Origin of the sequence: Luteolibacter ambystomatis (assembly GCF_018137965.1) — a bacterium.
GTDB classification, from domain to species: domain Bacteria; phylum Verrucomicrobiota; class Verrucomicrobiia; order Verrucomicrobiales; family Akkermansiaceae; genus Luteolibacter; species Luteolibacter ambystomatis.
Window position 1 is genome coordinate 2,073,555 of the sequence record NZ_CP073100.1, and the last position, 115,343, is coordinate 2,188,897.

81 protein-coding genes and 3 tRNA genes (1 of these 84 only partly in view) are annotated in these 115,343 nt (G+C 62.9%); 46 read left to right on the forward strand and 38 right to left on the reverse strand.

The window, feature by feature from the left end; translation table 11 throughout:
* The 7 genes from KBB96_RS07960 to pduL all read right to left on the reverse strand — a co-directional run.
* Positions 1-1,393: the 5' portion of an aldehyde dehydrogenase family protein gene (locus KBB96_RS07960; protein ID WP_211634137.1), read on the reverse strand. It extends 89 nt beyond the left edge of the window; 1,393 of the gene's 1,482 nt are visible here — the first part of the coding sequence; the start codon lies at positions 1,391-1,393; the stop codon falls past the left edge of the window.
* Positions 1,394-1,599: 206 nt separating this feature from the next.
* The gene (locus tag KBB96_RS07965) at positions 1,600-1,908 is read right to left on the reverse strand and encodes a EutN/CcmL family microcompartment protein (protein WP_211634139.1); all 309 of its coding nucleotides are present in this window, start codon (positions 1,906-1,908) and stop codon (positions 1,600-1,602) included.
* A gap of 66 nt (positions 1,909-1,974) precedes the next feature.
* Positions 1,975-2,277: a BMC domain-containing protein gene (locus tag KBB96_RS07970; protein ID WP_211634141.1), complete on the reverse strand. Its 303-nt coding sequence runs from the start codon at positions 2,275-2,277 to the stop codon at positions 1,975-1,977.
* A 46-nt stretch (positions 2,278-2,323) separates the two neighbouring features.
* A complete protein-coding gene (locus KBB96_RS07975; protein ID WP_211634143.1) occupies positions 2,324-3,499 on the reverse strand; it encodes an acetate/propionate family kinase in 1,176 nt (391 codons plus the stop codon).
* Positions 3,500-3,590: 91 nt separating this feature from the next.
* The gene (locus KBB96_RS07980; protein WP_211634144.1) at positions 3,591-3,869 is read right to left on the reverse strand and encodes a BMC domain-containing protein; all 279 of its coding nucleotides are present in this window, start codon (positions 3,867-3,869) and stop codon (positions 3,591-3,593) included.
* A gap of 104 nt (positions 3,870-3,973) precedes the next feature.
* Positions 3,974-4,246: a BMC domain-containing protein gene (locus KBB96_RS07985; protein WP_211634147.1), complete on the reverse strand. Its 273-nt coding sequence runs from the start codon at positions 4,244-4,246 to the stop codon at positions 3,974-3,976.
* 27 nt (positions 4,247-4,273) lie between these two features.
* Positions 4,274-4,954, reverse strand: a complete 681-nt coding sequence (pduL, locus tag KBB96_RS07990; protein WP_211634149.1) for a phosphate propanoyltransferase — start codon at positions 4,952-4,954, stop codon at positions 4,274-4,276.
* An 84-nt stretch (positions 4,955-5,038) separates the two neighbouring features.
* On the opposite strand from pduL, the gene KBB96_RS07995 reads away from it, so the two are divergent.
* The 3 genes from KBB96_RS07995 to KBB96_RS08005 all read left to right on the forward strand — a co-directional run bounded on the left by KBB96_RS07995 (position 5,039) and on the right by KBB96_RS08005 (position 12,775).
* Complete coding sequence (locus KBB96_RS07995) at positions 5,039-5,797, forward strand: DeoR/GlpR family DNA-binding transcription regulator (protein ID WP_211634151.1); 759 nt, start codon at positions 5,039-5,041, stop codon at positions 5,795-5,797.
* Positions 5,798-6,243: 446 nt separating this feature from the next.
* Entirely contained in the window at positions 6,244-6,900 is a 657-nt protein-coding gene (locus tag KBB96_RS08000; RefSeq protein WP_211634154.1) for a YdjY domain-containing protein, read from the forward strand.
* Positions 6,901-6,940: 40 nt separating this feature from the next.
* A complete protein-coding gene (locus tag KBB96_RS08005; RefSeq protein WP_211634156.1) occupies positions 6,941-12,775 on the forward strand; it encodes a beta strand repeat-containing protein in 5,835 nt (1,944 codons plus the stop codon).
* A 186-nt stretch (positions 12,776-12,961) separates the two neighbouring features.
* Here KBB96_RS08005 and KBB96_RS08010 read toward each other — a convergent pair whose 3' ends face one another.
* Positions 12,962-13,660 (reverse strand): TetR/AcrR family transcriptional regulator, encoded by a 699-nt coding sequence (locus tag KBB96_RS08010; RefSeq protein ID WP_211634158.1) that lies wholly within the window; start codon positions 13,658-13,660, stop codon positions 12,962-12,964.
* Between the two features lie 283 nt (positions 13,661-13,943).
* Here KBB96_RS08010 and KBB96_RS08015 point away from each other — a divergent pair, with 283 nt between their 5' ends.
* Complete coding sequence (locus tag KBB96_RS08015; RefSeq protein WP_211634159.1) at positions 13,944-14,408, forward strand: hypothetical protein; 465 nt, start codon at positions 13,944-13,946, stop codon at positions 14,406-14,408.
* Between the two features lie 360 nt (positions 14,409-14,768).
* Here the strand turns inward: KBB96_RS08015 and KBB96_RS08020 are convergent, their stop codons facing one another.
* From KBB96_RS08020 to KBB96_RS08030, 3 genes are all read right to left on the reverse strand, one after another.
* A complete protein-coding gene (locus tag KBB96_RS08020) occupies positions 14,769-15,395 on the reverse strand; it encodes a peroxiredoxin (RefSeq protein WP_211634161.1) in 627 nt (208 codons plus the stop codon).
* A 96-nt stretch (positions 15,396-15,491) separates the two neighbouring features.
* Entirely contained in the window at positions 15,492-16,940 is a 1,449-nt protein-coding gene (locus KBB96_RS08025) for a DHA2 family efflux MFS transporter permease subunit (protein ID WP_211634163.1), read from the reverse strand.
* Positions 16,937-17,707, reverse strand: a complete 771-nt coding sequence (locus KBB96_RS08030; protein WP_211634166.1) for a sulfite exporter TauE/SafE family protein — start codon at positions 17,705-17,707, stop codon at positions 16,937-16,939. The genes KBB96_RS08025 and KBB96_RS08030 overlap by 4 nt, the downstream gene beginning before the upstream one ends.
* Positions 17,708-17,916: 209 nt before the next feature.
* On the opposite strand from KBB96_RS08030, the gene KBB96_RS08035 reads away from it, so the two are divergent.
* Positions 17,917-20,016 carry a hypothetical protein gene (locus KBB96_RS08035; RefSeq protein WP_211634168.1) on the forward strand — a complete coding sequence of 700 codons (2,100 nt, stop codon included), beginning with the start codon at positions 17,917-17,919 and terminating at the stop codon, positions 20,014-20,016.
* Positions 20,017-20,080: 64 nt separating this feature from the next.
* Here KBB96_RS08035 and KBB96_RS08040 read toward each other — a convergent pair whose 3' ends face one another.
* Positions 20,081-21,004: a metallophosphoesterase gene (locus KBB96_RS08040; RefSeq protein WP_211634170.1), complete on the reverse strand. Its 924-nt coding sequence runs from the start codon at positions 21,002-21,004 to the stop codon at positions 20,081-20,083.
* 168 nt (positions 21,005-21,172) lie between these two features.
* Here KBB96_RS08040 and KBB96_RS08045 point away from each other — a divergent pair, with 168 nt between their 5' ends.
* The 3 genes from KBB96_RS08045 to KBB96_RS08055 all read left to right on the forward strand — a co-directional run bounded on the left by KBB96_RS08045 (position 21,173) and on the right by KBB96_RS08055 (position 26,865).
* Complete coding sequence (locus tag KBB96_RS08045) at positions 21,173-24,679, forward strand: hypothetical protein (protein WP_211634172.1); 3,507 nt, start codon at positions 21,173-21,175, stop codon at positions 24,677-24,679.
* Between the two features lie 423 nt (positions 24,680-25,102).
* Complete coding sequence (locus KBB96_RS08050) at positions 25,103-26,011, forward strand: hypothetical protein (protein WP_211634174.1); 909 nt, start codon at positions 25,103-25,105, stop codon at positions 26,009-26,011.
* A complete protein-coding gene (locus KBB96_RS08055) occupies positions 26,011-26,865 on the forward strand; it encodes an SUMF1/EgtB/PvdO family nonheme iron enzyme (protein ID WP_211634176.1) in 855 nt (284 codons plus the stop codon). The genes KBB96_RS08050 and KBB96_RS08055 overlap by 1 nt, the downstream gene beginning before the upstream one ends.
* Positions 26,866-27,113: 248 nt before the next feature.
* Here the strand turns inward: KBB96_RS08055 and KBB96_RS08060 are convergent, their stop codons facing one another.
* The 6 genes from KBB96_RS08060 to KBB96_RS08085 form a co-directional block, all read right to left on the reverse strand.
* Positions 27,114-30,539 (reverse strand): DEAD/DEAH box helicase, encoded by a 3,426-nt coding sequence (locus KBB96_RS08060; RefSeq protein WP_226373673.1) that lies wholly within the window; start codon positions 30,537-30,539, stop codon positions 27,114-27,116.
* A gap of 285 nt (positions 30,540-30,824) precedes the next feature.
* Positions 30,825-31,751, reverse strand: a complete 927-nt coding sequence (locus tag KBB96_RS08065; RefSeq protein ID WP_211634180.1) for a metal ABC transporter permease — start codon at positions 31,749-31,751, stop codon at positions 30,825-30,827.
* Positions 31,748-33,034, reverse strand: coding sequence for a metal ABC transporter permease (locus KBB96_RS08070; RefSeq protein ID WP_211634182.1), 1,287 nt, complete (start codon positions 33,032-33,034; stop codon positions 31,748-31,750). Before KBB96_RS08070 ends, KBB96_RS08065 begins: the two co-directional genes overlap by 4 nt.
* Entirely contained in the window at positions 33,031-33,795 is a 765-nt protein-coding gene (locus tag KBB96_RS08075; protein WP_211634184.1) for a metal ABC transporter ATP-binding protein, read from the reverse strand. The genes KBB96_RS08070 and KBB96_RS08075 overlap by 4 nt, the downstream gene beginning before the upstream one ends.
* A 22-nt stretch (positions 33,796-33,817) precedes the next feature.
* The gene (locus KBB96_RS08080; protein WP_211634185.1) at positions 33,818-34,594 is read right to left on the reverse strand and encodes a transporter; all 777 of its coding nucleotides are present in this window, start codon (positions 34,592-34,594) and stop codon (positions 33,818-33,820) included.
* A complete protein-coding gene (locus KBB96_RS08085) occupies positions 34,594-35,538 on the reverse strand; it encodes a metal ABC transporter solute-binding protein, Zn/Mn family (protein WP_211634186.1) in 945 nt (314 codons plus the stop codon). Before KBB96_RS08085 ends, KBB96_RS08080 begins: the two co-directional genes overlap by 1 nt.
* A gap of 202 nt (positions 35,539-35,740) precedes the next feature.
* Between KBB96_RS08085 and KBB96_RS08090 the strand changes: the two genes are divergently transcribed.
* From KBB96_RS08090 to nusB, 4 genes are all read left to right on the forward strand, one after another.
* Positions 35,741-36,976 (forward strand): purple acid phosphatase family protein, encoded by a 1,236-nt coding sequence (locus tag KBB96_RS08090; protein WP_211634187.1) that lies wholly within the window; start codon positions 35,741-35,743, stop codon positions 36,974-36,976.
* A 96-nt stretch (positions 36,977-37,072) separates the two neighbouring features.
* On the forward strand, positions 37,073-38,278 hold the full coding sequence (locus KBB96_RS08095) for a bifunctional 3,4-dihydroxy-2-butanone-4-phosphate synthase/GTP cyclohydrolase II (protein ID WP_226373674.1): 1,206 nt from the start codon (positions 37,073-37,075) through the stop codon (positions 38,276-38,278).
* Between the two features lie 271 nt (positions 38,279-38,549).
* Positions 38,550-39,068 (forward strand): 6,7-dimethyl-8-ribityllumazine synthase, encoded by a 519-nt coding sequence (gene ribH / locus KBB96_RS08100; RefSeq protein ID WP_211634188.1) that lies wholly within the window; start codon positions 38,550-38,552, stop codon positions 39,066-39,068.
* Entirely contained in the window at positions 39,061-39,957 is an 897-nt protein-coding gene (gene nusB, locus KBB96_RS08105; protein ID WP_211634189.1) for a transcription antitermination factor NusB, read from the forward strand. The genes ribH and nusB overlap by 8 nt, the downstream gene beginning before the upstream one ends.
* 114 nt (positions 39,958-40,071) lie before the next feature.
* On the opposite strand, the gene KBB96_RS08110 is transcribed toward nusB, so the two are convergent.
* Positions 40,072-41,211 (reverse strand): family 8 glycosyl hydrolase, encoded by a 1,140-nt coding sequence (locus KBB96_RS08110; protein WP_211634190.1) that lies wholly within the window; start codon positions 41,209-41,211, stop codon positions 40,072-40,074.
* Positions 41,212-41,465: 254 nt separating this feature from the next.
* On the opposite strand from KBB96_RS08110, the gene KBB96_RS08115 reads away from it, so the two are divergent.
* Together KBB96_RS08115 and KBB96_RS08120 are read left to right on the forward strand one after the other, a co-directional pair.
* The gene (locus KBB96_RS08115) at positions 41,466-42,755 is read left to right on the forward strand and encodes an AI-2E family transporter (RefSeq protein ID WP_211634191.1); all 1,290 of its coding nucleotides are present in this window, start codon (positions 41,466-41,468) and stop codon (positions 42,753-42,755) included.
* Between the two features lie 53 nt (positions 42,756-42,808).
* On the forward strand, positions 42,809-43,099 hold the full coding sequence (locus KBB96_RS08120; RefSeq protein ID WP_211634192.1) for a DUF6172 family protein: 291 nt from the start codon (positions 42,809-42,811) through the stop codon (positions 43,097-43,099).
* 199 nt (positions 43,100-43,298) lie between these two features.
* Here the strand turns inward: KBB96_RS08120 and KBB96_RS08125 are convergent, their stop codons facing one another.
* Positions 43,299-45,458 (reverse strand): family 1 glycosylhydrolase, encoded by a 2,160-nt coding sequence (locus tag KBB96_RS08125; RefSeq protein WP_211634193.1) that lies wholly within the window; start codon positions 45,456-45,458, stop codon positions 43,299-43,301.
* Between the two features lie 177 nt (positions 45,459-45,635).
* Here KBB96_RS08125 and KBB96_RS08130 point away from each other — a divergent pair, with 177 nt between their 5' ends.
* The 3 genes from KBB96_RS08130 (at position 45,636) to KBB96_RS08140 (ending at position 55,264) form a co-directional block, all read left to right on the forward strand.
* Complete coding sequence (locus tag KBB96_RS08130; protein WP_211634194.1) at positions 45,636-50,036, forward strand: beta strand repeat-containing protein; 4,401 nt, start codon at positions 45,636-45,638, stop codon at positions 50,034-50,036.
* A gap of 164 nt (positions 50,037-50,200) precedes the next feature.
* Positions 50,201-54,382, forward strand: a complete 4,182-nt coding sequence (locus KBB96_RS08135) for a beta strand repeat-containing protein (RefSeq protein ID WP_211634195.1) — start codon at positions 50,201-50,203, stop codon at positions 54,380-54,382.
* Between the two features lie 126 nt (positions 54,383-54,508).
* Entirely contained in the window at positions 54,509-55,264 is a 756-nt protein-coding gene (locus KBB96_RS08140; RefSeq protein ID WP_226373675.1) for an ABC transporter ATP-binding protein, read from the forward strand.
* A 51-nt stretch (positions 55,265-55,315) separates the two neighbouring features.
* On the opposite strand, the gene KBB96_RS08145 is transcribed toward KBB96_RS08140, so the two are convergent.
* Positions 55,316-60,910: an autotransporter-associated beta strand repeat-containing protein gene (locus KBB96_RS08145; RefSeq protein ID WP_211634196.1), complete on the reverse strand. Its 5,595-nt coding sequence runs from the start codon at positions 60,908-60,910 to the stop codon at positions 55,316-55,318.
* 443 nt (positions 60,911-61,353) lie between these two features.
* On the opposite strand from KBB96_RS08145, the gene KBB96_RS08150 reads away from it, so the two are divergent.
* Entirely contained in the window at positions 61,354-62,151 is a 798-nt protein-coding gene (locus KBB96_RS08150) for an ABC transporter permease (protein ID WP_211634197.1), read from the forward strand.
* Between the two features lie 183 nt (positions 62,152-62,334).
* Here the strand turns inward: KBB96_RS08150 and KBB96_RS08155 are convergent, their stop codons facing one another.
* The 3 genes from KBB96_RS08155 to KBB96_RS08165 form a co-directional block, all read right to left on the reverse strand.
* Positions 62,335-65,676: a DUF4394 domain-containing protein gene (locus KBB96_RS08155; RefSeq protein WP_211634198.1), complete on the reverse strand. Its 3,342-nt coding sequence runs from the start codon at positions 65,674-65,676 to the stop codon at positions 62,335-62,337.
* A gap of 165 nt (positions 65,677-65,841) precedes the next feature.
* Positions 65,842-67,242: an FAD/NAD(P)-binding protein gene (locus KBB96_RS08160; RefSeq protein ID WP_211634199.1), complete on the reverse strand. Its 1,401-nt coding sequence runs from the start codon at positions 67,240-67,242 to the stop codon at positions 65,842-65,844.
* Between the two features lie 83 nt (positions 67,243-67,325).
* Positions 67,326-68,051, reverse strand: a complete 726-nt coding sequence (locus KBB96_RS08165; protein WP_211634200.1) for a hypothetical protein — start codon at positions 68,049-68,051, stop codon at positions 67,326-67,328.
* A 270-nt stretch (positions 68,052-68,321) separates the two neighbouring features.
* Between KBB96_RS08165 and KBB96_RS08170 the strand changes: the two genes are divergently transcribed.
* The 12 genes from KBB96_RS08170 (at position 68,322) to KBB96_RS08225 (ending at position 79,483) form a co-directional block, all read left to right on the forward strand.
* A complete protein-coding gene (locus tag KBB96_RS08170) occupies positions 68,322-68,915 on the forward strand; it encodes an RrF2 family transcriptional regulator (protein ID WP_211634201.1) in 594 nt (197 codons plus the stop codon).
* Positions 68,896-69,096, forward strand: a complete 201-nt coding sequence (locus KBB96_RS08175; protein WP_211634202.1) for a YezD family protein — start codon at positions 68,896-68,898, stop codon at positions 69,094-69,096. The genes KBB96_RS08170 and KBB96_RS08175 overlap by 20 nt, the downstream gene beginning before the upstream one ends.
* Positions 69,097-69,315: 219 nt before the next feature.
* Positions 69,316-70,755, forward strand: a complete 1,440-nt coding sequence (locus KBB96_RS08180; RefSeq protein ID WP_211634203.1) for an alginate export family protein — start codon at positions 69,316-69,318, stop codon at positions 70,753-70,755.
* 6 nt (positions 70,756-70,761) lie between these two features.
* Positions 70,762-71,787, forward strand: a complete 1,026-nt coding sequence (locus KBB96_RS08185) for a sulfate ABC transporter substrate-binding protein (protein WP_211634204.1) — start codon at positions 70,762-70,764, stop codon at positions 71,785-71,787.
* A gap of 122 nt (positions 71,788-71,909) precedes the next feature.
* Entirely contained in the window at positions 71,910-72,794 is an 885-nt protein-coding gene (locus tag KBB96_RS08190) for an ABC transporter permease (protein WP_211634205.1), read from the forward strand.
* 2 nt (positions 72,795-72,796) lie between these two features.
* Entirely contained in the window at positions 72,797-73,639 is an 843-nt protein-coding gene (gene cysW, locus KBB96_RS08195; RefSeq protein ID WP_211634206.1) for a sulfate ABC transporter permease subunit CysW, read from the forward strand.
* 64 nt (positions 73,640-73,703) lie between these two features.
* Entirely contained in the window at positions 73,704-74,708 is a 1,005-nt protein-coding gene (locus KBB96_RS08200; RefSeq protein WP_211634207.1) for a sulfate/molybdate ABC transporter ATP-binding protein, read from the forward strand.
* A gap of 179 nt (positions 74,709-74,887) precedes the next feature.
* Positions 74,888-75,670 carry a disulfide bond chaperone gene (locus KBB96_RS08205; RefSeq protein WP_211634208.1) on the forward strand — a complete coding sequence of 261 codons (783 nt, stop codon included), beginning with the start codon at positions 74,888-74,890 and terminating at the stop codon, positions 75,668-75,670.
* 17 nt (positions 75,671-75,687) lie between these two features.
* Entirely contained in the window at positions 75,688-76,605 is a 918-nt protein-coding gene (locus tag KBB96_RS08210) for a glucosyl-3-phosphoglycerate synthase (RefSeq protein WP_211634209.1), read from the forward strand.
* Between the two features lie 189 nt (positions 76,606-76,794).
* Positions 76,795-77,238 (forward strand): GNAT family N-acetyltransferase, encoded by a 444-nt coding sequence (locus KBB96_RS08215; protein WP_211634210.1) that lies wholly within the window; start codon positions 76,795-76,797, stop codon positions 77,236-77,238.
* Between the two features lie 24 nt (positions 77,239-77,262).
* On the forward strand, positions 77,263-78,720 hold the full coding sequence (locus tag KBB96_RS08220; RefSeq protein ID WP_211634211.1) for a glycosyltransferase family 4 protein: 1,458 nt from the start codon (positions 77,263-77,265) through the stop codon (positions 78,718-78,720).
* 1 nt (position 78,721) lies between these two features.
* Complete coding sequence (locus KBB96_RS08225; protein ID WP_211634212.1) at positions 78,722-79,483, forward strand: HAD family hydrolase; 762 nt, start codon at positions 78,722-78,724, stop codon at positions 79,481-79,483.
* A 169-nt stretch (positions 79,484-79,652) separates the two neighbouring features.
* Here the strand turns inward: KBB96_RS08225 and KBB96_RS08230 are convergent.
* The 5 genes from KBB96_RS08230 to KBB96_RS08250 all read right to left on the reverse strand — a co-directional run bounded on the left by KBB96_RS08230 (position 79,653) and on the right by KBB96_RS08250 (position 83,257).
* A tRNA-Asp gene (locus tag KBB96_RS08230) sits at positions 79,653-79,729 on the reverse strand.
* A 136-nt stretch (positions 79,730-79,865) separates the two neighbouring features.
* A tRNA-Asp gene (locus KBB96_RS08235) sits at positions 79,866-79,942 on the reverse strand.
* Positions 79,943-80,032: 90 nt separating this feature from the next.
* The gene (fabD, locus tag KBB96_RS08240) at positions 80,033-80,959 is read right to left on the reverse strand and encodes an ACP S-malonyltransferase (RefSeq protein ID WP_211634213.1); all 927 of its coding nucleotides are present in this window, start codon (positions 80,957-80,959) and stop codon (positions 80,033-80,035) included.
* A gap of 11 nt (positions 80,960-80,970) precedes the next feature.
* Positions 80,971-82,080, reverse strand: a complete 1,110-nt coding sequence (locus KBB96_RS08245; RefSeq protein ID WP_211634214.1) for a glycerate kinase — start codon at positions 82,078-82,080, stop codon at positions 80,971-80,973.
* 286 nt (positions 82,081-82,366) lie between these two features.
* A complete protein-coding gene (locus tag KBB96_RS08250; RefSeq protein WP_211634215.1) occupies positions 82,367-83,257 on the reverse strand; it encodes a hypothetical protein in 891 nt (296 codons plus the stop codon).
* A gap of 284 nt (positions 83,258-83,541) precedes the next feature.
* On the opposite strand from KBB96_RS08250, the gene KBB96_RS08255 reads away from it, so the two are divergent.
* Positions 83,542-85,929 carry an FG-GAP repeat domain-containing protein gene (locus tag KBB96_RS08255; protein WP_211634216.1) on the forward strand — a complete coding sequence of 796 codons (2,388 nt, stop codon included), beginning with the start codon at positions 83,542-83,544 and terminating at the stop codon, positions 85,927-85,929.
* 5 nt (positions 85,930-85,934) lie between these two features.
* Here the strand turns inward: KBB96_RS08255 and KBB96_RS08260 are convergent, their stop codons facing one another.
* Entirely contained in the window at positions 85,935-87,977 is a 2,043-nt protein-coding gene (locus KBB96_RS08260; RefSeq protein ID WP_211634217.1) for a M13 family metallopeptidase, read from the reverse strand.
* Between the two features lie 160 nt (positions 87,978-88,137).
* Positions 88,138-88,965, reverse strand: a complete 828-nt coding sequence (locus KBB96_RS08265) for an SDR family oxidoreductase (RefSeq protein WP_211634218.1) — start codon at positions 88,963-88,965, stop codon at positions 88,138-88,140.
* Between the two features lie 100 nt (positions 88,966-89,065).
* On the opposite strand from KBB96_RS08265, the gene KBB96_RS08270 reads away from it, so the two are divergent.
* Complete coding sequence (locus KBB96_RS08270; protein ID WP_211634219.1) at positions 89,066-90,016, forward strand: AraC family transcriptional regulator; 951 nt, start codon at positions 89,066-89,068, stop codon at positions 90,014-90,016.
* 216 nt (positions 90,017-90,232) lie between these two features.
* Positions 90,233-91,387 carry a helix-turn-helix domain-containing protein gene (locus KBB96_RS08275; protein WP_211634220.1) on the forward strand — a complete coding sequence of 385 codons (1,155 nt, stop codon included), beginning with the start codon at positions 90,233-90,235 and terminating at the stop codon, positions 91,385-91,387.
* Positions 91,388-91,501: 114 nt separating this feature from the next.
* Here the strand turns inward: KBB96_RS08275 and KBB96_RS08280 are convergent, their stop codons facing one another.
* The 3 genes from KBB96_RS08280 to KBB96_RS08290 form a co-directional block, all read right to left on the reverse strand.
* Complete coding sequence (locus tag KBB96_RS08280) at positions 91,502-92,566, reverse strand: hypothetical protein (protein WP_211634221.1); 1,065 nt, start codon at positions 92,564-92,566, stop codon at positions 91,502-91,504.
* Positions 92,567-92,608: 42 nt separating this feature from the next.
* Positions 92,609-99,361, reverse strand: coding sequence for a beta strand repeat-containing protein (locus KBB96_RS08285; protein WP_211634222.1), 6,753 nt, complete (start codon positions 99,359-99,361; stop codon positions 92,609-92,611).
* A 476-nt stretch (positions 99,362-99,837) separates the two neighbouring features.
* A tRNA-Ser gene (locus tag KBB96_RS08290) sits at positions 99,838-99,927 on the reverse strand.
* A 108-nt stretch (positions 99,928-100,035) separates the two neighbouring features.
* Here KBB96_RS08290 and KBB96_RS08295 point away from each other — a divergent pair.
* The 4 genes from KBB96_RS08295 (at position 100,036) to ispE (ending at position 102,690) form a co-directional block, all read left to right on the forward strand.
* A complete protein-coding gene (locus KBB96_RS08295) occupies positions 100,036-100,503 on the forward strand; it encodes a hypothetical protein (RefSeq protein WP_211634223.1) in 468 nt (155 codons plus the stop codon).
* A gap of 145 nt (positions 100,504-100,648) precedes the next feature.
* On the forward strand, positions 100,649-101,110 hold the full coding sequence (locus KBB96_RS08300; RefSeq protein ID WP_211634224.1) for a MarR family transcriptional regulator: 462 nt from the start codon (positions 100,649-100,651) through the stop codon (positions 101,108-101,110).
* A gap of 141 nt (positions 101,111-101,251) precedes the next feature.
* Positions 101,252-101,854 (forward strand): laccase domain-containing protein, encoded by a 603-nt coding sequence (locus KBB96_RS08305; RefSeq protein WP_211634225.1) that lies wholly within the window; start codon positions 101,252-101,254, stop codon positions 101,852-101,854.
* The gene (ispE, locus tag KBB96_RS08310; protein WP_211634226.1) at positions 101,851-102,690 is read left to right on the forward strand and encodes a 4-(cytidine 5'-diphospho)-2-C-methyl-D-erythritol kinase; all 840 of its coding nucleotides are present in this window, start codon (positions 101,851-101,853) and stop codon (positions 102,688-102,690) included. Before KBB96_RS08305 ends, ispE begins: the two co-directional genes overlap by 4 nt.
* Before the next feature lie 254 nt (positions 102,691-102,944).
* Here ispE and KBB96_RS08315 read toward each other — a convergent pair whose 3' ends face one another.
* Positions 102,945-103,568, reverse strand: coding sequence for a hypothetical protein (locus KBB96_RS08315; RefSeq protein WP_211634227.1), 624 nt, complete (start codon positions 103,566-103,568; stop codon positions 102,945-102,947).
* Between the two features lie 120 nt (positions 103,569-103,688).
* Positions 103,689-103,961: a DUF2917 domain-containing protein gene (locus tag KBB96_RS08320; protein ID WP_211634228.1), complete on the reverse strand. Its 273-nt coding sequence runs from the start codon at positions 103,959-103,961 to the stop codon at positions 103,689-103,691.
* 153 nt (positions 103,962-104,114) lie between these two features.
* On the opposite strand from KBB96_RS08320, the gene KBB96_RS08325 reads away from it, so the two are divergent.
* Complete coding sequence (locus KBB96_RS08325; protein ID WP_211634229.1) at positions 104,115-105,548, forward strand: aminotransferase-like domain-containing protein; 1,434 nt, start codon at positions 104,115-104,117, stop codon at positions 105,546-105,548.
* Positions 105,549-105,608: 60 nt separating this feature from the next.
* Here the strand turns inward: KBB96_RS08325 and KBB96_RS08330 are convergent, their stop codons facing one another.
* Positions 105,609-106,070, reverse strand: a complete 462-nt coding sequence (locus KBB96_RS08330; protein WP_211634230.1) for an SRPBCC family protein — start codon at positions 106,068-106,070, stop codon at positions 105,609-105,611.
* Positions 106,071-106,375: 305 nt separating this feature from the next.
* Here KBB96_RS08330 and tig point away from each other — a divergent pair, with 305 nt between their 5' ends.
* Positions 106,376-107,707 (forward strand): trigger factor, encoded by a 1,332-nt coding sequence (gene tig / locus KBB96_RS08335; RefSeq protein ID WP_211634231.1) that lies wholly within the window; start codon positions 106,376-106,378, stop codon positions 107,705-107,707.
* Positions 107,708-107,851: 144 nt separating this feature from the next.
* On the opposite strand, the gene KBB96_RS08340 is transcribed toward tig, so the two are convergent.
* Positions 107,852-108,085, reverse strand: coding sequence for a hypothetical protein (locus tag KBB96_RS08340; protein ID WP_211634232.1), 234 nt, complete (start codon positions 108,083-108,085; stop codon positions 107,852-107,854).
* On the opposite strand from KBB96_RS08340, the gene KBB96_RS08345 reads away from it, so the two are divergent.
* The 7 genes from KBB96_RS08345 (at position 108,084) to KBB96_RS08375 (ending at position 115,235) form a co-directional block, all read left to right on the forward strand.
* A complete protein-coding gene (locus KBB96_RS08345; protein ID WP_318971852.1) occupies positions 108,084-108,740 on the forward strand; it encodes an ATP-dependent Clp protease proteolytic subunit in 657 nt (218 codons plus the stop codon). The genes KBB96_RS08340 and KBB96_RS08345 overlap by 2 nt on opposite strands.
* Before the next feature lie 233 nt (positions 108,741-108,973).
* Positions 108,974-109,390 carry a hypothetical protein gene (locus KBB96_RS08350; RefSeq protein ID WP_211634233.1) on the forward strand — a complete coding sequence of 139 codons (417 nt, stop codon included), beginning with the start codon at positions 108,974-108,976 and terminating at the stop codon, positions 109,388-109,390.
* A gap of 89 nt (positions 109,391-109,479) precedes the next feature.
* Positions 109,480-110,556 carry an acyltransferase family protein gene (locus KBB96_RS08355; RefSeq protein WP_211634234.1) on the forward strand — a complete coding sequence of 359 codons (1,077 nt, stop codon included), beginning with the start codon at positions 109,480-109,482 and terminating at the stop codon, positions 110,554-110,556.
* A 141-nt stretch (positions 110,557-110,697) separates the two neighbouring features.
* Positions 110,698-111,981 (forward strand): ATP-dependent Clp protease ATP-binding subunit ClpX, encoded by a 1,284-nt coding sequence (clpX, locus tag KBB96_RS08360; RefSeq protein ID WP_211634235.1) that lies wholly within the window; start codon positions 110,698-110,700, stop codon positions 111,979-111,981.
* A 63-nt stretch (positions 111,982-112,044) separates the two neighbouring features.
* Positions 112,045-113,274, forward strand: coding sequence for a S41 family peptidase (locus tag KBB96_RS08365; protein WP_211634236.1), 1,230 nt, complete (start codon positions 112,045-112,047; stop codon positions 113,272-113,274).
* A gap of 109 nt (positions 113,275-113,383) precedes the next feature.
* The gene (gene tsaD, locus KBB96_RS08370) at positions 113,384-114,412 is read left to right on the forward strand and encodes a tRNA (adenosine(37)-N6)-threonylcarbamoyltransferase complex transferase subunit TsaD (RefSeq protein WP_226373676.1); all 1,029 of its coding nucleotides are present in this window, start codon (positions 113,384-113,386) and stop codon (positions 114,410-114,412) included.
* A 190-nt stretch (positions 114,413-114,602) separates the two neighbouring features.
* Positions 114,603-115,235: an HAD-IA family hydrolase gene (locus KBB96_RS08375; RefSeq protein WP_211634238.1), complete on the forward strand. Its 633-nt coding sequence runs from the start codon at positions 114,603-114,605 to the stop codon at positions 115,233-115,235.
* The last annotated feature ends 108 nt before the right edge of the window (positions 115,236-115,343 follow it).

Here is a 115,343-nt window from a genome sequence, read left to right on the forward strand (position 1 = left end):
CGATGGAGTAGGAAAGGTAGCCTTCGCCGCCCAGTCCGAGGCCGGCGACGGAGGGACCGTTCTTCACGAAGATGGTGGTGTCCATCTCGCGGGCCATGTAGGTCATGTGCTCCACGTCCTTCGAGTGGATGATGGCCGAGTGGCGATAGCCGTGCTCGGCGCGCTTCGCTTCGCGGACGCCGGTGACGAAGTCCGGCACGGCGACGATCGGCAGCACCGGCATCATCTGCTCCTCCTGGACGAAGGCATGGTCCGCATCCGTCTCCGCGAAAAGCAGCGGCGTGTTCGCAGCGACCGAAGTTCCCGCGACCTGCGCGAGCTTCGAAGGATCGGCTCCCACAAACGCGCGGTTCACGACCGGATGCGAGCAACCGCCGTCGGTTTCCTTGTAGGTGAAGGCGGACTTGGTGAGTTGTTCGAGTTGAGGCGAGGTGAGGCGCGCGGCACCGGCCTTCTGAAGTTCCTCGCAAAAGCGGTTGAATACCGAGCCCACCACGAACACCGCCTTCTCGCCGATGCAGAGCAGGTTGTTGTCGTACGCCGCCCCCTGGATCACATCGCGCGCGGCTTTGGCGAGATCCGCGGTTTCATCCACGACCACGGTGGGGTTGCCCGGACCCGCGCAGATCGCGCGCTTTCCGGACTTCATCGCGGCGCTCACCACGGCCGGACCACCGGTGATGGCGAGCAGCGGGATGAGCGGATTCTTGCAGATGAGTTCGAAGGACTCGAGCGTGGGCTCCTCGATGGTGGTGATGAGATTGGCGATGCCCAGTTCTCGCTGGATCGCCTCATTGTAGGCGCGCACCGCGAGTGCGGCGCTGCGGGCACCACCGGGATGCGGATTGAAAACGATCGCGTTTCCGGCAGCCACCATGTTGATGACATTGCCGGTGAGTGTGGGCACCGAGTGGGTGACCGGAAGGATCGCACCGACGACGCCGAAGGGCGCGTATTCCTCCAGCGTGATGCCACCGTCACCGCTCATCGCATCCGGACGCAGCCACTCCACGCCGGGGACGTTTTTGGTGATCTGGAGCTTCTCGATCTTGTGATCAAGGCGACCGATCTTGGTTTCTTCCATCTCGAACGTGCCCCAAGCCTGCGCATTGGAAACGGCGAGAGTCTTCACGATCTCCACCACCTTCGCGCGACCGGCCACGCCAAGCTTCTTGAGCTTCAGGTGGGCGTCGTTCGCGGCCTCCGCGGCCTTGTCCACGCAGGTGAAGACACCGGACTTGCCGGAGTCACCAGGGCAACCGCAGCCACAACCGGCCTTGGTGGAAGCCGGAGCCGCAGCGGCGGCAGGAGCCGGAACAGCGGTTCCTTGCGCGAGCTTCGCCACGACGCTTTCAACGACGCTGCGGAGGGTTTCGGGATCGAGAGTTTTCACAGAGACAAATGAGAAATTTTGACCACGGATTTCACGGATTCAAGGGATTGGGATGAACACAGGTGGCTTCAAAACCAGGAAGATATTTGACCACAGATTTCACAGATGACGCAGATTGAAGAAGTGATTCTTAAATCCAAAATCTGTGTAATCTGCGAAATCTGTGGTCCCTCCTCTTCTCTTCAATCCGTGGTTAATAATGGGATTCAACCACCCTTGTAGATGTTCTTACCGAGCACCTCGACCCGATCGACGATCGCCACGATGGCCGCATCGACGGGGACCTGCTTGAGGCCTTCGGCGGCGCGAGCGGAGCTGCCTTGGCAGAACATCACAAGCTCCCCTTCCCCCGCCCCGACGGTGTCGATGGCGACGACCGTGTTCTGGCCGGGCTTGAACTTCGACGGGTCCTTGTCGTCGACCAACATCGGACGGAGCAGCAGCAGCTTCCTGCCGGTCATCTGCTCGTCCTTTTTGGTGGCGACCACCTGCCCGATGACTTCCGCAAGGAACATGGTGCGAGGGAGTGAGTGGAGGTTCGTGATCCGGGATGCCGACGCAGGCATCCCGGCGGGGATGGATTACTTGCGGGCGCGCTCGGCGGCGGGAGCCTTCGGCAGCACGCCTTCGATGGCTTCGTCCGGACGGGCGATGACGTGGGCGCTGACCACTTCGCCGGAGGCGGAAGCGGCGGCGGCACCGGCATCGAGCGCGGCCTTCACGGCGGCGACGTCACCGGTGATGACGGCGTTGCAGAGGGCGGAGCCGACCTGCTTCATCGGACCGGCGAGTTCGACGTTGGCGGACTTCAGCATCGCGTCGACGCCGACGACGAGGCAGGCGAGACCGCGGGTTTCAAGGAGTCCAACTGCTTGTTTGGCCATGGTGGTGTCTGGTTAGGTGGTGAGTGTTTGGAAAAAGGAAATGGAATCAGGAAAGCTTGCGATACACTTCGCGGGCGAGGACGAGTTCCTCATTGGCCGGGATGACGATGACCTTCACGCGCGAGTCCTCGCGGCTGATAATGGTTTCCGTCGCACGGCAGGCGGCGTTCTTTTCGGGGTCGAGGAGCAGGCCGAATTCTTCCAAGCCCGCGCACACCGCGGCGCGGACCGGAGCACCGTTCTCGCCGATGCCACCAGTGAAGGTGAGCGCCTCCACACCGCCCATGCGCAGCAGGAACGACCCCGCCCAGTGGCGGATGGAGTCCACCAGCACGTCGAGCGCGAGCGCGGCATCCGCATTGCCTGCGGCCGCCGCGGCATTCACGTCGCGGATGTCATTGGAGACGCCGGAGAGTCCGAGCAGACCGCTTTCCTTGCAGAGCTGGCGCTGCGCTTCATCGAGCGTGATGCCGAGCGTCTTGACCGCATAGGGAATCGCCTCGGGATCGAGGTCGCCCGTGCGGTTGTTCTGCGGCAGGCCGCTCTGCGGGGAGAAGCCCATGCTGGTGCCGATGGCGATGCCATTGCGGATGCCGGTCACCGAGCTGCTGCCGCCGAGGTGGCAGGAAATGGCGCGGAAGGGCGCGCTTGAAATGTCCTTCGGACCATCGAGATACAGGCGGCGGGCCACCTGCGCCACATCCTCGCGGCCGCAGAGTTCCGCGGAACGCTCGGCGATGAACTTGTGGCTGGCACCGTGGAAGCCGTAGCGGCGGATGCCAATCTCATGCCAAGTACGAGGAATGGCGTAGCGGGATGCCGCCTCCGGCACCCACTGGTAGAAGGCTGTTTCGAACAGCGCGACCAAGCGGGACTTCGGCAGGCTGGCACGGAACTGGCGGATGCCGTTCGCATACGGCGGATTGTGGGCAGGAGCGACCGCGGCGAAGCCTTCCAAGGCCTCGATCACACGGTCATCCGCTTCCACGCAGCCGCTCAGATCCTTGCCGAGCACCGTCTTGAAACCGACCGCCTCGATCTCATCCACGGAGGTGATCACGCCGTCGCGCTGCAAGGTCGCAAGCGCGTCGTCGATCACCGCGGCGTAGTCCGTGACCCGCTCGTAGCCGCCCTTCGCCAACACCGCCCCACCCTGCCCATCCATGCGGAAGAGCTGGTACTTGAACGACGTGGTGCCGAGGTTGGCGACGAGGACGAGCATGATGTTGTGGTTATGGGTTAGACGTTAGAGGTTATTGGGTCGCTTTTCGGCATCTCCCCTTTTAACCTCGAACTTCCAACGTTTAACGGCATCAGCCAATCCAGGAGCCGAGCTTGCCCAGATCGTCATGCGGACGCGGGATGACCTGCACGGAGGTCACGGTGCCGATGCTGGACGCGGCGGACGCGGCGGCATCGAGACCGGCCTTCACTGCGGCGACATCGCCGGTGAAGAAGGCGGTGACCAGGCCGGAGCCGATCTTGTCCCAGCCGGTGAGCTTGATGTCCGCGGCCTTGAGGGCGGCGTCGGACGCTTCGATGAGGGCGACGAAGCCCTTCGTTTCAATGATACCAATCGCTTGTTTGGCCATGGTGGTGGAGGTGAGGTTATAGGTTATTCGTTAAGGGTTATTGGTGAGAGCTTGATGGGGATCTCCCCAATAACCTCTAACCTGCAACCTTTAACCAATCGCCATCAGGCGATGCCGAACTGGGTGAGCAGATCCGGATGCGGGCGGGCGATGACGTGGGAGCTGACCAGCTCGCCGACACGGCCGGCGGCTTCCGCTCCGGCATCCACGGCGGCCTTCACGCTGCCTACGTCGCCTTTGACGAGGACGGTGAGGAAGCCGCCACCGGTCTGGAGCTGCTTGACGAGTTCGACGTTGGCGGCCTTGGCCATCGCGTCGGTGGCTTCCACGCTGCCGACGTAGCCTTTGGTTTCGATCAATCCGAGGGCGGTGCTCATGATTTCAGGTATTGGAGTTTGAGAGGTTTACTTGAGGAGTTCGCAGAAGGTGTTGGCCCCGAGGCCGCAGGCATTGCCCTCATCGGTATCGATGTGGACCTCGAGTTTGAAGGACGGGTCCACGCGCACGACGAGGTTGTCGAAGGTCATGCCAAGCGGGCCGTGGACCTTGAGCTTCATCGGGTCGAGGTGCTTCACGCCATAGAAGGCCGCATCGTCCGGATGCATGTGGACGTGCGGCTGGGCGCGGATCACGCCCTGCGGCAGTTCGAAGTAGCCGTTCGGCCCCATCAACATGCAGCCCGGCGTACCAGCGATGTCCCCGGACATCCGCACCGGGATGTCGAAACCGAGCGCGATGGCATCGGTAAAAGCCAATTCCACCTGGTTCAGCGTGCGGCATGGCCCAAGAATACGCAGGTTGGAAATCACCCGGCTGCGCGGTCCGATCAGGGTCACGGACTCCTGCGCGGCATACTGCCCGTCCTGATAGAGCCCCTTCATCGGAGTGAGCTGGTGGCCTTTTCCAAAGAGGGCTTCCACGGCCTCTTGCGTCAGATGGCAGTGGCGCGCGCTGACATTCACCAGCAGGGCATTCGGCGCGCTGGCAGCCCGGGGAAGTGGCAGCCCCAGTTTTGAATAGACTTGTTCGCGGACGAGGTGTTCGATCACCGCTCGTGGCGTGTTAGGTGTCAGCGGTGCTGCCATGCGGCACCAACTTGGTCCTACACAAGTTACACGTCAAGGGAAAACAAAGATATTCCCAAAAGAACCAAGATTTCCACAATCCCCATGTTAGCCGTTGAACGTCATCGCCGTATCCTCGAATTGTTGCAGGTCCACGGGTCCGTCCGGACGGTGGAAATTGCCGCCGGATTCGGCGTGACGGACGAAACGATCCGGAAGGACTTCGAGTTTTTGGAGCAACGCGGGGACCTGATCCGCATCCATGGTGGCGCCACCCGCCCTGCCCGGGCCAAGGAAGAACTTCCCCTCACCGAGCGCCAGTTGATCCGCCGCGAGGAAAAATCGGTGATCGCCCGCATCGCCGCCGCCCGCATCCTGCCGAATGAGACGATCTTCCTGGATGCCAGCTCCACCACGCTGACGATGACGGAGTTCCTTCCGGACGTGCCTCTCACCATCCTGACCAACGCGCTCAATGTCTTCACCGCGCTGGAAGGCCGGACCAATCTCGACCTGATCTGCACCGGCGGCCTCTACGACCGCCGCTCGCGCTCGTTCATCGGCCTCCCGGCGGAAACGGCGCTGCGCCGCTACAACATCCACCGCATGTTCTGCTCCGGCAATGGCATCGACTTGGAACGCGGCATCAGCGAGACGAACTCCCGCCAGGCCTCCTTCAAGGAGCGCGTGATCGCGAACGCCGAGGAAGTCGTTTACCTCGCCGATCACAGCAAGCTCGGTCAGAAGGCTTCGTTCTTCTTTGGAGATCTGGCCTCCTTGAACTGCCTGATCACGGACGGCAACGCGGACCGCGATTTCCTGCGCGCCCTGCGCGAGCGCGGCATGGAAGTACAGACTCCATAAGGTTCCGCACCGGAATGGAGGCCAACCTCCTCAGGAACCCTTCATTGTCACGCCCACGGGCACATCAACGGGCCACTGGTCCGATCTCCGGACCAGTACCAGTCGCCGGCACATATCCGATTTGACCGTGCCACCGCATCCCGGGACGCCGATGTGGACCATTCCCGAGCCCATCCTGATCGATCGGGCAGATGTTTTTACTTCCCCACAAACCATTCATTTTGCGACAAGGGCTCTGATCATTTTGCCCGCTGCTCCTTTGCATTTGCCGCATGAATGGAATTCCACCTGAAGCTGACTCATCCTCCAAGCCGTCACGAAGATTCCTCTCCCGGGAGAGTTCCATTCTATTGTGGTGGGCTTGCGCCGTGTCCGCAACCGGCATCATCCGGGCACAGACACCTCCGGCCCCTGACCAGGGAGCAATCCAGTCTTCCGGAAAATTCGTGCCCTCCCGGCCCACGGATCAAGACAAGCAGGCCCAGCCGCCCGCCGACAAGGAAACAGCCGCCCGCCAGATCGAGAAGACCGGGGAGACCACCTTCAAGGTCGGCTTGGTCCAAGGCGATCGCGCGACCCGCACCGTGGTCATCCCCGCGAAGATCAAGCTGCGGGAAGGACTGATCGAATACGCCCTCGTCACCACCAAGGGCAAGGTTCACGAAACCCTCTTCACCACCGAAGCCTCGCCCCTGCACATCCAGACGGCGGCCCTGCTGCTGGGACTCTCACCGCAGCCGGGCAAAGGCCCACCGGTGCCGGTCACCATCGAGGTGGAATGGGCGGGCAACGGCCCGAAGCGGCAGGTACCGCTGGAAGAGATGGTGGAGCTGACCAAGGACAGCCCGCAGGCGAAATCCGGTACCACCTTGCCGAAGGGCGCGTGGTCGTTCCAAGCCTCCACTCTGGATGAGGATGGATTCGGCGCGGAGCGGGATGGCTCGGTCATTGCCTTGATTTCGGACCCCGTGGCACTGGTTGGAAATCCCCGCGCCGACCAGGACGACGATGACCTGCACATCCCGCACGCGGCCTCGCTGCCGCCGGAGGGCCTGCCGGTCTCGATCCGTATTTCACCCGCCGCCCCGGCCAAGGCCGAGTGAGCACCCGCTTTCCCAAAACCCGCCCAAACCCTTCGTTCGCATGCGTTCCTTCTCCGCCCTCTTCGGGCTGCTGTCCGCCGTCCTCCTTCCTTCCGCCATGGCTCAGGAAGAAACGCGCGACTACCCGCTCGGCCCCATCGGCGGCCGGTACCGGGTGACACAGGACCTGAGCTTCATCCGCGTCTCCGCCATCGATTCCACCGCCCCGGGAGCCGCGGCCGGATTGCAGGTGGGCGACTACATTTACGGTGCGTTCGGGAAAACCTTCACCCCCACCGGCAGCTATCACTACGGAGCCAGCCAGGATCTCGGGTTCGCGGTGGACCGGGCGGAGGGAAGCGGCGGCACCCTGCCTCTGAAGGTACTGCGTCCCGGCACCGGCGCGCTCGACATCAATGTCACCCTGCCCTCGGTGGGACGCTTCGGCCCCGCCTATCCGCGCGGCAGCAGCAAGCACCAGGCGATGTTCGAGAGCGCCTGCGCCTACCTCCACCAGCGCGCGATGAACGCGAATGGCAGCCTCGGTTATTTCACCGGCTGGACCGGACTCGCACTGCTCGGCCATCCGAACTGGAACGACACCACCGGCTCGAAGCCCTACCGGCTTTCGATCAACAAGATCCGCGACTACTGCGTGGCCCAGATCACCGCCGGCACCTACGCCCCGGTGGAGGACAAGCTGCTGGATGGAACCACGAACCCGAACTACGCGGGCAGCAACAACCTGAGCAACTGGCAGCTTGGCCAGATGGTCGCCTTCCTTTCCGAGTATTACGCGAAGACCTCGGACGCCAGCGTGGCTTCCAGCATCCAGCGCGGGGCCGAAATGTGCGCGAACACGATCCAGTGGTGGAAACAACCCGCGCTCAACGCCAACGGCTATTCCCCCGGCTACACCCAGATCGCCGGCATGTGCAGCCACGGCGGAGTCACCGGGGACTACATCCACCTGGGCTGGGGCGGCGGCATCAACATCTGCGGGGTTTACAGCTTCAACGGCATGGCCTTCGCCAAGCGGGCGGGCATGGACATGACAGTGAGGCCGCGGGACGGACACTACTTCGGCTACACCACCGCCCCCGCGGGCGCGGTACCCGCCGGGATGGAAAACTACGATCATAGTATCGACGAGAAATTCCAGATGCAGTGGAACTGGATGGGGAAACGCTGCGCCTACTACTCCACCGGCAGCAACGACGACGGCCACGTGGCCTACACCCTGAACGCACCGAGTTCCTACGACGCCGCCGGACGCACGCCCGGCACCATCCTCGGCCTGTCCCAGTACAAGGTCGCCGGCGGCACGCTCACCGCCGATGACGAGGACAAGCTCTCCCGCCTCAAGGCCTACATCTCCCGCAACTACATGCGCCAGCAGGAGGCCCACGCCTACTGCGTGGGCGCGCAGACGTATCAGGCGATGGCCACCGCGTTCCTCAGCGACCGCCAGCAGCGTTTCGCCCTGGACAACTGGCGCTTCTACTACGCCCTGTCCCGTACTTACTCCGCGGGCTTCCAGTACTTCCGCGCCCGCAGCGTGAACGACAACTACCTGGATGAAACCCACTGCTCCGCCCTGGACATGGCCATCCCCTACGCCGTGGCAAACGGCGGCTACAACCTGCTGCCGCGCTACAACAACACCACCGACCAGGTCCTCGCCGACTTCCAGTCTCCGGACATCACCTGGCCCACCATCGACGCGCGCAAAACCAGCCTCACCGGAGCCACGCTCGCCATGCCCGTGCAGATCACGGATGGTGCCGGCACCACGCTCTCCGCCGACAGCTACACCGCTGCCTGGTCCACCGTTTCCGGCCCGGGCAGCGTGACTTTCAGCGCCCCCTCCGCGGCCACCACGAACATCACCTTCGGCTCCTCCGGCACCTACCGCTTGCAACTCACCGTGACGCGCGGCTCCTACACCCTTGTCGAGCCCATCGACGTTTCCGTGCGCCTCCAGCCGGTCCCGGCGGGCTACATCGGCGGTATCGCAAACTACCAGGTCTATACCGGCATCACCGGCACCACCGTGGCGAACCTCACCGGTGCCACCAAGTTCCCGAATTCTCCGGACGTGGTCCGCACCGTGACCCAGCTCACCGGCAACTACTCCGGGGACAACTACGGCGCGCGCCTCAGCGGCGTGATCATCCCGCCGGTCACCGGTTCCTATCGTTTCTACATCGCTTCGGATGATGCATCGCAGCTCAAGCTGAACTCCACCGGCCCCGGCGCGGCGGGAGCCACCGTCATCTCCACCGTCGCCACCTACACCAATGCGAACGAGTGGACGAAATATACCAGCCAGCAATCCGCCGCGATCAATCTCACCGCCGGCCAGCCGGTTTACTTCGAGGCCTTGCAGAAGGAAGGCACCGGCGGCGACCATCTCTCGGTCGGCTGGTCGATCGGCGGCGGCGCGATCTCCGTAATCGATGGCACCTCGCTCGCCGTGCCGGACACCACGCCCGCCACGATGGCCATCTCCACCCCACCCTCTCCCACCTCCGTGGCGCTGGGCGGCACCGCCACCTTCACCGTGGGCACCACCGGCCCACAGCCGGGCTTCTACCAATGGCGGCGCAATGGCAGCCCGGTTGGCACTCCCACCACCTCCCCCACGCTGACACTCTCGAATGTCTCCGGTGGCGTGGAAGGAAACTACGATTGCGTCTATACCACCGTGCTTGGAACCGCCACCAGCACCGCAGCCCGCCTCACCGTCACGGATGCGGGAGTGATCACCAGCGGCGGCTTGTGGCGTGAAGTTTACAGCGGCATTGATGGATCGACCGTGGCCTCGCTCACCTCGGCCCCCGGCTATCCGGAGTTCGCGAGCACCAGCGGACCCATCACCAGTGCCGCCACCCCCTCGGACTACGCGGACAGCTATGGCCAGCGGCTCACCGGCTGGATCAAGCCCACCGTGTCAGGAAACTACCGCTTTTATCTGACTTCCGACGATGACTCGGAACTGTGGCTGGGCACCAACGAACTGGCTGCGAACAAGGTGCGTCTGCTCCAGCTTTCCGGCTACACCAATCCCATGGCTTGGAGCGCCCGCTCGCCCAGCGCCTACGTCGCTCTCGAAGCAGGCAAGCGCTACTACATCGAAGTGCTGCACAAGGAAGGCGGCGGCGGCGACCACTGCGCGGTGGCCTGGCAGCGGCAGGGCGACGCCGCTCCCGTCAATGGCTCCGGCGAAATCCCCGGACAGTATCTCGAATACCGCATCGGCGGATCCTATGATGACATCCCCGTCGGCAATCAGGTTCCGGCTTTCCTCTCCAATCCGCTCGTACGCGGCAGCGTGCCGGAAACGATCCCCTACTCCGGCGAATCCCTGGCGGGCAGCGCGAGCGACTTCAACTCGGCTGACACGCTGACTTATTCGAAGGTCTCCGGCCCGGCATGGCTCACGGTGGCGGCGAATGGCGCGCTCTCCGGCACACCAGGCACCGGCACCATGGGCCTCAATCAGTTCGTCGTCCAGGTGACGGACCAAGGCGGGCTTTCAAGCCAGGCCACACTGCGGATCACCGTCAATGCCCCCACCCGCCCGCCGGTCTTCTCCGGCAATCCGATCGCAACGGCCACCGCCATCGAGGCGGCCGCCTACTCGGATACACTCGTCCCCTTCGCTTCCGATCCGGATGGTGACGCCCTTACCTTCTCGAAGGTCTCCGGCCCGGCCTGGTTGAATGTTGCCGCCAATGGCGCGCTCTCCGGCACTCCCGGCAGCACCGACGGCGGAGCGAACAGCTTCACCGTGAGGGTCACGGATTCCGCAGGCGCCAGTGCCACCACCACCCTGAACATCAGCGTGACCACCTTCGTACACGGTGATGGTGTCTGGACGAAACTCACCGGCGGCTCCTGGCCGACCACCGGCAACTGGAGCGGCGGCACCGCTGCCTTCGGCGTGGATCAGACCGCGGACTTCAGCACGCTCAACATCACCGCGAACACCACCGTCACCTTGGACGGTCCGCGCGCGATTGGAAACCTGAAGTTCGGAGACACCACCGCCTCGCATGACTGGTTGCTCAATGCCGGCAGCGGCGGACCACTCACGCTGGACGTTTCCACCGGCACCCCCTTGGTGACGATCAACAACCGCACCGCTACCCTCGCCACCGCGCTCGCGGGCAGCGAAGGCTTCACCAAGGCTGGATCGGGAACGCTCGCGCTCACCGGCACGAATACCCTCACCGGACCGGTCACGATCACCGGCGGCACCTTGTCCATCGGCGGCAACACTCCCGGCATCACCTCGGTGACTCTGAATGGCGGCGTGGGAGTAACGGTCGCCACCGGCGGCACACTCACGGCGAGCGGCGCGCTGTCCACGAACAACTCGGCCGGAGCCAACATCACCATTCAGAACGGCGGCGTCTTGAACGCAGGCTCCATCGCCATCCCGTGGAATCCGGGCACCTTCTCGGTGAGCGGCGCGCTGAACTCCACCGGCAATCTCAACATCTCCACCGCCGCCACCACCAACATCACCGGCACCAACGGATCGATCACCGCCGCCTCGATGACCATCGGTAATGCGGGCACGGTCGTGAACCACAATGCCAGCGGCCAAATCACGCTCACCGGCAGCGCCATTCTCGGCAACTCCGGTGGCAGCTACAGCAACACGCTCACCATCACCCAAGGCACCGTCAACGCTGGCGGCGTGCAGCTCGGCATCTCCGGCAGCACCGCCACGCAGACCGTCAATGTCAACGGCGGCCGTTTGAATGTCGGCGCGGGCGGAATCACGTCCATCGGCACCGGCACCCGCGCCATCAATCTCGGGGCGGGCACGGTCGGCGCACGCGCCGATTGGTCCAGCACACTGGCGATGGCACTCACCGGTGGTGCGACCATCAACACACTTGATGCCTCGGACAACGCCACCGCCCGCACCGTCACCCTCTCCGGAGTTCTCTCCGGCAGCGGCAGTCTGACGAAATCCGGAGCAGGCACTTTGCTCCTCTCCGCCACCAATACCTACACCGGTACCACCACGGTCGGCGGTGGCATTCTCACGGTGAACGGCTCGCTCTCCACCGGGGTGGTGACGGTCCAAAATGGCGGCACACTCTCCGGCACCGGCACCGTGGGAGGAGCCTCCACCGTGCAGAACGGTGGCTCGTTGGCACCGGGCTCCGGAGGCATCGGCACGCTGGGCACCGCCGCCATCACCCTCCAATCCGGAGCCGTGCTGCGCTGGGACCTCGCTGCCACCGGTTCGTCCGATCTTGTCAATGCCACCAGCCTGACCTTCTCCGGCACACCGGCGGTCACACTCAAGTTGACCGGGGCCAATCCCGTCGCCAACGGCGGTTCGGCGGTGATTCCACTGGTGACCACTACCGGTGGCATCACCAACTTCAGCTCGGCCGTGTTCACCGTGGACACCAGCGCGCTTTCCGGCGTGACCGGCACCTGGAAGGTCATCCAGCAGGGTAACACCCTCGCGCTCTCCATCGACACCGGCTACAACACCACGTGGCGCGACCAGAAATTCGGAGCCCAGGCAGGCAACGCCGCCATCGCCGGCCCGACCGCCGATCCGGACGGAGACGGTGTGGCCAACATCGTGGAGCAGTACTTGGGGCTCGAGCCTCTCAGCTCCCTCTCCCGCCTCAAGCTCGACCTGATGTCGGTGGTCTCCGGCGGCAACCGTCACTTCCGCCTGTCCCCCGCCGTCACCAGCGGCAGCTACCAGTTGGAAATGGCGGACAGCCCGGCCGGTCCATGGAGCGCCACCTATCCGGTGCCGATTTCCAACGCCACGGCCACCTACGAGTTCGACCTGCCGTCGTCCTACGGCCGCCGGTTCTTCCGCCTGCGCTACACGGTACCCACGCCGCCCTGATGAAGCGACGGACCGATCACGATCCGAAGGTGATGCCCTAAAGGGTGTACTGAAACCTTCTTCGCCCCAACGGGACGAGGGAGCTTCAATCGGAGTTTCGATACACCCCCGAATGACACGGTCGTAGAATGCCACTCCGGCTTTCACCGCTCGGAACCATCGAGTCTCGTTGTCCGTATCGCCGCCTCAGAAATCGAACGTTGCCTGCGGCCCCTTGGCCACCACGGCGTCACCGGTTTCCAAGCCATTCCGCAGACCGGCGGCAGCGAAGCGGGTAAACCGCGCAAGGGTCGTCTCGATCGTCGGACTGCCTGCGGCCCCTTGGGAGATCATCTGCAGGACATCCTCCTGCGCCATCGCGTGGTACATCGCCCCCACCACGAAGTGCATGCGCCACAGGATTTCCTCGGCGGGCAGGCCGGGCAACGACTTCGACAAGGCCTTCACGAACCGCGAGCACACCACCTTGAACTGCTCGATCAGCACCGGAGGCATCGCATTGCCCTGCTCACCGAAGGTACGGCCGACGAGTTTCAGGAACAGCCGCTCGGAGAGTTCGGACCGCCGCACCTGGGTCACCATCGGGCGAACAAAGGCCTCCAGAACTTCTTCCAATGGCACTGCCTTGCCCGCCCAACGGCGTTCGATGGCATCAAGCCGGGCGATACGCTCCTCATTGATCGGCGTCACATAGCGGGTCATCACCGCCGCCACCAGACCATCCCGGCTGCCGAAGTGGTAATTCACCGAGGCGATGTTCATCGCGGCCTTCTTCGTGATGTCACGAACCGAAACCGCCTCAAAGCCACGCTCCGCGAACAAGGCCTCCGCAGCCTCGACCAACTTGAGCTTGGCACCACTCTCGGGAACACTTGTGCGATCCATTGAGTGGATTCCTTACGTCTCACCCCAGCGGGTGTCAAACGTTCGATTAATCACCCATCACAAATTTACCATGCCCCGGAATTCGCTCTGGATCAAAAAGATGCCTCGCTCCGCCTCATTTCATACATTCGATCCAAACATTTGAATGATTCTATTCACGGAAACGCAGAGGTTGTCCACTGTTGTCCTCAGGTTGTTCACAATTCGGCCGGCATTTCTTGCGATTCGCCGTCGTCACGAGGGCTTGTGTTGCATCGCCGAAAGCGCCTAACTCCCCTCCCCGATGTCCGTGAAGACTGAATTGCTCGGCCAGATCCGTGCCGAACTGCGTACCCGTCTGGAGCGTCTGACTACAGCCGCGCGCGAATCCCACGCCGCCGCCACCGATGCCGACAGCAAGGCGGAGAGCAAATACGACACCCGGAATCTGGAAGCCTCCTATCTTGCCCGTGGCCAGGCCAAGCAGGTCGATGAACTGGCTGAAGCCGTGAGGATCTTCGATACCCTCGCTCTCCCGGATTTCGACATCACCGCCCCCATCGATGCCGGGGCTCTGGTGGAAGTGGATCAGGACGGGGAGACATCCTTCTATCTGCTCGCCCCCACCGGCGGCGGCCTGGTGGTCGAGCACCTCGGCTGCGAACTCACGGTGCTCACACCGGAAAGCCCGCTCTATCAAAGGCTCCGCGGGCTGAGCACGGGCGATTCCCTGGACCGCCCCGCGCTGATGGTCACCGAAGTTTGTTAGGTTGAATCGAGATTTAAAGCATGAGGCCGGGTGTCTCTGATGTGGAGCGCGGCGAGACATCGCCGCTTTCGGCACGGGAGAGAAATCGACGGATACTGCGGCACCATCTTGCGAGAGATGCCTGAACCCGTGGGGAGATGATTCTGGAATGCGGGAGCCGCTCCCTGGACACGAAGCCTCTTTCCGGCGATGTCCCGCCTCCGCTCAAAGCGGCGATGCCTCGCCGCACTCCAAATCCAGAGCGCCCTTTGGATGCTTCCCATCCAAAGCAACATGAATGTCGATTCAGCCTAGTTTTCAGGAAGAGCCCCCAGCGGGCCTCTTTCCTGAAAACTGAACACTGAAAACCAGCAAGCTGACTTACTTGCCGAGGTAGTTGGACACACCTTCGTGGTCCGGGGTCATGGCGTCGTCGCCTTTCTCCCAATCCATCGGGCAGACTTCGCCGTGCTGCTCGAAATGCTGGAGGGCGTCGATCACGCGCAGGGCCTCGCGGATGGAGCGGCCGAGCGGCATGTCGTTGACAACCTGATGGCGGACGATGCCGGCCTTGTCGATGAGGAACAGACCACGATAGGCGACGAGTTCACCGGTGATCTCGATGTCGCCGTCTTCGGTCTCCACGTAGTCACCGGCGAGCACGTCGTAGTCGGACGAGATGGTCTTGTTGATGTCCGCCACCAGCGGGTAGGTCACGCCCTGGATGCCGCCCTTGCTGCGCGGGGTCTGGAGCCAGGCCCAGTGGGAGAACTCGGAATCGGTCGAGCAGCCGATGACCTTCACACCGCGGGACTCGAACTGCTCCAACTCCTCCTGGAAGCGGTGGAGTTCGGTCGGACAGACGAAGGTGAAGTCCTTCGGGTAGAAGAACAGCAGGACGTAGTTCTTCCCGAGGAACTGGGAGAGGGTGAAGTTTTCGATGATGGTTTCCCCTTTCACCGCCTTGGCGGTGAAGGCCGGAGCTTTCTTTCCAACGAGAACGGACATGGTATCGGTCCCGGACCCCGTCCGGGCGCGCGCGGGGTACTGGCTGGAAGACCGGGAGTCAACCAAAGGCCGCCACATGGATACAAAGAAAGCCCCTTATTCCTCCGTCGCCTCCACATGGCCGCTGACATCCGCACCATCGTTGCGCTTCAGCGTCAGGAACGTGACCGCGCTCACGATGCTCACCGCTCCTAACAGCAGGTAGGCCCGGTGCAGCGCGGGGATCAATGCAGCCGGATCGGATCGCTCGATGCCACCGAGGAACCACGCCGTGACAAGCGACGCGAAGGCGATGCCGAAGCTGATCGAAAGCTGCTGCCCGGTGCTGGCGATGGTGCTCGCATCACTGGCCTGCTCATCCGTCGTGTCCGCATACGCCAGCGTGTTCATGGCCGTGAACTGGAGCGCGGAGACGCTGCCCTGCATGAAGCTGAACAGCAGGATCACCCATACCGGCGTACCGGGTCCCACTTGGGAAAACGCGGAGATCATCAGGCCGATCACCAGCGTGTTCGCGACCAGCACCTTCTTGTGGCCGAAGCGCGCGAGGATGCGCTCCACCAGCAGCTTCATGCCGATCGCGGCGAGCGCCTGCGGCATCACCAGCAGACCGGCCTGCCATGGCTGGAAGCCCATGCCGAGCTGATAGAGCAATGGCAGCAGAAACGGCATGCCGCTGATGCCGAGGCGCGTCACGAATCCCCCCGCCACCGAGACGCGGAAGGTGCGGATCTTGAACAACGACACCGCCAGCAAGGGATCGCTCACGCGCCGCGCATGCCACGCATAGCCGCCGAGCAGGGCGAACGACAACAACGCGAAGCCACCCACCCACACCGTGTTCATGCGGTGTTCGCCGAAGATCTCCAGCACCCACGACAGCAGCGCGATACCCGCGCCGAAGAGAATGAAGCCCCATGTATCGAGTGGCTCGGAAACCTTGCCGCGGTGGTCCGGCATGTAGCGCCGCATCAGCCATAGCCCGAGGATTCCGAATGGCAGGTTGATCAGGAAGATCCAGCGCCACGGCAGCACATGCACGATGACCCCACCCATCAGCGGCCCCAGCAAGGGGCCTAACAGCGCGGGGATGATCACGAAATTCATCGCCCGCAGGATGCCGGATTTCGGGAATGTCCTCAGAAGGGCGATGCGGCCCACCGGCATCATGAACGCCGCGCCAATCCCCTGCATCACGCGGGAGGCGACGAGCATCGGCAGGTTCAGCGAGATCCCGCACGCCAGTGAACCCAGCGTGAACATCGCGATGGCGAATCCGAACACGCGCTTCGTGCCGAAGTGATCCGCCAGCCAGCCGCTCAACGGAATGAATACCGCAATGGCAATGGTGTAGCTGGTGAGCACGGACTTCAAGCTCAGCGGCGTGACCTTCAGCGAGGCCGCGATGGTCGGCACCGCCGTGTTCACGATCGTGCCATCGAGTTGCTGCATGAACAACGCCACCGCCACCACCCACGGCAGATAGCGGCGGGTGGTTTCCAGGGCCGGGTCCGTCGTTACTAACGGGATCACGGGATCGCTCATGCGCGGAAAGTCCGGTAGAAGGTGATCGCGGAAATCACGAAGCCGATCGCCAGCACCAACCGCCGCACCCACACCTGCGGGATCTTCTGCGACCAGTGCGCACCGACGAAGTAGCCGATGATCGCGCCCACGGTCATCACGCCGGCCTTGTGCCAATCCACCATGCCGCGAGCAATGAACATCACCGAGGCCACCACGTTGATCAGCGAGCCGAGGATGTTCTTCAACGCGTTCATGCGATGGATGTCCGTCAGGCCGATGAAGCCCAGCGTGGCCAGCATGAGAATGCCGATGCCCGCACCGAAGTAGCCGCCGTAGATCGCCACTCCGAACTGGAACAACACCGCGGGCCACACCCGCCGCTTCCGCGCCGGTTCCTCCACGGTGCGTTTCACCATCCGCGCCACCACGCCTTGCACCAGGAACAGCAGCGTCGCGAACAGGATCAGGAACGGCACCAAGTGCTTGAAGGTGGAGTCATCCGTAACCGTCAGCAACCAGCTCCCGATCAGCCCGCCGAGCAAGCTCACCGGCACGAAGCGCCACAGCCACTCGCGGATCGCCGGGATGTGCCTGCGGAAGCCGAAGACCGAGCCCCCGGTGCCGATCACCAGCGCCACGGTACTCGTGGCATTCGCGATCACCGGCGGAGTGCCCACCGCGAGTAGTGTCGGAAACGTCAGAATCGTCCCGCCTCCCGCCACCGCATTGATCGCTCCGGCGGCCATCGCCGCCCCGAGGAGGGAAAGAGTCTGCGTCACCGTCATCGCCGCGCCCCCACCCTATCCACGCCCCGCCGCTGGGCAACCGTGGAGTTCCCGGAGGCAGGTGGCCGCGCACCTCACCAAACCACCTTCACTACTCACTGTCAGTTGTTTGCAATATTTAATTTGTGCCCTATTTCGCCGATTTTGCCACTACGGAGACCGGAGACGACCATGCAGGGTGAACGTCCTCTCAAAGAGAGGCGCCCCATATGAAACCCATCAAACTCCTCTGTTACTTGCTGCTCGGCGCGATCGCCGAGGCACAAACCGTGACCCCCACCAAAAGCTCCTACACGGTGGGAGAAGCGGTTCAGATCGCCTGGACCGGAGCCAGCACCACCGCCGATTGGTTCGGTATCTATCCCGCCGGAGTGACGCCCGGCGGTCAGGCCAGCCTCAACTGGATCTACACCAGCGGCACCCAGACGAAACCCGGCAGCGTGATCGCCAGCGGCTCGGCCACCATGACTTCCTCCCTTTCCCCCGGAAACTACGCCGTCTTTCTCTGCGCCAATGATGGCTACACCGTGCGGGCTTCCAATACCTTCTCGGTGGTCGCGGCTCTCTCCGTCACGGCGGCCCCGTCACTCGTGGGAGACCCGCTTGTCGTGAGCTTCAACGGCGCCCCGGGAAATGCCACCGATTGGATCGGCGTCTATCAGCAGGGCCAGACGGGAAGCAACTACCTGCAGTGGGTCTATCTCAATGGCGCGACCTCCGGGACCGTCAGCTTCTCCGGCCTGGCCGCGGGCAACTACGACCTCTATCTCTATCAGAACGACACCTATTCGGTCCTCGCACAAGGATCGGCGGTGCGTCTTCCCAACGCCCTCACCGCGGGAAATCCGGTCTTTTCGGACAATGAGTCCGCCACCTTCACCTATCAGTTCACGGACACCCAGAACGACCACTGGGCGGGCGTCTATGCGGAAGGAGCCGCCGATTCGAACTACCTGACATCGATCAATCTCGGTGGAGCGGATTCCGGCAACTCCACCATCACCCAAACACTCACAGCGGGCCGCTATGAAGTGCGCGCTTTCAAGACCGGCACCTATGACAAAGTCGGCCGGGCCCCTTTCCTGGTGCGCGACGATCACCGTCAGGCCACGTGGGTCAGCCTCCCCACCCGGAATCAAACGCATGCGGTCGGTTCCGCCGGCACGCAGAGCGGCTACGCGGATGACGTGTGGAAGGCAACCGCCAGCCAGACCGGCGTGCTCAGCAGCACCATCGCGCCACGGATGAGAGCCGGAAGCTACAACGGGATGGTGCAGATCATCCACAAGGTGAACCAGGTGAAGCTGCTTGGAAAGTTGCAGGCCGTGGTCAATGGCCAGGTCATTGCGGAAAAGAATCTCAATTCCAATCCCATCCCTTCTCTCGGCTCCTACGACTGCCTCTACGAATCGCTTCCCTTCACCCTTGCCCAGGAAAACAACGTCACACTGCGTGTCACCGCCGCAGGCAATGCCGCGTTTTCCACCGGTGTGATGAGCCTCTTCCGCACCACCGACAAGCGGCCGATCCATGTCATCGCCCATCGCAAGAACAACATCCAGCGCGTGAATACCGCCGTCAGCCAGGGCTGCACGGGCATCGAAACGGATACCGACACCGTCGTCGTCAACGGCCAGTTGCGGATCGAGGCGCACCACCACTCCACCGAAGTCGACTGGACTCCCTACAATCAATACGGAGCCTTCCTCGATACACTCAAGGGCCACCTCGACAATGGCGCGCTGACGATGGTTTACTTCGACATCAAGGACCCGGAGGCGGGACAGACCTACGAGCAATTCGCCACGGAATTGTACTCCATGCTCCAAGCCCGCAACTTCGATCCCAGCCGGGTCGTCATCGGAACCTTCGAGCCGGATAGCTTCCGCAGTGTCGCGCAGACGATGAACTTCCCGGTGAACATCGACTCCTACTACTGGGGCAACCGTTACGCGGGTTGGATCAAGGATGCGGAGCTTCATTCCACGCTTCAGGAGTTCGGACAACCCGAAGCTTCCACGCAGGACACGCTCGATCTCACCGAGGCGATCTACCTGAACGGCAGGATCCGCACCAGCTACGTGTGGACCATCACCAATGACGTGAGCTACTACGACAATACCGTGACTCCCTACAGCGCGGACTATTCGAAGACCCTCGCGCGGCGCATGATGATCCTCGGGATCAACGGCCTGATGCCGGATCAATCGTCGTCGATGGTGGACATCATGAGCGAGGCGGCATTCACGAACGTCTTCCGCATGGCGAATACCAACGACCGGGTCAGCCATCTCCACGGGGAGAACTGACACCGGCTAATCCTCACGGGCGGCGGCATGGGCGGTATCCGCGCGGCCGCCGCTTTCGTGTGGATCAGCTCAATCTTTCCCGCGTGGGCTCCGGCCCGAAGCCCTCGACGGTGATGCGATCCCGATAGCAGCTCACCACGGCGAAGGGATTGTCGGTGGCCGTTTCCACCATTCCCTTGAAGTTCACGTAATGGCAATGCCCGGCGTGGGCATAGTTCCCCTGGTGATCGTGGCCATTCAGGTAGGCGGCCACGTGCGGATGCCGCTCGATCACTTTCACCACTTCACCAGCATTCCAGAGGCGATGCGGATTGTCGGCGGGAAGCAGCGGAAAATGACCGCAGATCACCACGCGCTGGTTCGCGGCTTTCGCGGCGGTGAGTTCGCTTTCGAGCCACTCGAGCTGCACCGTGCCAACCGCCCCGTTCCACGGCTGCGCGTTCGACTGCTTTTGACCGGCGAGTTGTTCCATCCGCTCACGGGCTTCCTTGGTCCGTGGATCGGCCGCCGGATAACGGAAAGTCGAAATCTCCGTGGCATCGATCAGTGCGAACCTCCAACTGCCATGGACGAAACTCTGGTAGCCGGACTTCAGACCGACTTTTTCCAGAACCTTCGGCTTCTCATCATCGGTGACATCAAAGTCATGGTTGCCGAGCACGATGCGGTGTGGAGACCGCAGCTTGCCATAGCGCGAGAGAACGGGCTCGAAGCTGGCGAAGTCGTGATCGATCAGATCCCCCAGCGTGACCGTGAAGGCGAGGTCATGCCGGTTGAGCTCCGCAATGCCGTCCTCCAGCTTTTTCAATGAAGCGCGGTAGTGGCGCGTCCCCTTCGGCACCGCGTCCGCATACTGCGGGTCCGCGATCACACCGAACCGCAAGGGCTTCTCCGGCTCTTCCTCCGCCGCGCCGGCGAGTGCCGGAAACCCGGCCAACGCGGGCAGGGTGATCGTCAAAAACCGCCGTCGATTCCACTGGAGCATCATGACTCGAAAAGCGTGGCAGGAGTTGGCAGGACCACAAGCCCGCGGGTGCCTCGGTTTTGGAATCCGTCAGAAAAATGTGATACCTGCGCCTACTCGCCACACCTCACGGATACGGCGGCTTGTCCATCTCCTCCCCGCAGGCCGCCGGGCTCTAAAACCCGCTATTCCGTGAAACCCTGTTCCATTGCTCTCTTTCTCTCCACAGCGCCCGTCTGGAGCGCCCAATTGCTCACCAATACCGGCTTTGAAACCGCGCCCTTCCCCAGCGGCTGGACCGCCACCGGTGTGACCAGCACCACCGGCCTCGGCAGCTCCGTGGGCGCGAGGATGCCCTACAACACCAGTGCCTCGCTGAGCCAGAATGCCAGCAGCAGCGCGGCGAATTTCACGGCGGATGTTTCCTTCCAAATCGCCGGGACCAATGAGGCGCAGTCGTTCCGCTTCACCCTGCCCGGCGGCACCTACGATGTGGTGGAAGTCCGCACCGGCACCGGAGGCATCCTCCAGGTGAAATACGGCACGGACTTTTACCCGCTCACCAGGAAGTCGGACGGAGCCAGTTTCGCCGTCCCGGTCAACAGCACGGTGAAACTGAGGATCATCGGCAGAAACTTCGGCACTTCCGCCGCGGAGTATGATCTGGTGTGGTCGGATGCCGGTTCCGCCACCCTCAGCCATGCGGCCACCGGCTTGAAGACCTTGTCACCACTGATGTCCACGCTCTCACCCGTCACCGGCGTGCGCATCGCCCGCAATATGATGGCCGCGAATTCGTTCACCGTCGATGACATCTCCCTGCAGGACACCGTCGCCACCGCGCCCACCGCCGACTACCAGATCCTCACTCCGGAGCCGGACAAGGTGGTGCAAATCTCCGGTGTCTATCCCCACCTCGCGATGAGCAATACCAGCGGCGAGTGCGGCACCGGTGCTGTCGTTCCATGGGCGGGCAAACTGTGGACGATGACCTACGGCCCGCACCTGCCAAACGGCTCCGATGACAAGCTCTACGAGATCGCTCCGGACCTCTCGCGCGTGATCCGTCCGGAAAGCATCGGCGGCACGCCCGCGAACCGCTTCATCCACACCGCTTCGAACCAGCTCATCATGGGGCCGTATTTCATCGATGCGAACCGGAACGTGCGCGCCATGTCCTACTCCACCGCGCCCGGACGCTACACCGCCACCGCCGCACATCTCAGTGATCCGAACCGCGTCTACATGTTCACGATGGAGGACGGGCTGTATGACATCAATGCCAGCGACCTGTCGTTCATCACCCGCTATCCGGACGTGCAGGGCACCAGCGACCGCTTCCTTTTCGGCTACCATGGCAAGGGCGCCTACACCGGGCAGGGCCGCCTGGTCGTCGCAAACAATGGCGAGCCGGACATGAAATCACCCTCCGGCGTGCTCGCCACATGGGATGGCACCACCGTCCAGCAGAACGGCGGCAGCTACCTCGCCACCAACGACCCGAACACGGCGGAGAACCGGCCCAACCCGGTCACCGCCCAGCCGAACTACATGGCGGGCTGGACCCAGGTGGCGAAGATGCAGCACTGCGAGGTCACCGGCCCCGGCGACATCCGAGGCAACCAGAGCGCCAGCGATCCGGTGTGGACCACCGGCTTCGATGCGAAGTCGGTAGTACTACGAACCTACGAGAACGGCCAATGGAACCTGTGGCGGCTGCCGAAGGGCTCCTATACCCATGATGGCAACCACGGCTGGCATACCGAGTGGCCGCGCATCCGCGAGATCTCGCCGGGCAAATGGCTCATGCACATGCACGGCATGTTCTTCGATTTCCCCGCCACCTTCTCCTCCACGAACTTCTCCGGCCTCGCGCCGATCTGCGACTACGAAAAGATGCCGGTGGATTACTGCACCTTCAACGGGCAACTGGTGATGGGCAAGAACGACACCTCGCGCTTTGACAACTCGCTGGTGCCGCGCGCGCAATCGAACCTGTGGTTCGGCCAGCCCGATGACCTGAAGAAGTGGGGCACGCCACAGGGCCACGGCGGTCTCTGGTTGAACGAAAGCGTCGCCGCGAACACCACCACCGAGCCGTTCCTCGTGAAAGGTTTCAGCCGCGCCATACTGCATCTGCGCAAGACAGCAGGCAGCGCGTCCTCCATCGAGATCCAGACCAGCGGTGGCAATGGCACGTGGACCACACTGCGCACCGTGCAGATCCCCGCATCCGGCTCGAGCTATGAACTGCTGAACAACCTCAACACCGGCTGGGTGCGGCTGCGCGCCATCGATGCCGCCGCGAATCTCACCGCCTACTTCATCCTCACCAATCCCTATCCGCACGCCACCCCGGCCTCCACCGCCACGGATGAATTCGCCGCGCTCGCGGACATCCGGGACACCTCCGGCACGACCGAAGGCGTGATCCGCACGATGAACACCGGCAGCCTGCCCCTGGAATTCGCCGCCACGCACACCACCGGCGTGGGCAGCTCCGCGGCGTCCGGTTATTTCCGTATCGGTGGAGCGATGAAACTGGATGCCATCACCGATGCCACGGCGGAAAACACGCTGCGGACCTCCGCCGCCGCGACGAAGGACTTCGGCAGCGATGCCGCGAGCGCATGGGTGATGCAGGGCACGGCGAAGCTGCGGCTGCCCATGCTGGACGCCTCCTATGACAACGCCTTCGCCAGCGGCTGGGCACGCGGCCTGCGTGAAGTGGTCACGGAACGCCAGATGCTCAACTGCCACGGAACGCTCTACGAAGTGCCGCGCGACATCTCCGGTGACAAACGCCGCATGAAGCCGCTCGCCACCCACGGCAAGCGCATCTCGGACTTCGCCTCGTGGCGCGGACTCTTCGTCGCCACCGGCGTGCTCGATTCCGCGCCTGCCTCGGACAAGGTCGTGCGCTCCACCAATGGCGGCGGCGCGCTGTGGCTCGGCGAGGTCGATGACCTCTGGCGCATGGGCGAACCACGCGGCTTCGGTGGTCCATGGAAGAACACCGCCGTCACCGCAAACACCGCGTCCGATCCCTATCTGATGTATGGCTACGACCGCAAGGAGCTGCGGCTCTCCCATACCAGCGGAGGCAGCGTGACCTTCACCGTGGAGGTCGATTTCCTCGGAGACAACACCTGGGTCCCCTACTCCACCTTCAACGTCGCGTCGGGGGAGACCTTCACGCATGTCTTCCCGGAAGGCTACAATGCGCATTGGGTACGCGTGACCTCGAACACCACGACCACTGCCACGGCCACCTTCTTCTACGGCCCGGTGGACAAGCGCGATGCCCTGCTCGATTGGGCGCGAGATCACGGCCTCGCCACCGGCGGCGGACGCGGCGCGCTGCAAACCACGGATACGGATCACGATGGCATCGCGGATCTGTTCGAGTATGTCTTCGTGCTCGATCCGCAGGCGGTGAATCCGGGCATCGGCGTGGAGCTGAAGAAAGACGGCGGCAATCACACGGCCTCCATCGACCTCCGAACGGACATCCAGAATGTCGCGCTGACTTGGGAGATCTCGGATGATCTCGAACACTGGTCAGCGGCTCCGGCGGAAGAGATCCCGTCCGTGGATCAAAGCGGCGTCGCCCCCGGCATGGTGCGCCGCAGCTTCAAAGTCCCAACCGGTGAGACGCACAAGTTCGGGCGTTTGAAATACGGTATTGAAAATCCGTAAGTCATCCATGGCTGTCGTGTCCCGTGGCACCTTCGATCCGCAAGGCGCGGCGTGGAAATTGGTTTTCAAATGGCATACGGGATATTTGATGAGATGGCCGGGTATTCTTGAATCTTCAGGGCCAACGGCCCGCCCCATACCAGCCTGGGCCGCGAGGCCCAGGTATGCATGCGAGGGAAATCGAGGGCTGAAGGCCCGATCCATTCTTTGGCAGCGCGCAGGAGCAACCGAGTCTTCCCAGCATGGATCGGGCTTTCAGCCCTCCAATCGAATAGAATCACGACCTGGGACTTGCAGCCCAGGCTGGTATGGGTCGGGCCGTTGGCCCTCAAGATTCATCACTCTCAACCATCCTCTTCAATCTGTGTAATCTGCGGTCACCTTCTTCATTGCGGAACGACCGGAATCGAAGAATATGCCTCCATGAAGATCCCCGCAGCTTTCGCCGCATTGCTTCTCGGTTCCACTCTTGTCCATGCCCAGGAACCGGTGCCGGTGGACGGCGTGAAGCTGCTGGACAAGGCCATCGCCGCGCCGGGTTCGTATGCGCAGGTCTGCGATGTGGTGATGGCTCCGCAGGACGTGCCCTATCGCGCGTTCCTCATCCAGGATTTCAACGGCGCATGGTTCTCGAAGGCGACCGAGGCCGCCGTGAAAGCGAACCGGGCGGAAGTCGTCAAAGCGATCCGCTCGCGGTTGCTGGAGATTGATTTCTCGCGCAAGGCCCAGGAGCCGCCCAAAGATCCGAATCCGGAAATGTCCGCGGATGGCGATGACCTTGGCTATGATCCAGGCTCCCTCAATCCGCTGCTCCTCCAGCTCATCCTCGATCTGGACGCCATTGAAACACTGCCAGAACTGCTGGCGGTGGAGGACAAGCTGGTCGATGGCATCAACAAGGCCAAGGACGATGCCAAGGCTTCCCCACCGGTGGTCGCCGGTTGGAGCGTGGCGCTTGAAGGAGGCTATGGCGAAGACCTCAGGGAATCGGTGCTGCAACGAAAGATCTCGCTCTTCAACTCCCGCGTGGCCCAGAGGGATCTGGTCATCGCCATGGCGAAGTTGATGCGTGGCAAATCCTACGCGCCCTATCTCACTTCCAAGATCGAGAAGGACTACCAGAAAAGCGCGAAAGCAGCCGCGAAAAAGGGCGATCTCGCCAAGTTCAAGCCCGGCGAACCCCTTCCTCCGGAGCTGGAAGGCATGCCGATCATTGTTGATCCGATCCTCCACGTCCCGGTGAACACAGGAGTGGGGGTCCCGATCCCCTACTCCCGCGAATCCCGCGATGAAATCCGCGCTGCGGCACAGAAGTGGGTTTCCGAACATTGATGGATCGGCCCGCCGTGAAACGGATCGTCTTCGCGATGCTCGCCGGCTCCCTGATGGCGGCCGATGGCGAAGCCGTGAAGCAGGATGGACCGAACGGGCACAAACTCATCACCGTGCCAGCCGGAACATATGCGCTGGGCAGCAAGGGCCATCCGACCAATCCGGCACATGCATTCAAAACCTCCGGTTTCCGCATCGCCGATTGCGAGACAACCAACGCGCAGTTCAGCCGCTTCGTCGCCGCGACGGGTTACGTGACGTATGCGGAGAAGCAGGGATGGAGCCTGATAGGAGGCGAAGGCAGTGCCGAGTGGGAATGGAGGCGCATGGATGGCGCGAACTGGCGTCATCCCTTCGGCCCGCAAGGGCCGGATGCGGAGAAACTGCCGGATCATCCCGTGACCCAGATCAGCGGCGAGGACGCGAGGGCGTATTGCAAATGGATCGGCGGACGCCTGCCACAGCTGGATGAATGGGAAACCGCCGCCCGCGCCGGTGCAACGACCCGCTATCCATGGGGCGACACTTACGTCCCCAGGTGCGCGAACACCTGGAACGGGATCAACCACTTGAAGAACACGCGCGAGGACGGCTACGTGCTCACCTCGCCGGTGCGCTCTTATCCGCCGAACGCGTGGGGGCTCTACGATGTGATCGGGAATGTGTTCGAGTATTGCGAAGGCCATCCCGCCTGGATGAGCGCGGAGGAAGCGAAGCGGAAGATCTGCGGACGCGGCGGCTCGTGGTGGTGTTCCGACCACTGCTGCAATTTCCACAACTTGCTCGATGTGGGCCGGATGATCCGCACCGCCTCGCTGCCGAACCAGGGGTTCCGGGTGGTCTTCGATTTGTAGCCGGACTGGTGACAGTTCGGGCTGGGTGGACGGGCGAAGACGTGCGGATCTCCTTCGCGGGAGCGCCGCGCCCTCCCCTTTCAAAGGAGAACTGGGCCTGCACAGGATCAGTGCGAATCTTCCCTGCCCGAAGTCTCACGACTCCGGCTACGGGGAAGAGAAAATAAGAAGCCCGCGGGGACTCCCGGGTGTTTCACCGGTCATCCGCCGCGGGCGCTCACAAGCAGGAACGCTTGTGTTACTTGAGTTCAGCCTTGGTCCTCGTCCTCACCGCCGTGGTTGAGGATGAACTGGAGGTCTTCCAAGCCCAGGTTCGAGGCGAAGCCTTCGTCGCCGAGCACGTTGGTGACAAGCTGCGTCTTCTGGTGCTGGAGGATGCGGATCTTCTCTTCCACCGTGTCGCGGGTGAGCAGACGATACGCGATGACCTTGTTCTTCTGGCCGATGCGGTGCGTACGGTCGATGGCCTGGTTTTCCACCGCCGGGTTCCACCACGGATCGTAGAGGATGACGTAGGAGGCGGAGGTCAGGTTCAGACCTGCGCCACCGGCCTTCAGCGAGAGCATGAAGACGGACGGGTCCTTGGTCGTCTGGAAGCGCTCGATCTCGCCCTTGCGGTCCTTGGTCTGGCCGGTGAGGTAGTGGAACGGGCGGGCTTCCAGTTCGAGGCGGGCCTTGATGAGGTCCAGCATCGAGACGAACTGGGAGAACACGAGCACCTTGTGGCCTTCCTCGTGGAGCTGGTCCAGGAGGTAGAACAGGGACTCCATCTTCGCCGACTCTTCCTTGAGATACTTCGGATCGATGAGACCCGGGTGGCAGCAGATCTGGCGCAGGCGCATGAGGCCCTGGAGAATGGCGAAGGAGTTCTTCTTCACCGCTTCGTCCGAGTCCAGGCCAAGCAGCGCCTTCTGGATGCGCTTGAGCTCCGCCTTGTAGAGCTCCTGCTGGATGTTCTCCATCTTCGAGTAAACCTCCTCTTCGGTTCGCGGCGGCAGGTCCTGCGCCACCTGCAGCTTGGTGCGGCGCAGCAGGAACGGACGCAGGCGCGAGGCCAGGCGGTTCTGTGAGAGCGGGTCCTTGCGCTTGTCGAAACGCTTCTTGAAGTAAGCGCGGCTGCCGAGCACGCCGGGCATGGCGAAGGCCATGAGCGACCACATGTCGAGCAAGCGGTTTTCGATCGGCGTACCGGTGAGGACCAGGCGGTTCTCGGACTCCAGCTCGCGGGCGCATTTGGCGGCCTTCGAGTCGGGGTTCTTGATCTGCTGGCCTTCGTCGAGGATGACCGTGAGCCACTTGATCTGGTTCAACAGGTCGCCGCAGACACGGAGCTGGGCGTAGTTGAGGATCAGGACGTCGACGTTGTTCTGGATATACTCCACATTGAGGTCCTCGCGGTTGCGGAGGATCTTCGCGTGAAGCTCGGGCGCGAACTTGCCGGCTTCGCTCTGCCACACGTCGAGCACCGACTTGGGACAGACGACGAGCACCGGCATCTTGATCTTCTTCGCGGCCTTCGCTTCATCGCGCAGCCAGAGGATGTAGGTGATCGACTGGATCGTCTTACCGAGACCCATGTCATCCGCGAGGATGCCGCCGAAGCCGTTGGTTGCGAGGTAGGCGAGGAACCGGAAACCGTCCACCTGATACGGGCGGAGCGTGGCGTTCAGATTCGTCGGCACGTCCGGCTCGACTTCGAGCTGGATGTCACCGGCACGATCCTTGATGCGCTTCCACGCCTTCGGGTCGAAGACCTCCGCCGCCTTCGGATCGGCGAGCTGGAGGGCGTGCATGCGGTGGGTCTCACCGGAAAGGTCGAACGGATCGAGGCCGAGACGGGTGACAGCTTCACGCTGGTCGGCATCGAGCTTGATCTCGAGGCGCATCCACGAGCCATCGTCCATGCGGACGTAGCCACCACGAGCGGCAACGAGCTGGCGGATCTGTGCCTTGGAAAGATTGACGCCCTGCACGTCGATGACGATGCGGAGGTCGAACCAGTCGATCTCCTGGTTCACCACCTCGAAGCGGACCGCGGCGGTGACCGGGTCGTTCAGGATGGACTTCAGGCGCAGGTCGATGTCGAGGTCCACGGACTCCGGCATCGCCTTGATCCACTCGGCGAATTTCTCCGGGAACTGCTTGGTGATGCGCGTCTTGAACGAGATGAGTTTCTCGTCATAGGTGAGGCCCATTTCCTCCAGCAGCGAAGGCACCGGATACAAGTCTTCACGGGCGAAACGCAGGAGCTGCTTGCCCTTGACCGGCTGCTGCTCAACGAGCTCCCAGCCCTCCTTGGTCATGCGCTCGGTGCGGCGGCCCTTGGTTTCGATCGCGGTGACGTCGATGACCAGATGCTCGGTCTCAGCGGCGGTGAGACCCGCCACGAGTTTCATCTCGAACTTCGGCTTCAGTTCCAGATCGAGCACGCGCTTCTTCAGAGACTCCGGCAGCGAAGCACCGATCTTGCGGAGGAATTCGACGCCCTCCAGCGAGTCAATCACGCGCCGCGGAATGAGGTAGCGCGGCATCACGTCCGTCTCCTCCAGCCAGCGCGGCGGACCGGGGAATACGGTTTCGTCGGATTGATAGAGCTCCTTGCGGCCCGGCAGCAGGCGCACCGAGTGCGAGACATTCTCGCCCGCGGCGGTCACCAGCTGGAGCGCGAAGCTGTTCGGATCGTATGGATCATCCTCGCACATCCAGCTCAGGGCATCCGTGACGACCTTGAAATCCTTGTCGTCCAGGTTCACCAGATAGCCTTTGAGGGCCGGCTGGCGGAACAAGCGGTTCATGAAACGGCACGACTCCTCCTGATCGAAGTCGAGCGTGGTTTCGCCGTGCTGGCGGTAGAAGGAAAGGAAGTGCTCCCACAGCACCTGGCTGGAGGCATCCATGCGCAGCGCGGCTTCCTGATAGAGGGCCACGTAGGCTTCGATGTCGTTCTTCTCGCGCAGTTGGATCCAGACACCCGCCTTCTCCTCCTTCACTTCGAGACGGCCTTCGTTGATCGTTGCGACGAGGCGGAAGACCACATTGAGCGGCGCATCCTGTGGAGGACGCTCGTTGACCTGCTCGATGCGGTCATACCAAGCGGCGACCTCGCGCTCCTGCTCCCAGTCCGCCATCTTCTTCTGAACGGCGGACAGGTCCGTGATCACGTTCATGAACTCCGGATACGGCAGCTTCCGCTTGTAGAAGGCGTAGGCGATGTAGTTCCAGAATTCCAGGATGTCGCCCGGCGGCATCGGCCACAGTTCGAGCGGCTCGTAGGTGGTGATTTCCCAGCGCGGCGTGATGCGGACCATGTCATGGTCGTGTAGCTCGCCTTCGATCACGTAGCGGCGGTAGCGCTTCTCGATCTTGGTGACGAAATCGGCTTCCTTGTCATCCAGTTCGCGGCCGAGCTTTTCCTCGATGATGTCGAGCACCGGCGTGTCGTCGAATTCGTTCGGCGATTCCGGCAGGTCCTCGCCGCGGTGCATGCGCTCCATCATCGTGGCGTACTGGCACGCCCCGGCGACGATTTCGTCCTCCGCCGTACAGGAGCCGAACCAGCGGTTGCCCTGCAGGCGCAGGCTGGTGCGGAAGGTGCCGCTCTCGTCCTCGACGCGGCCTTGGATGAAGAGGTGGTTCCCGAAAATCTGGGTAACCGCGCCTTCTTTCTGAAGCATTTCGCCGCGTTTCCGCGCCTCTTCTGGGAAGCTGTTTAGGAAGTTTAGAGTCGCTCTGTCTGGATTCATCGCTGGAAGTGTCGAAGCCGGGGTGGAGACGCAATTCCCCCGGGACGACCATGTACGATCGTCCCGGAGGAATTGCGGGGCGCAACGATAGGCACTTGTTTCGGAATCCCGCAACAAAAAGTCCGTACCTTTCTTGTAGGGGAAAACCCTTATGCCCATCCAGAGCCCCGGCGGATGCGGGAGAAGGAAAATCCGCCGAATGGGTGTTCTAATGTTCTAACGTACCGCCTTTTTCCGCCATTTCCTCGGACGGATCAATCCATCCATCGGGCCGATCAGCCAGGCGGCACAGAAAAGGGCCGCTCCCGCCAGCACGATGGCCGCCGCCACGTTGCAGTTCAATGCCATGGCCAGATAGAGACCGCCCACACTGGACAGCAGTGCATGGGCTCCGGAGATCATCAGCACGCCGGGCACGCGCTTCGCGCACAGCAGGGCTGTCGCACCGGGCAGGATCAGCAGAGCCACCGCAAGCACCGCGCCCACAGCTTGGAATGACACCACCACCACGATCGACACCGCCCCCATCAGGAGCACATTGCTCCAACCGGGCTTGAAACCCGTGGTCCGGGCGTGGGCGGGATCAAACGAACCCAACAGCAGCGGCCGGTACGCGATCAGCAGGAACGCCCCCATCACGAAAGCCGTCGCCATCGCGGTGAGGGTCACCCGTGGCACTTCCAAACCTCCCAACGCCAGCGTCGCTCCATGGACCGCCGTTTCCAAGCTGCCGAAAAGCACACAGTCCGGATCCAGATCGACCTTGCCCGCATAGGTCCGCAGCAGCAGCACGCCGCCAGCGAAGAACGCCGTGAACGCAATGCCGGTGGCAGCGTCCTCACGGATGCCAGCCCCGCGGCGCAGCGCCTCGATCGTGAGCATCACCAGCAAACCCGCTCCCGCCGCCCCGACCACCAGCAATGGCGAGTCGAGCGAGCCGGTGAACAGGAAAGCGATGACAATCCCGGGCAACACACTGTGGCTGATCGCATCCCCGGCCAGCGCCATCCGGCGCAACACCAGGAACACCCCGGGCAGAGCCGAGGCCAGCGCCACGAAAAACGAGGTGACCACCAGCCAGCAGGTGGATTCCGAGCGCCAGGGCAGCGCCCACCATTCCGGATTGAAGATTTCCGCGGTCATGAAAGCCCTCCTTTCCCATCCTTGCCCACCGCAGGGATCGGACGGCCGTGGGGATCGAGTGAGGGGAAATCCAGAGTCTCCTCCAGGCGCCGCACCTCGTCCTCGCCGATGAAATGTTCCACGCGCTCCGCATCCTCATGGACGTGATCGGCCGCATAGGAAGCCCGCTCGGTGAGATAACGCTCCCACAGGCGGTGGTTGCGCACGATCTCCTCGGCGCGGCGGCGGCCGGTCGTCGTCAGCAGCAACCCGGAGCGGTCGTCGGACCACGTCGCATCCTTGCCCGCCACCAGCCGTCCCACACCACGCGCGAGCACCGTCACCGGACGGCCATCGCGTTTGGAAAGCTCCAGCAGCGTCACGCCATCGTGACGGAAGCCCCCCTCCTCCATCACCCGGAAGATGGATTTCAAGAGGTTCTCACGAGCGATGCGGCGGCGCATCTTCCAATGACGCCACGCATGCGCGAGAATGCCATCCCGCGGCGCGAACAGGGAAACCAAGGCAAAGGCCGCGCACACCGCGAGCGCCATCACCGGTCCGGTGGGCAGTCCCGTCCGGACGCCGGAGATCCACACCCCACTGGATGCGGAAACGGCCCCGATGAGACAGGAAGCCGTGACCACCCGGCCGAAGCGATGGCTCAGCTTCAATGCGGCGGCAGCCGGAGCGATCAGCATGGCACTGATCAGCACCACCCCCACCGCCTGCATCGCCACCACGATGGAGGCGGAAAGCAGGAAATAGAACAGACGGTCCAGCCACTGGACGGGATAACCCAGGAGCCGTGAAAACCCGGCATCGAAGGCCGTGACATGCAGCAGGCGGAACAACACGCCGACCACGCCCAGCGTCAGCACCGTGACGCCCGCCAGCAACCGCAGGTCCCGCTGGTCGATCGCGGCGGCCTGCCCATAGAGATAAGCCTGCACGCCGGATGGCTGGTGGATCGAGATCATCGCGATGCCGCCGGCGAAGAACACGGAGAGCACGATGCCGAGCGCCGCATCCGGCTTCAACCGTGTGGTGCGCTGGATCGCATGCATCACCGCGCTGCCCGCCATGCCTGCGAGCAGGGCCGCAGCGAGCACCACCAGCGGGTCCCGCTGGGTGTTCCATACCAGTCCGGCCACGATACCCGGCAACACGGCGTGCGAAAGCATGTCCCCGGTGAGAGCCATGCGGCGCACGACCACGAAGGCTCCGAGCGTGCCGCAGCACAGTCCCAACAAAAGCGCCGCGGCCAGCGCGGTGCCGAAGGCGGTATGGAGCCACTCCGTCATGACCGGGGTCCACGGGCCGCGCGATCGGCAACCTGGCTGAGAAGGGTGAGACGGCCGCCGTAGGTCTTGTCCAGCAGCTCGGGCGTGAACACGTCCGCCGTATCGCCGAAGGCCACGAGATTCAGGTTCAGGAGCATCATCATGTCGAAGTAACGCTCGGCGGTGTGTAGGTCGTGATGTACGACAAGCACCGTTTTTCCGCGATCCCGCATTTCCCTCAATAGTTCCACGATGGCGCGCTCTGTAGCCGCATCCACCCCGGCGAAGGGCTCGTCCATGAGATAGAGATCCGCCTCCTGCGCCAGCGCTCGGGCGAGGAACACCCGCTGCTGCTGACCGCCGCTGAGCTCGCCGATCTGGCGGTCCGCGAACGGCGTCATGCCGACTTTCTCCAGCGCCGCGCGGGCGCGTTCCCGCTCCGCCTTGCCAGGACGCTTGAACCAACCCAGCGAACCATAGGTGCCCATCAGCGCCACATCCGCCACCGTGACCGGAAAATCCCAGTCCACGCTCTCGCGCTGCGGCACGTAGCCGACCCGCCGCAGCGATTGCTCCAGCGGCTTGCCGAAGATCTCGACCCTGCCGCCGGAGGGCTTCACCACGCCCATCACCGCCTTCAGCATGGTCGACTTGCCGGCGCCGTTCGGGCCGATGATGCCTACCAGCCGGCCGGGCGGAACCACCACATCCACCCCGTAGAGCACCGGCTGGTGCCGGTAGCTCACGGACAAATCGTGGGTCTCAAGAGCGGGGACGTTCATGGACGATGATCGGATCGCATCATTAGAAGCGGAAGGTCACCCCTTGGAACAGACCGAAGTCTTCCGCGGCATCATTGAGGCCGAGCGTGAAACCCACATCCCATTGCAGGTTCTCCGTCTGTCCCCACGTGAGACCCGCGCTCGCGGTGGCCTCATAGCGGCCGTGGCCGGTGTTTCCGATGTATTCCAGATAGAGACCGAGCGAATCGGTGAGATCGAATCCGAGCACGGCGGTGTGGACGAAGTCCCACTCGTGGCGGCCCTTGTCGGAGTCCCACACGCGATCAATCTCCGCCATCAGGCCGAGACCCACGCCATCGCACAGTTCGATCGACAGCGGGGCGATGAGACCTCCTTCCCATTCGCCGGTGCTGACCTCCGTCTGGGTCGGGATCGAAATGAAGGGCATGAGGGCGAAGGCGGTCTTGCCACCGTCATTGCCCCAGAAATTCTGCTTCCAGCGCACTTCGACATCGCCGAAGCCATCCAAACGATCGGTCATGCCGAGGCCCTTGGACCGCTCCGTGATCCAAGGGCGCAGCACGAGCTGGAGGTCGCTGCATTCGGTGATGCCGAACTTCACGTTCGTTTCGCCAAGCGTCCACGTTTCGGTGGTGATGCCCGCGTCCTTGTCGCGGGTGAAGCTCCAGAAGCTGGATTCAATCTGGATCGCGCCGGGCTCGACGGAAACCGGGCTCTCGGTGGTGTCCGGGCGGTCGGGTGAAAGCTCGCGTTTGAACTCCGAGGCGGAAACGACGGCAGCAGTGGCTGCGAAGGCGAGAAGTGTCTGGCGGATCATTACTTCAGACCCTCCACGATGGCGTTGATGTTGTGCTTCTGCATGCCGATGTAAGTGCCCTGGTCATAGGATTCGCCATTCACCTCCTCGACATCGCCGGGCTTGCCCATGGCATCCGAGAAAAGCTGGTACTTCGAGATCTGCGCGCCCGCCTCGGCAGCGACGGCCGAGATTCCTTTCGCGTTCACCGAGGATTCCGAGAACAGCGTGCGGATACCGCGGCCACGGATGAAGGACACGAGTTGTTCCCGGTCCTTGATGCCCGCTTCCGCCACCGTCGAGACCCCTTGGAGACCACGGACTTCGAAGCCGAAGCCCTTGCCGAAGTAGAAGAACGCGTCGTGGCTGGTCACCAGCACTCGCTTGTCCGCGGGAATCTCCGCGATCCGCTTCTTCGACCAGGCATTGAGCGCCTCCAGCTCCTTCTTGTAGGCCTCGCCACGCTCGCGGTAACCTGCGGCTCCTTCCGGGTCGGCCTTGGAAAGCGTTTCCACCACCGGATCGACGGTGCTCAGCCACAGCGAGGAATCCCCCCACACATGCGGGTCCTTGGTGCCTTCGAAACCTTCCTGGGGTGCGAGGAGGCTGCCTTCGGGAATGCCGCGCGTTACCGGCACCACCACCCGGCCGCGCTTGGCCATGGCTTCCAGGGTTTCCTGCATCTTCCCCTCCAGATGGAGACCACCGTAGAAAACCACATCCGCTTTTTCCAGCGAGGTGGAGTCCTCCAGCTTCGGCACGTAGTTGTGCGGGTCCACTCCGGGCCCCATCAGCCCCTTGACCTGCACCCGGTCACCACCCACCCGGTTCACCAGGTCCGTCACCATCGTCACGGTCGTCGTGACCTGCAGTTGCTTCCCTGCCTCGCGGGATTTCTCCGGCGAGCAGCCAATCAGGCCCAGCGCCATCATCAGCGCGGCCAGCCATCCAGTCGTTCGTGTCATGCGCGGCACCGTAGGCACGAACCGACACGCCTCAAGCCAAATTTTAGCCTAAACTAATTTTTGTTTCATAGGCCATTTTTGATTTCCTACCGGAATTTTATTACCTCGCGGCATATCGCCACCTCGAATGGCCAAAATGCCATAAGGTTCGGCTGCTATGCCCATCGCAAAAGGGGCTGAGCATGGTTGAATGGCAGGCATCATGAACCTTTCCCGCCGTTCCCTCCTCAAGCAAGCTGGCCTCCTCGCCACCGCCCTGCCACTCAGCCGCGCCCTCGGAGTGGATACCCCGGCCCCCGAGCCGCTGCCGGACGTGCTCCTCCCCTATCTCCAGAATCCCGCCGCGGATGGCATGACCGTCTGCTTCCTCGCCCAGAAGGCCACGGCCGTGAAAGTCGCCACAGTGAAAGACGGCCAATCGAAGCTCGTGGAAATGGAAGCCACCGGCACCGCCATTCCGGGCACGCCGTGGACCTTCTGGAAGACCCGTCTCAGCAAACTCCAGCCCGGCACCGCCTACCGCTACCAGGTCCGCTACACCTCGGAGGACAAGCCGCAGGCCACGCCGATCTACACCTTCCGCACTTTCAACCCGAAGGCCCCGGAACTGAAGGTGGCCATCTTCAACGACATCCACAACCACCTCGATACCTTCGAAGCCGCGCTGGCCAATCTGAAGAAGGACGAGTTTGAATTCAGCATCTTCAATGGCGACATGATCAACGACCCGAGCGCCTCCGATGGAGCCTCGGTCGTCTTCCGTCTGTGGAATGACTACGTCCGCCTGCTCGATGGCTCGCAGAAACCGATCGTCTTCATCCGTGGCAACCACGAGCTGCGCGGCAGCTTCAGCAAGAAGCTCGCCTACATGTTCGACCTGCCACACCTCGATGCCGCCGCTCCGGAGGCGGACCAGCAATGGCAGTTCGCGTTCAATGCCGGACCCGTCCACTTCACCTTCATGGATACCGGCGAGGACGATTCCCCGACCACCGATCCCACCAGCTACAAGCGCCCGCGTTTCTGGGAAGCCTTCCGCCGCAAGCAGACCGCGTGGCTCGATCAGCACCTCGCCACTCCTGCGGTGAAGGATGCACGGCACCGTGTCTTCGTCGCCCACATCCCGCTGCATGATCCCACCGGCGACTACTCCATCGTCTCGCGCGACGAATGGAGCAACCGCATCGCCACCGCGAAGTTCGATCTCATGCTCGCCGGTCACGACCACGCGTGGAAGTATCTGCCGGAGAAAAAATCCTTCACCGTCGACAAGGGGCCGGAAACCGACACCCCGCCGATCCCCGTGCTCATCGGCGGTGGCCCGGCGATGAAGCAGGGCACCGTCATCCTCCTCACCGCGGACTCGAAGGGCCTGCGCACGAAGATGTTCGCGTCCGATGGCGGCAAGGTCCTGCACGAAGGCAGCTACAAGGCGTGAGCCGCCGGATCGCTTCCCAAGATCGAAATCCCCACTCCTCGAATCACTCCGCATTCGGCGGTTGTCCCGGGGCCGATCCGGGTCTAGATCTTCCGCGTGTCCGAGAGCGCATTGGAATTCAGCCCGATTGAGGAAATCATCGCCGAGGTGGCTGCCGGCCGGTTGGTCATCGTGGCGGACGACCCCTCCCGAGAGAACGAGGCCGACCTCATCGGGGCCGCCTCGCTCTGCACGCCGGAAATGGTCAATTTCATGGCGGTCCACGCCCGCGGGCTGATCTGTGCGCCGATCACCGCCGAGCGAGCGCAGCACTTGGAACTTCCCCAGATGGCCCGCCGCAACCGCGAGGGCCAGAAAACCGCCTTCACCGTCTCCGTGGATGCCGCCAGAGGCATCACCACCGGTATTTCCGCCGCCGACCGTGCGCTGGCGGTCAAGCTGCTGGCCGATGGCAGCGTGGGTCCGGACGATTTCGTACAGCCGGGCCATGTCTTCCCCCTCGCCGCCATGGAGGGCGGCGTGCTGCGCCGCGCCGGTCATACCGAAGCCGCCATCGATCTGGCCCGCCTCGCCGGTCTGCCACCCGCAGGAGTGATCTGTGAAGTGATGAATGATGACGGCACGATGGCCCGTGTCGGCCAGCTCGGTGACTATCAGAAGAAGCACGGCCTGAAAGCCTGCACCATCGCCCAGCTCATCGAATGGCGGCGCAAGTCGGAGAAACTCGTCGAGCGCGAGCAGACCATCAAGCTGCCCACCGACTACGGTGATTTCGACTGCCATCTCTACAAGGTCCACACCGATGGATCGCACCACCTCGCCCTTTCGAAAGGTCCTATCGACCCGGAAAAGCCGGTGCTCGTCCGCGTCCACTCCGAGTGCCTGACCGGTGACGTGTTCCTCTCAAAGCGCTGCGATTGCGGCGGCCAGCTCGCCAAGGCTCTGGAGCGTATCTCCCAGGAAGGTGGCGTGCTGCTCTACCTCCGCCAGGAAGGCCGTGGCATCGGCCTCGCCGCGAAGATCCACGCCTACAAGCTCCAGGAACTAGGCCTCGACACCATCGAGGCCAATGAAAAGCTCGGCTTCGCCTCCGACCTGCGCGACTACGGCATGGGTGCCCAGATCCTCTGCGATCTCGGCGTGCGTCGCATCCGCCTGCTCACGAACAACCCGAAAAAGGTCGTCGGTCTCGGCGGCTACGGCCTGGAAATCGTCGAGCAACTGCCGATCAGCCTGCCCGCCAACCCGCACAACGAGAAGTATCTCGAAACGAAGAAGCTGCGGATGGGCCACACGCTGTGAGGCCTCTACTTACGTAGCTTCTCCTTCAGAAGGGCGTCTCCAGCGTCGCCCCGGCTAGGGAGCAACCAGATGGGTGGAGCTTTCTTTCGTAAAGCCATCCCGATCTCGAGATGGCTGGCAGCCGTGGCGACAAAAGAAACGCAAGACACCCTCCTGAAGGAGGAACTACGTACACAGACAACGTTTTTCTTCCCTCCGGAGCCGCCCGCCGGTAGGCTCCCTGCCCCTTCGCCCGGTTGACTTTTCCGTCACCTGCCGCCATATCCCGCCCATGTCGTCGGCCCTGCCACCCAGACCCCGGATCATCGGACCCAAAGTCCGGATTTGCATCGTTGCGTCGAAATACAATGAGCAATACACCGACGCACTCGTGGAGAACACCGTCGAGGAACTCGGCGTGTTGGTCCCGCAGGCCCGCGTGGATCTGATCCGCGTGCCGGGTGCCTTCGAGATCCCGGTGACCATCGCCAACGTGCTCGACCGCGAGCCGCCGGCCTGCGTGATCGCCCTCGGCCTCATCATCCGCGGCGGCACCGACCACGCCGACCAGATCGCCACCTCGATCACCCAGTCCCTCCAGCAGCTCGCCATCCAATCGAAGCGCCCCGTGATCCATGAGGTGCTGCTGGTCAATGACGAGAAGCAGGCCTACGCCCGCTGCATCGGAGCCAATCTCAACCGTGGCCGTGAAGCCGCCCGCGCCGCCGCCAGCATGATCGACATCTTCATGGAGCTCGACCGTTCCATGCCGAAGCCCACCCCCGTCCGCTCCTCCAGCCGCAATGCCTAGCCGCCGTCAGATCCGCGAAGCGGTCATCCAGTTTTTGTATTGCGCCGATCTCGAAGGTGGAGCCGATCCGGTCGCCCTGCGCGAGCCGTTCTGGGAATTCATCACCGAGTCGGACCGCCGCAATCTCCAGGTCGCGACCTTCCGCACCGTGTCCCATCTCGCGCATGGCCGTGAGACACGCCTGGAGGAATTCGTGGCGCGCAAGACCCTCGCGGATGCCTTTCTCTCCGCCCGCCCGGAAGCCGAGCGCCTGAAGCTGGAGCTCGCCCGCATCGACGAGCTGGAAGCCAAATGGAGCGCCGCCTTCGACCAGCTCAACCGCATCCCGCGCGAAGGCGATGACGATGCCGTGGCCGGCAAGATCGAGTTCGCGCTCAACGCCCTTTTCAAGATCGACCGCGATCTCGCCGCCAGCCGCAAGCGCTTCCTGCTCGGCACCGAGGATCATCCGGTGCTCCGCGGCCAGCTTGAGGCGGTGTCCGCCACGGTGCGCCGGCTCCAGCGCATCTCCGACCGCCTGCGCATGGTCGAAGCTCCGGAACAATTCCCCGACCAGGCCGATCTGGCAAAGCTCCGCGAGTCCCGCTCCGAGATCGCCGCGCTGCGCAGTGAGTCCGACAAGATGGTCGATGGCATCCTCCGCACCAAGGAGGAGCTCGACGAGCGCCTCGCCCAGGTGGTCGAGAACTACGTCCCCGAGCGTATCGATCCCGTGGACCGTGCGGTGCTGCGTCTCGCCGCGTATGAGATTTACCACGCAGGCGTGCCGCACAAGGTGGTGATCAACGAGGCGATCGAACTCGCCAAACGTTTCGGCACCACCGACTCCGGTCGCTTCGTCAATGGCGTCTTGGATCGCCTGGCGAAGGACGCGAGCCCGAGTGCGTGAAGACGGATCGCAACTGAAAGCTCCGCAAAATGTAGGGGGAAGCTCCGCTTTCCCTCTTTGAGGTCGGACATCACCCGTATTCCAGCTCCCCCCGTTCGAAAGCAGAGCTTTCGACTACATTTCCCAATAATTCCCCGTCATCACCAGCAGGCACAGCAGGTTCACCGAATCCTCATAATACTCCTGCCTCGATTTACGAGACTTCCCGTAGATCGAATCCAACAGCTTCTGGTTCTCCTGATCCAGCATCGCCGCCACTCCGAAGGGCGAGACGAAGAAGATGCTGGAATAGTCGCTGCCCTCCACAGGCTTTCCGTCCAGCTTGTAACCCGCCTTGATCTTCGCCGCATCTCCACCGGTGGCCCTCCGGACCCACGCCGCCATCTTCCTGGCCTGCGCGGTGGACGCCGCGTTTCCATTCAGAAGCGCATCGGTCCCGATCCTCCATGGATCACGTCCGGCGTTGTAGAAATACGCGCCATCGTTCTCTCCCTCCAAAAACTTCGGCCCCGCCGGCTTCGCGGCTGAAGGCGGTTTCGCATCGATGATGAAATCCGGCAGCAGACCCGACTCCGGGCTGTAGTTCTTCTGAAGTGCATCCACCACCGCGGAGCAGTTGTCCGCCACCGTGTTCCAAACCGGATCACCGGAGAACTTCGCCCACGTCCGGAAGTGCGAGGGCAGCAGGTCCGAACTACGCGGCGTGTATTGGTTGAACTTCTTGTCATCCGCCTTCACCCAGTTGCCCAGCAGCGGCAAACGGCTTTGCGGTCCGACGCAGCCTTTCAACTGGGCCGCGATCACCTCCTTCGCCGCCTCCTTGTAAGGAACCACCCCACCCCCGCCCCATTGCGCATGCGCCAGGATCAGTCCCTGCGCGATATCCGCATCACCATCGAAAGCGCTGGTGCCGCCGCCATGGTCGGCAGCCTCCAGCGGCACCCGCCACTGCATCAGCCCCGGCGTCTTCTTGTCGGGATGGGCCTTCGCAAACAGATACAATCCATCGAACAACGCCCGCGCCTCCGGATCATGCCCCGCCATGATCGCCACGATCACCATGCCGTAGCCCTGCCCCTCGGACACCGTCACCCCGGACTTCGGCGGCGTCTTTCCGAACGCCACGCGATAGAGCGTCCTGCCCGTAGTCGGGTCCTTGCCCGCCTCCTTCACATAGTCCTTCTTCCACGCGTCATAGGCGGCCCGCACGTCCGCATCCTGCTGCTCCTGCGTAAAGCCAGAAGGCCGGATCACCGCCCCCGGATACCGGACATGCGCCGGGAAGGGCCGCGTCTGGGCCGTCAGGGGTCCCGACAAAGCCGCGCACAGGATGAGGAATCGTGTCATGCAACCGGCCTACGAAAACAGCGCGCTTTCCCTTACACCCCAAAAGAGTAGGGCTTCAGGGGGCCGAAGGCTCCTGAGCTCCGAAACCTCAACTCCTTCGAATCCCCGCCGGTTTTTCCAATTCCTCCCCGTGCTCATGTTCTGATAGACCATCCCGCGAAATGTCGCGCTACCCCACCCGCTTCCAGCAAAAGACGCTCTGGAATGCCGCCACCGGTCTCGGGATTCTCGTGCTTGGCGCGTTGCTGGTCGGCTTCACCTGGCTGATCGGGCAGATGTTCGGTTTCCTCCAACCGGTCTTGATCCCGCTGCTGATCGCAGGCGTGATCGCCTACCTTCTCGATCCCGTCGTCGTGTGGCTGGAGAAGCGCGGGATGAAACGGCTGTGGGCGGTGATGATCGTGTTCCTCGCCCTGCTGCTCACCTTCGGCGGCATGGCCGCGGCCCTCATGCCCGGCATCAAGAGCGGCAAGCAGACCCTCCAGAGAGTCTTCCAGCCGAACAAGCAGGCCACCCCGGACCCGACCGATGAGGATGACAAGCATCTCATTCCCCAGCTCGTCCGGTCGCTGAAGAAGCTCCGCGCCGATCACGCCACTGATCCCATCGGCTATGCGCTCGCGGAGGTGGATGATCTCGGCAAGGCGGTCGAAACGCCGTCCGATGACGAGACGCTCGAATTCCTCGAAAAGACCCGCATCGGCCGCATGTTCTTCGAAAACAAGGCCACCATCCTCTCCACCGGCCGCACCTGGCTCAGCACCGGCACCAGCAAGGTGCTGGCCTTCCTCGGCCTCGTGCTCGGCATGATCATGGTGCCAGTCTATCTGTTTTTCTTCCTCAAGGAGTCCGCCGCCATCCGCGATCACTGGCACGACTACGTCCCCCTGAAAGCCTCGCGCTTCAAGACCGAGCTGGTCGATTGTCTGAAGGAGATCAACGGCTACCTCATCTCGTTCTTCCGTGGGCAGGTGCTCGTCGCCCTGATCGATGGCGTACTCGTCGGCATCGGCCTCACGATCTACGGCCTGCCCTACGGCCTGCTGATCGGTGCCTTCATGGCCATCCTCGGAGTCATCCCCTACATCGGCAACATCCTCTGCCTTGTGCCCGCCTGCATCATCGGCTATCTGCATGCCCAAGGCGTCGCGCCGTGGGGCCTCGGGCCGGGCGGCTACGTGATCGGCGTGGTGGCGATCTTCATCGGCGTGCAGCAGATCAATTCGCTGGTGACCGCACCGAAGATCGTCGGCGACTCGGTCGGCCTGCATCCCTTGACGGTGATCTTCTCCATGCTGTTCTGGTCCTTGGTGCTCGGTGGCTTCGTCGGCGCGCTGCTCGCCGTGCCTTTGACCGCCGCGGTGAAGGTGCTGTTCCGCCGCTACATCTGGGAACGCCAGCTCAAGGAAGACGCTGAAACCGCCGGGGGACCGCGGATGTTTGATGACTGACGGGCCGTTTTCCGCGATGGACAAACGCGCCCGGCGGGTCCACAAGCCCGCCCGTGAAGAAAACGTTTCCGCTCCAGGTTGAAGGATTGAAGCCTCCGCGTGTCGTGGAGGCGATCAAGCATGACATCCGGAAATACGTGAAACGCGAGCGCCGCAAGGCCCTGCCGGAAGGTGTCGATTTCTGGGACTTCCACTGCCGCGTCGGCGCGGAAGCGGCCAATACCAAGGCCATCCACGTGGACGACATCCCGCATGAGATCGACGAGGCAGCGAAGGCCGAGCAGCCCGGCATCTACATCGAAATCCTAGCCGCCCCCGGCACCCGGACGAAGAAACCCGGCTGAGGATTGGAGGCTCTGGATTTTTTAGCCGCAAAAAGGCGCAAAAGACGCAAGGGGAAGAGCTATCTTTATACTTGGCTCCTCCTTCATAGGGCGTCTGACACGCTGATGCTCAACCCCGTTCCCCTAAAGGAGAAACTACATACCTCGCGCAAACGCCTCTTCTTTTTACGTCTTTTGCGCCTTCTTGCGGCTAAAAAATTCACACTCCCCGCGTCGTCGCCGCGGCGATGATCTCCCGATATACCTCCACCTCCGCCGTCTCCACGCGACGCAGTTCCGGGTCCTTGTCCATGTCCACGAAGTAGAGGCCGAAGTCCGTGTTCGGATCGAACGGATGGCCCCATTCCCGGTTGGAAGTGATCGACCAGCAGTTGTAGCCGCTCACCGGCACGCCCTTGTCGATGGCCTTCTCCACCTGCTGGAGATGCAGCTTCAGATACTCGCCGCGCGGCACACCATTCGCCTCCGGCACGCTGCCGTTCTCCACGATAAACAGCTCCTGCCCTGGAAACCAACGGTGGAAACGCCGCAAGGCATGGAACAACCCCTGCGGCCATACCGGAGCCTGGATGAACTTGCCGTGGGCCGCATCCTCCAGAGATCGGAAACGGTGCAGCTTGTGCGTCGGCAGACCCCAGTAATAGTCAAGCCCCACGAAATCCTGCGCGCCAATCGCCTCATCCGGGCAAAGCTCCACCGGCAAACGCCCGGAGGTCCCCAGATACCACCAGTTCGCATTCGCGATCAAGCTCGTCGTCCCCCAGAAGCGCCACGCCCAGTTCAGCCAGCTCGATTTCGAAGACAGCGCCTTCGCCCGCCGCGAGGGCTCCAGTGGCACGATCTCGAGCAGATCCTCATCCCCCATCACCTGGTGCGCGATGCGCCGCGCGAGCAACAGTTCAAGGCCCTCGCCACGACACGCGGGTGAAAGCCCCGGCGTGTCCTTGCGCAGACCGATGCGGATGCGGCCACGGCGGCGGATGTGCTTCATCGAGCGCCCCCGCCCTTCGCCGGGACGTTCGTTCTCCGCCGGTCCCCACAGCACCTCCGCCAGCGAAACCGGCGGCAGCTTGCCCTCATCCGATGGCGCGGCGGGCTGGATCCATGGTTCTTCCCGCCCCGCAGTCACCTCACGCTGGAACGTCGCCACCACCCGGTTCACGCGCTCCAACAGATCGCCATGGCCGTTCGGCGCGAGCACCACATAGGACTCGTCGCTCAATCCGGTGACGAGAAAGCGGAACGACCCGCTCTCCTCCAAACCATGCGGCATCAGAAAGGGCGCGTCCCCATACACCGCGTCGACCGCTCCGACGGCCAGCGAACTACGAGCTTCATCGTAGTTTGAAAAAATCCGCTTCTTGGCGGACGGAGGCAGGTCGCGCTTCCACCCGTCCGGCTGGTTGCCGATGCCGAGCACACCCACGCGCTTGTCCGCGAGTGAATCCATCCCCTCACCCGCCCAATCCGCCTTCACCAACACCGCCTTGCCCGTCCGCAGATAGGGATCGCTCGATTCAAAACGACCATGGCGTCCGGAGGTGATACCACCGATCACCAGATCCACCTTCGCCCGCTCGCCCACCAGCGCCCCACGCGTGGTGAACTTGAACAATGCCTCCGACAGACGGCGATGGCACGCCGCCCAGTCCATCAGCATCTGGAGCCACGTGGGGAATCCCGTCACCAGCGGGTTCACACCCACCTTCGTTTCGGAACGCCGCGCCTTGATCTTTACCCGCGCCCGCGCGTGCGCCCGGAACAGCGAGGGCACCAGCCTCCCCACCGCCGCGGCTTCCTCATCCACCTCCTCGCCGCGCGGTAGTCCCGGCGGCATGTAGTAGCGGTTCCGCCACCACGGCTTGATGTAGCCGAAGGTGAGCTGGCTCGGCTCGTTGAAAGTGATCCAGTAGTCCACCAGGCCCCCCATCGCCTCCGCCACCCGGTCCGCATAGCGGGCGAAGAGATCCGGAAACCGCTTTCCCAGCATCCCCCCGTGGTCCCTTTCCAACCATACCGGCCAGACGAAGTGGTGCAGCGTCAGCATCACCTGCATGCCATGACTGCGGACGCATTCCGCCACCCGCCGGTAGTGCGCCAGCGCCTCCGGATCGAACACACCCTCGGATGTTTCCACCCGCGCCCACGCCGTGGAAAAGCGGAACAACTTGCAGCCCATCGCCGCGGCCGCCGCGATGTCCTCCTCATAGCGGTTCCAGAAATCGGTGGCACGTCCGCGGGGTGAGAGGCCCTGCGTCCGCTCCCACAGGTCCCACACATCCTCATGCCGGGGATCGTGGGCTTCCACCTGATGGTCCGCATTGGCCGTGCCGAAAAGAAAGTTCAGTGGGAAAGCCATCGGACACCCTTCTTGTGGCCTCCGAACCTCCTGCGGACAAGCCGGAAGCTGCGTCAGTTCCGTCGCTTGCCGGCCCAATCTGCATCACAGTGTTAGACAGTTTTTTGGAGTGCGCACCGCTTCGCCCCGGGGACATGGCATGCAATTGCTACAACGATTGCATTTTTATTTTTGCCCATGAAACCCAGACTTATCCCCCTTCTTGCCGTTATTACGTTCTGCTCGAATACCCTCGCCGCCGATGTCTCCTGGGACATCAGCACGGCCTCCGGGATCACCGGAGGAGCAGGCTCCTGGAACAACCTCGCCACCACCTGGACGACCGACAGTGGAGCCACCAACTTCGCTTGGAGCAACACGACCAATGCCGCGGACACCACCCTCTTCAGCGGCACCGCAGGCACGGTGACACTGGCCAATCCGATCAACGCCGCAGCGCTCAAGAGCACCATCACCGGCTACACCGTCGCAGGTTCCTTCCTCGGATTCGGCGCGAATCCGGGCGTGGTGGACACCAGCGCCCTGACCGCTGCGGGTGTCACCACGATCTCCACCTCCCTTGGCGGCACCGCCGGTCTCACCATCGCAGGCAATGGCGACCTCACCGCGAATGGCGGTGGCAGCAGCGGCCTTGTCACTCTTTCCGGCATCAATACGGATCTCTCCGGCGGCATTTCCATCACCTCCGGACTGGTGAATACCAACACTCCTGCCGCCTTCGGCAGCTACTCGTTCGCGGCCGGCAGTGGCAACACCCTCACGCTTTCCAACGGAGCCGGCCTCGTCACCGCCACCACCGCCGCCAACATCCTCTACCCGCTCGGAAACAACATCGTCTTCTCCGGCGCCACCAATGCCACGCTGCGCAGCTACGGCACCCGCTTCCTGGTGCTGAACGGCCAGATCTCCGGCACCACCGGCTTCAATGTCACCGATGGCGGCACGCTCCAGCTCACCAATGCCGCCAACAGCTTCGATGGACCGGTTTCGATTCTCAACGGCGCGTTGAACGCCCGCTCCCTCGGCAATGTCGGCGTGGGCATGAGTTCGCTCGGTGCCCCCACCACCGCGGCCCATGGCACGATCACCATCGGTTCCACCACCCTGACCGCCGGACTGATCTACAGCGGCAGCGGCGAGACCACCGACCGCGTGCTGAACTTCGCAGGTACTACAGGCCCCGTATCTCTCACCCAGTCCGGCTACGGCCAGCTCGTCTTCTCCAGCACCCCCACCTTCACCGGATCGGGGGCGAAGACCCTCACCCTCACCGGTTCCACCGTCGGCCGCGGCGAGTTCGCCGGAGCGATCGTGGACAACGGCGGAGCCACTTCCGTGACGAAGACCGGCACCGGTCGCTGGACCCTCTCCGGAAACAATACCTACACCGGTGCCACCACTGTCAGCGCCGGCACCCTGTCCCTCACCGGCAGCAACACTTCCTCCATCAGCGTCGCCGCCGGTGCCACCCTGACCGGCTCCGGCAGCACCACCGGCACCGTCACGCTCGCCAGCGGCTCGAATCTGCTGATCGGCAATGGTTTCATCAATAGCAACGGCATCACACCCACGGCCGTGAACCTCATCGCACGCGCGCAGTCGGTGACGATGGGTGCCAATACGATCGATGTGATGGGTTACGGCTCCGGCGGAGCACCCGCCGTACAGGACTTCAATGCCGCCTCCTATCGCGGAGGCATTGTGGCGGATGACAACGTGAACCTGAAACTCACGCTTTCCTTCACCGCCTCGGCGCGGACATGGAATGGCACGAGCACCACCTGGGACCTCGGCACCACTCCGGCATGGCTCGAAGGCGATACCGCCTTCTATTCCGGTGATGCGGTGACGTTCCCGGACATCGCCGGAGACACCGTTGTCACGCTGGGAGCTACGGTCGCGCCCTCGTCCATCGCGGTGACAAACAACAATGCCGCCAACTATACCATCTCCGGCAGCGGTTCCATCACCGGCACCACCGCGCTGACGAAAAGTGGCGGCGGCTCACTGACCCTCTCCACCTCGAACACCTACACTGGTGCCACGACTGTCAGCAACGGCCTGCTCTCCGCCGCCGCGACCAATGCCTTCGGCACCGGTACCGTCACGCTCAGCGGCGGCAATCTGGGACTGGTCGGCAATACGGCGATCACGATCCCCAATACCATCACCGGCTCCGGTGGGGTCGCGGTCACCGGCACCGCCCAATCCACCTTGAGCGGAGATCTCAGCGGCTTCGCGGGCACCATCGACATCAACACCACCGGCGCGGGCAAGCTTGCGCTGACCCCGGCGGGAGCGGGTGCCCTGCCATCCTCCGCGGTCGTCAACGTGAACGCGGCGACGACCTGCTTCCTCAATGGCACCGGAAACTACGCGAACACCTTCTATCTTCTCGGAGCCTCCAATACCGAGAACCTTGGCGCGCTGCGTGTGGATGCGGGCACCATCGTCTCGGGCAGCGTGGTGCTCGGCGCGAACTCCAGCGTCGGTGCGGTTTCCGGCAGCGGGGAAATCAGCGGCATCATCAGTGAAGTGGGCGGCGCCCGCTCGCTGACGAAGCAGGGCGCGGGAACGATCGTCCTCTCCGGCGCGAACAGCTACAGCGGCAACACCACCATCACCTCCGGCACGCTCTCGCTGGCCAATGCCAGTGCCGTGCCGTCCACCGGCTCGCTCACCTTCAGCTCCGGCACGGCGGTCGGCGTGCTCGGCACCCTGAACATCGGCAGCTATTCCCCGCAGTTCACCGGATTGACGGTCAGCTACAATCCCAACAGTACTTCCGCCGCCGCCAGCGCCGTCCTCGCCGGTCCCGGCACCCTTGCCATCCAAGGGTCATCGGACTTCAGCGTCATCAACAATTCGTCTGTCACTCCGGGAGCGACCGCCTGGCAGGTGCTGCTCGACGCCAGCAATCTCCGCAACCTGGTTTACAACGCACCGTCCAACAAGGTCGCCATCGGGGGCAATGGCAATGCCCGCAGCGGCAATCTCACGATGGGCACCAACAGCACCTTCACCGCCTCAAGCTTCGAATTGCAGAACGGGATGCCGGGCAACAACACGGCGAAAACCAGCACCATCAACCTCGGCGTGAACACCACGATCAACGCCAACACGTTGATCGTTCTTGCCAGCAACAACAAGGACAGCGCCACCCTGCAGTTCCGCAGCGGTCTTGTGAAACCCACCGTCACCATCCGCGGCACCAATGGCACGGACCGGGCCGCTTGGAATGTCGGAACGGCATTCACCGGTACTGGCACCGCTCTGGTGGACCTCACCACCGGAGTCACCGGGGGCAGCCAGCTCGATGCACTGGTGGGTACCCTTCAGATTGGCCAGAAAACCGCTGGCGCGAACGTGGCCAACTCCAATTTTCTGATGGGCGGCGGCACGCTGGATGCCACCTCCATCAACCTCGGCAACCTCACCATCAATGGGGGAACCTTGAATGCCACGCTCTCGATCACGGGAGGGACCGTGAAGGTGGGCACGCTCACCATGGGCACTCAGACCGCCGGCACGCTGAACTCCACACTCAATCTGAATGGAGGTGCCATCCTGGCCGCCCAGACCGTTCAAAACGGAACCGGAACCGCCACCCGCAATCTCAACTGGAACGACGGCACCATCACCACCTTCGACTCCGCCACCGATCTCACCATCGGCAGTCCGATCAAGCTCGCCGCCACCGGCACCCACACTTTCAACATCCCTACCGGCCGCACGGCGACGGTCAACGGAGTGGTCGGCGAAGCCGCCGCAGGAGGTGCGATCACCAAAACCGGAGATGGCAAGGTGGTGCTGTCCAACACCAACACCTATACAGGTGATACCTTGGTCAATGGCGGCACACTCTCGCTCGGAGCCGCCTCCCTGGCGGACACGGCCGATGTGAAAATCACCAATGCCGCGACTCTCGAACTCACCCATGCCGCCATCGATACGATCGATGAACTCTACATCGACGGCGTCCAGCAATCGACCGGCATCTGGGGTTCGCTCGCTTCCACCGCCCCGCACAAGACGGACCGCATCACCGGCACGGGACTGCTGCGGGTCACCACCGGTGTCGCCACCGATCCGTATGCGGACTGGGTCATCACCAGCAACCTGACCACCGGTGTCAATGATGCGAAGAACCAGGATCCCGACCAGGACGGCCTCAGCAACTTCTACGAGTATGCCTTGGACGGCAATCCACTCTCGGGTACCCGCAGTGGCAAGGTGGTCGCCAAGGTCGCCACCCTCACCATCAACGCGACTCCCCAGAAGGTGCTCACACTGACCCTGCCGGTGAGAGGCACTCCGTCCTTCAGCGGCCAAACGGACCTGACATCCACTGCTACGGAAGGTGTGATCTATCACATCCAGAGCAGCGCCGATCTCACGGACTGGACCTCGATTCCGGTACAGGAAGTTCCATCCGGCCAGCAAGGTTCCCTCCAGACCAGTCTGGCATTGCCTCCGATCACCGCGGGGATGACGTATCGCTCCTTCTACGTCCCAGGTTCGGACCCGACCCTGACGCCCAAGCTGTTCATGCGTGCCAAAGTCGAGGAATCCCCCTGATTCACAATCACTCATGATGCTTTCCCGCTCTGTCCGCCATGGGTGGACAGGGCGGAAACTACGTACAATCTGCCAAGTTTTCCTAAGCAGTTTTTGACAGGCCCGGCCGTTTGCGACCGCAGGGGATGGCGTGCAATTTCCCGACGCTTCGCATTCCCGGCATCATGAAATCCAAGATCCTCCCGCTTTTCGTCGTCGCTTGTTTCTCACCCACCCTCCTTGCCGATACCATCTCCTGGACCGGCACCACCACGGGTGATTGGACCACTCCGGCCAACTGGAGCAACAATACGGCGCCCGCCGCAGGCAACGCCTACGCGGCGACCGGCACCGGCAAGACCGTCAACTCCCCCGCCACCGGCAACGTCACCTTCGCCGGTGACTCGCTCGCGGTTGCCAACGGCTCCGCGCTGAAACTGATCACCACCAACGGTGGCGGCACGCTTGTCTCCACCTTCACCATTCCCAACCTGACGCTCGATGGCGCGACGGTCTCCCCGGCCAGTTCTCTCGGCTCGGTGACCCAGACGCTGGCCAATCAGCTGGCACTGGCCAATGCCGTGACTGTCGAGATGAACGATGCAGGCGGCTTCACCAACGGCCTCACGTTCAACAATGGTTATGTGGGCTCCGGTTCGCTCACCATCAAGCGCGGCGGCACCACCGGCAGCAGCCGCAATGTCGTCATCGGCGGCACGAATTCCACCGCCGCCTACAGCGGTGCCGTGAGTGTCACGGGCAATTCCAGTGGCAAGACCGTCGCCGTGACCATCAACCCGGGCACCGGCTGGGGCGGAGGCAATCTCACCATCGGACAATGGTCGTCCGTCACCCTCGGTGCGGACACCACCGGTACCGGCGGTGTCACGGTCGCGGCGAACGGCACGCTCCAGATCGGCAATGCCGCGGGGACGGGATCGCTGGCAAAGGACATTCTCAACAACGGCTCGGTCGCTTTCAACCGCACCGGAACCCTCGTCCACGGCGGCATCATCTCCGGCACCGGTTCCGTCAGCCTGAATGGTACGGGTTCCATCGTACTAACGGGTGCCAATACCCACACCGGCGGCACCACGCTGAATTCCGGCATGCTCGTGCTGGGCGGCGCGGATGCCATCGGCTCCACCGGCAATCTCACTCTCAAGGGCGGCACGCTCCAGTTCAGCCCGTCCAACAAGACCGACTACAGCAGCCGCATCCACATCGCGGATACCAGTGGCTCCGGCGCCAGTGTCACCCTCGATACGACCAGCCGCTCGGTGGTCTTCGCCAATCCGCTCACCATCGATGCGACCGGCACCGTCACCCTGACCAAGACCGGTATCGGCACGCTCACCCTGGAAGGCGCGAACACCTACACCGGCGCAACGACGGTCAATGCCGGCACCCTCAAGCTGAACGGTTCCCTGGCTTCTCCGATCACCGTGGCCTCCGGAGCCACCCTGACGGGCGGTGGCAGCACCACCGGCAGCCTCACGCTGTCCTCCGGCTCCAGCCTGCTGGTGGGCAACAGCCACATCACCGCAAGCGGTGTGTCCGCCGCTGCCGTGACGCTGCTCCCCGATGCCGCTTCCGTGGTGCCGGGCACGAACCTTTTCACCGTTGTCGGCTACAACGGTGCGGGCACTCCGATGGTGAGCGAGTTCTCCACCGCCGGATTCCGCAACGGTTTCATCGCGGATGATGCCGGGAATTTCGCCATCCTCTTCCAATTCGATGCGGCGGCCCGCACCTGGGGCGGCGTCACGGGCACTTGGGATCTGGGCGGCAGTGCTTCCTGGACCGGTGGTGACAATCTGTTCTTCAACGGAGACACCGCCACCTTCGGAGACATCACCGCCGACAACCTGGTGACCCTCACCGGCACCCTGGCCCCGGCAGCGGTCACCATCGCGAACAACACCACCTTCGGCTACACTTTCAGTGGCACCGGTTCGATCGCCGGAAACACCGCTCTCAGCAAGACCGGTCCGGGTCCGCTGGTCGTCTCCACCAGCAATACCTACACCGGTGGCACCACGCTCAATGGCGGCACCACCACCGCCACCGCTGCCAATGCCCTTGGTACCGGCCCGGTGACGATCACCTCCGGCACCATCGCGCTGGATGGCGGCACCCTGCCGAACACCATCAGCGGCACCGGCGACATCCTCGCCACCGGCACTTCGCAGGGTACTCTCTCCGGCAACCTGAGCGGACTGACCGGCACGGCCACCGTGTCCACCACTGCCGGCGGCAAGCTGGCCATCACCGGTGCGACCGTGGCTCCCACCACCCTGCCGGTTACCCTCTCTTCGGGAGCGACGCTTTACGCGGCGAACGGTGCCACCATCGCTGGAACCATCAGCGTGACCGGCACCGGCAATACCGAAGGCCTCGGTGCCATCCGCCTGGACACCGGAGCTACCGCCAGCGGCGCGATCACCCTCAACAACGACTCCACCATCGGTAGCAACAGCGGCACCGGCACCATCTCCGGTGCCATCGGTGAAGCCGGTGGCGCGCGCGCTCTGACGAAAGTTGGCAGCGGCACGGTCATGCTCAGCGGGGCCAATACCTTCACGGGTATCATGAACCTCTCCGGCGGCACGCTGCTGCTGGGTGCGTCGAACACGTTGGCAACGGTATCAAAACTCAACTTCACCACCACCGGCTCCACACTCGACATCGGCTCCACCAGCCCGACCTTCCCCATCCTGACCGCCAACAGCGTCGGCACTTCCAGCGTGACCCACAACGTGAAGGGAACCGGCACGCTTACCGTGAACGGCGCCTCCGACCTGCTGATCCAGAACCCGGGCAGCAGCAGCCTCGGCACCACCCTCACCATGGACATGAGCGGTCTCGCCAATCTGGTTTACAACCGTTCCTCCAACAGCGTCATCATCACCGGCACCGGCAACAACCGTCCTGTCACCGCGACGCTGGCGAACAACACGACGATCACCGCCGCGAACTTCCACATCCAGAACGACAGCTCGGGCAACAACACCGCCCACACCGCCACCGTCAATCTGGGCAACACCACCACGCTGAACGTCAACAACCTCAACCTGCTGAACAACGCCAGCTCCCGCGACAATGCGACGCTCCGTTTCCGCAGCGGCGGGGTCAATCCGACGCTGGTCATCCGCGCCGCCGATGGCACCGGCCGCGCCAACATCAAGGTCGGCGCAAGCAGCACGGTGACCAACAGCGGCGTCCAAACCGGAGCCGTCGATTTGCTCACCGGTGTCAGCGGCACCAGCAAACTCGATGCCCTCGTTGGAACGCTCAGCATCGGTGATGGCCGCAACACCTCCGCCTCCACCTACTCCTTCATCATGGGCAGTGGCACGCTCGACGCCACCGCCCTGATCGTCGGCAACAAGAACGGCGTGGCCGGCACACCGAATGCCAACTTCAGCGTCACCGGTGGCACCGTGAAGGCGACCACCGTCACTCTCGGCGTGGTCGCTTCCGGAGGCACCGGAGTGAACTCCACGCTCACGCTCAACGGCAGCTCCGTTCTAGCCGCGCAGACCATCGCCACCGGCACCGGTGCGGGCACCCGCACCTTTTCCTGGAACAGCGGCACGATCACAACGCTGGATGCCAGCACAGACCTCACCGTCAGCAGCGCGCTCAAACTCGCCGCCACCGGCAATCATGTCTTCGACATCGGCACCGGCCGCACCGGCACGGTAAGCGGCATCATCAGCGAAGCCGCCGCAGGTGGTGTGCTGACCAAGGCGGGAGCAGGTACGCTCGTCCTCTCCGGAGTGAACACTTACACCGGTGACACGCTGGTGACCGGCGGCACGCTGACGCTGTCGAATGCGTTCCTCGCCGATACCGCGGATGTGAAGCTGAGCAACGGCGCGGTGCTCAATCTGAACCACGCCGCCACCGACACCGTCGATGAACTCTACATCGATGGCGTCCAGCAGGCTCCGGGCACCTGGGGTTCCCTCACCTCCTCCGCCACCCACAAAACCGCCCGCATCACCGGCACCGGCCTCCTGCAGGTGACCACGGGTGCGAGCGCCAGCAGCTACTCCACCTGGGCCGCCACCAATGCGGGCGGACAACCGGCGGACGGCGACTTCGACAGCGACGGCGTGAAGAACGGCGTGGAATACTTCTTCGGAGCAACTCCCGGCTTCACCGCCAACCCGGCCACCGTCAACGGCACGATCACCTGGCCGAAGGACGCCACCGCCGCCGCCACTCCGATCGTCGAAACCTCCGCCGACCTGATCACCTGGACCCCTGTCACCTTCACGGACAACGGCACCTCGATCCAATACACCATCCCCACCGGTGATCCGAAGCGCTTCGTCCGCCTCCGCGTGACGGTGCCGTAAACCGCGGGACATTCTCCCCCCAATCCAAAAACCCACCCGGTTCCGCCCCGGCCGCCCTGCGGCCGGGGCGGATCGTTTTCCGGAGGAAGCACTGGACGCGGACGGAAGGACGGGCATCGTATCGCCGTGTCCGCGCCCGTCCTTGAAATCGACCATGTGGTGAAACGCTTCGACAGCTTCACGGCCGTAGATGGCGTGTGCCTGGACGTCCGTGCCGGGGAAGTGGTGGGATTGCTCGGCGTGAACGGCGCGGGCAAGACCACGCTCATGAATATGGTGCTGGGCCTCATCACCCCCACCTCTGGCACCATCCGCGCCTTTGGCATGGATCTGTCGAAGCACCGCATGGAGATCCTGCGGCGCGCGAACTTCTGCACCACCTACGCCGCCCTCCCCGGGAACGTCAGCGTGCGCAACAATCTGCTGATCTTCGCCGGGCTCTACGGCGTGAAGAAGCCGAAGCAGAAAGTCGCTGAACTACTGGAACTACTGGAGATCACCAAACTCGCGGACAAACCCACCGGCCAGCTCTCCGCCGGAGAATCCACCCGCGTGAACCTTGCCAAAGCCCTGCTCAACGATCCCGAGCTGCTGCTGCTGGACGAACCCACCGCCTCGCTCGATCCGGACATCGCGGACAAAGTGCGCAAGCTGGTCCGGCACGTACAAAAGGAGCGGGCTCCCGCGATCCTCTACACCTCTCATAACATGCGGGACATCGAGGAAGTCTGCGACCGCATCCTTTTTCTCCATCAGGGCAAAATTCTCGCCAGCGGCACCGCGGACGAGATCACCCGCCACTTCAAGGAGGACGACCTTGAGAATGTCTTCATCAAGATCGCCCGCTCCGGAGATGTGGAGACGGTGGGATCGGGATGCTGAATGAAAAAGGGCGGCCGGAGTTTTTCCGACCGCTCCTTTTGCGGAATGACGTCACTGCCCGACTCGGGCGCGGATGAAGATCTGCGGCTTCTCCGCCGGAGTCGCCACGGCGCGGAAGGTATGGTACTCCCAGCCGCTGTCGGGCGTCGCCAAGCCGGTGGTGATGGCAGGCACCACCTCATCCACCGGTTCGGTTCCCCATGAGTTGACATCCTCGCCAGCCTCGACGGTGTAGGTGAGACCATCGATCATGGCGGACGGGCTCCCCTCCTCGCCGCTGAAGGAAGCCCCGGAGCGCACCGCGATGGTGAAGGTGAATGCATCCTCGCCACCGATGCTCTGGACGCTTTCATAAACCAACCCCGTCGAACCGGAAGAAGTCGGATCCCCGTCGAAGGCGAACTCGAAAAGGTTGTTCGCACCATCTCCATCCGGATCCGCATCCACCGCACCTGTGACCGAGTTGAAGCCATGAGCCACTGCCCACGCATCATAGGGCGTGCCTCCATGGGTGACATTGAGGATGCCCGTACCGGTGATGAGGCTGGTCTGGTGCGCGGCGGAAGAACCGATCGCACCCCAATTACCGGAGGCCTGGGCAAGACCATCAATGTAGAGCATGTCCACCACATCGGTGGCGGCGTGGTTCAGATTCAGAACCGCTCCCGTGCTCAGGCGGATGGCTGCGGCATCAGCAAAGAAAGCGCTGTTCGCCGTGAGGGTTCCGGCGCTCACGCTGGTTTCCCCCGCGTAGGTATTCGCCCCGCTCAAGGTGGTCGTGCCACTACCTGCATGCGAGAACGAGCCACTGCCGCTGATCACCGCGGACATCGTCAACGTGCCGGTCCGATTGATCACCAGCACACCGTTGTTCACGACAGAAGTCGAAGCCAGACTGCCGGTGCCGGAACCGTTGCCGACCTGAAGCACACCAGCGGAGATGGTGGTCGTGCCAGTGTATGTGTTGTTCCCGCCCAGCACCAGCGTGCCAGATCCGGTCTTCGTCAGCGCACCGGTCTGGCTGGCAACGTTCGCCACCGGCAGACTCAGGGTGGTCGAGAATTCCTGCGTGTCCACCGTCGCGCCACCGGTGCCGACCAGCACGACGAAGGGACTGCCCGCCGTCACCGCCAGTGCGGGAATATTCGCCGACAAGCGCAGCGTGGCCCCGCCATTCAGGATCAGGCCGCTGTTCGTCGCCAGCGTGCTGGCGATGGTGCTTTCAAAACCACAGCCGGTGACGAACATGCCGCCTGCCAGTGTGAGGGTGGCGTTGCCGCTGTTCCCGGATGTTGGTTGGAGCTTCACCGTCTGGGTGCCGGTGTAGGTGAAGGTCGCTCCACTGTTCACCGTCATGGCGGAAGTGTAGCCGCCCTGACCGTTCAGCGACATGGCATCATTCTGAGTCCACGTGCCACCGGAGTTGAGGTTCAGATTGCCGGGACGTCCGTTGTAGAGCGTGCCGTTGTTCACCACGGAGCCCGCAACGTTGAGCGTCTGACTGGTCGTGCCACTCGCCACGTTGTTGCCGATGCGCACCAGCTTGCCCGGCGCGATCACCACGCTGGAGCCCGCCTGGAAATTCACCGTGGTCGTGTTGGCCGCCGCCGCGCCAATGGTCCATCCGCCGTTCGCGGAGCTCTGGTCACCGGAGAGATTCAACGTGCCATTGTCCAGCGTGGTACCACCGCTGTAGCTGTTCGTTCCGGAAACCGTCAGTGTTCCCGCCGAGGTCTTGCCAAGCGAACCCGTTCCGGAAATGGCCTGCCCCAGCGTGAGAGCGTCCGAGCGATTGATCACCAGGCTGGCATTGTTGGTGATGGCACCGGTGCCGAGTACGCCGCTGGTCCCACCCGCGCCGACCTGAAGAGTGCCGCCCTTGATCAGAGTGGTGCCGGTGTAGGTATTCGCACCGGAGAGCACCAGCGTGCCGCCGTCCTGCTTGGTGAGCGAGCCGCTGCCGCTGACCACACCGCTGATCGTCGCATTGCCGGAGATCGTCAGAGGATTGGCACCGAGCGACAGACCATTGAGCACCGACAATGCCGACGATGAACCGTTCGTCCAGATCTGTGGTCCCAATAGCGATACCGCCACGTTCTGGCCCGCGGTGGCGGAGCCGATGGTCACCGCCCCCGCTCCGGCATTGAGTGTCAGTCCGCCGAGATCGAACGTCAGTGTACGGTTCGTGCCACCACCGGTGAAGGTCGTGGTACCGCTGCTGGCGAAGGTCATGCCTGCGGACGATTGATCGGCATCCAGCGTGATCGCCTGCGCGGTGGTCACGGTGCTGATGTTGAAGGTCATCGTGTTGCTCGCACCCGGGACCGCTCCCGGATTCGGAGTCGTCGCACCGGAGGCCGTGGACCAGTTGGCCGCGGCATTCCAGCTCGTGGCGCTGCCATCCCACCAGACGGCGGTCACCGCACCGGCGACATTGATTGTCATTGTCACATCGGCGGTGCCCCCCTGCGTATCGGTGGCACGGACCACGAAGCTGTTCGCTCCGGCATCGCCCACCATCGGCGTTCCGGAAAGCGTACCATCGGAAGCAATGGCCAGCCACGCCGGCCCGCTGACTTTGGAGAACGTGAGCGCATCGCCATTGCCGTCCGTCGCATCTCCCGCGATCGAACCCGAATAGGCGTTGCCCGGAAACACCGAAGGCTTCACCAGCGGATTCGAGACGAAGACCGGCGCGAGGTTGTTGGTGAACTCCACCTTCACATTATCCAGCCGGAAGTCAGCGGTCATGTTGCCGTTGTGAATCGAGATGGTGTTGAAGGTGGACGTCACCGGCGAGGTGTCCGTGGTGCTCACGCTGCTGCCATCGACCACGCTGGTGACGAGGATACCGGTGGTGGTTTTTTTCAACGTGAGCGCGGCGCTGTGCTTGAGCTGGTCGTTGATCGAGGGCTTCGAGCCGGTGGCGATCGTGGTCACGGTGCCGCCCGCGCCGAATCCATTGTCCGCACCGTAGTCCTCGATGAGATAGTAGCCGCTGGTGCCGCCGGTGCCATTGTGAACGCCGAAGCCATCACCCACACTGTTGTAGAGGCCGAAGCGGAATCCATTGCTGTTCGCGGGAGGTGCGACGGTGTAGCGGAAATCGAAGCTCAGTTTCAGACTGTCACCGACATCGGAGAGGCTGCGCGAGTCGAACTCCCCGAACACGCCGCCGAAGGTTCCACCCACATCCACGTTCAACGCGTTACCCGTTCCGAGCGTGGTATCCGCAGCGAGCGTCAGTGTGGCACCCTCCCAACTGAAATCACCGGTGTCGTTCGAATCGTTGGCCGCAGTGGCGGAGCCGGTGTCGAAGGTGTCGTTCGCGACTACGGAGGAAAGGGTCTGGTCGCTCACCGAAACGTTGTCGAACGACGCCGCGCCGAGATCACCATCCACATGGCTGCACACCGCCATGCCGCCGAGAATCGACGAAGGCATGCTGATGGTGGCCGTGGACACCTGCGTCCAAGAGGTGCCGTTCGCGGAAACGTAGGCGGTGAAGACATTGCCGGTGCGGGTCATGCGCACCCAGTTGTTCGGCGCGGTGTTCAACGCAGGTCCGCTGACATTGACCGTCGCTCCGCCGGAAGCGGTGCGGTATTGGAACGCGAAGCCGTTCGAGGGCGTGGCATAGATCGCCGCATGGGCGGCACCCGCGCCGGTGCCATCACGCAACATCACACCGGATTTCGCATAGCCGTTGCTCGCGGACTGGAGATTGATGCGCGCACGCACGTCGCAATCCCCGCTCACGCCCTGGCGCACGAAGTGGAAGGCATCCGCCGAGCCCCAGATGTCCGCACCGGAGCCATAGATCAGATGCTTCGCGCTGTCATAGGTGGCACGGCCCGCCGCGGCAACGGTGCCGATGTCACCGGAAGTCCACGGCGGCGGTGGCAGAGCGACATTGGTATTCACCAGCACGTCCATGGAATCAAACGAAGCGCCGGTGACCTTCGCCAGCGTGGTGATGTAAACCTTGTTCGGCACGTCGGCGAAGGTGCGGCCGATCGCGAGTGGCGCATCCGTCAGGCCATTGCCCGAGCCTGAGGTCATGTCGAGGATCTGGGTCTTGCCATTGCCGGTGCCGGTCGGTCCCCAGCGCACCTGAATGCCATTGTCATTGTAGGTGGCCTGCGAGCCGCTGCGCTCGGTCATGTAATCGAGGCAGTAATCCTGGCTGCCCGTGCGCGCAACCTTGAGACCGCGAACACCGGTGGCTGTGGACTTGTCATGCGCGGCGATGCGATAGACACCGCTGGTGGTGACCGTGGTGTAGTCGGAGCTGGTCAGCCAGTTCAGGTAGAGTTTGTAGCGCGCGTTGTAGGGCGAATATACATCCCCATTGCCCATCGTGTTGTATGGATCGCCATACTCGGAGGTGGTGCCGCCGCTGGCGATGGGATTGCTGCCGCTCACAACATAGCTCTGCGCGTGGTTGAGCCCGAGATTGTGCCCCAGTTCATGCGTCGCGACCTGTGCGGCATAGGTGGAACCCTCCGCACGCAGCCAGGTCTTGTTGCCACCCACGGTACCGAGCCCGGCGAAGGTGAAGCCCGGCGTGGCATTGTCCATGCACACCATCACGAAGGAGTAGTTCCCCGGTGTATAGCCAGCGGACGTGGCGGCGGCGAGGGCATCGGTGTAAAGCGTTCCGGAGGCGCCATTGTAGCCGGACGTACCCGCGACCTTCGGCATGCGCAGGATCGGTGTGGTGGCGCAGTTGGCCGTGTTCACCGTGCAGCGGCCGTAGCTCCAGGCCGACCATGCGTTCGCGATGTAGGGCAGGATCACCGCGCCATCGACCGGCGCTCCCGTGTGATCCGAGAAATCCACGCGGATGAAGAGGATCGTTTTCACGCCCTCGGTGTGCGAGGACTCGGCGGTCACTTCCCCGCCTCCGCCATCGCCACCCGCTGCCGCGAGCATCTCGCCACCCGGGCGGGCGTTCTGTTCCGCAGCGGTCCGTTCCTCCAATTCCAACGCGGCATGCGCGGACGAGCAGAAAAGATCCGTCTCCTCCCCCACCGCGAGTCCTGCCTCATCGCCCTGGCTCCGTGTGTCCTGCTCGGACACCGGACAGATCGCCTCACCCTTTGCGGCGTGGGCGTCGCCCACTTCCACCGGCTCCAGCAAACGACCGGCGGTAGGACGCACGACGATCGAGCTGTCGAGCTGGTAACCGTGGACTGGCACGCCGTAGCGCGAGGGTTGCCCGGATCGCTCCGCCGTGACGTAGGCTTTCAGTGAGGCCCCGTCGACCTGCACTTCATAGAACTCCGGCGGCGCGGCAGCTCCTTCCTCCGAAACGCCCGTGTAGTGCTCGATGTCCCCGCGCTTGTCCACGGGGGTCTCCAAAAACGCCAGCACCTGCTGCGGCAGGTGGCGTCGCACGGTCACGGGAACCACCAGTTCCAGCGCGCGTGCCGGGTCCGTGTGCATCAGATCGGCAAATCCGGCGCGGCGTACCGTAGCAAGCTCGATCCCCTCGCCCACCAGCGCCTTTTTACCCTCGGCATCCGCAGCTTCATAACGCCGCGTCCAATCACGGAAGGTGGCGAACGCCGGTTCCGGAATCTCGTCCTTCCAAACCAAATCCTGGCGGCGTGCCGGTCCAGCCGGGCGCAGGGCCTTCACCGGAGTCGCGGCAGATGGATGGGCAGGCGTTTCCGGTGCAATCGGCACAGCCCTCCCTGCGCGGGTTCCCCTTGCCTGGGATACGGTTGCCTGCGGGTGGCCGGGCCACGACAGCCACGCGGTGGCGCCAATGACGGCGGCCGCAACCATCAGGATGGCCCGATGGTGCTTTTGATTGGAGCAATGCATGAGGATGGGTTTCTTTGGGTAGCGGTTTTTTGCTGATCGGGCCGAAACCCGCTCCGCTGCACCGGCCCGCCTTCACGGAGAAAAACAGGAGCCGGGCATCATGGGGTCATCACCCTACGCCGGTCCCTGATTTCCAAATAGTCGGCAATTCCACCGACACGACCCCGGGGGTGGCGAAATCGGCGCTGGATTCGCGCCACTGCGGTGCAATGGTCGCTCCGCGCTTCCGCTCTGAACTTCACGCGCCGCCCTGCTTGAATCCGCGAACCATCTACTCCCTCCTCAGCCGTTACATTCTCCTCTACGCGCGCAATCCCGTGCGGTTGTTCGAGCTGTTCTTCTGGCCGATCGTGCAGCTCCTGATGTGGGGCTTCGTTTCCGTTTCCCTCCAAAACCAAGGCGGGTTGGGCACGCATGGCTTCGTGCCATCGCTGATTGCCGCCACGATCCTGTGGGACGCGCTGTTCCGCTCGCAGCAGGGAGTTTCGATCTCGTTCCTCGAGGACGTGTGGACGCGCAACCTGCTCAACATCTTCGCCGCGCCGGTGCGCATGAGCGAATACGTGGCTGCGGCCTGCGGGGTCGGTTTGCTGCGCGTGGCCATCACCGCGGGTATCCTGGCGGCCATCGCCGCGCTGGCGTATCGCTTCAATCTTTTCCAATTCAATGCCGCGCTCTTCGCGTGGTATGCCAACCTCATGCTCTTCGGCTGGGCGCTGGGCATCATCTCCATCGCGCTGATCGTGAAGTGGGGCCATGGCGCGGAATCGCTGGCATGGGCGATCCCGTTCATGATCCAGCCGTTCTCGGCGGTGTTCTACCGCGTGCAGGATCTTCCCGTGTGGATGCAACACGTCGCCGCGGCGATGCCCACCGCGCACGTCTTCGAAGGCATGCGCGCGGTGATGGCGGGCAAGCCGCTCGACTGGAGCCACCTCGGCATCGCCTTCGGTTTGAACGCAGGCTACCTCATTTTCGCGGGGCTGCTCTTCGCCCGCACGCTGGCCTCGGCCCGGGAAAAGGGCCATCTGGTGAAGGTGGCTTCATCGTGAGGCGGATGGAGGGCCAACGACCCGTCCCATATCAGCCTGGGTTGAATCGACATTTTGAAAGCCGGAAGCCGGGTGTCTCTGATGTGGAACTGACAAGGGCAACCGGAGGGCTGACGGAAAACGAAAAAGCCCCGCTCCTGTCAAGGAACGGGGCTTTTGTGGATTTCCTGAAAAGGAGTCGGATCACGGAGGCGGAGGAGTGGGCGAAAGCACCACCCGGCCACCGATCGTGGAGCCCGGGAAGTAGCCGATGGCTCCGTCGCTCTTCTGCAAGTAGAGCCCCGAACCGCGGACCGCCTTGTTGAGCACGGGATCGAACACCGTGAAGGTGAAGGTTCCCGCACCACGGTTGATGGACCAGGTCAGCAGCGAACCGGTTGGCACTCCCGGCACGCCATTGGTGATGGGTACGGTGCCGGTTTCGTCGACCGCCAGGTTGCCGCCGGCCAACTCCACATCGGTGGAGCCGTTGGCGTAGGGAACATTGCGGAAGAACAGGCTGCCATTTGCAGTCAGTGTCGTATCGACTCCGGTGAGGTGGGTGCCCTTGGCGTTGCCGCCCTGCGGTGGCTTGCTCCAGACGAGTTCACCGGTGACATCGGTGTCCGTATTCGCCCACAGCGTGAGATCACCTCCGACAAAGCCTGAGGGAGTCACGCCGGTGATGTTCGAGGTGAAGAAGGCGATGGCGAAGTTGTCCGTCAGCGCGGTCGCCGCCGTGAACGGATTGCCATCCGGCAGGAGGCCGCGGAGGTTGGTGGCTCCATTCCGGGTCACCACGGCCGTGGCATAGCCACCACCCGGGAAGGTCACGGGATCGATGCTGCGGAGGGCGATGTGGTGGGTGCCGGTGCTGTTGGTAAGCGGCGGCTCCGCATGCAGCGTGCCTTCGAGGGTGCCGCCGTTCAACGAGAACAGGAGCACACCGTTGAGGCTGCGATCCAGGTTCAGATTGCCGAGCGCCGTCGCCACGTTGATCGAGGTCGAGCCGGTCGGGAAAGTGATCCGGGTGCTGGTGTTCGAGTTCCCGGTGACGATCTTGATGGTGCCCACGCCGTTCTTGTTGAGCTTGGCCTGGGCCCAGCCTTTCACCTTGTCGGAGACATCCGTCAGAACGCCGTTGTAGCCCTTCGGCACCGAGGATGGGAGCGATCCCACCACATCGACCACCGCAAGACCGGTATCCGTACCACTCACACTGATCGTGTAGGTGAACTGGCCGGTGTAGCCGGCCGGAATGATCAGCGTGCGGCCATCTACGATCTGGATGGCCGGATCGCTCACCGCGGAAATGAGCAGATCCCCGGGCAACGTGTCGTTCGCCAGCGGATTGAAGCGTGTCTCGCCGGTGGTGGAGAAGAGCGAATCGTTGGTCTGCGGGATCAGCGCGTTGCCAGTCAGGGCTACCTCGAAGGAAGCCACGTCCGGATCGTTGCTGAGGATGTGCAGCGTGTCGTTCTTGATGCCCATCGAGGTCGGATTGAACGTCAGCGTAAGAACCACCGAGGAGGATCCGGGAACGGTGCCGCTCCCATTGCCCGTGGCACTGAATTCGGTGCCGGTGGTGAAGCTGGTGGAGTAGGTCAGCGGCTCGCTGCCCAGGTTCCGCAGGGTGATCTGCTTCGTGACGGGCATGCCCACCAGGGTGTTCGGGAAGGTCGCGGTGCTGGCATTGTCCGCCACCACGGTGCCCGCCGGGTTTTCCACCGAAAGATCGGCGTTCGTAGCCCATACCACGAGGCTGGTGATCGGTGTGGCACCGGTGCCGATGTTGCCCAACGCCGTGGAAGCACCCGTGGCGAGATTCACACGGTAGAGACCGGCGATTCCACCCACCTGCGAAGTAAACAGGCCTTCGCCGGTGGCCGCCGTATTCGAGGACGCAACGGACACGGAGTGCGGGATGTCGAAGCCACCAAACGTGCTGATCGCCAGCGCTGGGCCACCGAGCGTGATCGGCAGCGGACTTGTCTGGGTGCCATTGTTCGGCGGCACCTGAATGTAGAGGCTGCCTGAGATCGGATCCACCGTGTAGAGCGTGGTGACCCCACCCGTGAGATTCTGATTGAAGCTGTTGGTGTAGGCGGCGGAGCGGAGGCCCACGACTCCGGAGCCGTTGATCACTCCATCCGGATTCGTGCCGGTGATGCTGGTATCGCCATCCACCGCCGCACCCGTGATCGGATTGAGACGGAAATTCAGGCCGGTGGTGGTGACCACCCGGATGCGGTCCACCGTTGGATTGAAATCCAGGCCGTAGCCCGCGGTGGCAGGATCAGGAAGATCCACCACGGTAACCCCATCGGTCGTGAAGGCGATGGAAGAAGCCGCGCCCACGGCCGTGACGCCGGCGGTCTGGGGATCGATGAGATAAAGCGTGCCGTTGTTGGCCGTCGCATTGATCCCCAGGCCGTAAAGCTGGCCCGTCTGCGGACGGCTGGTGATGCCCACCAGGGTCTCTCCCGCGGTCAGGGCGCCGAGCGCCACGGTCGTGGTGGTGGTCGGCGTGGCGGGATTGAGGCGGATCAGGCTGCCACCACCCGCAGGGAGCGCGATCGCAGCGCCCGATCCCGGCAGGACCGCGATGCCGCGGACGGACAGTCCGGTGTCTCCCAACAAGGTCGCCTGCGCGGTGACCAGATCCAGCGAAAACAGCTTCGTGGTGCCTCCACCGACCTTCGAGGCTAGGAAGCCCGACCCGGTCGTGACCGCCGTGTTGCTGGCCGGCGCGTTGACTCCCGGCGCGATGCTGAAGGAGGACGAGGCAATATCCAGGGCAGGCCCACCAAGGGTGATGTTCTGGCCCAAGGTCTGCGTGCCGGAATTCGGCAGGTTCTGGATGAAGAGTCTGTTCGACGCATCGTCGATCGTGTACTGCGTGGTGATGCCGCCGTTGTTCGGGACATCATTGGTGTAGGCCACCCCCGCCACCGTGGTGCTGCCGCCGTTGATCGCTCCGTCCGGGTTGGTGCCGGCCGTCACGGCCCCGCCATTGTCTCCATCGACAGGCGCGGCGTTGTTCGGGTTCACACGGAAATTCAGGGAACCGGCCGTCACACGGATGCGATCGACGGCGGGGTTGAAATCAAAACCCCATTTCACCACCGCCGGATCGGGAAAATCAACGACCGTGACGCCGTTCGTGGTGAAGGAAATCTGGCCGGGGTTGCCAATCAACGACGCGAAGCCTGTCTTCGGGTCCACAACATACAGGGAGGCCGTGTCCGCCACGGAATTCACGCCCAGCGCATAGAGAAGCTGGTTCTGCGGACGCACGGAGATGCCCACCACCGACTCACCCGCGGTGATGCCGGTGATGGAAACGGGAGCCGTGGGAGTGGTGACGGAGGTCGTCAGGACGCTGGACAGCTTTCCATCGTCGGTGAGGAGATGCAGCGTCTCCGCTCCAGCCTGCGTGGCGAAGAGGGATGAGGTGGTGAGCAGCGCGAGCCGGAGCAGCGTGCTACGGAGACGGCACGAAGGATTCCATTCCTGAGACATTGTTAGACGAAGGTTTGAGGACATGACAGGAGGGTAGTATCGATCAAACTATCGACTAATTCATGAGAGAGAAGACTGTTTTTCTCAAATCTCTCATGACCCTATCAACCGCGGGGAAATATAAAGGGGAGGCACCCCACCAGATGCTTCCCCTTTTGGGAATCGGGCAAATTGCCATGCTTTCCGAGCTTACGCCACCTCGGCGAGAGCCGGAGCCTCCACTTGTTGGAGTTCCCCGGCGATGCGGGCGGCCAGGGCGGCGGCGTGCAGGCGTAGTTCCGGCACGGCCGTGGCCTCGAAGTAACGCGCCCGAAGCATCGGGCCGACCACATGCAGCCAGGGAGCCGGACGGCCGTTCCGCTGGACGGCGCGATAGTCCGGCAGCGTTTCCACGCCCAACCGGTGGACATCCGAGGTCAGGAACCCGCGGCGCAGCAGGTTGCAGATCAGCGGATGTCGCAGCGTGTGGATGTCACGCGCGGGGCCGGTGGCATCCAGAATGCGCGCGGCTTCCAGCGTGCGGTTCGGCAGGCGGCTGGTGCGGCTGGCAAATTCCAAGGCATAGTGATCCCCTTTCCGCTCCACGGAAACGAGCGCGCCGCGGTGGATGGTGAGGCGGCCGCTGGTGATGAGACGGTCCACAAGGCCGCGTGTTTCCGGCGCGCACTGGTGGCGGTGGATTTCCCAGAACGGGCTGATGAAGCGCAGGAACCGCTGGCGGTCACGCGGCGAAAGCTCCTGCCACAAGCCTGGCGTGTAGGGACGGATCGCCGCGAAGAGGTCGCGCCAGTTCCCACCGGCGGCTTCATGAGCCTTCACCGCCTTGCGGAACAAGCGCACGCTCTTGCGGAGGTTCGAATCCGGCAGGTGGTCGAGTTCCGGCACCGGCACGGACGAAGGCGGCGCGTAGGCATGCGGCAGCAGACCGTGACGGGAGGTGACATGGATCGGTCCGCGATGACCGCGGCGTTCCAACTCGTTCACCGCATCAATCATCGAAAGCGCGGTGCCGATGATAACGACCGGCGCATCCGGATGCAGGCCATCATACGCATCCGCATCGCGCGCGGCACGGGTGTGTACGGACCAGAGCGATGTGCGGAAGGCCGAGCCGCGGTTGCCCGTGGCGAGCACCACGCGTGAGACCTCCAGCGAGGTGCCATCCTTCAATACCAGGCTCGCTTGTTGTGGATCGCGTGCGTCCGCCACCAGATCGATCACGGAGGTATGGCGCACCTCCAGCTTCGGATGACGTTCCAGCGCCTGCTTTAGCAGCGATCTCAAGTAACCCCCGTAAATCGCGCGCGGCAGGAACTCCGCAGCATCCACCGGACGGTCGAGAGCCTGACTGGCGAACTCGCGGAAATGATCCGGACGTTCCGCGAAGGCGCTCATCGCACCGGCCCGCACGTTGAGGAGATGATTGGAAGAGCCGGTGCCATAAGCCAGTCCTGGACCGGCCTCGGCGGCTTCCTCGAACAACAGGATGGACGTATCCGGCAAGCGCTTGGCCAGATGGATCGCGGCGAGCGTGCCGCTGAAACCACCGCCCACGATGGCGATCGGCAGAGGATTGGAGGCGGACTTCATGAATGATGGGATGGTTCGTATGGAAGAGAAGCGGTGGAGAAAAAGAGGCGGCCGCACCCTTGTGGATGCGGCCGCGTGAATTGTCATGGAAGACGACGGGAAGAGGCCCTGCACGCGCCCAGCAAGTGCGAGTAGGTCTCAAGCACGCGGCCGATGAAGCGGCTCACGCCGAGCACGTCGCCTGCCTGCGTCCACGCTTCCGGCACGTCGATTTCCAGATGCCAGCGGCCGCCACCGAAGGCGGGCACGAAGGTGGACAGCACCGGCGGCGCGGGCAGCCCCCGCGCGCTGGCGGCATTCGATGCCAGCACCTGATAGAGCCGCACATCCGCCTCGCCCCGGATCACCAGCGATTTGCCAGTAGTCGCACGGACCTCGATCAGGCCATCCGGCACGGAACCGCGGAACTCGTCCTGCAGGAAAGACAGGACCGGCCAGTCGCTCAGATCCGGAGCGTCTTCCTCCAGTTCCAGCGTGACCGGATCACCCACCGGCAGCACCCGCAACACCTGGTCCACGGCGATCTCCGGACGCAGCGTGGCGACCTCGATCAACTGGAGCAGCACATCGGATGCGACGGTGCTGGTGCGCGTGTTGTGGCCGATCAGGCCGATCGTGCGCGGCACGGTGTCATCCGAAGCCGGACCGGTGAAGGTGAAGACCGGCGCGCCGAACTTGAAGCCGTGGAAATAGATCGGGTGCTCGATCCTGCCCGCGAGGCGCTCGGAAATTTCGCAGTGCTCCGCAAACCCTTGGAGCAACTGCTTCAGATTGGTCCGGAATTCCGGAGCAAGAGGACGTGTGTTCATGGAGTGCTTTGTTTGGTTTGTGGAAACCGCCACTTGAATGCCGCGATTTATTTCCTACTATTCCATATAGAATTACCTGTCCAGCATCATTTGGAACTTTCCGGCACCCACTCCATCAAATCGCAAAATCGCCATAAACCGCTGAAACCATTGATTTATAAGGCAAATCGTAATCCCACCCGGGGTATCACCTCGACAAATCCGAACTTTCTTGTACTTTTTTCTTGAGGCCCACGCCTTAATCCACCACTTACCCGTTCAGATTTCCGAATGCATCTTTCCAAGAAAGCAGAGTACGCCCTACGTGCCACCATCCACCTGGGTATCGCCGCCGAACTTGGCCTGTCCACCGTCGCGGGAGCTGATCTCGCGGAAGCAAACCGGCTGCCGCTCAAATTCGTCGAACGTATCCTCCAGGAACTCCGGGAGGCTGGGATCGTCGAGACCCGTCGCGGCAAGTTCGGAGGATATGCACTAGCGAAATCCCCGGACTCGATCCGCATCGGTGACCTGGTCCGTCTCATGGACGGCCGCCTGGCTCCGATCTGCTGCGCCAGCGAAAACGCCTACCAGCGCTGCTCGTGTCCGGACGAGGCCCACTGCGGCCTCCGCATGCTGATGATCGATGTCCGCAACGCCATCGCGAACATCCTTGATCGATACACCATCGCCCAGGTCGTCGAAGTCACTCTCCGCAAAATGCGCCGTGACGGAGTCGAACCTCCCTTCGCCGCCCAGCTCTCCACCTTGGAAGGCAAGCCCGCCACCAACAAACGGCGCGCCGACCCCGAGGATGGATTCCTGGCCGGCCTCTCCCAACTCGCCTTACCATCCTCCGTTTCCAATGAATCCGAAAGCCGCTGAACGCATCGTTCCAATCGAGGGCACCAAGCCCGACTGGTTGGAAGTCGTTCGAACCAAAGTGGAATCACTCCGATTCGGCTCGATCCAGATCATCGTCCATGACGGACGCGTGACCCAGATCGAGGCGCTGGAAAAGACCCGCTTCAACTCACCCCGGGACGAACAAGGACAGCCCTCCTGACCCGCCCCACGCGGCACCCGCCGCACAAACGCTCAAAAGAGACCGACCGGAACACCGGAGGGATCGGAGAGCGGTACGATATCCACCGTAGTTCGCTGCGGTGCCCGTCCGCCATCCGTCCCTCCGTGTCCCGGTCTTTTTTTGCCTGATTCCTTCCTCAACGCCCCGCAGGGCGCGAGATCACTCCCGTTTCCCTCCCCGGAAACATCCCACAACCGAATGAAGACACCTGATCGAAACGCCGCACCACGGCGCTCAGTCAATGGTCGCTCCGCCACACGCAGCCAAGCGTCACGCCTCGCGATCACCACCCTCCGGATTCCCCGTCACCTGGCCTCCGCCGCCATGCTGACCGCCCTCGCGGGCGTCGCCCACGCCGGCACCGCCCCGGCCCCCGCCACCGGGGCCTCCGACTGTCTTCTCAACGATTTCAAATTCGACGCCGAGGTCCGCGTCCGCGCCGAGTGGACGGACAACGTCCGCGACTTCAACGACGACCTGAATGCCGCCGATGACGATGGCTGGTTGATCACTCGCACCCGTCTGGGTCTCGCTTATCAGCCTGCCTCGTGGCTGAAGCTGTATGCGCAAGGCCAGGACTCGCGCGAGTTCTTCTCCGGCCGTCCGCACGACACGCTCAATGGCGCGAATGGCGACGATACATTCGATCTCCGCCAGTTGTATCTCCAGCTCGGCGACCTGAAGGACATCCCGCTGCAGCTCACACTGGGCCGCCAGCCGCTGGACTTCGGATCGCGCCGCATCCTCGCAGACAGCAACTGGAGCAACTACGGCCGCACCTTCGATGCCGCACGCGTGACGTGGAAGGTGAACAAGGACTGGCAGATCGATGCCTTCGCCGGTCATGTCGTGGTGATCGAAGAGGATCAATTCAACGACTCCGATCACAACGCGGACCTCATCGGCCTCTACGCCTCCGGCAAGATCCCTTGTGGCCAGACCCTCGACTTCTACGCCATCCATCTGGACAGCGAGCACAGCACCGTGGCTCCCGTGAAGGGGGACTTCTGGACGTTCGGCTCGCGCCTGTTCAAGAAGGCGGGCAAGGATTCGCCATGGGACTGGGAACTCGAAGCCGCATTCCAGACCGGCCACGTGTTGTCCGGTGCGAAGGAGCTCGACCTCCTCTCCTTCGGCGGACAGGCCACGCTCGGCTACACGTTCAACGACGCGCCATGGACCCCACGCCTCAGCGTGAACTACAGCTACGCCAGCGGTGACGACGACCGCACCGATGGCGACCAGCACCGTTTCCTGCCGGTCTATCCCTCCACGCACAACATGAACGGCCTGCTCGACTCCGTCGGCTGGGCGAACATTCATGATCCCTACGTGGAGCTGACCGTCACTCCGGCGAAGGACTGGAAGGTGGGCCTGCAGGCACACGCCTTCTTCCGCGCGGAGACCGCGGACTTCGTCTATCGTGCGAATGGCTCGTCCACACTCCGCACTCCCGCAGGCTACAATGGCGACCGCTTCATCGGCACAGAAGTCGATCTCTACGTCCAGACCAACCTCACCAAGAACCTCGAACTCCTGTCCGGCACCGGCGCGCTGTTCGCTGGCGATTACCTCGACAGCACCGGCACCGACGACACCGCCAGGACCGCCTATCTCCAACTCACCTACAAATACTGATCCCTCATGAAACCCCTCCGCATCACCGCACTCCTCACGCTTGCCGCCGCATCGCTCCTGGCGACGGCTTGCAAGAAAAGCCACAACACCGCAGGCAGTTCCGGCGGCGTCTCGCTATTGAACGTCTCCTACGATCCGACCCGCGAGCTCTACGTCGAGTTCAATGCCGCATTCGCCAAGCACTGGAAGGAAAAGACCGGCCAGGATCTCAAGGTGGAGCAATCCCACGGCGGCTCCGGCAAGCAGGCCCGCGCCGTCATCGACGGCCTCTCCGCGGATGTCGTCACACTGGCGCTCGCAGGTGACATCGACGCCGTGGCGAAGTCCGGTGCCCTGCCCGCCGATTGGGAAGGCAAGCTCCCGGACCACAGCTCACCCTACACCTCCACGATCGTCTTCGTCGTCCGCAAGGGCAACCCGAAGGGCATCAAGAATTGGGACGATCTCGTGAAGCCCGGCATCGGCGTCATCACCCCGAATCCGAAGACCTCCGGTGGTGCCCGCTGGAACTACCTCGCCGCCTGGGCGTGGGCGTCCAAGGAATATGGTGGCGATGAAGCGAAGGTGAAGGACTACATCACCAAGCTCTTCAAGAACGTTCCCGTTCTGGACAGCGGTGCCCGTGGTTCCACCACCAGCTTCGCCCAACGCGGTCTCGGTGACGTGCTGCTGGCCTGGGAGAATGAAATCGCCCTGCTGCAGAAGGAGTTTCCGGGCCAGACCGAGGTCGTCTATCCCAGCCTGAGCATCATCGCCGAGCCTCCGGTGGCGGTGGTGGAGAAAAACGCGGCCGCCCACGGCACCACCGAAGTGGCCACCGAGTATCTCAAGTATCTCTACACCCCGGAAGGCCAGGAAATCGCGGCGAAAAACTTCTACCGCCCGCGTGACGCGAAGGTGGCCGACAAATACGCCAAGAACTTCCCCGCCCTCACTCTCGTGAACATCCGCGACGATTTCGGCGGTTGGGAAAGAGCCCAAAAGACCCACTTTGCCGACGGCGGCACTTTCGACCAGTTGTACGGCAAATAAGTTGCCATCCCCGGTTTGTCTGACCATGCCCGGCTGGGATATTCCCGACCGGGCATGTGCCGTGCTCCGGCCTGTCTCCAATTCGCTGTTTTCAAATCCCTGAAATCCTCCAAGGCTCACGCATGTCCCGCCGCCGCATCATTCCGGGCTTCGGCCTCTCGCTCGGCTACACTCTCACCTACCTCAGTGTGATCATCCTGATCCCGCTGGTGGCTCTCTTCATGAAGGCCAGCCAGATGGGATGGGCGGATTCCGTCAAGCTGTTGAAGTCGCCCGGCATCGTCGCCGCGGCGAAGCTCAGCTTCGGTGCCTCCGCGATCGCCGCGTTGTGCAGTTCCGTGCTGGGGCTGTTGATCGCGTGGGTACTGGTCCGCTACCGCTTCCCGGGCCGCAAGTTTTTCGATGCAATGGTGGACCTGCCGTTCGCCCTGCCGACCGCCGTGGCGGGCATCACCCTGTCCCAAATCTACTCGACCAAGGGCTGGGTGGGCAAATACCTCGCCCAAGGCGCGCAGTGGGTGAAGGAACACCACGCGCCCGGCGGTTGGATCGGCGGATGGGTGGACACCATCTCCCAGCGCGGCGCGGCCTATAGTTCCATCGGTGTGTTCATCGCCCTGTTCTTCATCGGCCTGCCTTTCGTGGTGCGCACGGTGCAGCCGGTGATGGAGGATCTTTCCAAGGATACGGAGGAAGCAGCGGCCACACTCGGAGCCGGACGCTGGACCGTTTTCTGGCGCGTCATCTTCCCATCGATCCTGCCCGCGCTGATCACCGGGTTCACCCTGGCCTTCGCACGCGCGGTCGGTGAATACGGCTCCGTGATCTTCATCTCCGGAAACCTGCCGCTGAAGACCGAGATCCTGCCCTCGCTGATCATCTCGCAGCTCGAGCAGTTCAAGTATGAGTCCGCCGCCGTGATCGCCGCCGCGATGCTGGTCGTGTCCTTCGTCCTCCTCTTCCTCATCAATCTCCTCCAGCGCCGTCTCAACTGGCGCACCCGCTGACCATGGCCTCCCACAAGAACGTCACGACCGAATCCCTCGGAGTGAAAATCCTGCTGATCGGCGCGGCCTGCACCGTGCTGACCTTCTTCCTGCTGATGCCGCTCATCGCGGTGTTCCTGGAAGCATTCCGCCAGGGGGCCGAAGTCTTCGTCAAGGCCCTCACCGAACCTGCGGCGATGTCCGCGATCAAGCTCACGCTGCTCACCGCCGCGATCACGGTGCCGTTCAATGCCGTGTTCGGCCTCGCCGCCGCGTGGCTGGTGACGAAGTTCCGCTTCCCCGGCCGCTCCATCCTCGTCTCGCTGATCGACCTGCCCTTTGCCGTCTCCCCGGTCATCGCCGGTCTGGTGTGGATGCTGATCTTCGGCTCGAAGGGCTGGTTCGGCCCATGGCTGGATGCCCATGACATGCAGGTGGTCTTCGATACGCCCGGCATCATCATCGCCACCATCTTCGTCACTTTCCCCTTCGTCGCCCGCGAGTTGATCCCGCTGATGGAAACGCAGGGCACGGATGAAGAGGAAGCCGCGGTGACTCTCGGCGCGCATGGCTGGCAGATTTTCCGCCGCGTGACGCTGCCGAACATCAAGTGGGGCCTGCTCTACGGCATCCTGCTCTGCAACGCCCGCGCGATGGGTGAGTTCGGCGCCGTGTCCGTGGTCTCCGGCCACATCCGCGGCAAGACCAACACCCTGCCGCTGCAGGTGGAGGTGCTCTACAACGAGTATCAATCGAGCGCGGCCTTCGCCTGCGCCTCGCTGCTCGCCCTGCTCGCGCTCGTCACCCTCATCGTCAAGGACGTCATCGAACGTTACGCCGGCCACGCCGGTTCCAAAGGCCACTGAACCCCATCACCACATCCGGCTCTTCATTCAGTGCTTCGGATCTAGTGCTTAGAATTTTCCATCCATGTCCATTTCCATCCGCAACATCAACAAGACCTTCGGCAAGTACAAGGCGCTCGACAACGTCTCGCTCGAAGTTCCCAACGGCTCGCTGACCGCGCTGCTCGGACCCTCCGGTTCCGGCAAGACCACGCTGCTCCGCATCGTCGCCGGTCTGGAGTTCGCCGATGAATCCAAGAACAGCGCGATCCACTTCCACGGTGAGGACGTGACCAACGTCCACGCGGGCAAGCGCGGTGTCGGCTTCGTGTTCCAACACTACGCCTTGTTCCGCCACATGACCATCGCGGAGAACATCGGCTTCGGTCTTTCGGTGCTGCCATCGAAGCAGCGCCCCTCCTCCACGGAGATCCGCAACCGCGTCGGCGAACTGCTCTCGCTGGTGCAACTCGCCGGTCTTGAAAACCGCCGCCCCGACCAGCTCTCCGGAGGCCAGCGCCAGCGCGTCGCGCTCGCCCGCGCGCTCGCCATCCGCCCGAAGGTGCTGCTGCTGGACGAACCCTTCGGCGCGCTCGATGCCAAGGTCCGCAAAGATCTCCGCCGCTGGCTCCGCAGCTTCCACGATGAGATCGGCCTCACCACCCTCTTCGTGACCCACGACCAGGAGGAAGCCCTCGAACTCGCCGACCAGGTCGTCGTCATGGCGAACTCCCGCATCGAGCAGGTGGGCGAGCCGCAGCAGATCTACGACCACCCCGAGTCGCAGTTCGTCATCCGCTTCCTCGGCAACGTCAATGCCATCCGTGACAGCCGCGATCCGGACTCCCCGCTCTACGTGCGTCCGCACGACGTCGAGGTCCTCTTCGCCGCCGAAGCCGATCCGGCCACCGACCGCCTCGCGCGCGTGCATCATCTCTTCTCCGCTGGTCCCATCGCCCGCCTGAGCCTGCGCCTGGAAGACGGCCAGTTCGTCGATGCGGAGCTTTCCCGCCAGCAGCTTGAGGAACTCGGGCTCGGCGTGGGCGATCCGGTCGCCGTGCGCATGCAGGGTGCCAGCCGCTTCGAGTGAGATTTTCAGCCGCAAAAAGGCGCAGAAGGCGCAAAAAAGCAATGAAGAGGGATTTGTCGGAAAAGCCGTGATGACTTTGTTTTCTTTCCCTCTTCCTTTTGCGCTTCTTGCGCCTTTTTGCGGCCAAACTTCTTCGTCCGCCTTGCAGCCCGGGCGATCCTGCGGCATGCCTGAGCCGCATGAGTGACGAAAGCGGCCAGTTGGAATCCCCGGAGGAATTCACCAAGATCGAATCGATCTACGTGCGCCATCGCAACGCGCTGATGGTCCGTGGACAGTTCACGCCGATCTATACGGACTACTACCTCCACCTGATGCAGCACGGGATCCGCCACAATGGCGATCTCGACCTGATGCTGAAGGACTTCATGGCGCTCATCACGCTCCACACGGTCGCCCGCCCGTGGGCCGAAACCATCGCCTGGACCGTCAATCTCCGCGCGCCACGCATCAATCTCTTCACCACCGCCAGCTCGCTGCAGGAATCGGTGGTCGGCCGCTTGTTTACCGAGGATGTGCGCGAGCCGGACCGCAATCTCTTCTACTCGCAGGTGCTCGCACCCAACCAACACGAGCCGCGCATCTCCACACTCGAGGTGGAGGGCAAGGACCCCGTCGAATGGCTGGCACAGTACTATCGCCAGTCCGAGCAACGACCGGGCCGCGCCTTCCGTCTGGAAGATGAGAACTTCGTGCTGATCGTCGCCCAGCCGGACTGTGACATGGAATGGTTCAACGCCCTCGATGACGCCGCGGTCGAAGTGATCGAAACCACCGAGGAAACCAAGCTGCTCGAAAGCCGCCGCTTCCGTTTCCACTGCGGTTGCACGCTCGACAAGATCCTGCCCGTGCTCGGCAACTGGCGCGAACGGCCGGATGAGCTCTTCGAGGGCGATGATGTCATCACCATCCAGTGCCCGCGTTGCGCGGCCCGCTATGCCATCACGCGGGACATGCTCTGAGATCCGTTCGTTCCGTTTTGAAAATCTTCCATCACTCGCGTTTCCACGATTCCGGCGCGCTGGCCGCGCTCAAACGGAACCACGGTCTGCGCGTGTCCGTGTGCATCCCCACGCTGGATGAAGCGGACACCATCGGAGTGATCGTCTCCTGCATCCGCAAAGAACTGATGGATACGCATGGCGTGGTCGATGAAGTGATCGTCATCGACTCCGGCTCCACCGATGCCACCCGTGATCTCGCCCGCGCCGCCGGAGCGGATGTGTATCTTTCCGCGGAGATCGCCCCGGAAAGCGGCACCTTCCGCGGCAAGGGTGAGAATCTTTGGAAAGCCCTCCACGTCGCGACCGGAGACCTCATCTGCTTCGTGGACGGGGACATCGCGAACTTTGATCCCCATTTCGTCACCGGTCTCGTCGGTCCATTGTTGGAAGACCCATCGCTGTGCTATGTGAAGGCCTTCTATGAACGTCCGCTCGATCATCCGCAGGGCTTCCGCCCCACCGGTGGCGGACGGGTTACGGAGATCCTCGTGCGGCCGCTGCTCTCGCTGTTCTATCCGGAGCTTACCGCGTTCCTGCAACCACTCTCGGGCGAATACGCCGCGCGCCGCGAAACCTTCCGCAGCCTCCTCTTCCCCTGCGGCTATGGCGTCGAGCTGGCGCATCTGATCGATCTTTCTCGAACGATCGGCCCCGATGCCATGGCACAGACCGATCTCGACCAGCGCCATCATCGCAACCGCAGCGATGAGGAACTCGGCCGCATGGCCTTCGGCATCCTCCAGGTGCTGTTCCGGCGGCTGGAACGCGATGGCAAGCTGACCCTCGCCAGTTCACTGCCGGAGATTCTCCAGACCTGGCACTTCGATGGTCTCAACCTCGCCGCCGAAGCCACCGCCATTCCCGAGCCGGAGAGGCCTGCTTTCGCAAAGTAGCGCGAGGCTCCCGCCTTGCGTGCTTCTGGCGGAGCTTTTGAGGAAAAAGGAACCCCATCTCCCACAGCGTTCTTCCCCTCACACAAAGCAGGAGCTTCGCGCTACTATTTCCGCCTTCCGCGGATTCTTCCCCCTCCCTCACGGTTTCCCTAGCGGAATAGCCCCGCATCGGCCAAAGTGCAGCGCCTGATGCCCCTTGAAACCCGCATCCTCGGTCCCGAAGACGCCTTGGCCGCCACCGGCCTGCTGGCGCATCTCAATCCGGACCTGCCCACCGCCACGCTGCGCGAACGTTTCGAAACGATCCTCCGCGAGCACCCGCACTACCACCCCTTCGGCGCCTTTCAGAATGGCAAGCTCGTGGGCCTCGCCGGTGTCTGGATCGCCACCAAAATCTGGTGCGGCCGCTACCTGGAACTCGACAACATCGTCGTCCACCCGCTCCACCGCTCCGAGGGCATCGGCTCCGTGCTGATCCAGGCCATTGAGGGACTTGCCAAGCAAAGAAACTGCAATCTTCTCGTCCTTGACAGTTATACCTCCAACCATCCATCCCATCGACTCTATCATCGGCTGGGATTCGAGATCTGGGGCTTTCATTTTGTGAAGCCGCTCGCCGGGTTGGACCGCTGAATGCTTTTCCACATCACTCCTTTCATGTCCGTCGTCATCGTCCACTATCATCTCTCGCCCGGCGGAGTCACCCGCGTGGTCGAGAGCGCCTCCCGCTGCCTCACCGCCGCCGGCATCCCGCATGTGGTGCTCAGCGGTTCCCCGCCGCCGTCCGTCACCGATCTGCCGGTGCGGGTGGTCGAGGGACTGGGCTACCTCAACGACGTGGGTACCCACACACCGCTGCGGCTCGTCCATGCCATGCGCTCCGCCGTCCAGGACGCCATCGGTCTCGGACCGCACGTCTGGCACTTCCACAACCATTCGCTGGGAGTGAATCCGTTGATGGATGAGGCCGTCAGCATCCTCGCCGAAGCAGGGGAAAAACTCGTCCTCCAGATCCACGATCTCGCCGAAGATGGACGCCCGAAAAACTACCCGGTGATCGCGGACTCGGAGACCCTCTACCCGATCGCCCCGCAAATCCGCTACGCCTTCCTCAATTCCCGGGACCGCTCGTGGTTCCACCACGCCGGACTGCCGCTGGAAAGCTCGATGGTGCTGCCCAATCCGATCAGCGCCCCGGCCACTCCGGCGGGCAATCCACCGGCCGACGGCCCCTCACGGGTGCTCTATCCGGTGCGCGGCATCCGCCGGAAAAACCTCGGCGAGGTCTTCCTGCTGGCCGCCCTTTCCCCGGAAGGCACGCGCTACGCCGTGACCCTCGCGCCCGTGCATCCGCGCTGGAAGCCCTACTTCGATGCCTGGATGGCCTTCTCCTCCGATTCGGGCCTGCCGGTGGATCTCGCGGTGGTGGATCGCATTTCGCCACACTCCGGCGCGAACAGTTCCTTCGAAGCATGGCTGGGCCAAGCCACCCACCTCGTCACCACCTCGGTCGCGGAGGGCTTCGGCCTCGGCTATCTGGAATCCGCGGCTCTCGGCAAGCCGCTGCTCGGCCGCAATCTGCCCATGGTGACCCAGGACTACGCCATGTCCGGCATCACCACCGGCCGTCTCTACGATCGCGTCCTCGTGCCGATCTCATGGGTGGGTCTGGAAACCCTGCGCCAGCATCTGACCCGGTATCTCCAGGACGTGCTCGATGCCTACGGCAAGCCGCTGCACAATTCCGATGTCGACCGCGTCTTTGATGCGATCCGTTTCCGTGGCTATCTCGATTTCGGCAATCTGCCGGAAGACCTCCAGCGCCAGGTGGTTCATCGCCTGATGGCGGGTGGCGACCGCAGCGCGCTGCAAGTGGAGATCGGTGGCAGCGTGGTGCCGCTGGCGACATGGCTGGAGGAAACCCTGGCCATCCGCGAGCCCACCGCCACTCCCGACCAGCTCGCGCCCTACTCGCCGGATGCCTACAAGGACCGCCTGGTGGCGCTCTATGAAGAATTGGAAGCCACGGCGCCGGGTGCTCCTGTTTTCCTGCCGAAGCACCGCGTGCTCGATGAATATCTGAAGCCGGAGAATTTCAATTTCCTGCTGACCTGAAATGCGGCGCTCGCCGGTGTTCATTCCCTCGGGTGCGGAGCCACGCTTGAGCCCTTTGCCCGGGATCAAGGCGGTGATCTTCGATGTCTATGGCACGCTGCTGCTCGGCGGTGGTCCGGTGTATGCCGATGCGGAAGCGGATATAGAACTGACCGCCTTTCTCGCGGACCAAGGCATCCGCTTCGATGGTTCCGTGACCGAGGCTTTGGCGGATGCGGTCAAGCGGTCGCACGCGGCATCCACCGCCGCGTTTCCGGAAGTGGATCTGAAGGCCTTGTGGTCGGAGGTCCTGCGGCAGGCAATCGATAAACCGCTGTTCATCGCACTCGAAGACATCCGCCAGCCGGTGGCGCTGATGCCGGGTGTCCGCGAAACCTTGACCGCGCTCTCCCATCTGCCTCTCGGCCTCATCTCGAACGCACAAGCGAATACAATCCCGACCTTGGAACGACTGACCGGATTGACTGATGCGTTTGCACCGGACCTTTGTATCCTCTCCTACCAATACGGCGAAGCGAAGCCTGCTCCCGCGCTCTTCGACTCACTGGCCACGGCGCTCGCCATCCGGGGCATCCAGCCAGCGGAAGCCCTCGTTGTCGGCAATGATCCGCTCCACGATATCAGTCCCGCAACGAGTCACGGATTCCATACCGCGCTCGTGATGGCGGATCATCATTCACTCCGGCCGGGCGATCCAGAGATGGCTAACGCCGTGGTTACGGATGTGCGGCAGATTGCGGATCTATTGGCGGATGGTTACTGACCGCGTGATCGCACGACTGTAGTCGAAAGCTCCGCTTTCGAAATGTCTCCGCCAGCTCTGTTGGCGGGAGCTTGTCGGGCCGGGCGAGATCCATCCCGAAGAGGGAAAGCCGGAGCTTCCCCCTACATCAAAAAGCCCGCCTTGCGGCGGGCTTGTTTCGTCGACGGAGTGGCGGAGCGGACGGGGCTCGAACCCGCGACCTCCAACGTGACAGGCTGGCGCTCTAACCAACTGAGCTACCGCTCCAGAGCCGTTCCGTTCGGACGGGCGGAAACTAGCAACCGGTCCGTACCGTGCAACCCATAAAATCACGAACTACGAGATTTATCGTAGAAACAAGAAGGCCCGCCGTGATGGCGGGCCTTGCTTTACTCGAACGGACTGGCGGAGCGGACGGGGCTCGAACCCGCGACCTCCAACGTGACAGGCTGGCGCTCTAACCAACTGAGCTACCGCTCCAGAGCCGCCCGTTCGGGGTGCGCGGAAGCTAGGAGGACCGATCCTGCCGCGCAACCTGAAAATGGCGGTTTTGTGATTTTTTTTCGGATGTCAGGACAGGGCCTCCACGGCAGCTTCCAAAGACGCCAGATCCTCAACGGAATAGACCTTCGCTTCCTTGTCGATCTTCGCCACCAGGCCCGCCAACACCTTGCCGGGGCCGATTTCCACGAAGGTGTCGTAGCCCTGGGAACGCAGCAGTTGGATGGATTCCGTCCAGCGCACGGAGCCGGTCACCTGTTTTTCGAGATTGGTGCGGATGTCCTCCGCAGCGGAAACCACGGACGCGCCGAAGTTGCACACCACCGGTACGGCGGGCGATTGGATCGCCGCGGCGGCGAGTTCCGCAGCCAGCTTGTCCTGCGCGCTCTGCATCAGGCGGGAGTGGTAGGCACCAGCCACGTTCAGCTTGATCGCACGGCGGATGCCGAAGTCCTTGGCCTTCGCCACCGCGGCATCGATTCCGGCCACGGAACCGGACAGCACGATCTGGCCCGGCGCGTTCAGGTTCGCCACGTCCACATCGCACTCGGCGGCGAGCGCGCGGACCTGCTCCTCTTCCCCACCGATCAGGGCGGCCATGGCGCCCTCGGTCGCCTGGCAGGCTTCCTCCATGAAAAGACCACGGCGGGCCACCAGTTTCAGGCCGTCCTCAAAGGAAAACGTCCCGGCGGCGGCGTGAGCGGTGAATTCACCCAGCGACAGACCGGCGGCGGCCACCACCTCCAGCGCCGGCACCCGCTCCTTGAGCAGCGCCAGACCAATCAGGCCGTGCAGGTACAGCGCGGGCTGGCAGCGCGAGGTCTTCGTCAGCTCCTCGTCCGGCCCCTCGAACATGATTTCGGAAAGGGAGAATCCCAAGGCGGCATCGGCCTGGGCGACCATGCTCCGCGCGGTGGTGGAGGTCTCGAACCAATCCTTGGCCATGCCCACCTTCTGGGCTCCCTGACCGGAAAAAAGCACTGCGATCTTGCTCATGTGGCGGCGATCTAAGCCCCCGCCAACGAGCGGATCAAGTCCGCAGCCTCCCGCGCCCGGGTCTCCAGAAGCTCGCCTCCGCGCCGCATCGATTCCTCCAACGGCAGGCCGTACGCCGCCAGATCGAACATGGCATCGAAGAACGGAGCCGCCACCGGCAACGTCCGTCCGGCAAACGCGACCACCGGCTTCCCGGCCTCCCGCGCCATCCGCGCCACCCCGGCCGGGCCCTTGCCGCCCAGCGTCTGCTCGTCCAGCGAACCTTCCCCGGTGATGACCAGATCCACTTCCACCAGCCTCTCGCGCAAACCGAGCGCGCCCGCGACCAGATCGAATCCGGACACCAGCCGCGCCCCGGCGAACCGCAGCAAGCCGAAACCCAGACCGCCCGCCGCACCCGCGCCCGGCGTGATTTCCTCATTCTCCCCACCGCTCACGGCCACCAGCCCACCGAGCACTCCATCCAAAAACACCACGTCCTCCGGCGAGGCCCCCTTTTGAGGACCAAACACCGCCGAGGCTCCGCGCTCCCCGAGCAGCGGGTGATCCACATCGCACGCCACCAGAATCTCCGGCAGCGCGATGCGCCCGCCTTCATCCACCACCGCGAGCCATTCCAGCTCCGCGGGCACGGGCTGCAATTCAGCGCCCATCACATCCAGAAAACGAACGCCAAGTGCCGCCGCCATGCCCGCGCCGCCGTCATTCGTCGCACTGCCACCGAGCCCCACCAGCAGTTTCTTCGCTCCGGAAACCTCCACCGCGTGCCGCATCAGCTCGCCGGTGCCGTAGGTGCTCATGATCCGCGGATTCCGCTCCTCCGGCTTCAGCCGCCACATGCCGCTGGCCTCCGCCATCTCGATCACCGCCGTGGGCACTCCCTGCACGTGAATGAGGCCGTAGCTGCCTTGGATCGGTCGGCCAAGCGGATCGTGCGTGGGCGCATGCACCTTCACGCCGCCAAGCGCCGTCACCATCGCATCGACAAATCCCTCGCCGCCATCCGCGATCGGGCACAGCCCGGCCTCCGTCCCCTCTCCCAGTCCGCGCCGGATCGCCTCACAGGCCTCCAACGCGCTCAGGGAACCCTTGAATTTGTCACAAGCAATGAGCACTCGCATGCATCAAACTGGCGGGCCGTTCCGATGGCGGGAAGCGCCAAGTTCAGATGGAAAGCACCTTTTAAAACCACGGATTACGCGGATTGAACGGATTTTTGAAGAGACGGATAGGACCGCAGATTTCGCAAATGACGCAGATTTTTTGGATTTAGAATCTTCTCTTCAAATCTGCGTCATCTGCGAAATCTGTGGTCGAATCCATGGCCATGTGCGCCTCTCTAAAAAATCCGTTCAATCCGCGTAATCCGTGGTTAAAAACGGGCTGATCTCCCAAACGCGGTTTCCTTCAAGCCCGGCTCACCGTCACCGGGCGGCTACCCTTCTCCTGCCCGCTCCTCAGCACCACATAGACGCGGAATGAAGCTCTGGCTTCAGGCTCATCCAGATCGGAAATCGTCTCCACCTGGCACGTGCTGCCAGCGGTCACACGGCCCACCAACCGCTCGTCCTCCATCTCGTAGTCGGCTCCGGCCATGCCGCGCACGTCGTAGTGCGCCACCGCCGGATCGGCGCTCGGCGTCCACCACACGCGGGCGCAGTCGCCTTCCCATGAACAGTCCGCATCCACCGGCGCAGGAGCCTGGCCCTTGGGAACGGTCAGCACCGGCAGGCTCTTCACCAGTTCATGGTCCACTGGGAAAAACTCACGCACCCGGTCCCGATACATCTCCGCAAAGCCGTGGAGCTGATCCTGATACTCGTCGCGGCGGCCGCGCGAGCTCGCCAGCGCCTTCTCCGCCTTCGCCAGCGCGGAGGCCATCAAGCGCCGGGCAGACAGATCGGTGATGAAATCCAGTCGGGTGTATTCCGTAGGCAGGCAGAAAGCTTCCCCACTCTCCGTCTCCAGCTTCTGCCAGAGCACGCGTGCCTCTTCCGGAGAAATCTTCGGGTCCACTCCGCTGCCATGGAGATACTGCCGGAACTGGTTCATTCGCCGGGCCACGACCTTGTCCTGGGCCTCCAGATCATGAGCCTCCAAGGACCGGCTGGCCCGCGCCCGCGCGACCGCAGCCTGGGTCACCTCCAACTTTTCCCGCAGTTCCAGCAAAGTGGAGCGCCCTATCCGCCCTACCAGCAGCAAGGGATTCCCGTCCCCCCGGGCCGCATCCACAGCCGCCCAATGGACGAGCAACTCGTCCGCCAGGGGGAGAAAAGAGGCGGGGCCGTTGAGGGGCATGGCGGATATACAAGACCATTCCGCCCCCCAAGTCAGATCAAAACCTTGGCTAGTCCGTGATCGCGTGGGAAAAAAATCACGGAATGGCGCGGGTCCATGCCAAGTCCATTTCTTGTTAGGAAACGCGGGACACCCGGCCTCCGGGAGATCGTTCCTCTGGATCACCCCACCAAAATCACGCCTTCACCTGGTTTACATTGAATATACCGCATCAATGCCTAGTCTGCGCGCGATTTGAGTTATCTTTCCCCCAAAGACGCAATCCTCCACTCACCCTTCCAGTCGTGTTCCGCCTATCCTCCCTGATACTGGCAGTTGCCCTTTTCACCAGCCGGACTGCCAGAGCCGAGTTCAATCCCTCCCCTTACACCGGCCCGAATCCGGTCACGTATCCCATCGCCACCACCATCTATGGTGCGCAGTTCCAAACCGCGGATCTCGACCGCGACGGCCGCCAGGATCTTCTCGTCTATTACAAGGACTTCGGACTCTTCCTGCACCGCACGCTCGGCGCCACCTCCCTGCAGCAATATCCGCTCGCCTCGCCCCAGGTCCTCAGTACCCTGCAACTGGACTTCCTCCGCATCGCGGACCTGGATCAGGACGGCTATCCGGACATCGTTGCCTGCCGTCCGAACTATCCCTCCAACAACCAGATCTTCTGGCTGAGGAATCTTTACGGAGACACCGGCAGCGTCTCCTTCGAGACCACCCCACGGGTCATCAGTGCCTTTTCCAACGATGTCCGCGCGCTCTTCGTCGCGGATCTCGATGCGGACGGCGACCCGGATGTGATCAGCTGCACCAATTACAGTTCCGAGAAATTCTACCTGCACACAAACCGACTGAAGGAAGCGACCGCGGACATCGCGGCTCCGGTGCTTCTACCGGGCCAGGGACGCTACAACGATGGATCCTGCACCACCTTCTCCGATCTGGATGGGGATGGCGACCTGGACATCGCCACCCGTCTCGTTCTCAACGGTTACGTGACCACGATCTTGTGGATGGAGAACAAGACCATTGATACCTCCGGCTACACGCTGTACCTGATCCCCTCTCTGGCCAGTTCTTCCGCCCTCCCAGCCACCTCCACCGTGCCAACCGTGGTGGTGGCAAAGATCCAGGGTGAACTCTGGTTCCGTTTCATCAAGACCGGGCAACCCCCGGCCACCTACCGGGAAGCCGATTTCCCCACCCAGTCCGCCGCTCTCGCACAACTCCGCACCACCTTCAATACCTACGTCACCACAGCTCCAAGTGCCTTCGCCTCCCAGCAGTACATGCGGAAGATCACCTCGGTGTGCCGCTACCGTGTGGGCAATGGCACCCAGTTCACCAACCACTCCCTCTACTCGGCCTTCGTCCCGGGCACGAGCCAATATTATTCGCCAAACCAAATCCTCTGCGGCGATCTCGATGGCGATGGCGATGACGATATCTTCACGGGCTTCTGCGAAGCCTATGAAGCCTACAACGGCTGGTTCGAAAACCGCCTGAACGAAGAAGGTCACGCCGATTTCTCCGTCTTCCACAAGCTGAACCTGGAAGGCTATCAAGGCGCGGCCAAGCTGGCGGATGTCGATGGCAACGGGCGACCCGATCTCACCTACCTCAGCACCACCCTCAATACCGGCATCCGCGTCTGGTACGATTGCCACGACCTGCGCGGCACCGGCATGCCGTGGACCGAGGTGGTGAGAAAGGCGGCCGCTGGATCCTACAGCACCGCAGGCATCGGCAATTTCGCCCTTCTGGACTTGGATGGAGACGGCGATCTCGACATCGCCAGTGATGTGATCTCCGTACCGGATTGCTACCTTCTCCTGTCCGAAAACCTGACGGGCGAAACACCCTCGCCCTTTCTGCGTCAGGAAACGGAGCTGATCTCCGGCCTGCGTTCGAGTGACACGTTCCCATCCATTCTGGCGCAGGACCGCGATGGCGACGGCGATCCGGATATTTCACTAGGCCGCACCGGTTATTCCTATCGCAACAACTGGTCCACCGCTCCCACCTTCGGCTACACGGTGGACAACACGCTGGGCACTTTCAGTGCGGCTCCGGCACCGAACGCCGCCGTCAACGCCAACTTCAACACCTGGCTGGCCGCCCAGCCGTGGCAGAAAGCCGGAACCATTTTCACGCGACTGACTGCGGACATTGACGGCGATGGCGATCTGGACGTGGTGGTGCTCCATGGCGTGAGCGACTCATACAACGCCATCTCGTGGTTCGAAAACCGCTCGTCCGCCACACCGGATTTCAACGGTCCCTTCGGCATCACCGGCAATGTGAACTACCAAAGCAAGCTGGCGTGCGCCGACTACGATTCGGATGGCGACGTGGATGTCCTCGCGCTGTGTTCCATCGTCAAAAACGGCACCCTCACCCAGCGGCTGGCGGCTTTCGAGAACACCTCCTCCCCTTCCGACTTCACCCGCCAGGTCGTGGATGATCCGCAGGGCTTCCTGCGCAACTCGATCGCCAGCCCCACCTTCACCGCGAAGCTCCAGAGCAGCGCGGACCTGAACTGGGCGACGGGAGAAACCGTGGCCGTCACCGCCAAGCAGTTGCGGAATCCCCACGCCATGAAGGATCTCATGCGCTGGAGGGACCCCGCCCGGCCGAAGCGGTTCTACCGGCTCATCTACTCGCTGGACGCGCCCTGATCCGTTTACCAGATCCGCACCCGGTCCTCCGGCTTCACGTACAGCTTGTCACCCGGCCGGATGTTGAAGGCCTCGTACCACGCGTCCACGTTCCGCATCACGAAATTCACGCGCGCGACGGCGGGCGAATGCGGATCGGTGTGGAGCTGCTTGACCAGCGCCGCCTCGCGCATCTTCTGCCGCCAGACCTGCGCCCAGCCGAGGAACACGCGCTGGTCGCCGGTGGTGCCATCGATTACCGGCGCGGGCTTGCCCCCGAGCGAAGCCCGGTAGGCGGCGAGCGCGAGATTGATCCCGCCCATGTCGCCGATGTTCTCGCCCATCGTCAGCTTGCCGTTGATCTTTTCGCCCGGGAGGATCTCCTCCGATTGGTACTGTGCGCCTAGTTTTTCCGCACGTTCGTTGAACTTCCGCGCGTCCTCCGCGGTCCACCAGTCCTTCAGCACGCCATCGCCATTCGACTTGCGGCCCTGGTCGTCAAAACCATGGCTGATCTCATGGCCGATCACACCGCCGATGCCGCCGTAGTTCACCGCCGGGTCCGCATCGGGATCGAAGAACGGCGGTTGCAGGATCGCCGCCGGGAATACGATCTCGTTCATCGTCGAGTTGTAGTAGGCATTCACCTTTTGCGGCGGCATGCCCCACTCCTTGCGATCCACCGTCTTGTCCAGGCGGTCGAGATCGTGCTTCCATTCGAAGAGCCCGGAACGGCGGAGGTTTCCACACAGGTCGTCCGCCTTCACCTCATACGCGGAGTAATCGCGGAACTCATCCGGATAGCCGATCTTCACGCTGATCTTCGCCAGCTTGTCCTGCGCCGCCTTCTTCGTCTCCGCGCCCATCCAATCGAGCTGGTCGAGACGCTGTGCGAGCGCCTTCCGCACGTTGGCGACCAAGTCCAGCATCTTGGCCTTCGACTCCGCCGGGAAATAGCGGGCCACATAGACCTTCCCGACCTCCTCGCCCAGCGCCTCATTGGTCGCGGCAACCGCGCGCTTCCAGCGCGCCTGCTGCTCCGGCTGCCCGGAGAGCGTCTTCGCCCGGAAAGCGAACTGCGCGTCCACGAACGGCTTCGACAAATACGTCGCCGCGGAATCCGCCGTGCCGAACGCCGCCCAGGCTTTCAGCACGTCCAGCGGCGTCTCCGCGAAGACTTTCGCCTTCTTCGGGAAGGCCGACTTGTCACTGACCACGAGACGTTTGACCGAACCCAATCCGCGGACCTCCAGCACGCGCTTGAAATCGTAGCCCTCCGCGAACTTCGCCAGCTCATCGGGCGTCATCGGGTTGTAGGTCTTGTCGCGGTCGCGGAGTTCCGCGCGTTCCCAGCTCACCTCGGCAAGGCGGGTTTCGAATGCCAGGATGTCCTTCGCGCGCGCCTCCGGCTCCGGCCAGCCGATCAGCTTCAGCATCTCGACCATGTAGGCCTCATACTTCCCTTTGATCTCCGCAAAGCTGTCCTTGAGATAGTAATCCTTGTCCGGCAGTCCCAGGCCACCCGATCCCGCCGAGACACGGTAGTGCTCCGGGTCCTTCGGATCGGGGCCGATACCAACGCCGAACACGCCGCGGTGGAAGCCGCCCGGATTCGCCAGCACTCCGACGAGGGCCTCATGCGTCGCCGCGCCCTTGATCTCCGCGAGATCGGTTTCGATCGGTTTCGCGCCGAGGCTGTTCGCCTTTTCCTCATCCATGTAGGCGGCGAAAAACGCGGCGATCTTCGCGGTAGCGGCGTCCGGCTTCTTCACCGCGCTTTCCAGAATGTCCTTCACCCGCGCTTCGGACAGGATGCTCAGCGCGTCGAAGTTCCCGAACCGCACCCGATCCGGCGGGATCACCGTGCGCTCCACAAACTTGCCATTCGCATATTCGTAGAAGTCATCCCCCGGCTTCACCTCCAGATTCCGCCCGGAAAGGTCGAAGCCCCACGTCCCGAACCGCGGCGCGGCGGTGGTGACGGTGGGAGCATCCGGCTCGGCGGACACGGAATGGGTGGCAAGCATCAGCGCCGCGAAGGCGAGGGAGAAACGGGTGTGGAGCTTCATGAGAACAAACGGACGAAATGAACCGGCGCTACGCAAGCAGGTCCGGGACGGGGTGTCCAGAGGGGGAGAAGTCTTACAGCTCCACGCAGCCTGCTGTAGGACTCGAACCCCGGAACAATTGATGAAGAGTCAACTGCTCTACCAGCAACGCGCTCCCGTCCTACCTAGCCGGTTCGCTGCCGGTCATGGCACGGATGCGCCGGATGAACTCCTGCTCCGGCAGGGATGCCCTGAGCCCGGCCAGCATCGCACTGTCAGCCCCGGCCGGATAGCGGAAACCGTCTCCTTCATCCGTTGCCGCCGCGTGGACGGCTTTGGCGACGTCTTCCTCGGTGGTGTAGCCGGTGGGATAGTCCTGCATGGATTGGAAATAGCGCGCGGCATGTCCGGAGTAGGCCGGGGGAATCGGATGATCACCGGACGCGGCGGAGTTCGCGGCGAAATGAGTCGTGGGAGCGAGTCCCGGCTGGACGATCTTCACACGGATGCCGAGCACACCCGTTTCATAAGCCAGCGATTCCGAGAAGCCTTCGATGGCATATTTGCTGGCCGTATAGGCGGCGACCAACGGCATCGGCGCGATGCCGACACTCGAAGTCACATTGATGATCGTTCCCGATCCGTTCCCGCGCATGTGGGGAATGATGGCGCGGTTGGCCGCCATGACGCCAAAGGTGTTCGTCTCGAAGAGCTGGCGGATCGCCTCATCCGGCACCGCCTCGTGCGCTCCGAAATAACCGATGCCGGCGTTGTTGACGAACACATCGATCTTTCCGAAACGTGCGACACTCTTCCCGATGGCGTCCGCGATGGAGTCGGGTTGTGTCACATCGAGCGGCAGAAGCAGAAGCTGGTCACTGTCTTCGAACAATCCCGGTTGAGGCGTGCGCATGGTGGCGATGACGTTCCAGCCGCAAGCGAGAAAGAAGGAAGCGGTCGCCTTGCCGAAGCCGGAGGAGCAGCCGGTGATGAGAATGGTGGATGGCATGGTTCTGTTTTCGTTTTGGTTTGATCGACGGGATGAAATTAGCAAAAACCAATCGGACTTTCTATAACGCTTAGTCCATATTTCATCACAAATAGTCCAGATGGATACCCTTTCCACCATCGTCGCCCTTCTCAAACCCCAGGCCCACGGGGCCAAGCTCGTACACGGCGCGGGGCGCTGGGGAGTGCGTTACGCCGAGTTCGGACATCCGAGCTATGCGCTGGTGTTGAAAGGACCGTGCTGGCTGGCGGCGGAAGGAGCACCCGCCCGAACGCTGGAAACCGGAGATTTCATCCTCTTTCCCGCAACTCCGCGTTTCACGCTGGCCAGTGATGCGAAGGTCCGCCCGAAGCTGCTGGCACCAGTTCCATCCGGACGGCAGATGGAGGAAGTTGTTCATGGCGACTCCACCATGGAACCTTCTGCCAGCCTGCTGGGTGGTTACTTCATGTTTGATCCGGTCAACGCCTCGATCCTTACCAGCCTGCTTCCCAAGATGCTGCATTTGCACGCGGGAGATCCTGCCGCCGACAGTCTGGCTCCCCTTGTCGGACTCATCAAACGGGAGGCACTTGGAAATCGCCCGGGACAATCACTCGTTCTGAATCGCCTGGTCGAAGTCCTGTTGGTCGAAGCCTTGCGATCCGCTCCATCGGAAACAGCCGCAAAAGGGTTGCTGGCGGGCTTGCAGGATTCGCGTCTCGCCGCCGCATTGCAGGCCATCCACACGCGGCCCGCCCATCCGTGGACGCTGGACACGCTCGCCCGCGAGGCCTCGATGTCGCGTTCGTCTTTTGCGGAACATTTCGCCCGCGTGATGGAGGTGACGCCGTTGCGTTATCTGCTGCAGTGGCGCCTCACCATGGCCAGGGATCTGTTGAGCCGGGGGGACATGACCGTTGCGGAAACCGCCCTGGCCGTGGGTTATGAATCGGCCAGCGGCTTCAGCATCGCTTTCAACCGCGAGATAGGTCAGCCGCCGGTGACCTACAAGGAAAGGTCGAAGAAGACCTCCAACCGTGTCCGGAATCGTGGATGCCGGCCGGGTTGATCAGACCGCGGCTGACAACCGCCAAGACATGGCGGTTGTTAGATGGTGCATTGGAAATGCGTGAGCTTCTTCAACTCATCATGACGCCAGCACACGCGAAGACGGGGGTGGCCCGGGCCCGATAGATCTTGTGACCGCCTGCCACCGCCCATAAAACCGCAGGCTGACAGCCTTGGTGGCAATCCGTACCAAGGCCATCCCCTCCCCAAAGAAATCATGAACTCTCCATTTCGCAAAGCCGTGATCGTCGCGCTCGGCGCGTCTTATCTGTGTATGCACGCACCGCATGCCCGCGGTGAGGACAAACCCGCCGATGCCAAGCCCAAACACGACGCCAAGAAACCCACCGCCGCCTCGTTGGTCGCGGACATGGGCAAGTCCGTCGCCTTCATCGCGCATGCGGCGAAGGACAAGATCAGCGTGAAATCCAAGGAAGCCCGCCCGTTCTGGAGCGCGCTCCGCGATTGCAGCAAGGCCGTCGACCAGTTGGAAGCCGGCGTGAAGGCCAACGACGAGAACACGCTCAAGGGGCTCGATGCTCTCGGCGTGAGCGTCCACCAGCTTGCCGCCGCATGGGGCGTGCTCAGCGGTTCCCATGAGGGGGTCGAGGTCACACCCGGCCTCAAATCGCTCTCGAAGTCCTATGAAACCTTCCTCTTCCACTTCGGCCCATCCGTGGCGCGGAAGAAGATGGGCGGCGAGGTCACCGAAGCCGAAAAGGCGCAACTGGCGGCGGCACGCGCCGAGGTGAAATCGATCAAGGCCCAGTTGAAGGCCATCGAGAGCAAGGCCAAACCGAAGTCCTATCAGCAGCGGTTCGTCCACGACATCGTGGGTCTCTGCGATGAAACCGACAAGGTGACCGGCAACGACCTGAATGCCTATTGTGCGTATCTCTTCCAATACAACCGGCTCAAGTACACCGCCCTCGCCTACAATTCGCTGGTGGACGACTGGTTCCCGGATTTTTCGAAGGACTGGGGCACGGTGGTGAAGGAAAACAAAACTCCCGGTGCGGGCGAGTTCTCGAACACCGCCGTCACCTACTACAAGGACTGGAAATACTCCAGCCAGCCGGTCCACAAGGCGGGAGACTACTACGAGGTGACCGCCTGCGTGTCCGTGATCTCCGAGTCCGAAGAGGCCACGTATGAATCCTACACCGAGTCCTATTCCGAAGAAACCGCCACCGAGGAATCCGCCGAAGAGCTGGCCCAGGTGACCGAGGAGGTCTCCATCGATGAAGACGATCATGAATCCTTCGCCGATGAATCGGACGGCACCGACATCGACGAGAGCATGGAGGACGGCTCCGCCGACGAGGATGATGACGGCGGTGGAGAAGACGATGGAGACGACGAGGACGAATAATCGTCCCGCATGCTCCGATCCCAACACCCCGCGCCGGTTCCGGACAGCGGGGTGTTTTGTTTTACAAGATCCACCGACCGCACTGAAGAAGCACGCCGCTACGAAAGTGGCTTCTCAAAACGTATACGCCACGCCGAGGGAGATCACGAACGCGGAGTCGAAGGAAAGACTCGCCTCCGACCCTCCGGCGGTGACGTCGAATTGGCTGAGATACTGGTAACGGCCACCGAAGAGAACGGACCAATCGGAGTTGACCTTCCAATCGGCTGTCGCTCCAAGATAGAAGCCGGGCAGGAAGTCGGACTTCGAGCCGCGGCCGTTGCTGGTCTGGGTACCGAGTCCGGTGACGGTGGTGGCGGAGTGCATCTCGTAATCGCCATCGGCCCAGCCAAGACTGATGCCCGCTTCGAGAAGCACGTCGAACTTGTCGGTGATCGGGATTTCCAAATACGGCCCGAAGCTGAGCACCGCGAGATTCACGTCGAGCTCGCGGCTGCCGGTGACGAAGCCGGTGCCACCATTCGAGATGGTGCGGATGGGCTGGTCCCCCAACAGCGGACCAGGTCCGTTGAAGGAACCGGTGTAGGGAGCCTGCGGTGGAATGGTGCCGCCGAGATCGAAGGAATCGGTGACGGTGGTCAGACCGGTGAAGACCGCATCGTGGTTGCTGATGCCGAGATGGGAATACATGAGTCCGGCCCGGAAACCCCACGTGGCTTTGTGACCATCGAGTCCTGAGAAACCGACCGGACCCATGTCACGGTAAGCAAACAGGTCCACGCCGGGATTGGCTCCGCCATCTTCGCGGGCGCTGCCGGTGGCGCGGCTGTTGGTGATGGAGTAGTTGATGGAGCCCGTTCCCGCCGGGTTGTATTGGCTGGCGTTGTTGTAGGACCAGTTGGTGGTCGCGTTGCCGAGATTGCCGGAGGAGTCGATGTGGACGAAGCCGTCGTCATAGTCGCGGTTGACGGTGCCGCCGAGTGGCTGCGGAGTGAACGAGCTCTGGAAGGTGCCGAGGCGGGTGAAGTCCGTTTTGATGCCAAGGATCTGCGCGCCGCCGATGCCGAAACGCCAAGGCGATGTCGGCTCCGGCATCACCATTTCCGACACGGGTTGACCGGCATGCGCCGCAGCGGCCAAGGCGAAGACCGACAGCGGAAGGAAGCGTGAAGTCATCATGGGTCGAAAGGAGGTTGGAAGGATCGATCGGAGCGGCGGAGTTCAGGGGACTTCGTTGACGAGGTAGAAGCGGGTGGTCACCGAGGGATCGGCGGGCGAGATACTGGTGAACGGAGCGCCATCATCGATCCATTGGGTGCGATTGGCGTTGGCCTGGATCGGCACCGGGCAGTCATACCAACTGTTGGGAGCCATGGTGGCGCTATAACGGACGCGGTACCAGTGGCCGGGGATGGAGTCGAACTCCAGCAGAACGGTGCCATTGGCCAGTTTGACGATGCGTGGTTGGACGCCCGGACCGGGAGGACCGGCGACAGCAGACACGGGCAGGATCTCCACCGTCAGGCCCGGATTGAAGGGATTCGGGAAGGTGCGGGTGCTGGTGTAGAAGAGGAGTTTGACGGGTACGGTGGCATCAACGGCCACTGGATAGGCATAGTCGACGTAAGGATCCGGAGTGAGGCTGGTGGCATTGTAGAGACGCAGGCTCGGATACGCGGCGATGTAGGAAGCGTAGTCGACATGCACGCGGAAGCCATTGATCGGCAGAGGCGTGGTATTGGTCACGTTGACGGTCAGTTCGAAGAGGCCGGTCTGGCGGTTGAGCACGCCGGTGGTGCCGACCTGGGCCGGGGTCGGCGTGAGCGTGCCGACGGAAACCGGATCGGTATCGCTGTTGTTGCCGCTGACCGGATCGGGGTTCGAGGAGGAAGCCGTGGCGGTGTTGTTGATGACCGTCCCCGTGGGCACACTGGCGCCGACCTGGGTCACGACTGTGAAGGCTGCGGAGCCGCCATTGGCCAGCGTGCTGCGGGTGAAGGTCACCGTTCCACTTGCTCCCACCGCCGGATTCAAGATGTTCCAGCCGCCGGGAGCGGTGGCGGAGACGAAGACCATGTTCGCGGTCGTCGGGAAGGAGACGCTGGGATTGGCCGCGTCCGCCGGACCGAGGTTGCTCAGCGCGAGGGCGAAGGAAACGATGCTGCCCTTCGGCGCGGTGGTGGGCGTGGCGGTCACATCCAGCGCGAGATCGGCATTCAAAACGAGGGTATCGTTGTCGGTGGCGCTGTTGTTACCGGGATTCGGATCGGTGACGCCCGCCGGAGCCGCGACGGTCGCGGTGTTCGACAGCGTGCCGGAGGCCGAGCCGGAGATGGTCGCGCTGACGGTGTAGGTCACGGAACCGCCCGCCGGGAGATTGACCGCGGCATTGATATTGCCGGAACCGGAGGTCGCCGGAGGAACGCCACCGCCCGCACCCACTGCCGTCCAGGTGCAGGTGAGCGAAGCCGGGAACGTATCGGCGACGGTGGCACCGGGCGCATTGCTCGGGCCGGCGTTGCTGGCGGTGATGGTGTAGGTGACGGAACCTCCCGGCTGGGCGGTGGTGACACCATCGGTCTTCGTGATCGAGAGGTCCGCGCTCGGAGTGAGGGTGTCGGTATCGGTGGCGCTGTTGTTACCGGGATTCGGATCGGTGATCCCCGCTGGCACGGCGATGGTGGCGGTATTCGACAGCGAGCCGGTGGCGGCGGCAGAGATGGCTGCGTTGACGGTGTAGGTGACCGAGCCGCCCGCAGGGAGATTGACCGCGGCATTGATATTGCCGGAACCGGAGGTCGCCGGAGGAACCCCTCCCCCTGCTCCCACCGCCGTCCAGGTGCAGGTGAGCGAAGCCGGGAACGTATCGGCGAGGGTGGCACCGATGACGTCATTGGGACCGGCGTTGCTGGCGGTGATGGTGTAGGTGACAGAGCCGCCGGGCGTGGCGGTGGTGACTCCATCGGTCTTGGTGATCGAGAGATCCGCGAAAACCGGAGGGGTTTTAACAAGTACCGCGTCATTGCCGAGGCCATTCCCATCGGTGTATTTCACCGTGAAACCCAATCCTGAAATATTGGTCGCGGCATTCTCCGCCAATCCCGAGAACGTGCCGGTGATGGCGTCGGACAAATCGTTGTCCACGATCTTGTGGACGGTGTTGTCCGCCGGAGTGTACCCGCCGAGCAAGCTCGCATCCAGCACCGCGGAGTTCAGATTCACGGTGCCGGTCACGCCCACCTGGCCGAGCTGCCCCGCACCAGTGCCCGAGATCTGCGTGGTGAGCTGGCCGCTCGCCGCGAATGCCAGATTGCCGGAAACCGTGAGCTTTCTGGAAGCGAGATTCAGCGTCCTCAGCGTCACCGTCGGAGCGGTCGCCGTCATGTCGCCGGTCATTTGCAGGGAGGTGACCGAGATGTTGCTCCCGGCTGTCGGCCCGGTGTTGGAAAGGACGCCGCCGTTGGACTTGATGGTGTCCAGCGTCATCGGTCCGCTGGTCAGGTTCGTCTTTCCGGCACCGTCCAGCACTCTGGCATTCAAGGGCGCGGTGCCGGTATCGATGGTCTTGCCCACCGCCAGGGTGAGGACTCCCGCTCCGGCGTCGCGCTGGGCGTCGATCACCCCTGCGGCGAGGACATCGTTGGCCGTGAGGTTCAGGATGCCGTTGTTGGTGGTGATGTTGGCATTGATCAGGATGCTGCGCCCGGCCTGCAATGTCAGCGTCCCCGCACCGGTGCCGGTGACATTGATGGCATCGGTGACGGTCAGGTCGGTATTGGCCTGGAGGATCAGGTTCGTGCCGCCACCGATCGCATTGGCGATGAAGGACGGGTCCACCGTAACGGTGGCGGTTGGCTGCGAGGAATAGATCAGCGAGCCGGGACCCGTGCCGGTGAGGAGGCGGACCTTGCCATTGGCCTCTTGATTGAAGCCAACGAGCACGTTGCCGTTGTAGATGTCCTCCACGGCATACGAAGCTCCACCGAAGGTGCCCGCGCCCATCACGCTGTTGGCGGCGCTGATCGTGCCGGCATTGTTGGAGGTCTTGCCGGTGGTTCCGCTCACCCACGTACCCGCGCCGACCGTGTTGGCACCGGAGTGGAAGTTGGCGGTTACGAGAACGAAGTCGCCGCTGGCGAGAATCCGGGGATTGTCATTGATCGGATTTCCGTTGCCGGGCGTGGCGATGGAGAAATTACCCACCTGGTCCTGCGTGGTATTGCCACCTTGCGAACCGATGATGCTGTTCGATGCATCGATCACACCTTTCACCCCGGTGGTGCCGCTACCCCATGTCACGTGGCCGGCGTAGGTGTTCCAGGAATTGGTGCCGATGACGTAGTTGCCATTGGGAAGGATGACTACGGTGCTGTTGTTTCCGATTTTGTCACTGGCATGCGAGCCGACCAAGCTGTTGCCGGAGCCCACCACGCCCACGGTCGTGCCATCACTCTTGCAGAACGTCACCGCACCGGCATCGGTCGCTCCCCCATCCCAGTTCGGGCTGCTGATGAGGAAGTTCCCGCTCGGCAGTGCATAGCCGCCCTGGTAGCCGCTGCCGACGTTGTCATTCTGCGAACCACCGACGAGGCTGTTCGTCGCGGAAACGGGATTGAAGCCCCCGGTCACGTCGCGGCCATTGGTTCCGTTCACCCAGGTGACCGCTCCGGCGCCGGTCGCTCCACCATTGTTGAAGTTGGAAGCTTGCCCCCAGCAGTTGCCGTTGCTCAGGGCCTTCAGATTCTGGCCGATGTTGTCGCTCGCCGAGACACCGGTGATCTTGTTGACGGTATCGATCGTTCCCACCAGGTGGCTGCCCGCGGTGGCTCCGTTGCCCCAGACGAGGGCACCGGCGCTGGTGTTGCCTCCCACGGTCAGGTTCGGGATGCCGCAGACGTAGTTGCCGTTGGTCAAGGCGATGAGAGGGTTGTTTCCATCCGCGATGCTCTGGAACTGGGTGGTGCCAACGAGGCTGTTGGTGGCATCCACCACGCCGTTCGTTCCAGTGGCACCATTGCACCAGGTGATGGCGCCGCGGGTGCCATTGAATCCTCTCGCCCGGATCACGTAATTGCCGTTCGCAAGAACCGTCAGTCCGCTGATCGAACCGACCGCGTCCCCCACGCCCGGTCCGGAAGTAGCTCCCACCAGGCTGTTGGCGGAGGAAATGTTGCCCACCACGCCGGTGCTGCCGCTGCCCCAGGTGGCCGCGCCCTTGCCATTGAGGGAGAAGCCGCCGTCCCCGCCGCCGGACCACACCGGGCTGCACACCACGTAGTTTTTGCTGGCGATGGTGTAGGTGGTGGAAACGGTGCTACTACCATTATAGTAGGAGCTCGTCTGGGAACTGAAGACACCTCCCAGGCTCACGCGGTCTCCCGTGTTGCTGGCGTCCGGCTGGCCGGGGGTCACGCCGGTGGTGCCTACAAGGCTGTTGCTCGTACTGATCACATCGCCGAGCAACGGAGCATTGCCACTCATGAAGGTGGCCGCACCGCGGAAGCCGCTGAAGTTCGGGCTGGAGATCACGATGTTGCCGTCGCCGACCTCGATGACAGCGGAGCCAAGGCCGAAATTGCTGCCGCTGCCGACGTTGTCGCCGAAGGTCGTGCTGCCGTTGCCGCTGGTATGCCCCACCAGGCTGTTGGCCGGACCCGCCAAGCCGACCAGACCGGTATTCGGATCACCCACCGCCACCGCGCCGCGGTTGGTTCCCCAGAACGGGCTGGCGATGACATACTTCCCGGTGCTCAGGATCAGGACGCTGCCCCCGCCGAGGGAGGATGCGCCGAGCTGGTCACCGGCATTCCCCATGTAGGTGTTCGTCGCATCCACCGAACCATCTTGCAGGCCGACAGGCGGGCGGCCGGTGGTTCCCACGCACAACGTGAGAGCCCCCTTGGGCGTGCCGAACCCTCCGCCCTGTCCGAACTGCGCGGAATAGAGGAGGTAGTTGTGGTTCGGCAGCACGAAGATCTGTCCGCCGAAGTTGTCGTTCACGGTGGGGCCGACCATGCTGTTCGCCTTCGCCACCACGCCCACGGTGGCGGTCGCGCTGTCGCAGAATGTGACCGCTCCCGAATTGGCAGGACCACCGCTCCAACTGATGCTGCGAACCAGGTAGTGGCCATTCTTCAAGTCCGTCACCAGATGGCCGGTGCTGTCATTGGCATTCGTGCCGATGATCGAGTTGGAGGCACTCGGCTGAGCGACCGCAACCGCGGCCGGTGGCAGTCCGGTGGCACCATCCAGCAGCATCGCGAACCCACGGCGGCCGTTGTAGCCCGGAGCAGCCAGGACGTAGTTGCCATTGCTCAGCTTCGTCGCATACGGTGGTTGGCCCGCGAAGGAATTGGCGGGAAATTCGCCGGGATCGAAACCGCCGGTGTGTGTGGTGACCGCCATGATGCTGTTCGCGGTTCCCACCGTGCCGGAAACGCCGGTCGTGCCGTTCACATAAGTAAGCGCCCCCCTCTTGCCGTTCGCATCCTGGCTGATCACATAGGCATTCGCGCCGAGATTGATGATGTCCGCTCCCGTATAAAATCCGCTTTGATCCACTCCCCCCAGGGCATCACCTGCCGCAGCTCCGAGAAGGGTGCTGACCAGCGCTCCGGTCTTGCCGTTGTAAAGGTAGATCGCTCCGCTCGAAGTCCCGTTCGTGTCGTCACCCGGATCGGTCACCACCACGTTGCCCGTGGAGAGCGGCTGCACGCGGACGCCGAAGTTGGAGCCGGTGGGCGTGGGATGAGGATCCACCAGTTCGCTGAAGCCGATGCTGCCACCGCCCGCCGCCGTCTTGATCTCAATGAACTTCGGGTCCAGCAGCAGCGTGCCTGGTTTGCCACGCGGCGCCGCCGCATCCGCCCGCGCGCCATAGGCGAGCTCGCCCTTGCCGGACGCTTCGATGAACCCGCCATTGCCGCCTTGCTCTCCGCCGCGCGCGCTCAACTGTCCCGCCGCCTCGGTGCGGCCATCGGACCACACGACGATCTTGCCGCCCGGACCGGACACCCGCGCGTCCGCCACGACGCTGGTGGACGGATTGACGTTCACTTCGCAGGCGTTGGAAATCCCGGGATTCGCTCCCTGCTTGTCGCCGCCGATGAGCACCTCGCCACCGCCATAGGAACCGCTGGCATCGATGCGCGCCGCCGCCAGCTTGAGTCCGCTGCCCAACACATGGACGCTGCCACCCTCCTGACCGGTGGCCTCAAGGGTGCCGCTGGTGAAAAGCACCGCGCCTTTTTCCCCGTTATAGGTAATGCGCCCGCCGCGGCCGTTCTCCGAGCGCGTGGAAACGCGTGCGCTTTCCGCCTCCGTGTATTTGCCGGAATAGTGGACCGTGACCGTGCCGCCATCGCGCGTCCCGTTCGCCTGCAGGCGGCCATATTGGTACATGTTCCCTGCGGAGAAGCGGACCGCGCCGCCGCGCTCGCCGGATGCATCGAAGGTGCCGCCGGTGATCACCACGGGCGCATCGCAGGTGATCTCCCCGCCACTACCGTCCGCTTGCGCGCGAACATGCGCCGTAGGCTCCGTCACGAGTTGCTCGGCCAGCCGCAGGCGCAGCGCCCGCGTATGCAACTTCCCCGTGAGCGTAAGACGGCTCGCCTCGATCGCCAGCTCGCCCTCGGCAGAAAGATCCTCCACGATCAAACGGCTGCCGTTCTCCATCTTCACGCCGTGCAGCTTCGCGGCGGAAACGTCCCGCAAGGCCGGATCATAGTGGGCCGAGGAGGGATCGCTGGAACGCTCCCAGCCTTCACCCCTCAAGGTAAGAAAGCCGCGCGCATCCTGCGTGCAACGGATCTCCGCTCCGGCCGGTGCCGTAAGGGAGAGGGTTCCATTTCCGCCATCGAAACGGGCCGAAATGTCTGCAAGGGCGTTGCCCGCGGGGGCGAGAAGGAATGCGGTACAAACAACAGGGAGATGAGCACGCAGGAATGTAAGATTGCACGGCAATGTTTTCATGACAGCGGATTCCGGGAGTTTCAAACGGGGCTCGCACCAGGCCGGGGTCATGCAAGGGAACTGCAATGCGGAGCTTCAAAAGAAGCGGTTTGCAGGGAACAAAGACCTCCAGCCCATTCTCAGATGGAAAGGTTTTTGATTGGTTTCCTTCAAGTCAAAATTGCTGTTGAAAGTGTTACATAAGATTCCCGAATCATTCTGATGATGCCACGGGTCATCTTGATCCTTTCGCATCGACACAGCACGGAGGACAGGGAGCTCACCGTTCCCCGGAGCGGGAAGGATTGCCTCCGCTTTACTCCCACCCCGCCAATCTGCATGCTTCGCGTGAGTCCTCGCACGCCGTCGCCAACGGCTACCGCAGACGAACCCTCAAAAGGCTTCACTTCGTTCTGCAGGAGTTCTCGTCCCACCATTCGCTTTTCCGAACCGGGAAAACCGTACAAAAAAACCGGCCATCAGGCCGGCTGTTCATTTGGCGGAGCGGGAGGGATTCGAACCCTCGGTAAGGTTTCCCCTACGCCTCTTTAGCAAAGAGGTACTTTCGACCGCTCAGCCACCGCTCCGTTGCTTGCGCGGGAGGGTTGAACCACAGGTGACGATGATCGTCAACATCCGCGCGTGGAAAATTCATCGGCTTGCAGGAGAGGTCGGACGCACGCACCTTCGGGACCATGAACCGGACCCTGGGTTTCCTTCTCCTCGCTACCGCCGCCACCCTGCTGCCCGGGTGCTCATTGTTCCATGAAAAGCCGAAGAAGGAGGAGAAACCGAAGGAGCCCGCAACCAAACTGGTCGGACGGGTGGCTTCCATTTCCGGGGACAAGAAGTTCGTGCTGATCCAGAGTTACGGAAATTGGGAGGTGCCGACCGGCGCGATCCTGGCCACCCGCGCGGGTGAGAACCGGGTCTCGAACCTGCGGTGCAGCGGTGAAAAACTGGGCCAGTTCGCCGCAGCGGACATCCAGGGAGGAATGCCGGAGGTGGGGGACGGTGTGCTTTACACCCCGCCGGTGGAGGAAACCACCCCGGTGAAGCCCGTGCCGGAACCAGCAGATGATAAAAAGAAACCCGTGGAAAACATCCCTCCGGCACCCTCCACGACCTTTTTCCGCCCTTGCGGGACGACTCAAACGGCGTAATTTCAAAAACTTGGACTCCCGATAATCAGGAAGTCTTAAATTTTCGCAGTTTGGAGTTGATTACTATTTGGCATCCCTGCTAGTTTTCCTCTCGCAAAGGCTGTGCTCCCTTACTTGTCCCGAAGCATGAACACTAAAACCAGCCATGAAACTGAGCACATCGAGCGCGTCGAGCGCGTCGGTCCAGGCCGATGCGGATCGTCTCGCTGACTTCGTCTTGTTTACGCAGCGAAGCTGCATCCTGAACCTGTCGTCCGAACTCAACAAAGGAAACGTGTCATTCCCCCAGTTCTTCCTTTTGACGTATCTTTCGAGCGAGGAGTATCTGACGATGTCGGATATCGCGAAGAAGATGGGCCATTCGACCGCCGCGGCCACTGGCCTCGTCGATCGGCTGGAGAAGCTGGCGTATGTGGAACGTGTCCACGCTGCCGAAGATCGTCGCAAGATCATGGTGCGTATCACCGCCAAAGGCGCCGAGCTTGTCTCGAAAATGCGCAAGGAGATCGCCAGTGACCTCGCGGGTATCCTCGCCGGTATGGATGAGGACGAGGCGGAAGCCGTCGAACACACCAAGCGCGCCATCAAGGGCCGCGCGATCGCGTGAGCGTCGGATCCCGCTGACGAAAGCTTGGCGGATCCCTCGCGCCTCCGTTACGGTCGCTCCGTGACGGAGGCGCCCCCCTTTTTGGACCCAATCAATTCCCTGCCCGGTTTCCGGGCGACATGGATTCCACGCATTCCCGGGGTGGCGGTGGAGGACGCGGACCGCGATGAAGCGATGCGCCGCCTGCGCCCGCATCATGAGGCCGCGGTGGCGGCCTTCGGAGGAACTTCCCAAACGTGGTGGCGGGCCGAGCAGGTCCACGGCATCGGCGTGGCGGTGGTTCCCGGTGCGGAAACGATTCTTGCCCCGGATGGACTGCCGGTGGTTCCCGGCATGGACGGTCTGGTGACGAACACCCCCGGCACGGTGCTGGCCATTTACGTGGCCGACTGCGGCGCGATCTGGCTGGCCGACCAAAGGACCGGTGCCTATGGCCTGCTGCACTCCGGCAAGAAGGGCACCGAGGGGAACATTTTCCAAACCGCGCTGGAGGTGATGGCCCGTGAATACGGCACGCGCGCGGAGGATGTCACCGCCGTGCTCGGTCCGTGCATCCGCCCGCCGCACTATGAAATCGCCTTCGCCGAGGAAATCGGCCGCCAGGCGGAGCAGGCCGGGCTGGCCTCCTTCACCGATTGCGGCGAAGACACGGCGGTCGATCTTGCCCGCCACTACAGCTACCGCATCGAGATGGGCAAAACCGGCCGCATGATGGCCCTTCTCACCCGCGATCTTCTCCGATGATCCAAGTCAAAGCTCCCGCCAAACTCAACCTGTCCCTGCGCATCCTAGCCAAGCGGGACGACGGCTTTCACGCGCTGGATACCCTGATGATCCGCCTCCCGGAACTAGCGGACGTGCTCACGATTTCGGAAGCGGAGGCTTTCGTGTTCACCTGCTCCGATCCCACGGTACCGGGCGATGAATCGAATCTGGTGGTGAAGGCGGTGCGCGCCTGGGAAGCCGCCAGCGGACGAAAGGCGGAATGCTCCATCCATCTGGAAAAACACGTCCCCCACGGCGCGGGCCTCGGCGGCGGCAGCAGCGATGCGGCCACCGCGCTGGCGGTGGTGAATGATCTGCACGGCTCGCTCCTGCCGGTGGAGCGCTTGATTGAAATCGCGGGCACCTTCGGCTCGGACATCCCGTTCTTCCTCATGCCCGGCGCGGTGCGCTGCACCGGTCGCGGTGAAATCCTCGAGCCTGCCCCCTCCCCGCCCGCGCTGCCGGTACTGCTGCTGAAGCCCGCCTTCGGCGTCGCGACTCCGGATGCCTACAAGCGTTGGAAGGATTCCCTACCGCTGCCCGGCGTGCGTTACGACGCACAGGTGTTTCCGTGGGGTGAACTGGTGAATGATCTCGAGCGGCCCGTGTTCGAAAAACACCGCCTCCTCGCCGAGGTGAAGGAATGGCTGCTCAATCGTCCGGAAGTCGCCGGAGCATTGATGAGCGGCTCCGGTTCCACGATGTTTGCCGTACTTCACGATCTTACGGATGCGCGGACCGTGGCCGATGAGGCGCGAATGGAACTCGATCCGGGCCTGTGGTCATGGGCGGGGATGACGGATGGCGAAGAGTGATGAATGATCCTATCCTTTCGCACCAACGGTGCGGTCCACAACAGCCCAGGATGAAATCCTAGGTTACGTCGCCTGATCGGAGTGCGTCCTGAAGGGACGCCCCATACGCCAAGGAGACTGTGGGATGATTGTGGCCGGACAAACCCATGCTCCCTTCGATGCATGGGGCGCTCCTTCAGAGCGCGGGCATTCCTCCACCCCCACCAGGGGTTTCACCCTTGGCTGGCATGGGTCGCACCGTTGGTGCGCGGAATTCAACGCACGTTGCCAAACGGATTGGAGCCACCACCTTTGGAAGACGAGCCCGAACCGGAAGACGGAGCAGCCCCGGCACCGGAGGACGAGGGTGCCGCCGGAGTGCCTGCGATGGCCTCCTCTTTGAAATAGTTCGTCACCTTCTTATAAGCGATCTTATCGGAAACACGGGTGCAGGCGGTGCCATCCGCGGATATCTGATACTGCATGGTTTTACCATCGGGCTTGGTGACGAGGATGGCGGTCTTGTCACCATCGGTCTTCCACCGGCCGAAAGTCTCACGGGTCCTCCAGAACTCGCTCCACAAGCCATCCGCACGGAACTCAACGGTCGATCCCCCGGGTTCGCACCACTTGGTTCCGCTGCAGAGAGGATTGCCGTCTCCCTTCAGAGCCGGGGCGGTGGCGGCTGCTGCCGGAGCGGCGGCGAGTGCCTTGATCTCTTCACGGATCGCCGCGGCTGCCGCCAAATCGCCGTTCTGCACCTGGGCTTTGGCCAAGGCTTCCAGCTTGGTGCGGTATTGGTCATCGAGGGTTTTCTTCTGGGCCGCGTAAGCCGCCCGCGCCGCGGTCAGGTCCGCTCCCGGCGACGGCTCGGCATGACATGGGAGAAGCGACAACATGCAAACACAAGCAAGAGACGAAAGAATGGACCATTTCATTGGGAGACAACTGCATGCCTACAGAGCAAAACCGCCGCTGAATTCAAGCCGCATGCATGGAAATCCAATGTCCCGGTCGGCTCACTGCACCACCGCATCCTCCAGCGCCTCGATCACCACGCGTTCCTGCCGGGAGGGAACGTAGGCTTCGCCGGCACGGAGGACGATGTCTTCCTTCCGGCGGTCGGAGGTGAGCCACACCAATCCCCGCACGCATTGCAGGGATTGGCCGGGGTTCAAGCTGCGGGAGGTGGTGGTGCGGTTCGCGAGCCTCACCGGGATGGCCTCGGCGCGCGTGCAGGAGCGGTTGCCGATCCATCTCCAGAAGTCCGCGAGGGGTATGAGCGCGTTCATGGGCGGAGGATCGCACCTCACCGCCCCGCCCGGTAGCCACAGGCCGCTTGATTTCCGACCTGTACAGGCTTACACCTTGGAGTCACTGTACAGCATGAAAATCCAGCCACCTGTACGTGTCGGTGATCCTGCCAATCCGCCTACACTCCACCTATGAGCACCAGCACGGAACAGCCGCTCTACCTCCGCATCGCCGACCGCCTCGAAAACATGATCCAGGCCGGCACGCTGCGCGCGGGCGACCGCATCCCCTCCGTGCGCCAGTTCGGCCAACAGCAGGGCGTAAGCGTGCCTACCGTGATGCAGGCCTATACCCTGCTGGAAAGCCGCCGCTTGATCGAGGCGCGGCCGAAGTCCGGCTTTTATGTCACCGCGCGGCTGGCGAAGTCCCTGGTGGAGCCCTCCCTGCCCCGCCACAAGCCCACCCGCGCCTCGCTGGAGGGACTTTCCTCCGTCTTCAATGCCGTGCGGGACACCAATGATCCGCGCCTCGTCCCGCTCGGTTCCGCCGTGCCTTCGGACGATCTCGTTCCATTGGAAAAACTCGCGCGTGCCAGCGCCTCCATCGTGCGGCGGAATCCGGCGGCCACCTTCCGCTACGATCCCGCGCCGGGCAGTCCGGCGTTGCGGAAGGAACTCAGCCGCCGTTCCATCGACTGGGGCTGCGCCTTCGAGCCGGACGATTTCATCGTCACCGTGGGGGCCAGCGAGGCGCTGCACCTCGCACTCATGGCCGTGACCAAGCCCGGAGACACCGTGCTGGTGGAATCCCCCGGCTACTATGGCACCCTGAGTTTGCTGGCGAAGCTGAAGCTCAATGTCGTGCCCGTCCCCGCCTGCATCTGCGGGCTGGAGTTGAACGCCGTGCGCGAGGCGGTGAAGAAATACGATGTGGCGGCCATGCTGGTGATCCCGAATTTTTCGAATCCCGCGGGCGGTTTCATGAGCGAGTCGAACCGCCGCACGCTGCTCCAGATCGCGGACGAGCATGACATCCCCATCGTGGAGGATGACATCTACGGCGACCTCCCGCACCAGGGACCGCGCCCGCCGTGCCTGAAGGCGCTGGATCGCAGCGGCCGCGTGCTACTATGCGGATCGTACTCGAAGACCCTCGCCCCGGGCCTGCGCGTGGGCTACCTCGTCGGCGGGCGGCACCATGACCAGCTGATGGAGCTGAAGAACACGCTCAATCTCGGCGGGCCCGCGCTTTCCGCCATGACCGTGGCCGAGTTCCTGCGCTCCGGCGGCTATGACCGCCATCTGCGCAAGCTCCGGGAAGCCTACCGCCTCCAGACCTGCCGCACCCGCGAGAAAGTCGCGGAAACCTTCCCGGAAGGCACCCGCGTCAGCAATCCCGAGGGCGGGCTCGTGCTGTGGCTGGAGCTGCCGGAGCAGGTGGACGTGCTCGATGTCTATCGCGAGGCGCGCGCCGCCGGGATCAACTTCGCCCCCGGCACGCTGTTCTCGCCGCAGGGATTGTTCCGGAACTGCCTGCGCCTGAGCTGCGGGAATCCCTGGACCCCGCGGATCGAAGAAGGCATCGCCACGCTGGGCGCGATCGCGAGGAAGCATGCGGAACCCTGATCTACCGGCCAACTGAGGTGGCAACACTTCAGCCGGCCGGATTTCAATAGGAATCTCCTCTCACATCTGATCCGGAATCTCCGGCTCGGTCAGCTTCGCGAGCAGTTCCAGCGATTCCTGCCAGCCCATGTAGCAGGCCTCCACGGGAATCATGCCGGGAATGCCCTCCTGGGTGATATTCACCTCCGTGCCGCAGAATACCTCCCGCAGTTCCACGGTGGTGATCATGGTGCCGGGCAGATTCGGGTCCTCGAACTGATCGTCGTAGCGCAGGCGCTCGTTCGGCACGAGTTCCAGGAACTTCCCGCCGAAGGCATGGCTGCTGCCGGTGTTGAAATTGGTGAAGCTCATCCGGTAGGTGCCGCCGACCTTGGCGTCCATGTGATGCACCTTGCCGGTGAAGCCATGCGGCGGCAGCCACTTGGCCATCGCATCCGGATCGATGAAGGCGCGGTAGATCCGCTCCGGCTTGGAGCGCAGGACACGGTGGAGACGGACGGTATTGGTATTTTCAGTGGTCATGGTGGTTTGGAATGGGGTGTTTCATCTAGACGACGAACAGCCCCGGCGCATCAGGACAATTTTCGTGAAAATTTTTCCTTATGATCTTCCCGGCACCACGCCCACCTGAGTGGACAGCCTGATTTGGACAAAACCTTTTCCGGAAAGATTCCCATCCGGAATCGCCCGGGCTGCCTTGGATTCCCTCCCGCCACGGCCCCGATCCCCCTCCGGATTGGGGCGGAATGGCGAATAACCCGGTTTGACAAGCGCCCCGGAGCGGCCCTAGCTTCCGCCCCCGGCCGTACTGCGCCGGTCCCGCCACCATGAACATTGTTGTCGAAAAGCAGCCCAAGTGCGTCGCCACCCTCCGCGTCGAGATCCCCGCCGAGCAGGTTTCCGGCGAGCGCGAGCGCATTGTCGCGGGTTACACGAGCCAGGCCAAGATCCCCGGATTCCGACCGGGCAAGGCTCCCCGCAAGGTCATCGAAAAGCGCTACGAAAAGGAAATCAGCGAGGAACTCCGCGACCGCCTGATGCAGGAAGGCTGCGATGAAGCGCTTCGCAAGGAGTCGCTGAAGGTGCTGGACTTCGGCGTGCCGGAATCCACCGAGTTCACCGCGGACGGCGGCTTCGCCTTCTCCACCCGCATCCTTCTCGCCCCGGAAATCACCCTGCCGGAATACAAGGGCATCACCGTGAAGGTTCCCGCCGCCGCCGTGCCGGACGAGGAGCTCAACAAGCAGCTCGAAGGCCTGCGCGAGCGCTTCGCCGATTTCAACACACTGGAAGGCCGTGCCATCCAGACCGGCGACTACGCCGTGATCGACTACACCTCCACCACCGAGGGCAAGCCGCTGGAAGAATTCCTCGGCAAGTCCGCCGGTTACCTCGGCGGCCGCGAAGGCTTCTGGGTGCGCGTGAACGACGAGTCCTTCCTCCCGGGCTTTGCCGCCCAACTCGTCGGCCTGAACACCGGTGACAGCAAGGACGTCACCGTGACCATCCCGGACGATTTCCCGCTCTCCGATCTCCGCGGCAAGGAAGTGACCTTCGCCGTGACCGTGAAGGAGATCAAGGAAGCCGTGCTGCCGGAGCTGGATGACGAACTCGCCGCCAAGCTCGCCCCGGGCAAGACCCTCGAGGAGATCAAGACGATCATCCGCGACAACATGGAGCGCGAGCGCCGCCGCCAGATCGATGACATGAAGGTCAACCAGATCGTCGAGCACTTCAACAGCCTCGTTGAATTCGACGTGCCGGAAGAACTCCTCGCCCACGAAACGCAGAACCAGGCCGATGCCATGGTCCGCCAGGGCATCCAGTCCGGCCTCAGCGAGGACGAAGTCGCCGCCCAGCAGACCGAGATCTTCGAGAACGCGGGCAAGCAGGCGAAGTCGAACATCAAGACCAACTTCATCCTCCAGGAAATCGCCCGCGCCGAGAACATCAGCGTGAACGACCAGGAACTGGTGAACCACCTCGTGGCCATCGCCAACTCCCGCAAGCAGGCTCCGAAGAAGTTCATCCGCGACCTCCAGCGTTCCGGCCGCCTCCCCGGCATCCGCAACTCGATGCTCGTCGGCAAGGCCATCGACTACGTCGTCGAGCAAGCCAAGGTCGAGGAGACCGACGAACCGCTCGTCGCCGAAGCGTAAGCTTTGCAAAGCAACGTTCTTTTCCAAAAGCGCCGTGCGGAAACGCCCGGCGCTTTTTGTTTGAAGATTTTTAGCCGCAAAAAGGCGCAGAAAGCGCAAAAAGGAAGAGCATCAGTCGCCGCCTGCCGATCTCATGGTCATCCTTCAAAAGAAGAAGTCTGTAAATCGACGTTCGAAAAAACTGCGATGGAAAGAGCAAGTCCTCCAAGCTAGACCCATCTCTTCCTTTTGCGTCTTCTGCGCCTTCTTGCGGCTAAAAAACTCTGAAACCTTCTCACCAAGAAAGTCCGAGGAAGGGCCATTGACATTGCAGACGGGCGCGCCAAGGTCGGGGACAACGATGAACATTTCGCAGACGCCGAACATTTCGTCCGCCATGAACCCCATGATTCCCCAGAACAGCTACTACGTTCCCGTCGTCATCGAACAGGACGGCCGCGGCGAACGCTCTTTCGACATCTACTCGCGCCTTCTCAAGGACCGCATTATCTTCATCGGCACGCCGATCGATGACTTCGTGGCCAACTCGGTGATCGCGCAGCTCCTGTTCCTCCAGATGCAGGATCCGAAGAAGGACATCCATATTTACATCAACTCCCCCGGCGGCTCCGTCACCGCGGGTCTCGCGATGTATGACACGATGCAGTTCCTCACCTGCGATGTGAACACTTACTGCATCGGCATCGCCGCCTCCATGGGTTCCGTGCTCCTCACCGCCGGCACCAAGGGCAAGCGCTACTGCCTGCCCAACTCACACGTGATGATCCACCAGGTCTCCGGTGGCGCACAGGGAACCGCTTCCGATGTCGAGCGCACGATCAACTTCATGTTCAACCTGAAGAAGCGCCTCAACGGCATCCTTGCCAAGCACTCCGGCAAGACCGTCGCCGACATCGAGCGCGATTCCGACCGCGACAACTACATGAGCGCCGAAGAATCCGTCGCCTATGGTCTCGTGGACAAGGTGCTCGAGAGCCGCAAGCAGCTCCCGGACGCGGTCCTCTCCGCGATCGAGGAGAAGAAGGAAGGCTGAGCCGATCTCCATTTCCACAAGAAGCGCCGGGTGCCACCACCCGGCGCTTTTTTGTGCATTGTAGTCGAAAGCTTCGCTTTCGAATGGTCTCCGCCAGCTCTGTTGGCGGTGGCCGGCAGGGCCGAACGGTCTCCAATCCCGAAGAGGGAAAGCGGAGCTTCCCCCTACATTCCAGCCAACGATGACACGTTTTGTTCTACAGCTCCATGCCTCGCATTCTGCTATAAACAGGAATGGACCACGACGATCTCGAATACCATCTGGCCCGGCAGCAACACCTCTTATCGCTACTGGAAAAGGTCCATTCTTGGGATCACGACGACACGAAGATCGATGTGGAGATCCTAAATGAACTCGCCGCAGGAACAGTCGATCCCAAAATCTGGAATGCCATTCTGGAAGTCTGCGGGAATATCCATCATCCGGTTCTGAAAAACCGTCTCGGTATCGCGATCTTCGAGTTGCTGGCGGAGCCACCCGTACATCCGATATGGCTCTCCACCCTCGAGCGACTGCTGGCGGATCCGCAGCGGCAATGGATCGTGGAGGAAGCCTACGTAAACAGCCCGGATGAACTGTCCCGGCACTTGAATGAAATAATCTCGGAGCGCATCGTGCCGCCTCCCCGTGGTGGTGCATTCGGATGCTGATCCGGAGCCGATGCCGCTCGCGCGCTACATAATTCCTCCTTGCTCTTCCGCCACGAGGACGGCGTCTTTCCCTCACAGCCTCGCCACCCGTGTCCGACTCCCCCTCCGCCCGCCATTTTGCCGCCCTCGATGGGTTCCGCGGCGTGGCGATCGTGCTGGTGATGTGGAGCCACTTCATCACGGCGGGCGGCATCGTTGACAAGGGCAATGCCTTCTTCCGCTTCCTCCACGGCGGCTTTGTCGGCGTGGACATGTTCTTCGTGCTCTCCGGTTTCCTCATCACCGGCATCCTGCTGGATGCACCGAAAACCGGGGCACGTTACTTCTCCGTCTTCTACCTGCGGCGCGCGGTGCGGATCTTCCCGCTCTACTATGCCGTGCTCATCGGCGTCTTCCTCACGCGACCAGCGGGACCAGATTCACCGTGGTGGTACTGGCTCTTCGCCTCGAACATCGGCGCCACGCTGAAACACGATTGGCTCGTCTCGCCTCCCGGTGTGAATCTCAGCCACCTCTGGTCGCTGGCGGTGGAGGAGCAGTTTTATCTGGTCTGGCCGCTGCTGGTGCGGTTCCTGCCAAGACTCACTCTGGAGAAAATCTGCCTCGGCTGCCTGGTGATCGCACCGATGACCCACTTCGCCCTGCATTTCTCCGGAAATCCGGTAGGCGCGTATCTCTTCACCCCTACGCGCCTGAACACCCTGGCCGCGGGAGCATGGCTGGCGATCCTTTATCGCGATCCGATCCGCTGGGACCGCTGGATGGCGCGCGCGCCCATGCTCGCCGTCGTCACCGGCTTGGTGATGCTCGCGGGCATCCTGTTCCCGGAGCAAGTCTCGCTGGTGCCGTTCTCGCCGTTTTTCTGGGGGGCGCTGCTGATGCTGGCGCTGCGACCGGCCTCACCGGTGTGGCGGATGCTTTCCGGCCGGTGCTGGGTGGTGTTCGGGAAATTCAGCTACGGGCTGTATCTGCTCCACTACCTCTTCGATCCATGGCTGAAAGGACCGGTCTATGAATGGATCGCCGTCCACACGCCCGGGCCGCCGGTGGTGCCGCTGCTGGCATTCGTCCTGGCCGGTTTCCTCCTCACTTTCGCTGCGGCATGGTTGAGTTGGCAGGCTCTGGAGCGCCCGATGCTCTCGCTGAAGCGGTTTTTCCGCTATTGAAGGCTTACGACTACGTGCATTTCCGCAGATTCCGGTTCCAAAATCCCCCTTCCCTTTCCATTCCGGAATTTTCTCATTTCGCGCAGCGGATGCTGGAGTAATATCGCCAGCACCGAAGGGAGCTCCCTTCCACCCGATCCTATGGCCCGCGCTTCCAATCTCACGATGTGCTCCTTCTGCGGAAAGAGCCACTCCGAGGTCAAAAAACTGATCGCCGGACCGGGCGTCTACATCTGCAACGAGTGCATCGAGGTCTGCTCGAATATCCTGGAAAAGGAACTCGCCGGCACCACCGGCAAGACCAAGGGCGGGGCCGACAAGGCCGGATTCCGCATCCCCTCGCCCGCCGAGATCCGCGACCGCCTCGATGAGCATGTGATCGGCCAGGAGCACGCGAAGAAGGTGCTCTCCGTAGCCGTTTACAATCACTACCAGCGTCTCCGCCAGGACGCCGCGAAGCTCGGTGATGAGTTCAAGGACGTGGAGATCGAGAAGTCGAACATCCTCCTCCTCGGCCCCACCGGTTCCGGCAAGACCCTGCTTGCCCGCACGCTCGCCCGCGTGCTGGATGTCCCCTTCTGCATCGTGGATGCCACCACGCTCACGGAAGCCGGCTACGTCGGCGAGGACGTGGAAAACATCATCCTTCGTTTGCTCCAGGCTTCCGATTTCGATGTCTCCCGCGCCGAGCGCGGCATCATCTACGTGGACGAGATCGACAAGATCGGCCGCAAGACCGAGAACGTCTCGATCACCCGCGATGTGTCCGGTGAAGGCGTGCAACAGGCGCTGCTCAAGATTCTCGAAGGCACTGTCTGCAATGTGCCGCCGCAGGGCGGCCGCAAGCACCCGCAGCAGGAATACATCCAGGTGAACACGGAGAAGATCCTCTTCATCTGCGGTGGCGCCTTCGTGGGCTTGGAAGACATGGTCCGCCGCCGCCTCGGCCGCAATACCCTCGGCTTCCACGCGGACAAGGATGGCGAGGACCTCGACAATCCGAACGTCAACATCCTCGAGAAGGTCCAGCCGGAGGACCTGCTGCACTTCGGCATGATCCCGGAATTCATCGGCCGCCTGCCGGTGATCTCCTCACTGCGCAAGCTCACCGAGGACGAACTGATCTCCATCCTCACCGAGCCGAAGAACGCGCTGGTGAAGCAGTACGGCAAGCAGCTCGCCATGAACGGCGTGAAGCTCCGCGTCACCCGCGATGCCCTGCGCGCGCTGGCCGAGGAGGCCGTCCGCCGCGGCACCGGCGCGCGCGCGCTACGCTCCATCTTCGAGCGACTGATGCTGGACGTCATGTTCGACGTACCGTCCCGCGGCGACATCGAAGCCGTCACGATCAACCGCCCGGTGGTGCAAGGCGAACGCTCCCCGCTCATCCGCCGCCGCAGGGCGGACCAGGAAGACGCGGCGTGATCCGGAAACGCGCGGGACAAAGTCCCGCCTTCCCTCCCCTAACGGGCCACACTATGAAAAGCCATGCGCTCGACAGCCGTGGCTTTTCTCGTTTCACAGATGGTGGCATTCGCCGACCCGGCGGCGGATTCCCCCAGGCCCGCGGACTCCGAGGACGCGGCCTATCCGGCGATCGAACGTTTCGTGCAGGTGCTGGAAACCATTCGCAAGCGCCATCCGGATGTGGACAAGGTCACCTACGACCGCCTCGTGAATCATGCGCTGGAAGGCATGCTCGCCAGCCTCGATCCTCATTCGTCGTTCATCCATCCCGAGATGGCCGCGGCGATGCAGAAAGGCGAGGTCGATCCACATGTGGCGTCTCTCGGATTCACGTTGGGGATTCGTGATGACGGGCCTTACGTCGCGGGCGTGGACACCCGGGGTCCTGCCGCCACGGCGGGATTGCTTCCAGAGAGCGGCATTCTCCAGATCGATGGACAAGACGCCAAAGAACTCTCACTCACCGACCTGCTGGCCCGGCTGACACGTCCGCCGGGAGAAATCTCGACGTTCAGCGTGAAGTCGATCGACGCCCCGAAGCCCAGGGACGTGAAGCTCACCCACGTGGTGGTGGAAACGAAATCGCTGCCGGAGAGCCGCCTTCTCGATCAAGCGAAGACCACCGGCTATGTGCGCCTCGCCCAATTCGGCGCGGGTTGCGCGAAGGAGATGGAAGCCGCGCTCGATGATCTGGAGGACCAGGGCATGAAGTCGCTCATCTTCGACCTGCGCGAAAATGGCGGCGGCAGCCTCGATGAAACCGTGAAAATCCTCGGCCTGTTCGTGCCGCCCTCGACTCCGGTTGTCACCACCATCGGCCGCGATGGCCTGATCGGCTCGGCCTTGAAAACGCCGGACCGCCAGCGCCGCCGCCGCGACTATCCCATCGTGGTGCTGGTGGACCGCATGTCCGCCTCTGCCTCCGAGCTCACCTCCGGCGCGCTGCAGGACTTGAAGCGCGCGAAGATCGTAGGCGAGCAAAGCTACGGCAAAGGCTCCGTGCAGAACATCATCCCGATGGGCGGCGGCACCGCGCTGCGTCTCACCATCGCGCATTACCACACCCCCTCCGGACGGACGCCGCACGGAACAGGTATCACGCCGGATGTGGTGATCCCCTTCAGCGATGAAGACCGCGCGTGCTTCGATCTCTACCGCCACAAGGACTCGCTCAAACCGGAGGAAGCCGCCCGCCTCGCCAAGTGGAAGGACCCGGTGATGGAAGCGGCGCTGAAAACCCTCATTCCTTAAGACGAGAACCACGAATCGGCACGAATTTTCACGAATGGGACGAGATTCAGAAATTCGTGTTCATTCGCGTCCATTCGTGGTTTTGGATTTCGCCCGACTCCGCCTCCCAGTGAAGACCCTTCTCGCCATCGAATCGTCCTGTGATGAAACCGCCGTGTCCATCGTGCGCGGCGAGGATGGCGCGCCCACGGAGATCCTCGCGTCCGAGATTTCCTCACAGATCGAGTTGCACCGCGTGCACGGTGGCGTGGTGCCGGAACTGGCTTCACGGAATCACTCGCTGAGATTGAGACCGCTGGTCGAGCAGGCATTGGATCACGCGAAGCTGAAGGTGGCGGACATCGATGCCTTTGCCGCCACCACCGGCCCCGGTCTCGCTTCTTCGCTGCTCATCGGCAGCACCGCCGCCAAGGCACTCGCCTGCGCGACGGGCAAGCCATTCCTCGCCATCAATCATCTCGAAGGCCACCTGCTCTCGCCCTTCGTCGCCGAGACCCGCGTGCCACCGCATCTCGCGCTGATCGTTTCCGGCGGCCACACGCTGCTGTTGGAGGTGAAAGGTCCGGGCCAGTACCGCAAGCTCGGCGGCACCCGCGACGACGCTGCGGGTGAGGCCTACGACAAGGTCGGCAAGATGCTCGGCCTCCCCTATCCCGGCGGTCCGGAGATCGAAAAGATCGCACACGAGGGTGATCCCTCCACCTTCGACTTCCCACGCTCGATGCTGCACGATCCGCATCACGATTTCTCCTTCTCCGGTCTGAAGACCGCCGTGCTCTACACGCTCCAAGGACTCGGCGAACCCTTGGAGGTCATTCAGGATCGCCGGACCGTCGCGAACCTCTCCGCCTCCTTCCAACAGGCCGTCATCGAAATCCTTGTCGGCAAGACCATCAAGGCCGCCCGCAGGCACGGCCTCAAGCTCATCGCCCTCTCCGGCGGAGTGAGCCTGAACCGCACGCTGCGCGAGGCCTTCGAAGCCGCCTGCCGGAAGCACGGCTTCCGCCTCGCCGTGGCTCCACCCGCGATGTGTACGGACAATGCGGCGATGATCGCCTTCGCCGCGCTGCTGAGACATCTCGGCGGCGAGTCGAGCCCCTTGGACGCGGACATCGATCCAAACCTGCGGCTGGCATGATGGGCCATTGGCTCACACTCCGATGATTCTGAGAAGGGACCACTCGTAAAGGCCGGGGACGCCGTCTTTCTTTGCCCCGGCAGGGGCAAAGAAAGAATCATGAGCGCTCCCTTCAGAATCAGGAGCGGCATGATGTCACCTCTTCCCCATTGACCCGGGGGACAGGGTGGGGTTTTCTTTGCAGAACGTCATGGCCTACCGCACCTTCATCTTCGACTTCGACGGCACGCTCGCCGACACGCTCGAAGAATCCCGATTGATATACAATCGCATGGCCCCCGACTACGGCCTGCGGGAAGTGGGCCAGGATGAACTCCATCACCTGCGCCACCTGTCTCTAAAGGAACTGCTCGACCACCTCGACATTCCGAAGCGCCGCGTCCCTTCCCTGCTCGCCCGCGGAACCGCGCTGATGCGTGCGAATATCTCGAAGCTCCAACTCATCCCCGGCATGGCGGAGGTCCTGCCACAACTCCGCAGCCGCACCCGCAGCTTCGGCATCCTCACTTCAAATGCCACGGCGAACGTCGATCTCTTCCTGCGCGCCCACGGCCTGCGCGACCTGTTCGATTTCATCTCCTCCACCTCGAAACTCACCGGCAAAGCCAAGCACCTGCGCGCGATCCGCAAGACCTTCTCGCTCGATGCGGATGAGATGATCTACGTGGGGGACGAGATCCGCGACATCAAGGCCTCGAAGAAAGCCGGTGTGCCGGTGGCCGCAGTGACGTGGGGATTCAATTCCGCGGAATCTCTGGCCGGTGAATCCCCGGAACACATCCTCACCCGCCCGGACGAGTTCCTGGGCCTCGCCGGAGCCTGAGTGCAACCCGGACGGATGCGCACGCCATTCGGCAATATGAGGACTGTCGTCCCATCTCCGCCGTGAATGTACCCCGGCGGCGGCGCCATCGGTCCGGGATTGTCTCGC

Bases quoted from the DNA above. Each gene is read 5' to 3' on its own strand.
- KBB96_RS08035 (WP_211634168.1), top strand. From the start codon at position 17,917: ATGAAACCCATCAAACTCCTCTGTTACTTGCTGCTCGGCGCGATCGCC.
- KBB96_RS08265 (WP_211634218.1), bottom strand. From the start codon at position 88,965: ATGCCATCCACCATTCTCATCACCGGCTGCTCCTCCGGCTTCGGCAAG.
- KBB96_RS08090 (WP_211634187.1), top strand. From the start codon at position 35,741: ATGAACCTTTCCCGCCGTTCCCTCCTCAAGCAAGCTGGCCTCCTCGCC.
- KBB96_RS08065 (WP_211634180.1), bottom strand. From the start codon at position 31,751: ATGACCGCGGAAATCTTCAATCCGGAATGGTGGGCGCTGCCCTGGCGC.
- KBB96_RS07970 (WP_211634141.1), bottom strand. From the start codon at position 2,277: ATGGCCAAACAAGCAGTTGGACTCCTTGAAACCCGCGGTCTCGCCTGC.
- KBB96_RS08250 (WP_211634215.1), bottom strand. From the start codon at position 83,257: ATGCCCCTCAACGGCCCCGCCTCTTTTCTCCCCCTGGCGGACGAGTTG.
- KBB96_RS08075 (WP_211634184.1), bottom strand. From the start codon at position 33,795: ATGAACGTCCCCGCTCTTGAGACCCACGATTTGTCCGTGAGCTACCGG.
- KBB96_RS08220 (WP_211634211.1), top strand. From the start codon at position 77,263: ATGTCCGTCGTCATCGTCCACTATCATCTCTCGCCCGGCGGAGTCACC.
- KBB96_RS07965 (WP_211634139.1), bottom strand. From the start codon at position 1,908: ATGTTCCTTGCGGAAGTCATCGGGCAGGTGGTCGCCACCAAAAAGGAC.
- KBB96_RS08285 (WP_211634222.1), bottom strand. From the start codon at position 99,361: ATGAAAACATTGCCGTGCAATCTTACATTCCTGCGTGCTCATCTCCCT.
- pduL (WP_211634149.1), bottom strand. From the start codon at position 4,954: ATGGCAGCACCGCTGACACCTAACACGCCACGAGCGGTGATCGAACAC.
- KBB96_RS08160 (WP_211634199.1), bottom strand. From the start codon at position 67,242: ATGAAGTCCGCCTCCAATCCTCTGCCGATCGCCATCGTGGGCGGTGGT.
- ispE (WP_211634226.1), top strand. From the start codon at position 101,851: ATGATCCAAGTCAAAGCTCCCGCCAAACTCAACCTGTCCCTGCGCATC.
- ribH (WP_211634188.1), top strand. From the start codon at position 38,550: ATGTCGTCGGCCCTGCCACCCAGACCCCGGATCATCGGACCCAAAGTC.
- KBB96_RS08040 (WP_211634170.1), bottom strand. From the start codon at position 21,004: ATGATGCTCCAGTGGAATCGACGGCGGTTTTTGACGATCACCCTGCCC.
- KBB96_RS08280 (WP_211634221.1), bottom strand. From the start codon at position 92,566: ATGATGACTTCACGCTTCCTTCCGCTGTCGGTCTTCGCCTTGGCCGCT.
- KBB96_RS08155 (WP_211634198.1), bottom strand. From the start codon at position 65,676: ATGTCCTCAAACCTTCGTCTAACAATGTCTCAGGAATGGAATCCTTCG.
- KBB96_RS08060 (WP_226373673.1), bottom strand. From the start codon at position 30,539: ATGCTTCAGAAAGAAGGCGCGGTTACCCAGATTTTCGGGAACCACCTC.
- KBB96_RS08295 (WP_211634223.1), top strand. From the start codon at position 100,036: ATGAACCGGACCCTGGGTTTCCTTCTCCTCGCTACCGCCGCCACCCTG.
- KBB96_RS08080 (WP_211634185.1), bottom strand. From the start codon at position 34,594: ATGATCCGCCAGACACTTCTCGCCTTCGCAGCCACTGCTGCCGTCGTT.
- KBB96_RS08070 (WP_211634182.1), bottom strand. From the start codon at position 33,034: ATGACGGAGTGGCTCCATACCGCCTTCGGCACCGCGCTGGCCGCGGCG.
- KBB96_RS08055 (WP_211634176.1), top strand. From the start codon at position 26,011: ATGGATCGGCCCGCCGTGAAACGGATCGTCTTCGCGATGCTCGCCGGC.
- KBB96_RS08010 (WP_211634158.1), bottom strand. From the start codon at position 13,660: ATGGATCGCACAAGTGTTCCCGAGAGTGGTGCCAAGCTCAAGTTGGTC.
- KBB96_RS07985 (WP_211634147.1), bottom strand. From the start codon at position 4,246: ATGAGCACCGCCCTCGGATTGATCGAAACCAAAGGCTACGTCGGCAGC.
- KBB96_RS08130 (WP_211634194.1), top strand. From the start codon at position 45,636: ATGAAACCCAGACTTATCCCCCTTCTTGCCGTTATTACGTTCTGCTCG.
- KBB96_RS08025 (WP_211634163.1), bottom strand. From the start codon at position 16,940: ATGAGCGATCCCGTGATCCCGTTAGTAACGACGGACCCGGCCCTGGAA.
- KBB96_RS08005 (WP_211634156.1), top strand. From the start codon at position 6,941: ATGCGTTCCTTCTCCGCCCTCTTCGGGCTGCTGTCCGCCGTCCTCCTT.
- KBB96_RS08185 (WP_211634204.1), top strand. From the start codon at position 70,762: ATGAAACCCCTCCGCATCACCGCACTCCTCACGCTTGCCGCCGCATCG.
- KBB96_RS08330 (WP_211634230.1), bottom strand. From the start codon at position 106,070: ATGACCACTGAAAATACCAATACCGTCCGTCTCCACCGTGTCCTGCGC.
- KBB96_RS08270 (WP_211634219.1), top strand. From the start codon at position 89,066: ATGGATACCCTTTCCACCATCGTCGCCCTTCTCAAACCCCAGGCCCAC.
- KBB96_RS08085 (WP_211634186.1), bottom strand. From the start codon at position 35,538: ATGACACGAACGACTGGATGGCTGGCCGCGCTGATGATGGCGCTGGGC.
- fabD (WP_211634213.1), bottom strand. From the start codon at position 80,959: ATGAGCAAGATCGCAGTGCTTTTTTCCGGTCAGGGAGCCCAGAAGGTG.
- KBB96_RS08350 (WP_211634233.1), top strand. From the start codon at position 108,974: ATGGACCACGACGATCTCGAATACCATCTGGCCCGGCAGCAACACCTC.
- KBB96_RS08115 (WP_211634191.1), top strand. From the start codon at position 41,466: ATGTCGCGCTACCCCACCCGCTTCCAGCAAAAGACGCTCTGGAATGCC.
- KBB96_RS08245 (WP_211634214.1), bottom strand. From the start codon at position 82,080: ATGCGAGTGCTCATTGCTTGTGACAAATTCAAGGGTTCCCTGAGCGCG.
- KBB96_RS08300 (WP_211634224.1), top strand. From the start codon at position 100,649: ATGAAACTGAGCACATCGAGCGCGTCGAGCGCGTCGGTCCAGGCCGAT.
- KBB96_RS08030 (WP_211634166.1), bottom strand. From the start codon at position 17,707: ATGACGGTGACGCAGACTCTTTCCCTCCTCGGGGCGGCGATGGCCGCC.
- KBB96_RS08345 (WP_318971852.1), top strand. From the start codon at position 108,084: ATGAACCCCATGATTCCCCAGAACAGCTACTACGTTCCCGTCGTCATC.
- KBB96_RS07975 (WP_211634143.1), bottom strand. From the start codon at position 3,499: ATGCTCGTCCTCGTCGCCAACCTCGGCACCACGTCGTTCAAGTACCAG.
- KBB96_RS08020 (WP_211634161.1), bottom strand. From the start codon at position 15,395: ATGTCCGTTCTCGTTGGAAAGAAAGCTCCGGCCTTCACCGCCAAGGCG.
- KBB96_RS07980 (WP_211634144.1), bottom strand. From the start codon at position 3,869: ATGGCCAAACAAGCGATTGGTATCATTGAAACGAAGGGCTTCGTCGCC.
- KBB96_RS08260 (WP_211634217.1), bottom strand. From the start codon at position 87,977: ATGAAGCTCCACACCCGTTTCTCCCTCGCCTTCGCGGCGCTGATGCTT.
- KBB96_RS08170 (WP_211634201.1), top strand. From the start codon at position 68,322: ATGCATCTTTCCAAGAAAGCAGAGTACGCCCTACGTGCCACCATCCAC.
- KBB96_RS08175 (WP_211634202.1), top strand. From the start codon at position 68,896: ATGAATCCGAAAGCCGCTGAACGCATCGTTCCAATCGAGGGCACCAAG.
- KBB96_RS08340 (WP_211634232.1), bottom strand. From the start codon at position 108,085: ATGGCGGACGAAATGTTCGGCGTCTGCGAAATGTTCATCGTTGTCCCC.
- KBB96_RS08225 (WP_211634212.1), top strand. From the start codon at position 78,722: ATGCGGCGCTCGCCGGTGTTCATTCCCTCGGGTGCGGAGCCACGCTTG.
- KBB96_RS08215 (WP_211634210.1), top strand. From the start codon at position 76,795: ATGCCCCTTGAAACCCGCATCCTCGGTCCCGAAGACGCCTTGGCCGCC.
- KBB96_RS08320 (WP_211634228.1), bottom strand. From the start codon at position 103,961: ATGAACGCGCTCATACCCCTCGCGGACTTCTGGAGATGGATCGGCAAC.
- KBB96_RS07995 (WP_211634151.1), top strand. From the start codon at position 5,039: ATGTTAGCCGTTGAACGTCATCGCCGTATCCTCGAATTGTTGCAGGTC.
- KBB96_RS08275 (WP_211634220.1), top strand. From the start codon at position 90,233: ATGAACTCTCCATTTCGCAAAGCCGTGATCGTCGCGCTCGGCGCGTCT.
- clpX (WP_211634235.1), top strand. From the start codon at position 110,698: ATGGCCCGCGCTTCCAATCTCACGATGTGCTCCTTCTGCGGAAAGAGC.
- KBB96_RS08135 (WP_211634195.1), top strand. From the start codon at position 50,201: ATGAAATCCAAGATCCTCCCGCTTTTCGTCGTCGCTTGTTTCTCACCC.
- KBB96_RS08165 (WP_211634200.1), bottom strand. From the start codon at position 68,051: ATGAACACACGTCCTCTTGCTCCGGAATTCCGGACCAATCTGAAGCAG.
- KBB96_RS08315 (WP_211634227.1), bottom strand. From the start codon at position 103,568: ATGTTGTCGCTTCTCCCATGTCATGCCGAGCCGTCGCCGGGAGCGGAC.
- tig (WP_211634231.1), top strand. From the start codon at position 106,376: ATGAACATTGTTGTCGAAAAGCAGCCCAAGTGCGTCGCCACCCTCCGC.
- nusB (WP_211634189.1), top strand. From the start codon at position 39,061: ATGCCTAGCCGCCGTCAGATCCGCGAAGCGGTCATCCAGTTTTTGTAT.
- KBB96_RS08015 (WP_211634159.1), top strand. From the start codon at position 13,944: ATGTCCGTGAAGACTGAATTGCTCGGCCAGATCCGTGCCGAACTGCGT.
- KBB96_RS08180 (WP_211634203.1), top strand. From the start codon at position 69,316: ATGAAGACACCTGATCGAAACGCCGCACCACGGCGCTCAGTCAATGGT.
- KBB96_RS08375 (WP_211634238.1), top strand. From the start codon at position 114,603: ATGGCCTACCGCACCTTCATCTTCGACTTCGACGGCACGCTCGCCGAC.
- KBB96_RS08190 (WP_211634205.1), top strand. From the start codon at position 71,910: ATGTCCCGCCGCCGCATCATTCCGGGCTTCGGCCTCTCGCTCGGCTAC.
- KBB96_RS08050 (WP_211634174.1), top strand. From the start codon at position 25,103: ATGAAGATCCCCGCAGCTTTCGCCGCATTGCTTCTCGGTTCCACTCTT.
- KBB96_RS08125 (WP_211634193.1), bottom strand. From the start codon at position 45,458: ATGGCTTTCCCACTGAACTTTCTTTTCGGCACGGCCAATGCGGACCAT.
- KBB96_RS08205 (WP_211634208.1), top strand. From the start codon at position 74,888: ATGAGTGACGAAAGCGGCCAGTTGGAATCCCCGGAGGAATTCACCAAG.
- KBB96_RS08325 (WP_211634229.1), top strand. From the start codon at position 104,115: ATGAGCACCAGCACGGAACAGCCGCTCTACCTCCGCATCGCCGACCGC.
- KBB96_RS08200 (WP_211634207.1), top strand. From the start codon at position 73,704: ATGTCCATTTCCATCCGCAACATCAACAAGACCTTCGGCAAGTACAAG.
- cysW (WP_211634206.1), top strand. From the start codon at position 72,797: ATGGCCTCCCACAAGAACGTCACGACCGAATCCCTCGGAGTGAAAATC.
- KBB96_RS08365 (WP_211634236.1), top strand. From the start codon at position 112,045: ATGCGCTCGACAGCCGTGGCTTTTCTCGTTTCACAGATGGTGGCATTC.